Here is a 114,633-nt window from a genome sequence, read left to right as displayed (position 1 = left end):
GCCGGGTGGTGTATCGCAAGTGCGTGAGAGTGCGGCGTTGCTGGTGCGGTATGCCAAGCAGAGCGGCACGGCGATTTTTCTCGTCGGTCACGTCACCAAGGAAGGCGCGCTCGCCGGCCCGCGAGTCCTGGAGCACATGGTCGATACCGTGCTGTATTTCGAAGGTGAATCGGACGGGCGTTTGCGCTTGCTGCGGGCGGTGAAAAACCGTTTCGGCGCGGTCAACGAACTCGGCGTCTTCGGCATGACCGACAAGGGCCTGAAAGAAGTCTCCAACCCGTCGGCGATTTTTCTCACCCGTGCCCAAGAGGAAGTCCCGGGCAGTGTGGTCATGGCCACGTGGGAAGGCACGCGGCCGATGCTGGTGGAAGTGCAGGCGCTGGTCGATGACAGTCATCTGGCCAACCCGCGCCGGGTCACCCTGGGTCTGGACCAGAATCGTCTGGCGATGTTGCTGGCGGTATTGCATCGGCACGGCGGCATCCCGACCCACGATCAGGACGTGTTCCTCAACGTGGTCGGCGGGGTGAAGGTGCTGGAAACCGCGTCCGACCTGGCGTTGATGGCGGCGGTGATGTCGAGCCTGCGCAACCGGCCGCTGCCGCATGATCTGCTGGTGTTTGGCGAGGTCGGTTTGTCCGGCGAGGTACGCCCGGTGCCGAGCGGTCAGGAGCGCTTGAAGGAAGCGGCCAAGCATGGCTTCAAACGCGCAATTGTGCCCAAAGGCAATGCGCCGAAAGAGGCGCCGGCGGGACTGCAGATCATTGCCGTGACCCGGTTGGAGCAGGCGCTCGACGCACTGTTCGAATAGCTGCCATTCCCTTGATTGAATGAAAACCTGTGGTGAGGGGATTTATCCCCGATGGGCTGCGCAGCAGACCCGGATTTATCGGGGCCGCTCCGTGCCCCATCGGGGATAAATCCCCTCACCACAAGAGTGTTCCCACAGGTTGATTTTGGGGGCTAGATTTCGATCAGAGCGCCCAGTTCGCGCTCCAGTTCGGCCTCATCCGCCAGATTCAGTTCGATCAACCGCCGCAAGCGCTGGATCGATTCCAGGCTGATATGCCGGCAGACAAACCCCAGTTGGCCGTGATCCTCATGGGCCAGATGCACATCCATTTGAATATCCACGTCATCGCTCAGATGAATGTCGACGAAGAAATCCTGCTCCTTGTCCCCGAGCCACGGCTCCGGCCGTTCGATCAGCAGCCCCTTGAGGGACAGATCGATCAACTTCACCGGCCAGATGAATTGGCCCTGACTCAGCTCGGTTCTGGCATCGAACGCAATACGTTTGAAGCGACGGCGATTGGCTGGTTGTTCGCTCATGGCGCAATCCTCGGAAGCGTTCGCTGACTATAGACCCGACCGGCGGGTGGCTGCCAATCGACAAGGCGTCTAGACCAACGTCGGGGTATGGCCTTTGGCGCCGTAAGCGCTAAACTCGGGGTGTCTGTCTTTCTTGTCCACCCTGGCTGGAATAATAAAATGAAAAATAATAATAGCCTGCTACGCCACTTACCCTGGCTAGTGCTGGCAATCGTAGGAGCGTGCGCCCTGGGCGTAGTGGCATTGCGCCGAGGCGAGGCTATCAACGCCTTGTGGATCGTGGTCGCGGCAGTGGCCATTTATCTGGTTGCGTACCGTTACTACAGCCTGTTCATCGCTAACAATGTGATGCAACTCGATCCACGTCGGGCCACCCCCGCCGTGCTCAACAACGACGGTCTGGACTATGTGCCGACCAACAAACACATTCTTTTCGGTCACCACTTCGCCGCGATTGCCGGCGCAGGACCTCTGGTCGGCCCGGTATTGGCGGCGCAGATGGGCTACCTGCCCGGCACGTTGTGGCTGATTGCCGGGGTGGTGCTGGCGGGCGCGGTGCAGGACTTCATGGTCCTGTTCATGTCGACCCGGCGCAACGGCCGTTCCCTGGGCGACATGGTCCGTGAAGAAATGGGCCGCATCCCCGGCACCATCGCCCTGTTCGGCTGCTTCCTGATCATGATCATCATCCTTGCGGTGCTGGCGCTGATCGTGGTCAAGGCCCTGGCCGAGAGCCCGTGGGGCATCTTCACCGTGATGGCGACCATCCCGATCGCGATGTTCATGGGCATCTACATGCGCTACGTCCGCCCGGGTCGCATCGGCGAAATCTCGGTCATCGGCGTGTTGCTGCTGCTCGGTTCGATCTGGCTCGGTGGGCAGATTGCCGCTGATCCGGTGTGGGCCAAGGCTTTCAGTTTCACCGGTGTGCAAATCACCTGGATGCTGATCGGTTATGGCTTCGTCGCCGCCGTGTTGCCGGTGTGGCTGATCCTCGCGCCACGCGACTACCTGTCGACGTTCCTCAAGATCGGCACCATCATCGCTCTGGCGATCGGTATTCTGGTGACCATGCCCGAGCTGAAAATGCCGGCGCTGACCCAGTTCGTCGACGGCACCGGGCCGGTGTGGAAGGGCGGTCTGTTCCCGTTCCTGTTCATCACCATCGCTTGCGGTGCAGTATCCGGTTTCCACGCACTGATCTCGTCGGGTACCACGCCGAAGCTGCTGGATAACGAAACCAACGCCCGTTACATCGGTTACGGCGGCATGCTGATGGAATCGTTTGTGGCGATCATGGCGATGGTTGCCGCTTCGGTGATCGAGCCGGGCGTGTACTTCGCCATGAACAGCCCGGCCGCGGTGGTCGGTGGTGACGTGGCATCGGTGGCACAGATGGTCAGCAGTTGGGGCTTCGCGATCACGCCTGAGGCGCTGCAAGCGGTTGCCCATGACATCGGTGAAACCACCATCCTCGCCCGTGCCGGCGGTGCGCCGACCCTGGCGGTCGGTATCGCGCAGATCCTGCACAGTGTCCTGCCGGGTGAAAACACCATGGCGTTCTGGTACCACTTCGCGATCCTGTTCGAAGCACTGTTCATCCTGACTGCTGTGGACGCCGGCACCCGTGCCGGGCGCTTCATGCTGCAGGACCTGCTCGGCTCCTTCGTTCCGGCGCTCAAGCGCACCGAATCGTGGACCGCCAACCTGATCGCCACCGCCGGTTGTGTGGCGATGTGGGGCTGGTTGCTGTATCAGGGCGTGATCGATCCGCTGGGCGGCATCAACACCCTGTGGCCGCTGTTCGGTATCTCCAACCAGATGCTGGCGGGTATCGCGCTGATGCTCGGCACTGTGGTCCTGATCAAGATGAAGCGCCAGCGCTACATCTGGGTCACCCTGCTGCCGGCCGCCTGGCTGCTGATCTGCACCACGACTGCGGGCTTCATCAAGCTGTTCGACGCCAACCCGGCGATCGGCTTCCTGTCGCTGGCCAAGAAGTACAGCGATGCCCTGGCCGCCGGCCAAGTCATTGCTCCGGCCAAGAGCATCGAGCAGATGCAGCACGTGATCTTCAACGCCTACACCAACGCAACGCTCACCGCGCTGTTCCTGTTCGTGGTCTTCAGCATCCTGTTCTACGCGCTCAAGGTCGGCATTGCCGCCTGGGGCAAAAAAGAGCGTACGGATAAAGAATCGCCATTCCAGGCCCTGCCGGACGCGTAACCAGAGGATTGCACCATGTTCAATGACCTGAGTCGCCTCGGTAAATACCTCGGTCAGGCCGCGCGCCTGATGGTCGGCATGCCCGACTACGACACCTACGTCGAGCATATGCAAACCAAACACCCGGACAAGCCGGTGATGAGCTACGAGATGTTCTTTCGCGAGCGTCAGGAAGCACGTTACGGTGGCAAGGGTGGGCCGAAGTGCTGTTGAGCTGACAGCCTGCGGTTGATGCAATCCCCCTTGTGGGAGCGAGCCTGCTCGCGAATGCGGAGTGTCAGTTGATGAATGATTTGACTGACACACCGCTTTCGCGAGCAAGCTCGCTCCCACATTTGTTTTTGTGTTGTTCATTCATTTTGTGAAGGGGATCTGTTTTGTCTTCTCCCATACCCGTGACGGTACTCAGTGGTTTTCTCGGTGCCGGCAAGACCACCTTGCTGCGCCATCTGCTGAAAGCCGAGCACGGTCTGAAAATCGCCGTGATCGAGAACGAATTCAGCGACGCCGGCATCGACACCCAGTTGCTCGGCGACCAGCCGGTGCAAGTCATGACCCTGGCCAACGGCTGCGTCTGCTGCACCATTCACACTGATCTGACCAAGGCCCTGTACCTGCTGCTCGAACGCCTGGACAGCGGCGAAATCGCCTTCGACCGGCTGGTGATCGAATGCACCGGGCTGGCCGATCCAGCGCCTGTGGCGCAAACTTTTTTCATCGATGAAGAGCTGCGCGAGCGCTATCTGCTCGACGGTATCATCACATTGGTCGACGCCGTCCACGCCGACCTGCACTTGACCCAGACCATCGCCCAGGCACAGATCGGCTTCGCCGACCGCTTGCTGGTCAGCAAGACTGACCTGGTGGATGAGGCCACGTTGAATGCACTGAGCGAACGCCTGACGCGAATCAACCGCCGTGCACCAATCCGCGTGGTCGAGCACGGCAACATCGATCTGGCGGAACTGCTTGATGTGCGTGGTTTCAACCTCAACGCCGATCTGGGGGGCGGGGTCAGCCTGCGTCCGGTGAGCAAGGCGCCTTCCATCGATCGCATCTCCAGCCTGGTGCTGCGCACGGACCAGCCGCTGGATATCGATCGGCTCAGCGAATTCATGAATGAGTTGCTGGAAGAGCACGGCAAGCAATTGCTGCGTTACAAGGGAGTGCTGAACATCGCTGGCGAGGATCGGCGCCTGGTGTTCCAGGGCGTGCTGAAACTCTACGGTTTCGACTGGGACACCGAGTGGGCCGAGGGTGAGGCGCGGGAAAGTGTGATCGTGTTTATTGCCGATGATTTGCCGGAAGAGAAGATTCGGGCGGGGTTTGCCAAGGTGGCTTCTGCCTGATGGTTCTTCGGTGTCAGGGCTGACGCCATCGCGGGCAAGCCCGCTCCCACAGGTTTATAGGTGTACACACAATCTGTGAACGACGATAACCCTGTGGGAGCGGGCTTGCCCGCGATGGCGATTCAACCGACAACGCAATGCTTGACGGTTGGCTCCAGCAGCGTTTGCTCCAGATCATCCAGATGCCGATTCATCAGTAGACTGGCCTTAACCCCATCTGCACATTCAACCGCCTCGACAATCGCCGAATGCTCCTGCCACGCGCAACAACCTGGCGTTGATCCGTCACACCGCGCAATCGCCAGCGACGTCAACGGCACCAGGCTACCAAGGAAATGCGCCAGCGGTGCATTCCCCGCCATCTGTGCCAACTGCAGATGAAACTCGCCGGACAAACGAATCGCCGCCGCACGCCGTTCCTGAACCACGGCCAGGCGTTCGCGTTCGACCAGCGTGCGCAAGCGTTTCAAACCCTCCGCCGACGCATTCTGACAAGCCAGACGCACCAGCGTCGCTTCGGTCAGGCGCCGAGCGTGCAGGGTTTGTCGGGTCTGCTCTGCATCCGGTGCGGCAACTCGCGGCCGATGATTGGCGCGCAGCACAATCACCTGCTCATGGGACAACTGCGTCAGTACCCGGCGTACATCGGCGCGGCTGACGCCAAACATCTGCTTGAGACTGTCTTCGGTGAAGCGGCTGGCCGGGTCGATTCGCCGGTCCAGAATCGCCTCGAACAGCCGCGGGTACAGAGCATCTGCCGGCGCTCGCAGGCGCGAGAAGGGCAGAGGTGCCGACATCTGACGAGTGCGCGGCGACGTGGCAAGACTGTTCATGGCCGGTCTCCAGTGTGAGTTCTTCAGTGGCTGAGGTTGTCTTCCGGGATATTCAGTTCGATGCCCATCCGCTGGCCTTCGCGCAGGATGTGCCGACGCATTTCGGCGCTGGCCTGAGCGCTGTTCTTGCTGCGGATCGCGCGCACCACCGCTTCGTTTTCTTCCAGGCGCTCGGCCAGATGCTCAGGCGAATTGCGCAGCACTTCGGCGCTTTGCTTGAGGGCATTGCTGGTCTGCTGCACCACGCTCTGGAAAATCGGGTTTGAGGTCAGGGTGAACAGCTCTTCGTGGAAGGCGATGTAGGCGCTGACGCCGGCTTCGCTGTCGCCCGCTTCAAGGGCTTCGCGCATGTCCATCAGGGTCAGGCGCAACTGGCCGACTTCCTTGCTGCTGATCGACTGCGCGACCAGGCCAACAATGAACGGCTCAAGGGTGTAGCGCAGTTGCAGCACGTCTTCGAGGCTGGCGCCGGCGACCGCGCTGTCGTGGCTCTGGCTGTCACTGAGCTGGGCGTCGAGCACTACCACGCCTTTGCCCGGCATCGAACGGACCAGGCCCAGGGTCTCCAGAACGATCACCGCTTCGCGCAGGCTCGGACGGCTGATGCCCAGTTGTTCGGCCAGTTCGCGCTGGCCCGGCAGCATGTCGCCGGAGCGCCACTGACCACGAGCGAGGGCGGCGCGCAGTTTTTCTACGACTGAGTTGACGACGGTTGATGTGGTGATCACTTGTCTAGCTCCGTAAGCCTATAGGGGATGCCGCAAACAAGATCAAAAGATCGCAGCCTGCGGCAGCTCCTGCAGGGTTGAAAATCAGAACTCTTGCTGGTGCGCCGGAGTTCCGGTTTTACGCGGTTGAAAGGTGTAGCCCTGCTGACCGCTGAGTACTTTGTTGGCGCGTTGTACGTCGATGTCCTTTTCCCAGCGGGCGATGGCCACGGTGGCGACACAGTTGCCGATCAGGTTGGTCAGCGCCCGGCCAATGCCCATGAACCAGTCCACCGCCAGCACCAGCACCAGCCCGACCACCGGAATCGCCGGGATCGCTGTCAGTGTCGCCGCCAGAATCACCAGCGCCGAACCGGGAATGCCGTGGGCACCCTTGGAGGTGATCAGCGACACCAGCAGAATCGTCAGCAGGTCGGTCATCGCCAGTGGCGTGCCGGTGGCGTTGGCGATGAACACAATGGCCAGCGTCAGGTAGATCGAAAAACCGTCGAGGTTGAACGAGTAGCCGGTGGGAATCACCAGCCCGACCGTCGAGCTGCCGATGCCCAGATGCTCGAGTTTGCGCATGATCTGCGGCAGCACGGCATCGGAGGAGGCGGTGCCCATGACGATCAGCAGCTCTTCACGCAGATATTTGAGCAGTGGCCACAGGCGCAGGCCCGAGGCACGCATCACCACACCGAGGATCACGCTGACGAACGCGACGCAGGTCAGGTAGAACAAGCCGACCAGACTGCCCAGGTGCTGCAGCGAATCGAGGCCGTACTTGCTGGTGGTGAAGGCGATGGCGCCGAACACGCCGATGGGCGCCAGGCGTACGATCATGCCCATGATGCGGAAGATCACATGGCTCAGCTCGTTGATCAGCCGTGAGATCCCGGAGGCCGCTTCACCCACCAGATTCAGTGCGCTGCCGAACAGCACCGAAAACAGCAGCACCTGCAGGATGTTGTTGTCGGCAAAGGCGCCGAGCACCGAGGTCGGGATCAGGTCCATCAGGAACTGCGTGGTGGTGTGCATGTGCTGGCCGCGTTCGGCGATATCGCCCATGTCAGCGGCGGACAACTGCTCCAGATGGATATTCGCGCCGCTGCCGATCCCGGTGCTGAACGCGAACATCAGACCGATCACCAACGCAATGGTGGTCAGTACTTCAAAATAGATCACCGATTTGAGGCCGATACGCCCGACCTTCTTCAGATCCCCTGCGCCGCTGATGCCACTGACCACCACGCAGAACACGATCAGGCCGATCAGCATCTTGATCAGTTTGATGAAGCCGTCGCCCAAGGGTTTGAGCTGAGCGGAATATTCGGGAAGGGTCAGTCCGCAGATGATGCCGAGCACCAGTCCGAGAACCACTTGGAGGAAGATTGAACGCGAGCACCATCTGAGCATGGGAGGAATCCTGGTCGGTGTCCTGGTTGCCGTGTGCGGAGCACATCAGATTCAGGACTTAATTATTGTGGTCTTACCGGTATGTCCAGTGCAGGCGCAGTCTACGCGCGGGATTTCTTGAAATACAAGAGGGAGGTCGGAAATTGGCATGACCGGTCTGACCAGTGGTGCTTTGCACGGTGTTGCTGTGGAGCCGGTGCGCAACGAAAAAGCCCGGCGATGTTCGGCCGGGCTGGTTTGTGCTGACGCTGGCGGATTTCAATCTGCTCAGTAAGGCACGTTGCGCTTCAGGATATTGAGCTTGAAGTCGAGAACACCGGCGCTGCGGTTCGCGTTGGTGCGTACGAACGTGCCGACTCTGGGGTCATGCTTGTTGCGACTTTGCCCGGCGCACAACAGCGCGCCGCTTCGGGTCTGGATTCTGACGGTGGGCGTATCCGTTTCGATCTGATCCAGCGTGATGATATTGCCCTTGGCATTGAGCAAGTTGAACGTGGTCTGGTCTCCATCTTCGGTTGCATAAGAGTTCAAGAAATCTTTTTCTTCACGGCTGATGGTTCTGTAGTAGTACTCGCCTGGCGTGAAGATATAGATAGTGTAGTAGTCGTCAAGGCAGCGGAAGTAAAGAGTCAGTGCGTCCGGTGCAACATCCGGCTTGAGAAAGAGATAGTTTGAAACATCCAGGTGGTGGGAGAACGTAAAAGCTTCATAATCAGGACGCGGAGTCGTGACCTTTCTGCCATACGTCAACTTGGGGAAGTGCGGGTAGCCATAGCGAGTGCTCAATGTTGCAATAAAGGATTTTTCCTGATTGGTGCTCATGGTATTTCTCGATTATTTGAGTGCTGATAAATAAACAGCGGACTGTTCAATGGCGTAAATATTGAATATTTGAACGTTGATGTCAGATTTCGTCGGGATCACTGAGAAACGATGCATTGCGCTCGATGATGTTCAATGTGAATGGCAGGCCTGTGTTATCCGTCTCGGCCAGGTAGGTGTAGGGCGCGCCTCGTCGACGCAGCGCTGTTATCTGGCCTGCGTTGCGTGCCTTGAGCCGCACTCGCTGACGATCACCGCCCATATCCTGCAAGGTGATGATCCGGTTATCGTGGCTCAGCAAGTTGAAAGAGGTGGTATCGCTGCCCGCCGGCAGAAAAGCCCCTAATACCCCGGCGCGACCCTTGCTCAAGCAATAGCCGGTGTGCGTGGCGTGGTCGCGTATGTAAAGGTGGTAATAGTCATCAGTGCAGCGAAAATAAATGTTCATGGGTTGAACATTCTTTACTTCCCTTTGGGGGCGGCAACCCAATAGATGGGCATCATCGATCGTTTTGGGGGCGCCTGTATAAAAACCGCCGGAAAATGAATTGTCATAACGCAAGACTGGGTTTTCATAAAGCGCGCCCAGGACGTTCAGATGGTGCTGGTCCAGTGTTAGTGTTGCGATAAATGACTTTTGCCTGTTTGTTGTCATGAACTCTTCCTTGAGTTTTTGATGGGTGTTTCTTTGTTTTGTGTGGATTTTTAGTTGCTGTTGCGTGTTCTGTTTTTAACACTAACAGCTAAGTTTTGTTGGTGTCCTGTTTTTCTTTGAAGTTGTTGTTTCAAGTTTTAAGTGAGGCGGCAGCGACTTTCACGCAGACGAAAAAAAACCGGCCAATCACTTGGCCGGTTTTTCATGCTGCTGGTTTAACGTCGCATCAAGCGCCGTATACCGGCAGTTTCTTGCAGATGGCTTTGACTTTCTCACGAACGGCGTCGATTACCGCTTCGTTGTTCAGGTCAGCCAGGATGTCGCAGATCCAGCCGGCCAGCTCTTTGCACTCTGCCTCTTTGAAGCCACGAGTGGTCACAGCCGGAGTGCCGAAGCGCAGGCCGGAAGTGACGAACGGCGAGCGTGGATCGTTAGGCACGGAGTTCTTGTTCACGGTGATGAACGCTTTGCCCAGCGCGGCGTCGGCGTCTTTACCGGAGATGTCCTGCTTGATCAGCGACAGCAGGAACAGGTGGTTCTTGGTACCGCCGGAAACCACGTCGAAACCGCGCGCGATGAACACTTCGGCCATGGCCTGGGCGTTCTTCACCACTTGTTCCTGGTAAGCCTTGAACTCAGGCTGCAGCGCTTCCTTGAAGCAGATCGCTTTAGCAGCGATCACGTGCTCCAGCGGGCCACCCTGGGCGCCCGGGAATACTGCAGAGTTCAGCTTCTTCTCGATGTCGGCGTTGGCGCGCGCCAGGATCAGACCGCCACGTGGACCGCGCAGGGTCTTGTGCGTGGTGGTGGTCACGACGTCAGCGAAAGGTACCGGGTTCGGGTAGACGCCAGCGGCGACCAGACCGGCCACGTGAGCCATGTCGACAAACAGGTAGGCACCGACTTTGTCCGCGATGGCACGGAAGCGCGGGAAGTCCAGAATCTGCGAGTAGGCAGAGAAACCGGCCACGATCATTTTCGGCTTGTGCTCAACGGCCAGACGCTCGACTTCGTCGTAGTCGATCAGGCCATTGGCGTCGATGCCGTACTGCACGGCGTTGTACAGCTTGCCGGAGGAGGAAACGCTGGCGCCGTGGGTCAGGTGACCGCCGTGGGCCAGGCTCATGCCCAGAATGGTGTCGCCACCTTGCAGCAGGGCCAGGTAAACAGCGGCGTTGGCTTGCGAACCGGCGTGCGGCTGAACGTTGGCGTAATCGGCGCCGAACAACTCTTTGGCGCGGTCGATGGCCAGTTGTTCAACGACGTCAACGTACTCGCAACCACCGTAGTAGCGCTTGCCCGGATAGCCTTCGGCGTATTTGTTGGTCAGTACCGAGCCTTGAGCTTCCATCACCGCAGGGCTGGTGTAGTTTTCCGAAGCGATCAGCTCAATGTGCTCTTCCTGGCGCTGAGCTTCTTGCTCCATGGCGGCAAAGAGATCGGCGTCGTACTTGGCAATAGTCAAATCACGGCTGAACATGGCGGTCCTCAAGGATCGGGGGCAGAAAAGGGGGGCATTCTAACCCAATGGGTTTTGGATGGCATATGAAACGACATCATGTCGCAGACAAGTGGCGTTCATGACAGATGTGCGGTGCTTTTGCCGGCCTCTTCGCTGGCAAGCCAGCTCCCACATTAACCTGGGTGAACTACACGACTTGTGATCGACATCAACCCTTGTGGGAGCTGGCTTGCCAGCGATGGGGTCAGCAGCCTTTACACAGAACCTCAGTCGAACATGAACAGCGCATCATTGCTGAACTGCGCTTCAAACCGGCTTGCCGGCATCGGTCGGCCGAACAGATAGCCCTGCACTTCATCGCAGCCATGCTCGCGCAGGAAGTCCAGTTGCTCATGGGTTTCCACGCCTTCGGCGATTACCGCCAGATTGAGGCTGTGGGCCATGGCGATGATCGCCCGAGCGATCTGCGCGTCCTGCTCGCCGGACGGCAGGCCGTCGACAAAGGTGCGGTCGATCTTCAGCACGTCGATCGGGAACTGCTTGAGGTAGTTCAGTGATGAATAACCGGTGCCGAAATCGTCGACCGCGATACTCAGACCAAGGTTTTTCAGCCCGGCGAGAATCTGCATCGCCTCGCTGACTTCGCGCATCAGGATACTTTCGGTCAGCTCCAGCTCCAGGCACGCCGGTGGCAGCCCGGTTTCGCGCAGGATCGTGGCGATGCGCGTACCGAGCTGGCCATCGGAGAACTGCCGCGCCGAGATGTTCACCGAGACTTTCGGCACGCGCACGCGGTTCTGGTGCCAGGTCTTGAGCTGACGGCAGGCTTCGCTGATGACCCAGTCGCCAACGTCGACCACCAGACCGAGTTCTTCCAGCACCGGAATAAAATCTCCCGGCGGCACCAGCCCGCGACGCGGATGACGCCAGCGCAGCAGCGCTTCGGCGCCGGTCAGGCGTTTGCCGTCGCCGCTGAATTGCGGCTGGTAATACAGGACGAATTCGTTCTGTTCCAGCGCATGGCGCAGGTCGCTTTCCAGCTCAAGACGCTCCAGCGCACTGGCGTTCATGTCGGCCTGATAGAACTGGAAGTTGTTCTTGCCACGCTCCTTGGCGTGGTACATCGCGGTATCGGCGTTCTTCATCAACTGGCTGAGTTCGTTGCCGTCCTGCGGACTCAAAGCAATGCCGATACTGGCGGTGACGAAGAACTCGCGGCCTTCCAGCACGAACGGTTTCACCAGGCTGGCGAGGATCTGCTCGGCCACATGAATCGCCCGGTTCAGCGCCATTTCGCGGCTGGAGCGGTGTTGCAGGAGCAGGGTGAACTCGTCGCCGCCCATGCGCGCCACGGTGTCGTCTTCGTCGACGCAGGCCAGCAGGCGCGTGGCCATGTCTTTCAACATGCGGTCGCCGGCGGCGTGGCCGAGGGAGTCGTTGATCGGCTTGAAGCGGTCGAGGTCGAGGAACATCAGCACCACCCACGACTTCTGCCGCTCGGCCGATTGCAGCGCGGTGTGCAGACGATCCTGGAACAGCGTGCGGTTCGGCAGGTGGGTCAGGGCGTCGTAGTAAGCGAGACGATGGATGCGTTGTTCGCTGGCCTTGCGCTCACTGATGTCGCTGAAGAAACACACGTAACTGGCGAGGTCGCCTTCATCGTCGAGTACCGCCGTGATGCCGACCCACGCCGGGTAATGCTCGCCGTTACGGCGCTTGAGCCAGACTTCGCCTTCCCAGGTGCTGTGCTGATGCAGTTGCTTGAGCACGTAACGCAGGTGCGCATCCTGTTGTTCGTCGACGGTGAGCATGTTCGGCAACTGATCGAGCACTTCCGAGACTGCATAACCGCTGACCCGGCTGAAGGCTTCGTTGGCCTGCACGATGTAACCGGCGGGGTCGGTGATCAGGATCGCCGAAGTCGAGTGCTCGAATACCGTGGCCGCCATACGCAAGTCTTTTTCGGCGCGGCGTTGCTGACTGATATCGCGACCGACGCCGAGCACGCCTTCGAAGGCGCCGTGTTCATCCCACACCAACACCAGGCGCAGCTCGATCGGAATCTTGCGACCGTCGGCGCGCAGGCAGTCGAACAGGAACATCTGCGTCTGCACCTGGCTTCGCAGCTGTGCGAGTTGCTCAGGCTTGTCGAGCGCTTTGCTGACCCGGTCCATCAAAGAATAGATGCCGCTCAGCTGTTGCGGGTTGGCGATGGTCGATTGCCAGCCGTTCTGGAAAATCCACTCGGCGTCGTAACCCAGCACCGCCTGCACCGACGGGCTGACGTAGTTCAACGACAGCTTGCTGTCGGTGGAGAAAATCACGTCGCTGATGCTTTCGGCGAGCATGCGGTAGCGCTGCTCGCTGTCACGCAGCGATTCACTGGCCTCGATCTGCTCGGTGATGTCCTTGGCCACGCCGATGATCCGCGTGACCTGATCGTGTTTGTCCCGGGCCAGCGCTTGCTCACGAATGTCGAAGCGCCGCCACTTGCCGTCACGATGGCGGAAGCGCAGCTGACATTGCAGCAACTGACTGTAACCGGCGTGCCGCTGCATCTGCCGTGAGCGGTGGTAATAGTCGGCGTCTTCCGGGTGCAGGAGGATTTCCCAGAAGTACTCGCCCATCTGGTGCAGCTCGGAGCGGTTGTAACCGAGGGTCTGGCCGAGGTGATGGTTGCTGAAGATCATCCGCTGGCTGATCACGTCCTGCACATACAGATGATCCGGCACCGTGCGCACCACGTCCGACCAGAAGCCTTCGCGCTCCAGCAGCGACAGTTCGATCAGCTTGCGGCTGGTGATGTCGTTGATGCTCAGAATCACCGCTTTATAGTCGTGCAGCTCTTCAGGCAGGCGCAGAACCATCCACAGGTGCTGATCGCGACCGTTGATGTCCGGCAGTCTGATTTCCAGTTCCAGTTGATTCTGTTGCTGCAGAACGGCGTCGAGCACCTGGTTGCCGATGGCGCACTGGCTGTGCGGCTGGCCGTCGATCAGCAGTTGCCAGGCGTGCTCGCAGGAATTGACATTGAGCAGCTGCAGCGCGACCTGATTGACCTCGGTAACGCGCAGTTCTTGCAGCAGTTGCTGGCGCTGGACCGGTTGGTCGAGCCAGGCTTTGAGCTGGTCGCTGGTCTGGATCTGTGCTTTGTCGAACACCTGCTTGAGGCCGGACAGATCGAGCACACACAACGCAACGCCAGTGCCTTCAAAGATGTCCTGATAACGCCGGCGACCTTCATGCAACTGGCGCTGGCGGCGACGCATGTTCAGCAGCGCGATCACTGGCAGCATCGAGAACGCCAGACCCAGCAGGCATTTGCCGATAAACGCTGGCAACAGTTCTTCGAGCACCCGCTGACGGTCGAACAGCCCGCGCAACTGCCAGTCGCTGCTGCTCAGCGGCACGGTTAAAACAGTGTTGGCCAGGTCGTCGGGGCTCAGCACGCCGGGCCTGGCTGAAGACAGCGCTTCGTCGCGGCTGATGATCTGGTGGTTGAGGCGGTTTTCCACCAGCCACAACGGGCGGATGCCGGTTTCGCCCTGCTGGGTCAGCGAGTCGAAGAAGGTCGGGGTCAGGCGCAACACCCAGTAACCGCGCGTGCTGCCGCTGGCTTGATGCAATAACAGATGCACCACCGAGCCGTCGTCGGCGTTGCTGAAGTAATGCGCCTGGGCGCGGCTGCGGCGCACCAGTTCAGCGAGGTAATCGGCGTCGTGGCTGTCGCTGGCGCTGTCGTTGAGGATTTTCCCGGACGGGCTGAGCAGGGCCAGGCTGCGTACGTCCGGCAGCGATTGCTGGAGCTTGCGCAGCAGCGCCTGCTGTTCGTCGGACGACTGCGGTTGTTCGACGATCGGTAGCAGGTTGAGGGCGATTTGCGCATTCAGCGACATGTTCAGGCTGACCTGTGAGGCGAGGTCGGCGGTGTAGTCGATGGTGTACTGGCGCTGGTTTTTCTGGGTCTCGCGCAATTGGTCGAGCAACTGCCAGAACAGCAATGCCAGCAGCAAAAGTACCAGCGTCGCCAAGGCACCCTTCAATGTTCCGCGCAGGGGCGAGCCGGTCCCCGGGTTGGACGCGCTCACAGAAGCTGGCGGGGTAACGTTGGACAAGCTGAAATCCTGCGGTTTGGCTGGACTGGCGCGACGTGCACTATAAGCCGGACGCCCGAAGGGCGGCTAGCATGCCTTGAGTTGTGGCGAAGTGCCAGCCCCACTCGGCTGGACTGCCTTCCGTCATTCAGGTAGCTTTGCCGGTTACGCGGGAGCGTTCCAGCTCCTAGACTCAGACTTTTTCAGCGCGCACGCATTGATGACCATCAAGTGAACGACGCGCATCGGTCTGGCCGGGCATCGCCTGCGCTCCAATCATTCATCTGTCACTGACCCAAGGTTCTCCATGGCTCAATACGTCTTCACCATGCATCGGCTGGGCAAAGTTGTTCCGCCGAAGCGGGAAATCCTGAAAAACATTTCGCTGTCGTTCTTCCCCGGCGCCAAGATCGGCGTACTCGGCCTCAACGGTTCGGGTAAGTCCACGCTGCTGAAAATCATGGCCGGCGTCGACACCGAGTTCGAGGGCGAAGCCCGTCCGATGCCGGACCTGAACATCGGTTATCTGCCGCAAGAACCACAACTTGATCCGACCAAGACCGTGCGTGAAGTGGTCGAGGAAGCCGTCAGCGTGATCAAGGACGCGCAAGCGCGTCTGGACGAGGTCTACGCCGCTTACGCTGACCCGGATGCCGACTTCGACAAGCTGGCTGCCGAGCAGGCCAAGCTCGAAGCAATCCTGCAGGCCAGCGATGGTCACAACCTGGAGCGTCAACTGGAAGTCGCCGCCGACGCCCTGCGTCTGCCGGCCTGGGACGCCAAGGTCGAACACCTGTCCGGTGGTGAAAAGCGTCGCGTGGCCCTGTGCCGCCTGCTGCTGTCCGCTCCGGACATGCTGCTGCTCGACGAACCGACCAACCACCTGGACGCTGACTCCGTGGCGTGGCTGGAGCACTTCCTGCACGACTTCCCGGGCACCGTGGTCGCGATCACGCACGACCGTTACTTCCTCGACAACGTCGCCGGCTGGATTCTCGAACTCGACCGCGGCGCGGGCATTCCTTACGAGGGCAACTATTCGGGTTGGCTGGAAGCCAAGTCCGATCGTCTGGCCCAGGAATCCAAGCAACAGTCGGCTCACGAAAAAGCCATGAAGGAAGAACTGGAGTGGGTGCGCAAAGGCGCCAAGGCCCGCCAGTCGAAATCCAAGGCTCGTCTGGCACGCTTTGAAGAAATGCAGTCGCAGGAATTCCAGAAGCGTTCGGAAACCAACGAGATCTACATCCCGGCCGGTCCGCGTCTGGGCGACAAGGTCATCGAATTCAAGAACGTCACCAAGGGCTACGGCGATCGCGTCCTGATCGACAACCTGTCGTTCTCCATGCCGAAGGGCGCCATTGTCGGCGTGATCGGTGGTAACGGTGCTGGTAAATCGACCCTGTTCCGCATGTTGATGGGCAAGGAAACGCCGGATTCCGGCACCATCGAAGTCGGTGAAACCGTGCAACTGGCCTGTGTTGACCAGAGCCGTGAAGACCTCGACGGCAGCAAGACCGTGTTCCAGCAGATCTCCGACGGTTCCGACCAGATCCGCATCGGCAATTACGAGATCCCGTCGCGCACCTACGTCGGTCGCTTCAACTTCAAGGGCGGCGATCAGCAGAAGTTCGTCAAGGACCTGTCCGGTGGTGAGCGCGGTCGTCTGCACCTGGCGCTGACCCTGAAGGAGGGCGGCAACGTTCTGCTGCTCGACGAACCGTCCAACGACCTCGACGTTGAAACCCTGCGTTCCCTGGAGGAAGCACTGCTGGACTTCCCGGGCGCCGCCATTGTGATCTCTCACGATCGCTGGTTCCTGGACCGCGTCGCGACTCACATCCTGGCGTACGAAGACGACTCGCAAGCGGTGTTCTTCGAAGGCAACTACACCGAGTACGAAGCCGACCGCAAAAAGCGTCTTGGCGAAGCGGCTGCCCAGCCACACCGGGTACGCCACAAGAAACTGGCCTGATTCGGGTTGGTGGCAGAAAGAGCGGAGCCTTCGGGCTCCGTTTTTTTTGCCTGGGTTTCTTCAGCAATACCGGGTTGCGTTCATCGCTGGCAAGCCAGCTCCCACAGGTTTTTTGTTGTACCTGGAATGTGTGGACGCCGCGAAAACTGTGGGAGCTGGCTTGCCAGCGATAGCGGTGTAACTGTTGGTGCATCACTTCAATCTGATCTCCCTATTCAGGTGCAAAATCAGATCAAAAAACCGCCTGATTTATATCCTGTGCACCATTTAATTTCATAACTGCGACATTTTGCGCTGTTCCTGTGCGCAAATCGTTTGTTACAGTCCGGCTCAATCGCTTCCAACGACAATAAATTTGCCGAGACTTTTCCCATGATCGAATCCGTCGAATCCTTCCTCGCCCGACTGAAAAAACGCGACCCGGATCAACCCGAATTCCACCAGGCCGTCGAAGAAGTCCTGCGCAGTCTGTGGCCGTTTCTCGAAGCCAATCCGCATTACCTGACCTCAGGGATTCTGGAGCGTATCTGCGAGCCGGAGCGGGCGATTGTGTTTCGCGTGTCGTGGGTCGACGATCAGGGCAAGGTCCAGGTCAATCGCGGTTTCCGCATCCAGATGAACAGCGCCATCGGCCCGTACAAGGGCGGCTTGCGCTTCCATCCTTCGGTGAACCTGGGCGTGCTGAAGTTTCTCGCCTTCGAACAGACCTTCAAGAACTCCCTGACCTCATTGCCCATGGGCGGCGGCAAGGGCGGTTCGGACTTCGATCCGAAAGGCAAAAGCGACGCCGAAGTGATGCGTTTTTGTCAGGCGTTCATGAGCGAGCTGTACCGCCACATCGGCGCGGACGTAGACGTGCCGGCTGGCGACATCGGTGTCGGGGCGCGGGAGATCGGCTTCCTGTTCGGCCAGTACAAACGCCTGAGCAACCAGTTCACCAGCGTGTTGACCGGCAAAGGCATGACCTACGGCGGCAGCCTGATTCGCCCGGAAGCCACCGGTTTCGGTTGCGTGTACTTCGCCGAAGAAATGCTCAAGCGCCGCGGACAGACCGTCGAAGGCAAACGCGTGGCGATCTCCGGTTCCGGCAATGTCGCCCAGTACGCGGCGCGCAAGGTCATGGACCTGGGCGGCAAGGTGATTTCCCTGTCCGACTCCGAAGGCACGTTGTACTGCGAATCGGGCCTGAGCGAAGAACAGTGGCTGGCGCTGCTGGAACTGAAAAACGTCAAACGCGGACGCATCAGCGAATTGGCCACGGCGTTCGGTCTGGAGTTCCGCGCCGGGCAGTTGCCGTGGTCGCTGCCGTGCGACATCGCGCTGCCGTGCGCCACGCAGAACGAACTCGACGCCAACGCCGCGCGCACACTGCTGCGCAACGGCTGCGTGTGCGTCGCCGAGGGCGCAAACATGCCGACCACGCTGGAGGCTGTGGATATCTTTATCGAGGCCGGCATTCTGTTCGCCCCGGGCAAGGCGTCGAACGCCGGCGGGGTCGCGGTCAGCGGGCTGGAGATGTCGCAGAACGCCATGCGCCTGCTGTGGACCGCTGGCGAGGTGGACAGCAAGTTGCACGCGATCATGCAGTCGATCCACCACGCTTGCGTGCATTACGGCGAAGAGAACGGGCGGATCAACTACGTCAAAGGCGCGAACATCGCCGGCTTCGTCAAAGTCGCCGATGCGATGTTGGCCCAAGGCGTGGTTTAAGCCGGTTCGATGCGAATCACTTCAATCACCTGATCGCCAGCGGGGCGCTGCCACAGCACCTCGTCATTGAGCCGGGCGCCGAGCAGCGCCCGGCCCAGCGGCGAGCCCCAGTTGATCAGGCCCTGACTGGCGTCGGCCTGATCTTCGCCGACCAGTTGCACCCGACTTTCGGTGTCGTGCTCGTCGGCAAAGGTCACCCAACTGCCAATCTGCACCTTTTCGGCAGAGGTCGCGGGGGCCGCGACTTGTGCACTGGCGAGGCGTTGGTTGAAGTAGCGCATATCCCTTTCGAGATCGGCCAGGCGCTGCTTGTCGGCCTGTTCGCCCTTGGCCGATTGTTCGGCGTGCAGGGCTTGCAGCTCGGCGACTTTGGCCTGCAGCTGCGCCAGCCCCTGCGGTGTGACGTAATTGGGCTGCGCGCTGACCTGCCGTTCGACGGGCTGATCGGCTTGCGCGGCGGCATTGTCTTCGTTGACGAAAGCGCGACTCATGCTGTCCTCCTGTGATAGGAATTGGGCCATGGTCGCCGGCATTTGGTTTCACTGGATGTCTGGAAACGACCTATTGCGAGCGATAAGCCCGTCCGGCGTCCTGATCCTTCTGTTGCTGCCAGGCGCGCTCGCGCTCGTCCCAGTGTTCGTTGCGATACTCTTCGCGATCCTTGTTCTCGAGCATCGCCTGACACTGTCGAAAGCCGTCGGTCCAGCCTTCGGCGTATTGCTTGTCTTTGAGGTAGCGCGGCACGTTCTTGCGAAACTCGCCACTGATCGAGCCGGCGGCTTGCCGGCCACTGACGCAACCGTCATCGAAACCGTCGGCGAAGGCCGGTGGATAACCTTTGGCGATCAAGTCTTCATGGGTGGTCTGGCAACCCCCGAGCAACAGCAAAACACCCAACAGTCCCGCACACCGCCACATTGCACTCTCCTGCGCCGATTCTCGGCTGATAGGGAAAGTCTAGAAGGGGATTCGTTGATGGGGTGTGAAAGGAAGATCAAAAGATCGCAGCCTGCGGCAGCTCCTACAGGAAAAATGCATTCCCACTGTAGGAGCTGCCGCAGGCTGCGATCTTTTAATAGTGATACCACTTCACTTCGAGCATCACTTCGTTTTCCGGCGTCGCCACATGACTGAACTCACGCTGCGCACTCAGGCGCAAACCGAGGTTGCGCGACAATTCCCACTGCTGGTTCAGGCTCAGGCTACGGCGCACTTCACCATTGAAGAAGTAATCGCCCTTGGCTTCCAGGCTGAGATTGCCCAGCGGGTTTTTCCACAACACGCCGGTATTGAAACCGCCGGCCGGGGAGACGAATTCGGCGAAGTCATTGTTGTGTTCGATGCGCACCGTGCCAAGGGCAAAACCGAGCGTGTCTTCGCCCAGTTGCCAGGTGCCGCCACCGCCGCCGTTGACGTGGCTGACCAGGTTTTCGTCATCGTGTTTGCCCGGTACGCGCTCAAGGCCGCCAGTGACTTGCCACGACAGCGGCTGCAGCAACTCATTGCGCGGGGTCAGCGAGCGAATGGTCGCCAGATCCAGTTGCTGGAATTGCCATTGGTTGCCTTCGTACTGGCGCAGCTTCATTTGCAGGATTTCGATCTGTGCGCCGAGGGGGAAGCTTTCGGCGTTGTCGTTGAGGTCGTGATAGGCCATGCGCAAACCGTACTCGCCGAACGCACGGTCGCCCCGGGTGCCGATGCCAGCCTGCCAGGTGCGTGATTCGTGGCCGTCTTCGGGCAGGCCCGGTTGGGGGATCTGCAGCTCCGGCGCCGGGTTTTTGTTGATCGCCCGCAGCAGTTCGAAGCTGCGCTGAGCGCGTTGCGGATCACGTTCCTGACCGTTGGCGCGATAGCGTTCCAGACGATACGCAGCATCGATGATCAGCGCATGTCGATCCCGGGGCAGAGCCTTGAAGGTCGGGTCTTGTAACACTTGTTGATCGGCGCTGACTTTCAGCACCCATTGCTGTTCGTCACTGCTCAACGGCTGGGCACGGCTGAGCAATTCACGTTCGCGGGATGGGCGGTATTCGATACTTTCCACCAGTCCGGCTTCCTTCACGGCTTTGACCGTGTCGGTAGGGATGGCAGTCAGCGGGAATTGCTCGGTCAGGCGCAGGCTTGGACGCGCCACCTGCAGCAATTCGAGCAGGCGATAGGAGCAGTTTTCGTCGAAGAAGAAATAGTCGAACTGGATCTGCTTCAGTTCCCACACATGTTCGACCATGCGTGCGGTTTCTGCTTGCGTCAGGTTCAGCCGGTATTCCCACAGGTCGCGGTTTTCCAGGCTGCGGTACTCGGAGAGTTTTTCCTGATACGGCACCAGCGCGAACAGCCCCGGGTAGCCGCCCATCAAGCCTTTCCAGGCGTAGAGGATGCTGTTGTCGGAGCCTTCGATGTAGGCACCGAAGTTGATCGCGTAACTGAGCAGCGAAGTCTTGTCGCTTTGCACGTCAGCCTGATCGATGCGCAGCAGGGTGTGGCCGAACATCGACGACGGACTGTTGAGGTACGCCGCCGGGAAGATCATCACCGCGCTGTGCGGCGAGACGTCCTTGAACCATTTCTTGAATTCGGCGCAATCGGGGGCGGGCAGATCGGTCAGGTTGAGCTGCGCTTTCAGCCAGCGGGTGCGGGCCGGATAGACGCACTGCGCGTGCTGCTCGCCGAGGCTGGCCGGGGCATACAGCGCTTGCACGGTGGCGGCCAACTCATGGTCGGGGTGTTCGTTGCCATCAGGCGCGAGAAAGAATTTCCTGTCGCTGACATAGCTGCGCCAGCCGCCGAGCTTGGCGGTTTCGTAATGACCGAGGGAAATCCAGAAGCGGTCGTTGGCCAGTTGCTGCAAACGTTGAGGGTCGATGTGAGGCGCGGCGGACAGCGGGGCGCAGACACAGAGCGCCAGCCAGGCAAGGCGTTTGAGCATAAGTGGCAACTTAAGTCGAAAGAAAAACAAAGACCCCAAGCATTAATGTCGACCAGTCAAACCCGCACCAACCCTGTGGCGAGGGAGCTTGCTCCCGCTGGGGCGCGCAGCGGCCCCGCTTTGAAAACCGGGAGCGCTGCGCACTCCAGCGGGAGCAAGCTCCCTCGCCACAGGGCTCAGCACATGTCACAACTGACTTGCATTGCTCAAAAAGGGTGGGCCATAAAAAACAAAACCCGCTTCCCGAAAGAAGCGGGTGGGGTCGAGCTTAAGCCTGAGTGGCGTACTTGGCCAGACGTGGGTCTGATTTCAGTACAGCCAGGGTGTTGGTATGCACGTCTTCGGCGGTCACGTCAGCCTTGCTGAAGATTTGCTGGAAGTGCTCGTGAGTGACAGCGGCGAAATGCGCACGGTCTTCCGGCGCCACGCCCAGTACCACAGCGTAAGTCGTCAGCGCTTCGCCGTTGCCTTTTGCCATGTCTTCGGACAGCTCGTTCATCATGCCATTCATGGCGAACCAGGATTTACCGCCGTAGGTCAGCGACGCGTTGGTCGAGCAACCGTTGGTGCCGGAAGTCATACCGAACGTAGCGTTACCGGAGGTGCCGTTAGTGGTGGATGCCAGGAAGTGTGCCGGGGTGCCACGCTGACCTTCGAACAGCATGTTGCCCCAACCGCAATCCGGACCGCCTGGCGCTTGCGCCATGGCATTGAGGGAAACAACGGTGAAGAGAGTACCGAGAAGAATCCGTTTCATAGCTTTGTTCTCTTTGTGTGCATACCAATGGACAGGGTTCTGGCCCCCCAAGTGCTGCCTAGACAGACCCTTTTGAAGCCAGTGGGCCGGTTATTAGTTCCAGCCGCGCAGTTTGGAGTTTAGGCACGTTCCCGTGGTTCCGTGATTTTTTGCTGATTATTCGTTGAAATCCCCGGATTCACGGGGCGGGCCGCGCGGCTCGGCGCTTGTCTATGCTTTGTCGCATGGCGCGCCTTGCCAGTGGGGCACGGGCAGCGCCAGAATGCCGCTATCTGCCCCGCCTGATTGTTAAGGAAGCCCGATGCCTGATCCTGTTGCTGCCAGCTTGCGTCTAGCGCCCGAAGCGCTGACCCGTCCGTTTTCCGCTGAACAGTTCAGCTTCACTACCACCAATGATCTGGAGCCCTTTCGCGGTGTGCTTGGCCAGGAACGTGCGGTCGAAGCCTTGCAGTTCGGTGTGGCCATGCCCCGCCCCGGTTACAACGTCTTTGTCATGGGCGAACCGGGCACCGGTCGCTTCTCATTCGTCAAACGCTACCTGAAGGCCGAAGGCAAACGCCTGCAGACCCCGGCGGACTGGGTCTACGTCAACAACTTCGATGAGCCGCGCGAACCCCGCGCACTGGAACTGCCTTCGGGAACGGCCGCTGCGTTCATCGGCGACATCAACGGCTTGATCGACAACCTGCTGGCGACGTTTCCGGCGGTGTTCGAACACCCGTCCTACCAGCAGAAAAAAAGTGCCATCGACCGCGCCTTCAACCAGCGCTACGACAAGGCACTGGACGTCATCGAACGTCTGGCCCTGGAAAAAGACGTCGCCCTGTACCGCGACAGCAGCAACATCGCCTTCACCCCGATGCTCGAAGGCAAGGCGCTGGATGAAGCCGAGTTTTCGCAATTGCCGGAAGCCGAGCGCGAGCGTTTCCACGAAGATATTTCCGGTCTCGAAGAGCGGCTGAATGAAGAGCTTGCGAGCCTGCCGCAGTGGAAGCGCGAGTCGAACAATCAGCTGCGTCAGCTCAACGAAGAAACCATCACCCTGGCCTTGCAGCCGTTGCTGTCGCCGCTGTCGGAAAAGTACGCGGAGAACGCCGCGGTCTGCGGTTACCTGCAAGCGATGCAGGTGTATCTGCTGAAAACCGTGGTCGAGCAACTGGTCGACGACAGCAAGACTGATGCCGTGGCGCGCAAGCTGCTGGAAGAGCAATACGCGCCGAGCCTGGTGGTCGGTCATCCGCACAGTGGCGGTGCGCCGGTGGTGTTCGAACCGCATCCGACCTACGAAAACCTGTTCGGCCGCATTGAATACACCACCGATCAGGGGGCGCTTTACACCACTTATCGCCAGTTGCGCCCAGGCGCATTGCATCGCGCCAATGGCGGCTTCCTGATTCTTGAAGCGGAAAAAATGCTCAGTGAGCCGTTCGTGTGGGACGCACTCAAGCGCGCCCTGCAATCGCGCAAACTGAAGATGGAATCGCCGCTGGGCGAGATGGGCCGTTTCGCCACCGTGACCCTGAATCCGCAGCACATTCCGTTGCAGGTCAAAGTGGTGATCATCGGTGCGCGGCAGTTGTATTACACGCTGCAGGACCTCGATCCGGACTTCCAGGAGATGTTCCGCGTGCTGGTCGACTTCGACGAAGACATCCCGATGGTCGACGAAAGCCTGGAGCAGTTCGCCCAGTTGCTGAAAACCCGCACTTCGGAAGAAGGCATGGCGCCGCTGACCGCCGATGCGGTGGCGCGTCTGGCGACTTATAGCGCACGTCTGGCCGAACATCAGGGGCGTTTGTCGGCGCGTATCGGCGACCTGTTCCAACTGGTCAGCGAGGCGGACTTCATTCGTCATCTGGCCGGTGATGAAATGACCGACGCCGGGCACATCGAGCGTGCGCTGAAAGCCAAAGCCACTCGCACTGGCCGCGTATCGGCGCGGATTCTCGACGACATGCTCGCCGGGATCATCCTGATCGACACCGACGGCGCTGCGGTCGGCAAGTGCAACGGGCTGACCGTGCTGGAAGTCGGCGATTCGGCGTTCGGTGTACCGGCGCGGATTTCCGCCACGGTGTACCCGGGCGGCAGCGGCATCGTCGACATCGAACGCGAGGTCAACCTGGGTCAGCCGATCCACTCCAAGGGCGTGATGATCCTCACCGGGTATCTGGGCAGCCGTTACGCCCAGGAATTCCCGCTGGCGATTTCCGCGAGCATTGCGCTCGAGCAATCCTACGGTTACGTCGATGGCGACAGTGCGTCGCTGGGCGAGGCTTGCACGTTGATTTCGGCGTTGTCGAAAACCCCGCTCAAGCAGTGCTTCGCGATCACTGGTTCCATCAACCAGTTCGGTGAAGTGCAGGCGGTCGGCGGGGTCAACGAGAAAATCGAGGGCTTCTTCCGTCTCTGCGAAGCACGTGGGCTGACGGGTGAGCAGGGCGCGATCATTCCGCAGGCCAACGTCGCCACGCTGATGCTCGACGAGAAGGTGTTGGCGGCGGTGCGCGCCGGGCAGTTCCACGTGTACGCGGTGCGTCAGGCCGATGAGGCGCTGAGCCTGTTGGTCGGCGAGCCGGCCGGTGAGCCGGATGCTGACGGTCAGTTCCCTGAAGGCAGCGTCAATGCGCGCGTGGTCGAGCGTCTGCGGGTGATTGCCGAGATGATCAGTGAAGAGGATCTGAAAGAGGCCGAGAAGGAGTTGGCGCAGGAGGCGTTGGCAGAAGCCAAACCAGCTTAAAAAGTCTAGAGCAAATCCTGTGGGAGCGAGCTTGCTCGCGAAGGCGGCATACCAGTCGACATTTAGTTGCCTGAACATCCGCATTCGCGAGAAAGCTCGCTCCCACAGTTGTTTTTCAGATTGATTTTTGCGCTGATCTTCGGGAAAAGTGCCACTACTCTGGCGTCAGAATTCACACAATGACCATTCGGCGCCTTCTGGTTCTATCCGGCTTGCGCGGCGGACTTTTCTTCTATTCTCAGCTCAAGGACATCGACAGTATCACTGGATCGAAACAGCCTTCGCGTGAAGGCTGAATACAGGTTTTACCGAGGGTCGCCGCCATGTCGCGCAACCTCTGCCTCACCCGTCAATGCCTGGGTCTTGTGACCCGTATCGAATGCGCCATTAAACCTCTGGCCGGCGATAACGGCATGTGGACCTTGCTCTTCGCTGCCGGCATGGCCGGCGAACAACCCTCCGCCATCAAGGCCCAGGGCCCGTTTCACGGGCCGGTCGCCGCCGAGTCGATTCTCGACACCATTGTGGAAAGCCTGACGATGCACGGCTACGAGCTGGCCAATGATCCGCAGATCTGGAGCTTGCACTTGCAGGCGCAGCTGCGCCAGATCAACGGTGGCCGTGGACGTCCGGCCGGTGTGTTCGACCATTAGGCGCAATCACCGCGCCGTGTCGGGCAACGGCGCCTTGTCGAGCTTGACCTCAAAGCCGTATTGCACGGTATTGAGTTCAGTTCGCTGATAGGTCTCCACCTGCGTTGGACGGCCATAGAAGTAATGCACGCCGAACAGCGCCGGGCCTTGCGCACTCGCGTCGTGGCTGACCGAGAGAATCTGTTTCAGGTAGTTGCCGCTGTCGTCCTTGACGAAGAAACGCCAGGCGTTGGCCGGGAACCGTTTCAGGTCCACCACCAGTGTGTTGTTCTTGATCTCCAGGCCTTTGGGCAGGGCCTTGGCGTCGTAGGTTTTCTTGTCGACGCTCGCCAGAAACAGCGGCATCGAACCCACAGCAATTGCCGGAGTTTCCGGGAACAGGTTCAAATCGTAAGTGATGGTCGCTTGCAGCGGATCGACCTGATAGGCCTCGGGTGGCAGTTCGATCGGCTCGTCGAGTTTGCCGCTGCGTTTCTCGGTGAAGAACGTCACCGGGCTTTCTCCCGGGCTGAAATCATCGCCGAGCAATTCATCATTGAAGGTACGCCGGTGGGAGAACTCGATGCGCGCGGCGCTCGGATCCTCCACGGACTGATGGATGCGGATGCCGGCCTTCAACGCTTCCTCGGTCAGGCTCGCGCCTTTGAGCCAGTTCGGCGCCAGATCGTCATAGACCACTACGTCCGGGTCCAGCGGCTGGATGGTCTTTTCCGTGGTGTGCTGACTGAAAGTGCGCACCGGCAAATCCAGTGCCTTGCGGGTCACGGTCGCCGATGAAAAATCGAGCACGCTGACCTCCAGGGTATCGACGGGGCCGTTGAAGTAGACCTTGTTATAGCGGCGCGGATGCTGCTGTGTGAAGGCCTGCTGTTCGTCCTCAAGCTGTTTTTCCAGCGCCTCGCTCCAGGTTTTCTGCTGTTGCAGATGCGCCAGTTGTTTCTCGTAGAAGGCGACTTGTGCCGGGCTCTCATTGATTGAGCCGGCGCGCACCAGGTATTGCCCGGTGGTGTCGCGGGCCTGAACGATCAACGGATTGAGCTGCGCCCCCTCGACCTCGGGGGCCAATGGCAGGCTGTTGCTGAATTCGACTTCGGCGTAGTTTTTTGCAAGCTTGAGCAGGGTGACGCTGAGGTTGTCATCGGTGCGGGTCTGGCCGACATCCTTCTGACTCAGGTTGAAGCTGAACAGGCGGCGCGGCGTGATGACCTCGACGTTGCCCTGCAGGCTCACTGGCTGCGGTTGTGTCTTCTTGTCGACGTCCAGCCCCTCGATGAAAGGGTAGGTCACGGTCAGGTCATCAGGGTTGTTGACATTGGAACTGGACGGGCTCAACTGAATGCCGGGATCGGTTTCCGACCATTCCGGCTGATAGGTGATCACGCGCTTGTTGCTCAGGGTCACCGACTGCCATTCCACGCCATGCGGAAACAGAAAACCGCCGGGAATGTTCAGGTTGAACGGGAACACTGGCTGCAGGTCGGTGAGGTAGTCGGAGCTGGCGTCCTTGTGCAGCACGAACAGCCCGTTGATGAAAGTATCGACCAGCGCCTGCGGCGAAGGGTAGTGCTTGAGGATGCCGAGCGTGTCTTCGCCGTAGACGGTTTTCAGGGGTGTGCTGTCGAGCTTGAGTTGCGCGCGTTCGAGCAACAGCAGCGAACCGCCGAGTTCGGTCACGGCGTCCTTGAGCTTCGGATCGGTGATGGCGTCCAGTGAATGTTCGAAGGTTGCCGTCTTCGCGTCGAGGCTGACCGAGGGTTTTTTCTCTTCGCCGGGAGAGCAGCCGCCCAGCAGCAGAGCGAGGCAAATCCCGGCAGTTTTCAACGGCAATCGCACATCCATTTCCAGTCGTCCTGTCCACTTTCGCTAGGCGGTCAATGGTTTGGACAGTAGCAGAAAAAAAATCATACACACACGCAGGTTGCGCTGATTGGAGGTACGGGCCGGGCCGTTTCTGGCTGTCACGGTCGGCTGGTATACTCACCGCCGATTTCAATCCTTATTGTGTGAGAGTCAATGGAACGCTTTATCGAAAATGCAATGTACGCCACGCGCTGGCTGCTGGCGCCGATCTATATCGGGCTGTCCCTCGGGCTGCTGGCGCTGGCATTGAAATTCTTCCAGGAAGTGTTTCATGTCATTCCCAACGTGTTTTCCATGGCCGAATCGGATCTGATCCTGGTGCTGCTGTCGCTGATCGACATGGCGCTGGTGGGCGGTTTGCTGGTGATGGTGATGATTTCCGGCTACGAGAACTTCGTGTCCGAGCTGAACATCGATGAAGGCAAAGAGAAGCTCAGTTGGCTGGGCACCATGGACTCCTCGTCGCTGAAGATGAAAGTGGCGGCGTCGATCGTGGCGATTTCCTCGATCCACCTGCTGCGGATCTTCATGGACGCCAAGAACGTCGATCCCGAGCACCTGATGTGGTACGTGATCATCCACATGACCTTCGTGATCTCGGCGTTTGCGATGGGCTATCTGGACAAGCTCACCAAGCACTGATCATTGATTGCTCGCTGCCAATACACCGCCCGTCTGTTGCGAAACAGACGGGCGGTGTCGTTTGTGGCTTGTGCTTTGGTGCGCGCGGGCATATCCCTGTAAAGGTCCTGGCTCGCCATCGCACGAGGTGCCTTCATGAACCTGCAAGAGTTGAATGCGTTTGCCATCGCCAGAAAGGTTGATGAGCTGAACCTGATCTCCATGGAGGGCGGGATTTATCTGCTCGAGGCGCGGATGCATGGAGCCGCGTATCCGTTGAGTGATCTCAAGGGCCAGATGCTGCAGCTGCGTTCGGTGGAGCACGCGCGGGATTTGCTGCATAACTTTCCGGTGCTGCCGTTCAACCTCGTCCACACCTCGGTGCACGACGAAATGTGCGGTTTGGGCGGCAGCGTCGATGAAAGCCTGAAAGTGCCGCTGGCGTGGCGCTCGGCCCTGTAGGCGTTGCGCGCCATCGCTGGGCATCTGTGCTAGTCTGCTCGCCCTTTTAGGTTCCGGGCGCGCCGGGACGCGCTGTGCACGCACGGCAAGTCTTGCGGCCGTCCGCACAGCGGAGCAGTGTCATGTCCGAAGTAAATCTGTCCACCGACGAAACCCGCGTCAGCTACGGCATTGGCCGTCAGCTGGGCGACCAGCTGCGCGACAACCCGCCACCGGGTGTCAGCCTGGACGCCATCCTGGCCGGTCTGACCGACGCATTCGCCGGCAAGCCAAGCCGTGTCGATCAGGAAGCCATGTCCGCCAGCTTCAAGGTGATCCGCGAGATCATGCAAGCCGAAGCCGCCGCCAAAGCTGAAGCGGCTGCCGGTGAAGGCCGTGCGTTCCTGGTTGAAAACGCCAAGAAAGAAGGCATCACTACTCTGGCTTCCGGTCTGCAATTCGAAGTGCTGACCCAAGGCGAAGGCGCCAAGCCATCCCGTGAAGACACCGTGCGTACTCACTACCACGGCATGCTGATCGACGGCACCGTGTTTGACAGTTCCTACGATCGTGGCCAGCCAGCAGAATTTCCGGTGGGCGGCGTGATCGCCGGCTGGACCGAAGCCCTGCAACTGATGAACGCCGGCAGCAAATGGCGCCTGTACGTGCCGAGCGAACTGGCTTACGGTGCTCAAGGCGTTGGCAGCATCCCGCCGCACAGCGTTCTGGTATTCGACGTCGAGCTGCTGGACGTTCTGTAATGCCTGGCCTGTCCCGGTGACAGGTCAATAATGTGGGAGCGGGCTTGCTCGCGAAGGCGTCCTTTCAGGTAACTCATTCGTTGCCTGACACACCGCTTTCGCCGGCAGGCTGGCTCCCACAGTTTTTACCGCGCTACTCATATTTCGATCTTGTGATGCAGCTCATGGGTCGGGCGCAAGGCCCGGGCATAGCAGAACAGGAACAGATTACGCACCAGCTCCTTGAGCACCAGCGGCTCGCTGGAATTCAGGCTGCTGACGTCCAGATCGCCCTGATCCTGCAGCTCATGCAGGGCTTCTTCTTCCAGAACCGCACAGACTTCGCCGGTTTCCCGATGCAGGATTCTGAGGTACGGGTGTGGGCGATCCAGCCAGGCGTCGATCAAATAAGTCATGGGTCTCATCTCCTTGAAAGGTTTCAATGAGAATAATTCTTATTCGTCAAATAGCAAGCGTCTATTGGCGGAATGCGATTTTTTCCGGGTAAAGATTGCGTAAGGTCAAAACGGCTGGCGTCTGGCTATTACGCGAGTCTGCGGGAGCAAAGCGGGAGAGGGCGGAGCTCCATCCCACGCCGGGCGTGGGATGGCTGACAGCAGGATCAGACCTTTCTGACAAACTCGGACTTGAGTTTCATCGGGCCGATGCCGTCGATCTTGCAGTCGATGTCGTGGTCGCCATCGCACAGGCGGATGTTCTTGACCTTGGTGCCGACCTTGACCACCAGCGAGGTGCCCTTGACCTTCAGGTCCTTGATCACGGTGATGGTGTCGCCGTCCTGCAGGACGTTGCCGACCGAATCTTTCTTCACGGCATCATCGGACGCCACTTCGGTTTCGCCGTTGGCCGACCACTCGTGGGCGCACTCAGGGCAGATCAGTTGGGCACCGTCTTCGTAGGTGTATTCGGAATTGCATTTCGGGCAGGGTGGCAACGTGCTCACTAAGGCTCCTTGGGATGTGGATCGCTAAAAGTCGCACATTGTATAAGGTTTTAGCCTTTGATGGAGCCAAAAGCAGAAGATCGCAGCCTTCGGCAGCTCCTACAGATGATTGTGCAGGAGCTGCCGCAGGCTGCGATCTTTTGATCTTGCTTCAGCGATATCAGTGCGTGCGGGCGACCGCAAACTCGCTCAGTTCTACCAGTGCATCGCGGTATTCGCTGGCCGGCAGCGCGTCGAGGCACTTGATCGCACGGGCCACGTAGTCACGGGCCAGTTGCGCGGTGTACTCCAGCGAACCCGAGGCTTCCACGGCGATGCGGATGCTTTCGAGGTCTTCGATTCCGCCTTTCTGGATCGCCTGGCGCACCAGGGCAGCCTGTTCCGGCGTGCCTTCGCGCATGGTAAAGATCAGCGGCAGGGTTGGCTTGCCTTCGGCCAGATCGTCACCGACGTTCTTGCCCAGGGTCTCGGCGTCGCCCTTGTAGTCCAGCAAGTCGTCGACCAGTTGGAACGCCACGCCGAGGTGATCGCCGAAGGTGCGCAGGGCTTCGCTCTGCTCGGCGGAGGCACCGGCCAGTGCGGCAGCGCTGTGGGTCGAGGCTTCGAAGAGCATCGCGGTCTTGCCGCGGATGACCTCCATGTAGGTTTCTTCGGTGGTGCTGGCGTCGCGCACCTTGGACAGTTGCAGCACTTCGCCTTCGGCGATGATGCGCGTGGCCTGGGACAGGATCTTCATCACCGGCATCGAGCCCAGTTCGACCATCATTTCGAACGAGCGCGAGTACAGGAAATCGCCGACCAGCACGCTCGGAGCGTTGCCCCACATGGCGTTGGCGGTCGAGCGGCCACGGCGCATGCCGGACATGTCGACCACGTCGTCATGCAGCAGGGTCGCGGTGTGCAGGAATTCGATGGTGGCGGCCAGCAGGCGCAGGTCGTCGCCTTCGCGACCCAGGGCCTTGCCGCACAGCAGCACCAATAAAGGACGCAGGCGTTTGCCGCCGGCCGAGGTGATGTAATCGCCGATTTTCGATACCAGCGGCACTCGGGAAGTCAGCTGCTTCTTGATGATGCCGTCGACGGCGCTAAAATCGTCCGCCACCGCGCGGTAGAAAGCTTGGGGTTGCATCAGCGACAGTTGCTCCAGAAGGGTTGCGCGGCATGCTAGGACCCACACCGGGGCCTGTCAAGGCGCGATGGACGGCCACTTGCGTGACTCTCGATGCTTGCGTACAATCGCGCACCCTGAACTTCCTGGGCAGCACCTGCCTTACGCAATTGCACTTGGGCCGTTCCAGCCCCATGCAGCCATGCCAGCCAATACCTCTTCTTATAAAGAGCTGGGTGAGCAGGATTATCGGAGAAATACCATGTACGCAGTAATCGTTACCGGCGGTAAGCAATACAAGGTCGCTGAAGGTGAATACCTGAAGATCGAAAAACTGGAAGTCGCTACTGGCGAATCCGTGACTTTTGACCGCGTTCTGCTGGTCGCCAATGGCGACGACGTGAACATCGGCGCACCTGTTGTTGCTGGCGCAACCGTCAAGGCTGAAGTGATCTCCCAAGGTCGTCACGATAAAGTCCGCATCATCAAGTTCCGTCGCCGTAAGCACCACATGAAGCGTATGGGCCACCGCCAGTGGTTCACCGAGATCAAAATCACCGGTATTCAGGCTTAATTACAGCCTAATTCCTCACTAGGAGAATTGAACTCATGGCACACAAAAAAGCTGGTGGTAGTACCCGTAACGGTCGCGACTCAGAAGCCAAACGCCTTGGCGTGAAGATGTATGGCGGCCAGGTCATCAAGGCCGGCAACATCATCGTGCGTCAGCGCGGCACCCAATTCCACGCTGGCTACGGCGTTGGCATGGGTAAAGATCACACCCTGTTCGCGAAAATCGAAGGCGTGATCAAGTTTGAAGTAAAAGGCGCCTTCGGTCGTCGTTACGTGAGCGTTGTCGCGGCTTAATCGCGAGATCGCTGGAAGAGCCCTGTCTTGCGACGGGGCTTTTTCGTTTGTGGGGTGAGTCTCTTGCAAAACTGTTTGTATGGGCTGTCGGCGTGCGATGCAGGTCGTGGTTTGGGGTCGCTGCGCTCATTTTTGCAAGAGTCTTATGTCTTGATTGTTTTTCGGCTCGTCCGTATGGCGAGAGGCGTTGAGTTATGAAGTTTGTAGACGAAGTATCGATCCGCGTAAAAGCTGGCGACGGCGGCAATGGCTGCATGAGTTTCCGTCGGGAAAAATTCATTGAGAACGGCGGCCCGAACGGTGGTGACGGCGGTGACGGCGGTTCCATCTACATGATGGCCGACGAAAACCTCAACACCCTGGTCGACTACCGTTACACCCGGCACTTCGATGCCGAGCGTGGCTCCAACGGCGGCAGCACCGATTGCACCGGCAAGAAGGGTGAAGACCTGATCCTGCGCGTGCCGGTCGGTACCACCGTGATCGACTCGGCCACCCAGGAAGTGATTGGCGACCTGACCAAGGCTGGCCAGAAACTGATGGTAGTGCAGGGCGGTTGGCACGGTCTGGGCAATACGCGTTTCAAATCCAGTACCAACCGTGCGCCGCGCCAGACTACGCCGGGCAAGCCGGGTGAGCAGCGCGACCTGAAGCTGGAAATGAAAGTGCTGGCCGACGTTGGTCTGCTGGGCTTGCCGAACGCCGGTAAAAGTACCTTTATCCGTTCGGTGTCGGCGGCCAAGCCGAAAGTCGCCGACTACCCGTTCACCACGCTGGTGCCGAACCTGGGTGTGGTCAGCGTCGACCGCTGGAAAAGCTTCGTCATCGCCGACATTCCGGGTCTGATCGAAGGCGCTTCCGACGGTGCCGGTCTGGGTATTCGCTTCCTCAAGCACCTGGCGCGTACGCGTCTGTTGCTGCACCTTGTCGACATGGCGCCGCTGGATGACAGCAGTGCACCAGACGCGGCTGAAGTGATCGTCAATGAACTGGTCAAATTCAGTCCTTCGCTGGCTGAGCGTGATCGTTGGCTGGTGCTGAACAAATGCGACCAGATCCTTGAAGAAGAGCACGAAGAGCGCGTCAAGGAAATCGTCGATCGTCTGCAGTGGGAAGGTCCGGTCTACGTGATCTCGGCCATCGCCAAAGAAGGCACCGAGCGTCTGACGCGCGACATCATGCGTTACCTGGAAGATCGTGCCGATCGTCTGGCTAACGACCCGGCGTACAAGGAAGAGCTGGCCGATCTCGATCAGCGCATCGAAGATGAAGCTCGTGCTCAATTGCAGGCGCTGGACGACAAGCGTGCCCTGCGTCGCAGCGGTGTGAAGTCGGTCCATGACATCGGCGACGATGACTGGGACGAAGAAGATGTGGATGATGAAGACGGTCCGGAAATCATTTACGTGCGCGACTGATTCGTTGCAGTAAACTTAAGCGCCGCTCAATCGAGCGGCGTTTTAGTATCTGGAAATCGCAAGTCACAAATAACGACATGGGCGGCGCTGGGTCGCGCTGCCCTCAAGCTAAGGTTGAAGATGATGCGGAGCAAGGTGACAGGTGCGCAGCGTTGGGTCGTGAAGATCGGCAGCGCTTTGCTGACGGCTGATGGCAAAGGGCTGGATCGCGCGGCAATGAGTGTCTGGGTCGAGCAGATGGTGGCCTTGCATGAGGCGGGTGTCGAGCTGGTGCTGGTGTCTTCCGGTGCTGTGGCTGCCGGCATGAGCCGTCTGGGATGGACCGCACGACCCAGTGCGATGCACGAGCTCCAGGCTGCCGCGGCAATCGGTCAGATGGGCTTGGTGCAGGCCTGGGAATCGAGCTTTGCCGAGCACGGTCGGCACACCGCGCAGATTCTCCTGACTCACGATGACTTGTCCGACCGCAAGCGCTACCTGAACGCCCGCAGCACCCTGCGTGCACTGGTCGAGCTGAAAGTCATCCCGGTGATCAACGAAAACGACACGGTGGTCACTGACGAAATTCGTTTCGGCGACAACGACACGCTGGCAGCGCTGGTGGCCAACCTGGTCGAGGCTGATCTGCTGGTGATCCTCACCGATCGCGATGGCATGTTCGATGCTGATCCGCGCAATAACCCCGATGCGCAACTGATTTATGAGGCGCGTGCCGATGATCCGACTCTGGATGCGGTGGCGGGCGGCACCGGCGGTGCGCTGGGGCGTGGCGGCATGCAGACCAAGCTGCGAGCGGCACGTCTGGCGGCGCGTTCCGGGGCGCATACGATCATCGTCGGTGGGCGTCTGGAGCGAGTGCTTGATCGTTTGAAGGCGGGTGAACGCATCGGCACGCTGCTGTCGCCTGAGCGCGGCATGCTGGCTGCGCGCAAGCAGTGGCTGGCCGGGCATCTGCAAACTCGCGGCACGCTGGTGCTGGACGAAGGTGCGGTGTCGGCATTGTCGCAGGGCCACAAGAGTCTGTTGCCGGTCGGAGTGAAGCTGGTTCAGGGCAGTTTTCGCCGGGGCGAAATGGTGGTCTGCGTGGCACCTGATGGTCGCGAGATTGCCCGTGGACTGGCTAACTACAGTGCGCTTGAGGCGCAAAAAATCATTGGTCAGTCGTCGGATGCAATTGTCGGCGTGCTGGGCTACATGGCTGAGCCGGAACTGGTTCACCGTGACAACCTGATTCTGGTCTAAGGGAAATTACGCATGCGCATGGCAAAAGGATTGTTGGGTCTGCTGATGGCGTTGCCATTGCTGGCCTCGGCCGAGGAAATCGGTCAGGTGTCGACGGTGTTCAAGTTCGTCGGCCCGAATGACCGAATCGTAGTCGAGGCTTTCGATGATCCGAAAGTCGACGGCGTGACCTGCTACCTGTCTCGCGCCAAAACGGGTGGGGTGAAGGGTGGCCTCGGTCTGGCCGAGGATCGCGCTGAAGCGTCGATTGCCTGTCGCCAGGTGGGTCCGATCAAGTTCAAGGGTGAGTTGAAAGACGGCGACGAGGTGTTCAAGGAGCGCACGTCGCTGGTGTTCAAGACCATGCAGGTGGTGCGTTTCCTCGACAAGAAGCGCAATACGCTGGTGTATCTGGTCTACAGCGATCGCGTGATCGAAGGGAGTCCGCAGAATGCGGTAACCGCAATTCCGATCGTGCCGTGGGTGCCGGTCCAGCAGTAACAGCGCAAAACCAATTGCAGGGGTGAGCTTGCTCGCTCCTGCATTTTTTTGCTCTGCGTTTATCAAATTGCAGGCAATAAAAAACCGACCCTAAGGTCGGTTTTTTAATGACTACGTCGATTAAGCAGCTTCTTTCAGTGCTTTGACGTGGCCATTCAGACGGCTCTTATGACGAGCAGCCTTGTTCTTGTGGATGATGCCTTTATCGGCCATGCGGTCGATAACTGGCACAGCCAGAACGTATGCAGCTTGAGCTTTTTCAGCGTCTTTTGCGTCGATGGCTTTAACTACATTCTTGATGTAGGTACGAACCATGGAACGCAGGCTGGCGTTGTGGCTGCGACGCTTCTCAGCCTGTTTTGCACGTTTTTTGGCGGAAGGTGAGTTGGCCACCGTCGAGCTCCTCGAAAGACTTTTTAGGAAATAGCAAACAAAATAGGCCGCGAATCATGCCGATGAAGAGAAGTCTTGTCAAGGGCGCTTGAAACGTTCCGCTAAGTGGTAGGTATAAAGAGGCGGGATATTTATTTCCGGCGCTTGACCTGTAAACTCGCGAGCTTTGGCTCTGTGCTGTTGCGGCGCGGAGTATCGCACAAGTAGGCGCATTGTTCGCCTGCTGTTTATCGACAGGCACTAATTTCCTCAATGAATCTGCTCAAATCGTTGGCCGCTGTCAGCTCTATCACGATGCTTTCCCGGATTCTGGGGTTCGTCCGTGACACGCTCATCGCTCGCACCTTCGGCGCCGGAATGGCGACGGACGCCTTTTTCATTGCCTTCAAATTGCCCAACCTGCTGCGACGAATCTTCGCCGAGGGTGCGTTCTCGCAGGCTTTCGTGCCGATTCTGGCCGAATACAAAAGCCAAAAGGGCGAAGAGGCGACTCGCTCCTTTATCGCTTACGTTTCCGGTTTGCTGACCCTGGTGCTGGCGCTGGTTACCGCGCTGGGGATGATCGCTGCACCGTGGGTGATCTGGGCCACGGCTCCGGGTTTTACCGACACACCGGAAAAATTCCAGCTCACCTCTGATCTGTTGCGGGTGACGTTCCCTTATATATTGCTGATCTCCCTGTCCTCGCTGGCCGGGGCGATTCTCAATACCTGGAACCGTTTTTCGGTGCCGGCCTTCGTGCCGACCCTGCTTAACGTCAGCATGATCGTGTTTTCGCTGTTCCTGACGCCGTATTTCAACCCGCCGGTCATGGCGTTGGGCTGGGCGGTGCTGGTCGGTGGTCTGGCGCAGTTGCTCTATCAACTGCCGCACCTGAAAAAGATCGGCATGCTGGTGCTGCCACGCCTGAACCTGCGTGATACCGGTGTCTGGCGAGTGATGAAGCAGATGTTGCCGGCGATCATTGGCGTCTCGGTGAGTCAGATTTCGCTGATCATCAACACCATTTTCGCTTCGTTCCTGGTGGCCGGGTCGGTGTCGTGGATGTATTACGCCGACCGTTTGATGGAGCTGCCGTCCGGCGTGCTCGGCGTAGCGTTGGGCACGATTCTGCTGCCGACATTGGCCAAGACCTATGCGAGCAAGGATCGCCACGAATATTCGCGGATCCTCGACTGGGGCCTGCGCCTGTGCTTTGTGCTGGTGCTGCCGTGTGCATTGGCGCTGGGGATTCTCGCCGAGCCGCTGACCGTTTCTCTGTTCCAGTACGGGCAATTCAGCGCGTTCGATGCGTCCATGACCCAGCGTGCGCTGATTGCCTATTCTGTCGGTCTGCTCGGAATTATCGTGATCAAAGTGCTGGCGCCGGGCTTTTATGCGCAACAGAACATCCGCACCCCGGTGAAAATCGCAATCTTCACGCTGGTGTGCACGCAGTTGTTCAATCTGGTGTTGATCGGCCCGCTGGCTCACGCCGGTCTGGCGCTGGCGATCAGTGCCGGGGCCTGCCTCAATGCCGGGTTGCTGTTCTATCAACTGCGCAAGCAAAAGATGTATCAGCCGCAACCGGGCTGGTACATGTTCGGTTTCAAGCTGGTGGTAGCGGTGGCGGTGATGTCGGCAGTGCTGCTGCTGGGCATGCATTTCATGCCGGCCTGGGATCAGGGACACATGCTGGAGCGCTTCCTGCGTCTGGGGGCGCTGGTGGTTGCTGGTGTGGTGGCGTATTTCGGTATGTTGCTGCTGCTCGGTTTCCGCCTGCGTGACTTCAATCGCAAGGCTTGAGCTGAGGTTTCAGCCATTAAATACGGGCATGGGCTGGCAGTTTTGTCGGCTCGAGCACTTTGCGTTACGGTGTTGCCTGTCGTCGACCGTCGGGTGTGGTTATAATCGACCACTTTATGAGCAAGAAGCGCGTTATGCAGCTGGTTCGAGGCCTCCACAACTTGCGCCCCCAGCATCGGGGCTGCGTCGCCACTATTGGCAACTTTGACGGTGTTCACCGTGGTCACCAGGCTATCCTGGCCCGGCTGCGTGAGCGTGCGCTTGAGTTGGGCGTACCCAGCTGCGTGGTGATTTTCGAGCCGCAGCCCCGGGAGTTCTTTGCCCCGGAGACCGCGCCGGCACGTCTGGCCCGCTTGCGCGACAAATTGCAGCTGCTGGCTGCCGAAGGTGTCGACCGGGTGTTGTGCCTGGCATTCAACCAGCGCCTGAGCAAGCTCAGCGCCAGTGAGTTCGTCGATACCATCCTGGTGGACGGTCTCGGCGTGCAGCATCTGGAAGTCGGCGACGATTTTCGCTTTGGTTGCGACCGCCTCGGCGATTTCGATTTCCTGCTGCAGGCCGGGCAGGTTCACGGTTTTACCGTCGAAGCCGCGCAAACCGTCGAGCTGGACGGCATTCGTGTCAGCAGCACCCAGGTGCGCAACGCGTTGGCCGCCGCCGATTTTGCCTTGGCCGAACGCTTGCTCGGCCGCCCGTACCGGATCGCCGGTCGCGTGCTGCACGGCCAGAAACTGGCCCGGCAACTGGGTACGCCCACTGCCAACATTCAACTCAAGCGTCGTCGTGTGCCGTTCACCGGGGTATACCTGGTGGATGTGGACATCGACGGCAAGACCTGGCCCGGCGTCGCCAACATCGGCGTGCGGCCCACGGTCCAAGGTGATGGCAAAGCCCACCTTGAAGTTCATCTACTGGATTTTGCCGGCGATCTGTATGACCGGCGTCTGACGGTGGTTTTCCACCAAAAGCTGCGTGAAGAGCAGCGTTTCGCCTCCCTGGAGGCACTGAAAACGGCGATCAACGCGGATGTCGCCGCCGCCCGTGCACTAGCCGCACCTAGCGCCCATCGCTAATGAAGAGCCTTAAATGACCGACTATAAAGCCACGCTAAACCTTCCGGACACCGCCTTCCCAATGAAGGCCGGCCTGCCACAGCGCGAACCGCAGATTCTGCAGCGCTGGGACAGTATTGGCCTGTACGGAAAGTTGCGCGAGATTGGCAAGGATCGTCCGAAGTTCGTCCTGCACGACGGCCCTCCGTACGCCAACGGCACGATCCACATCGGTCACGCACTGAACAAGATTCTCAAGGACATGATCATCCGCTCGAAAACCCTGTCGGGTTTCGACGCGCCTTATGTTCCGGGTTGGGACTGCCATGGCCTGCCGATCGAGCACAAGGTTGAAGTGACCCACGGCAAGAACCTGGGCGCGGACAAGACCCGCGAGCTGTGCCGTGCCTACGCCACCGAGCAGATCGAAGGGCAGAAGACCGAGTTCATCCGCCTCGGCGTGCTCGGCGACTTCGCCAACCCGTACAAGACCATGGACTTCAAGAACGAGGCCGGTGAAATCCGCGCCCTCGCCGAAATCGTCAAGGGCGGTTTCGTGTTCAAGGGCCTCAAGCCGGTGAACTGGTGCTTCGATTGCGGTTCGGCGCTGGCCGAAGCCGAAGTCGAGTACGAGAACAAGAAGTCCTCGACCATCGACGTGGCGTTCCCGATCGCCGACGAAGCCAAACTGGCCGCCGCGTTCGGTCTGCCGTCGCTGGGCAAGCCTGCCTCGATCGTGATCTGGACCACCACCCCGTGGACCATCCCGGCCAACCAGGCGCTGAACGTGCACCCGGAATTCAACTACGCGCTGGTTGATATCGGCGACAAGCTGCTGGTCCTGGCTGAAGAGCTGGTTGAATCCTGCCTGTCGCGTTACGGCGTTGAAGGCACCGTACTGGCCACTGCGCCGGGTTCGGCGCTGGAACTGATCAACTTCCGCCACCCGTTCTACGACCGCCTGTCGCCGGTGTACCTGGCCGACTACGTCGAACTGGGCGCTGGCACCGGCGTGGTTCACTCCGCTCCGGCCTACGGTGTGGACGACTTCGTGACCTGCAAGAAATACGGCATGGTCAACGATGACATCCTCAACCCGGTGCAAAGCAACGGCGTGTACGTGCCGTCGCTGGAATTCTTCGGCGGCCAGTTCATCTGGAAGGCCAACCCGGCCATCGTCGAAAAACTCACCGAAGTCGGTGCGCTGCTGCACACCACCGTCATCGAACACAGCTACATGCACTGCTGGCGTCACAAGACCCCGCTGATCTACCGCGCCACCGCGCAGTGGTTCATCGGCATGGACAAAGAACCAGTCAGCGGCGACACCTTGCGCGCACGCTCGCTCAAGGCCATCGAAGACACCAAGTTCGTTCCGGCCTGGGGCCAGGCGCGCCTGCACTCGATGATCGCCAACCGTCCGGACTGGTGCATCTCCCGTCAGCGCAACTGGGGCGTGCCGATCCCGTTCTTCCTCAACAAGGAAAGCGGCGAGCTGCACCCACGCACCGTCGAACTGATGGAAGAAGTCGCCAAGCGCGTCGAAGTCGAAGGCATCGAAGCCTGGTTCAAACTCGACGCTGCCGAACTGCTGGGCGATGAAGCCCCGCAATACGACAAGATCAGCGACACCCTCGACGTCTGGTTCGACTCGGGCACCACTCACTGGCACGTATTGCGCGGCTCACACCCGATGGGCCACGAGACCGGTCCACGCGCCGACCTGTACCTGGAAGGTTCCGACCAGCACCGCGGCTGGTTCCACTCGTCGCTGTTGACCGGTTGCGCCATCGACAATCACGCGCCGTACCGCGAACTGCTGACCCACGGTTTCACCGTGGACGAGTCCGGGCGCAAGATGTCCAAATCGCTGGGCAACGTGATCGCGCCGCAGAAAGTCAACGACACTCTGGGCGCCGACATCATGCGTCTGTGGGTCGCGTCGACCGACTACTCCGGCGAAATGGCGGTGTCCGAGCAGATCCTGCAACGCAGCGCGGACGCCTATCGCCGTATCCGTAACACCGCGCGCTTCCTGCTTTCCAACCTGACCGGTTTCAACCCGGCCACCGACCTGCTGCCGGCAGAAGACATGCTGGCGCTGGATCGCTGGGCGGTGGATCGCACGCTGCTGCTGCAACGCGAATTGCAAGAGCACTACGGTGAATACCGTTTCTGGAACGTTTACTCGAAGATCCACAACTTCTGCGTGCAGGAGCTGGGTGGTTTCTACCTCGACATCATCAAGGACCGCCAGTACACCACCGGCGCCGACAGCAAGGCACGCCGCTCGTGCCAGACCGCGCTGTTCCACATCTCCGAAGCGCTGGTGCGCTGGATCGCGCCGATCCTCGCGTTCACCGCCGACGAGCTGTGGCAGTACCTGCCAGGCGAGCGCAACGAATCCGTCATGCTCAACACCTGGTACGAAGGTCTGACCGAACTGCCGGAAGGCTTCGAGCTGGGTCGCGCGTACTGGGATCGCATCATGGAAGTGAAGGTGGCGGTCAACAAAGAGATGGAAATCCAGCGTGCGGCCAAAGCCGTCGGTGGCAACCTGCAAGCCGAAGTGACGCTGTTCGCCGAAGACGCGCTGAGCGCCGACCTGGCGAAGCTGAGCAACGAACTGCGCTTTGTCCTGATCACCTCGACTGCCAGCGTGGCACCTTTCGTTCAGGCTCCTGCGGACGCGGTAGCCACCGAAGTCAGTGGCCTGAAACTGAAGATCGTCAAATCGGCCTTCCCGAAATGCGCCCGTTGCTGGCACTGCCGTGAAGACGTCGGAGTGAACCCGGAGCATCCGGAAATCTGCGGCCGTTGCGTCGACAACATCGATGGCGCCGGCGAGGTTCGTCACTATGCCTAACGCCGTTGGCCGTTTCGGACGGTTGGGCTGGCTCTGGTTGAGCTTGCTGGTTCTGGTCATCGACCAGGCCAGCAAGTTCTACTTCGAAGGCAAGCTCGAAATGTTCCAGCAGATCGTGATCATTCCCGATTACTTCAGCTGGACCCTGGCCTACAACACCGGCGCGGCGTTCAGCTTCCTGGCTGACAGCTCCGGCTGGCAGCGCTGGCTGTTCGCCTTGATCGCGATCGTGGTCAGTGCGGTGCTGGTGGTCTGGCTCAAACGCCTGGGCCGCAACGATACCTGGCTGGCCGTCGCCTTGGCGCTGGTGCTGGGTGGCGCGCTGGGCAATCTGTATGACCGCATTGCCCTGGGCCATGTGATCGACTTCATTCTGGTGCACTGGCAGAACCGCTGGTACTTCCCGGCGTTCAACTTCGCCGACAGCGCCATCACCGTGGGTGCGGTGATGCTCGCACTGGACATGTTCAAATCGAAGAAAACCGGAGAAGCCGTTCATGACTGAACAGGTATTGGCTGAGCAACGCATCGGCCAGAACACGGAAGTCACTTTGCACTTTGCATTGCGCCTGGAGAACGGCGACACGGTCGACAGCACATTCGACAAAACCCCGGCGACTTTCAAGGTCGGCGACGGCAACCTGCTGCCGGGTTTCGAAGCGGCATTGTTCGGCTTCAAGGCCGGCGACAAGCGTACGCTGACCGTCGAGCCGGAAAACGCCTTCGGCCAGCCGAACCCGCAAAACGTACAGATCATCCCGCGTTCGCAGTTCGTCGACATGGAACTGTCGCCGGGTTTGCTGGTGATCTTCAATGATGCGGCCAATACTGAGTTGCCGGGTGTGGTGAAAGCGTTCGACGACGCGCAAGTGACCATCGACTTCAACCATCCGCTCTCAGGCAAGACGCTGACCTTTGACGTCGAGATCATCAACGTCAAAGCGCTGTAAAAAATGTGGGAGCGAGCCTGCTCGCGAATGCTGACTGACATTCAACATAGCTGTTGTCTGACACACTGCCTTCGCGAGCAGGCTCGCTCCCACAATGTTTTCAACCGTTTTCGCTATTTCTTGCGCGCAAGACACGAGGCACAGCATGCAAATCAAACTCGCCAACCCCCGTGGCTTCTGCGCCGGCGTGGACCGGGCGATCGAAATCGTCAACCGCGCCCTGGAAGTCTTCGGGCCGCCGATCTATGTGCGTCATGAAGTGGTGCACAACAAGTTCGTCGTCGAAGACCTGCGCAACCGTGGCGCGATCTTCGTCGAAGAACTGGATCAAGTGCCGGACGACGTCATCGTGATCTTCAGTGCTCACGGTGTTTCCCAGGCCGTGCGCAATGAAGCCGCCGGCCGTGGCCTTAAAGTATTCGACGCCACATGCCCGCTGGTGACCAAGGTGCACATCGAAGTCGCCAAGTACAGCCGCGACGGCCGTGAGTGCATCCTGATCGGCCACGCCGGCCACCCGGAAGTCGAAGGCACCATGGGCCAGTACGACGCCAGCAATGGTGGCGCGATCTACCTCGTCGAAGACGAAAAAGACGTGGCCGAACTGCAGGTGCGTAACCCGGAAAAACTGGCGTTCGTGACCCAGACCACCCTGTCGATGGACGACACCAGTCGCGTGATCGATGCCCTGCGCACACGTTTCCCGGCCATCGGTGGTCCGCGCAAGGACGACATCTGCTACGCCACGCAAAACCGTCAGGACGCGGTCAAGCAACTGGCTGACGAGTGCGACGTGGTGTTGGTGGTGGGCAGCCCGAACAGCTCCAACTCCAATCGCCTGCGTGAACTGGCCGAACGCATGGCCACGCCGGCCTACCTGATCGACGGCGCCGAAGACCTGCAGAAAAGCTGGTTCGATGGCGTTGAGCGCATCGGCATCACCGCCGGAGCCTCCGCGCCGGAAGTGTTGGTGCGCGGCGTGATCCAGCAGTTGCAGGCCTGGGGCGCGACGGGTGCCGATGAGCTGGCCGGCCGCGAAGAGAACATCACCTTCTCGATGCCGAAAGAGCTGCGCGTCCGCTCGATCTGACGTTTTTCGTCGTCAGGCACAGCGCCTGCTCAGCCTTTGCGCTGGTCAGGCGCACCCGACCGGTTGCCGCCAGCACCACCTGGAGTTGGCTGACCGGCTCGCGTGCCGAGCAGATATGTAGCGTCCCCGCCTGAAACGCCCGCCCGGGCATCAGCGGTTGTCCCAGACTGCTGAAACGCACATAACGACTCACCGCCCAATTGCCGACGATCGGTATTCGTCCGTCACTCGCCTTTTCCACCAGCAGCGGATTGCTGCTGTCCTGCGGCCCCTTGCCGTTGAGATCCAGAATGATCCGCCAGCCCTGACTCCAGTCGCCACCGATGCCATGGATTACCACACTCTGATTGCGGGTGATGGCCAGGGTGCGGGCGTTGCGAATGCCCTCGAGCAGCGACCGCGCTGCCTGCTCGCGATGAGTCGCCTCGGTGAAGGCGGCGAACGCCGGACTGACCAATGACAGAACAATTGCGCCAATCGCCAGTCCCATAAGCAATTCGATCAGGCTGAAACCCTGTTGCGGCATGACGACTCCCTCCGTGGAGCATGAAGCCCGGCACGATCCTTTTCGTCGGGCAGGGCAAATCAACCGACGCAGGCCGGTCGAATGTTCTAGTTTGTAGAAGCAGGTATAGCCGACGGCAACGGAGGGCATCGATGGATCATCGTACAAAAGGTTTCACGCTGCCCGAGCTGTTGGCTGCGGTCGCCGTGTTGGTGATCCTCATCACCCTGGCGGTGCCGGGTTTCACCCGCTCGATCCAGAGCAGCAAGGCCGATACGGAAATGGGCGACCTGCAGCGTGCCATCAACTTTGCGCGGCTGGAGGCGATTGATCGCGGCGTGACCACACGCTTGCGCCCGAGCGCCGGCGGCAGCGTGTGGACCGGCGAATTGTCGGTCTACGACGGTACTGGCACTGCGGCCAATGTATTGCGGGTTGTTCCAGCGATGAGCAGCGGCGCGACTCTGACGCTACCCTCAGGAGTGTCCGCACTGGATTTCAATAATCTGGGTGGCCTGGCGGCGCCGTCGACAGCGGTGGTCATCAGTTACGTGCTGGGAACGCAAAGCAGGACGCTGAACGTGTGTCTGAACGGACGAATTCAATCGGGTGGAAGTTGCGGATGAGGGCAGGGAGCACACAGGCACAGGAAGGCATGTCGCTGATCGAAGTGCTGGTCGCGTTGCTGATTCTGACGGTCGGGATATTGGGCGCAGCCGCCGTGCAACTCAATGCGCTGAAATACACTGACAGTTCACGAATGACCAGTCAGGCCAGTTTTATCGCCTACGACATGATGGACCGCATCCGCGCCAACGCTGCCGCCGACTACACGGTGACGCCGCCGACCTCGGGCAATCTCGGTGTGGCCCGCGATCAGGATCTTTACGACTTCACCACCAACATCGTCAATTTCGGCGGGCCCACCGCCACGGGCACGATCACCCTCAATCAGCGGGTGTACACCATCACCATCAACTGGAATGACTCGCGGGCCGCGAATGCCACCGGCACCACACGCAGCTTTGTTCTGACCAGTCGCGCCACGGTCGACCCGGTGGCCACGCCATGAAGCATGATCAGCGGGGGTTCGGCCTGATCGAAATGCTCATCGCGCTGGCGCTTGGGCTGATCATCGTACTGGGGGTGGTGCAGACGTTCCTTGCGGCCAAAAACACTTACGTCAGCCAGAACACCGCCGCTGCGATGCAGGAAGACGCGCGTTTTGTCCTGAGCAAGATGATCCAGGAACTGCGCATGGTCGGCATGTTTGGCTGCCTGGGCACAATTACTGACGCGAGTTCGGCAGGGGATTTCTACGCGGCGCAGGTTACGCCGATCAACTGGGACAACAGCAACCTCAAGCTGACCCTGGTCACCGCCGATGTTGGCGGCAGTGGCGGCACACCGACTTGGACGGTGCTCTCCGATTGCCGCAACAGCGCCACGGCCTATACCGGGTTGCGGGCGGCGGCGAGCGGGCAGATCGCCTTTCCGATCCGCCGCTTGATCTACAGCTTCAGCAACAACCAGATTCTCATGGGCACCGGCAGCGGCACCCCGACCCAACAGGTCCTGGTGAATAACGTCAGTGCCTTTAATGTGACCTTCGGCCTGGCCGCGTCCGCCACCGACGTCGCGGCTTCCTCCTACAGCGCCAACCCCAGCGATCCGGCGCGCATCCGCAGTGTGCGCCTGAGCCTGACCCTCACCGACCCGAACAATCGGGTGGCCAATCAAACCTTCAACGTGGTTGCCGCATTGCGCAACCGCTTGCAGTGAGGGCCGGGCTGATGAAAGTTGCATTCAACCAGCGGCAAAACCAGCGCGGAATGGCGCTGCTGGTCAGTCTGGTGTTCCTGTTGCTGCTGACCTTGATCGGGCTGTCCTCGATGCAGAGCGCCAACCTGCAGGAGAAAATGGCCGGCAGCGTCAGCCTGCGCAATCAGTCGTTCCAGACCGCCGAGGCCGCGTTGCGTATCGGCGAGAGTGCGGTACAGCTCGACAGTTACTCGCTGGCGGTGTGTGCCAATACCACGCAGTGTGCGCCGCCAGCAGAGTCCTCGGTGGTCAGTGCGGCGGGGCTTAATTCGACTTCCGGCGTAACGTGGATCGCAGCCGGTAACGGCTTTTATGGTGTACAGAATATCGGTACCACTCTGACGGCGGTCAACGTGCCGAGCAACACGTCGGCGACCCTGTATCGGGTTACGGCAGTCGGCATTGCCGGTACGTCGCGCAGTGTGGTGGAGAGTGTCTATGCGAAGTATTGAGCGCTGCTGGACACTGTTGGCCGGCATGCTGCTGGGCTTGTATCTGGCGGCGCCGGCGTATGCGTTCACGCCGTCCGACTCGCCACTCTTGAGCGCAGCGGCGGTGCCGCCCAACGTGATGTTGCTGATCGACGATTCCGGCAGTATGAACAGCATCATTTACGCGGCAGGATTCGACCCGAACGTCACGCGCACCCCGGCCCGGCAGTGCAATGCGTTCCTTGGCCTGTGTTCGGCATTGAATGCGCCCGCGATTACCGGCGATCCGGTATTTTTATCGAACCTGCCGACATCCGGTTGTTCCGGCGGCGCCTTCGCCTTCTACAACAACAGCATTGCACCGCTGTGCCTGAAACTGCCTGATCCGGTGGGCGGCGGCAATACGCGCTACACGGGGGATTACATTTCTTATGTGGTCAGTCTGGCGATCAACAACGGCACCCGCGACTTCACCACCGGGGCGATTCCCAACGACTACCGGATCAACGTCGCGCGCAACGTGTCCACCGCCCTGGTCACCAGCAACCGTAACTTGCGCATGGGCCTGTCGACCTTCAACCCGGTCACCAACAACAATCCCGGGAATGGTGGCTACATCGCCCGCTCCATCAGCGACCTGTCACCGGTGTCCGGCAGCGTGACCCAGGCGCAGGCCGACACCAACTACAACGCGCTGATTTCCTCGATCAACGCTTTAGGTGCCGTGGCCAACACGCCACTGGCGGAAACCTACTACGAAATCACCCGCTACATGCGCGGCATGGCGCCGTACTACAACAGCACGCCGACGACTTACACCAGTCCGATCCAGTACCGCTGCCAGAAAAACTACGGCGTGGTCATCACCGACGGTTTGCCGACTTACGACCGCACCTTCCCGAGCAATGATCCGTTGGGTGGCAGTCGTCTGCCGAACTGGGACGGCATCAACAATGACGGCAACAACCCCAATGGCGATAACGAGGGTGACACGCTGTATCTGGATGACATTGCCAAATTCGCCTTCGACATCGACATGCGTTCGACGGGGACCGACGCTGCCGGCAAAAGCTGGAACGCGGTGGATTTTCCCAAGCAGAACATGAATACCTACACCGTCGGTTTTACCGCCGACAACGACATGCTCTCGGACGCTGCCAGCTACGGGCAGGGCCGCTATTACCAGGCGACCGACAGCACCGGTCTCAACACCGCGTTGTCTTCGGCGTTGAGCGATATCACCTCCAAGGCCGGTTCCGGCGGCGCGGGAGTCACCAGCGGCACCACGCTGGCCAGTGGCACCAGTTATTTCCAGACCAGCTACGACCCCAAGGACTGGCGTGGCACGATCAAGTCATTCGGCTTCACTTCGGCGGGCGCGGTGAACACCTCGGCGGCCCTGTGGACCACCGATACCACTATCGTCCCGGGCGCGACCGCACCGACCTATCAATCGTGGAACACCAGCAGCAACGCCGCCGTGACGCTGGCCTACGGCAACTTTTCCGCGACCCAACAGACGGCGCTCAGCCAGAGCCTGCCCACCGGCATCAGCGGCAGCGATCTGGTGGAGTGGAGCAAGGGCACCAACAAGACCGGGCTCAAGGTGCGCAGCGTATTGCTCGGCGACATCATCAACTCGCCACTGGTGCTGGCTTCGCCCAGTGATAAAACCGCCTCCGACCTGTCGGGCGACACCACTTACACCACGTACCTGACCACCAAAGCAGCGAACATGAATTCGAGTCTGGTGGTGAATGCCAACGACGGGTTCGTCAACGTGATCAACTCGGCCAACGGCACTCGACGTTATGCCTACATGCCGTCCAGCGTGTTGCCGTCACTACGGCTGATTGCCGATCCGGCGTACATCAATGGCGTCAGCCACAAGTTTCTGGTGGACGGTCAGGTCGGTGTGTATGACGCGCAAATCAACAGCGCCTGGAAAACCCTGGCCATCGGCGGCACCGGTGCTGGCGGCAAGACTTTCTACGCGCTGCAACTGTTCGATGCGTCTGCGGGCAATGTGCTCAATGCCTTGTGGGAAGTCAGCGCACCCGCCACAGCGAACACAGCCAACGCATTTAATGATCTGGGTTATGCCTACGCGCGCCCGGAAGTGGCACGCTTGGCCGATGGTCGTTGGGCGGCGTTCATTGCCAATGGTTATGGCAGCAACTCCGGAGTGGCGGCTTTGTATGTGCTGGATGTGCGTGACGGTTCGTTGATCAAGAAGATCGTCATCGACAGCACCGAGACCACCAATGGTCTGTCGTCGGTCAAGCTCAAGGTCAATTCTTCGAACGTGGTGCAGGCCGCCTATGGCGGTGATTTGAAAGGGCGCCTGTGGAAATTCGATCTGAGCGCGACGTCGACCGACAGCTGGGGCGTGGCGTTTTCCGGCAAACCACTGTTCACCACGGCGGGCGGTGCGACTCAGCCGATCACCGCGCAGCCGCTGCTGGCGGACAATTCGCTGGGGGGCAAACAGATCTTCGTCGGCACCGGCAAATTCAACGAGACCGCCGACAAGACCAACAAGGATTTGCAGGCGTTCTACTCGGTGTGGGATGCCGACGGCGGTTCCGGACAGTTGACGGTCAGCAGTCTGCAGGCGCAGGCGGTGACCGGCGTGTTCTCCGGCAGCACCGGGCAGTTCATCACTACCAGCCAGAACGACACGACCTATCCGGGGGAGAAGGGCTGGTATCTGCCTTTGGTGTACAACAATGTGCTGACTGGCGAGCGGGTGATCAATCAGGCCAGTCTGGTGCTCGGACGCATCGTGTTTACCACCGCCAGTGTCGACACCACGGACCCTTGTGCCAGTTTCGGTACCGGCAAACTGGTCGAACTCGATGCGTTCAGCGGTAAGATGCTCAACTACGCGGTGCTCGACACCAGTTCCGATGGCGTGGTCGACAGCAACGACACGATCTCCAGTGGCGTAGTGTTCACCGGCGGGATTCCGACCCTGAACGCCATCGTCAACGGCGGGACTCGCAAGTTCGTCAACGATTCCAGTGGCACCGTGACCACGCTGGTGGAAAAACCCGGTGGCGGCAGCCGTCGTATCATGTGGCGACAAATACAGTAAATGAGAGTTTGAGGCATGCGCAGATTCAACCGGGGCTTCACCCTGATCGAAATCATGATCGTGATTGCGATCATCGGGATCATCATCACCATCGCCGCACCGAGCTACACCGAGTACCTGAAAAAGGGCCGGCGCGCCGAAGTGGTGTCGCTGCTTTCGGAACAGGCGCAGATCCTCGAGCGCTTTTACACCAAAAACAACGTCTACACCGGCATCACCGGTCTGAGCACGGGCAATGATTTCTACACCATCACCCCGACGATCGCTGACCAGACCTTCCTGCTGACCGCCACCCGCAAGGCCGGTACGACCATGGCGACCGACAAGTGCGGTGATTTCACCCTGACCAACACCGGCGTCAGAAGCATGAACAACGCTACCACCGGGCTGACCACCAAGGATTGCTGGGGCCGCTGAGGTAACTTCTTACGGGCGCCTCTTTGCGCCCGCTGTCTTTATTACGGTTGGATCAAACATGACCAGGCAACAGCAAGTGGTGATTGTCGGTGGCGGGGTGATTGGCCTGCTGACCGCCTACAACCTCGCCTCCGAAGTGCGCAGCGTGGTGCTGCTGGATCGCTCGAACGTCGGCCAGGAATCGTCCTGGGCCGGTGGCGGCATCGTTTCCCCGCTGTACCCGTGGCGCTACAGCCCGGCCGTCACTGCGCTGGCGCATTGGTCGCAGGATTTTTATCCACAGCTGGGCGAGCGGCTGCTTGCCGATACCGGAGTTGATCCCGAAGTGCACACCACCGGCCTGTACTGGCTGGATCTTGAAGATGAAACCGAAGCACTGGCCTGGGCTGAGCGGGAAAACCGTCCGCTGCGGGCTGTGGATATCTCGGCGGTGCACGACGCGGTGCCGGTGCTGGGGGGCGGGTTCGCCCGGGCGATCTACATGGCCGATGTGGCCAACGTCAGAAACCCACGGCTGGTGAAGTCGCTGAAAGCGGCGTTGCTGGGGCTGCCGAACGTGACGATTCACGAGCGATGCGAAGTCAGCGGGTTTGTTCGCGAAGGCGAGCGAGTGATTGGCGTCGAGACGTCCAAGGGCCTGATCAGTGGCGACCAGGTGGTGCTGACGGCCGGGGCATGGAGCGGTGATCTGCTCAAGACATTGGATCTGACGCTCCCGGTCGAGCCGGTCAAGGGCCAGATGATTCTCTACAAGTGTGCAGCGGATTTCCTGCCGAGCATGGTGCTGGCCAAGGGACGTTATGCGATTCCGCGTCGCGACGGGCACATTCTGATCGGCAGCACGCTGGAGCACGAAGGCTTCGACAAGACCCCGACCGAGGTCGCGCTGGAGAGCCTCAAGGCTTCGGCAGTCGAGTTGCTGCCGGCGCTGGCGGAGGCCGAAGTGGTGGGGCATTGGGCCGGTTTGCGCCCGGGTTCGCCGGAGGGTATTCCGTATATCGGCCGGGTGCCGGGGTTTGACGGTTTGTGGCTGAACTGCGGGCATTACCGCAACGGCCTGGTGCTGGCGCCGGCGTCGTGTCAGTTGTTTGCCGATGTGATGCTCGGGCGTACGCCGATTATCGATCCGGCGCCGTATGCGCCTGAAGGTCGCATTTAGTCTGATATTTTCTGTAGCCTGGCAGATCGCTTTCGCGAGCAGGCTCGCTCCCACAGTTGATCTTTGTCGGTCACAAAATCCAATGTGGGAGCGAGCCTGCTCGCGAAGGGGGCCTCAATCCAGACCGAGTTTCTTCAGCCGATAGCGCATCGAGCGAAATGACAGACTCAAGCGTTGCGCCGCTGCCGTGCGATTCCAGCGGGTTTCCTCCAGCGCCTGCAGGATCAGCTTGCGCTCGACGTTCTCCAGATAATCCTCAAGGTTGTCGATCCGGGTAAGATCGGCGATGCCGCCCTCGACCGCGCAATTACCTTCGCTGAGGCGTAAGTCTGCCGCCTCGATCAACTGGTTTTCACACAGCGTGTGCGCCCGTTCGAGGACGTTTTCCAGCTCTCGCACATTCCCCGGGAAGCGGTAACTCTTCAGCGCCTCAAGCGCCTGTGGGTGCAGGCGGACCGCCGCTCGACCGCTGCCTGCCGCCAGACGCTGGAGCATGTGCGCAGCCAATACCTGAATGTCATCGCGCCGTTCGCGCAGGGACGGCACGCGCAGTTCGATCACGTTCAAGCGGTAATACAGGTCCTGGCGAAAGCGCCCGGCGGCGACCTCGGCCTCAAGATCCTTGTGGGTAGCACAGAGAATGCGCACATCGACCACCGCTTCCTGCTGGCCGCCGACACTGCGCACGGCTTTCTCTTGAATCGCCCGCAGCAGTTTGACCTGCATCGCCAGCGGCAGGTCCGCCACCTCGTCGAGAAACAGGGTGCCGCCATGCGCGGCCTGGAACAGTCCGGGTTTGTCCTCGACCGCGCCGGTGAAGCTGCCCTTGCGATGGCCGAAAAACTCGCTTTCCATCAGCTCGGACGGAATCGCCCCGCAATTGACCGGCACAAATGGCTTGCTGGCGCGCGGTCCCTGTTCGTGGATCAGCCGTGCGACCAGTTCTTTGCCGCTGCCCGACTCTCCGCTGATGTAGACCGGCGCCTGACTGCGCGCCAGCTTGTCGATCTGTTTGCGCAGATCGCGCATGGGCAGTGAGTCGCCGAGCAGGCGCCGATCTATCGACGTGCCGGCGCCGCCCACCGCCGGCATGCGCAACGCGGTGCTGACCAGTTCACGCAAGCGCGTCAGATCAACCGGCTTGGTGAGGAAGTCGAAGGCGCCGGCCTTCAACGCATTGATCGCGGTTTCCAGGCTGCCATACGCGGTGATCATCGCCACCGGCAGTTGTGGATGACGTTGCTGGATGTGCTGCACCAGGTCCAGCCCCGTGCCGTCGGGCAGGCGCATGTCGGTCAGGCACAGGTCGAACGCATTGCGTTGCAACAGCGCCTGGGCTTCGCCGAGGTTGCGAGCACTGAAGGTGTCGAGTTTCATCCGTCCCAGGGTGATTTCCAGGAGTTCGCGGATATCCGGCTCGTCGTCGACGATGAGGATTTTTTGCCGTGGGCTCGTGTTCAACTTTGTTTCCGTCCGTGAGCAAAGGTGATGCGAAAGCAGCCGCCGCCTTGGCGTGGTTTGAAGTCTAGGCGCGCCTGGTTGCTTTCGCACAGCTCACGGGACAGATAAAGCCCAAGGCCGGTGCCCTGGCTGCTGGTAGTGAAGAAGGGTTCGAACAGATGCGGTTGTTGATCCAGTGGTACACCGGGGCCATTGTCCTGGACTTCAAGCACCGCCAGCTGGCTCTCGGGGTCGATGAACAGCGCCAGCCAGACCTCGGCCTGCTCGTGCAGTAAAGCGCTGTGGCGCCAGCCGTTACGTAACAGATTGTCGAGAATCTGCGTGAGCTGATCCGGATCCATCAACGTGATGAAGTCCCCGGAATTGATCCGCAAATGAATCGACTGCCGCTCGCTCGCCTGTTCGCGGCTCTCGGCAACGAAGTGCTCCAGCCATGGCTTGAGATCCAGGCGCTGAGGGGCGCTCTGCTGGCGGCGCGACAGTTGCAGGACGTTTTCGATGACTCGGTTCATGCGCTGGGAGTGGTCTTGAATAATCTGTGTCAGACGTCGATCCGCGCCATCGAGTTCCTCGGACTCGCCCAATAGCTGCGCGGCGTGACTGATGGCCCCCAGCGGGTTACGGATTTCATGGGCGATGCCGGCGGTCAGGCGCCCGAGCGCGGCGAGCTTGAGTTGCTGGGCCTGCTGCGCGACTTGCGCCAGATCTTCGAGGAACACCAGGGTTTGCTGGTTGGGGCTCTGATCGAGGGCGATGAAGTTCGGTTGCAGTTCCAGGCCGTTGCCGGGAATCTTCAGACTCTGCGGGCGCAGGGTCGGGTTGCTCAGCCACAGTTGCAGGCGCTCGACCAATGCCGGCGAATAGTCGCTGATCAAATGGCCTTCAAGATGCGACTGGGCCAACAGCGTCTTCGCACTGTGGTTGGCCAGCTGGACCCGGCGCTGCTCGTCGAGCACCAGAATGCCGGTACGCATGCGTTGCAGAATCAGAGCGTTGAGGGCTTCAAGGCTGGTGACTTCGCTGGCGCGCTGTTCGGCGAGATTTTCGCTGACTTCCAGGCGCCGGATCAGGCCCTGGACCAGCAGCGATGCGGCAAAACACAAGGCGCCCAAGGTTCCGGCTTGCAGATAGTCATTGGCGCTCAGGGGATGGCTCAAGCTCAGCAGGAAGCTTGAGCCGACAATGCCAAGTGCGCCGATGGCGGCAATCAGCAGGCCAATGCGCCGGCGCAGCAAGGTGTTGCTGATCGCCACCGAGACAATCAGCAGGTTGCCGATCGCGCTGGCCACCCCGCCCGCCGCGTAGAACAAACCGCACAACAGCAGCACATCCACCAGCGCCAGACTGAACAACTGCGAGGGCCGCCGGGTATTTTCCAGAAACACCACCAGCAGGATGTTCAGCACCAGATACAACCAGCTGCCGCTGCGCAGCAGATCGTCGTCGGCCGACGTCAGCAGGCGATTGTCCATATTGCTGGAGATCAGCAGCACCAGCGTGATGCCGACACTCAAACGGTAAAGATGATAAAGGCGCAGCAGGCGCTGCGCCTGTTTACGGTCGGCGTTGGCGGCCTCAGCGATCACTGGCACCCGGGCCTTGCTCAAGATGAGCCTGGCTGCAATACCATTGTTGCTGAAGGTTCAGCGCACGGTCGCGGGGCAGATGCACGCCGCAGTGGGCGCAGCGCACCATCGGTGCGGCGTCTTGCTCGCGGGGCGATTGAGCAGACGAGGCGGGCGCCTTGAATTTGCGCCACAGCCATACCGCGGCGAAAATCAGGACAATCCAGAACAGTAAACGAAGCATGATGGGCGGCTTTTCGGCTAATGATTCGGCAGTTTAGCCAAGGAGCCGGCAAGCGCACAGACTATTAACGCGCCGCCACAAAAAAGGGAGATCCGCAGATCTCCCTTTTTATGTAACCGATGTGATCAGTCGAACACGCCGAAGGTCATGTAGCTGAACCACGAACGATCTTCGTTGTTGCCTTCGGCTTCATGACGCTCTTCCTCGATCACGTCGCCGTTTTCGTCTTTAGGCTTGAGCTCGTTCGGGATCGCGTCTTTCGCGTCCTGGAACTGCTTCTGCACGTCCTGGTTGGCGCGGGTTTCTCCCGGCGGTAGCGGTGGACGCGACTCGATCAGGCCCAAAGTCGCCTTGCTCAGGAACGAGCGGTTGTCGGCTTCGGCAACCGATGGCACGAACTGACCGTCCTGCAGGCTCGGGTGATTCGGGTAGTTGAGTTTCAGGGTTTCCAGACTGGTAGCGGCCAGTTCGTCCAGGTGCAGACGCTGGTAAGCCTCGGTCATCACCGCCAGGCCATCGCCGACCGATGGAGTTTCCTGGAAGTTTTCCACTACATAACGGCCACGGTTGGCGGCGGCGACGTAGGCCTGACGGGTCAGGTAGTAGTCGGCTACGTGGATTTCGTAGGCGGCCAGCAGGTTGCGCAGGTAGATCATGCGCTGCTTGGCGTCCGGCGCGTAGCGGCTGTTCGGGTAGCGGCTGGTCAGTTGGGCGAACTCGTTGTACGAGTCGCGGGCAGCGCCAGGGTCACGCTTGGTCATGTCCAGCGGCAGGAAGCGCGCCAGCAGGCCGACGTCCTGGTCGAACGAGGTCAGGCCCTTGAGGTAATAGGCATAGTCCACGTTCGGGTGCTGTGGGTGCAAACGGATAAAACGTTCGGCGGCGGACTTGGCAGCTTCCGGCTCGGCGTTTTTATAGTTGGCATAAATCAGTTCAAGCTGTGCCTGATCCGCGTAGCGACCGAACGGATAACGCGACTCCAGAGCCTTCAGCTTGGCCGTGGCGCTGGTGTAGCTGTTGTTGTCCAGGTCGGTCTGAGCCTGCTGGTACAGCTCGGCTTCGCTCAGGTTTTCGTCGACGACTTCCTTCGATGAGCAAGCAGCGGTCAATGCGAGGATGGCGATCAGCAGCAGGTGTTTCACTTGCATGGCGGCTTGCGTCCCTATGACGGCCGCTGTCTTGGGCGGGGCCGTCCTGTTATGATGAGCGCCCCGTTGAAAAGCCTCGGGGCAAAAGACGCCGTATTTAACCACAAGCGCGCAGCCGAAACCAAAGGCTGTGCCGACGCCCAGTCAGAGCATGTCCGATAAAATTGAACTTCGCGCAGAGGTGCCGTCCGATTTGGGCGGCCAACGCCTCGATCAAGTCGCCGCCCAACTCTTCGCTGAGCACTCACGCTCGCGCCTTTCCGCCTGGATCAAAGAAGGTCGCCTGACTGTGGACGGGGCGGTCATCCGCCCGCGCGACATCGTGCATGGCGGTGCCGTCCTTGAGCTGACTGCCGAGCAGGAAGCCCAGGGCGAGTGGATCGCCCAGGACATCGAGCTCGACATCGTCTATGAAGACGACGACATCCTGGTGATCAACAAGCCTGCGGGCCTGGTGGTGCACCCGGCTGCCGGCCACGCCGATGGCACCTTGCTCAATGCCTTGCTGCACCACGTGCCGGACATCATCAATGTCCCGCGTGCCGGTATCGTGCATCGCCTGGACAAGGACACCACCGGTCTGATGGTGGTGGCCAAGACCATTCAGGCGCAGACCAAGCTCGTTGCCCAGCTGCAGAGCCGCAGCGTCAGCCGGATCTACGAGTGCATCGTGATCGGTGTGGTGACCGCCGGGGGCAAGATCAACGCCCCGATCGGCCGTCATGGTCAGCAGCGCCAGCGCATGGCCGTGATGGAAGGCGGCAAGCCGGCTGTCAGTCACTACCGCGTGCTGGAGCGTTTCCGGTCCCACACGCATGTGCGGGTCAAACTGGAAACCGGCAGGACCCACCAGATTCGCGTGCACATGTCGCACATCAACTTCCCGTTGGTCGGCGACCCGGCGTACGGTGGTCGTTTCCGCATTCCGCCCGCGGCGAACCCGACCATGGTCGAGTCGCTCAAGCACTTCCCGCGTCAGGCGCTGCACGCGCGTTTCCTCGAGCTGGATCATCCGACCACCGGTGAGCGCATGAGCTGGGAATCGCCGCTGCCGGAAGATTTCGTCTGGCTGCTGACCCTGCTCAAGCAGGATCGCGAGGCCTTCGTCGGATGAACTGGCTGACGCCGGACTGGCCTGCGCCGGCCAGCGTCAGGGCCTGTGTCACCACCCGCGAGGGAGGTGTCAGCGAGGCGCCGTTCGACAGCCTCAATCTGGGCGATCATGTCGATGATCGCCCGGACGCAGTCGCCGAGAATCGTCGGCGTCTGACCGAACATTTCTCTATAAAGCCTGCCTGGTTGCAGCAAGTGCACGGCATTGTCGTGGCTCATGCTGATCCGGGCGTGGTGGCAACCGCCGATGCCAGTTGGACGGCAACTCCCGGGATTGCCTGCACGGCGATGACTGCCGATTGCCTGCCGGCATTGTTCTGCAACCGGGCCGGCACTCGCGTCGCGGCGGCCCATGCCGGCTGGCGCGGGTTGGCGGCCGGCGTACTGGAAGCCACCCTCGATCATCTCGACACCGCTGCGGCGGACGTGCTGGTCTGGCTCGGCCCGGCCATCGGCCCGAAAGCGTTTGAAGTCGGCCCGGAAGTACGCGAAGTCTTCGTCAAGCAACTGCCGGAAGCGGCAGCCGCCTTCGTGCCCAGCCACAATGCTGGCAAGTTCATGGCTGACATTTATCTGCTGGCGCGCCTGCGTCTGGCGGCCAAAGGTGTCACGGCGGTTTATGGTGGCGGTTTCTGCACGGTGACCGATCCGCGCTTCTTTTCTTACCGCCGTGCGTCGCGCACGGGGCGCTTTGCCTCCCTTGTCTGGCTCACCCGCTAAGCTTGTCTGATCTACATCAATCTCCCGACGCTTGAATCTCCCAGAATCGACCGCATCTACAGTGGTATCTGGCAGGTTTCTTTATTCAGGATGGTTTTTAGGTCCGACCTGCTCAAAAGGAAGGTGACCCCATGCGTATAGACCGTTTAACCAGCAAATTACAGTTGGCGTTGTCCGACGCCCAATCCCTGGCCGTTGGCCACGATCATCCGGCCATCGAGCCGGCGCACTTGATGCAAGCCATGCTTGAACAGCAGGGTGGTTCGATCAAACCCCTGCTCATGCAAGTGGGCTTCGACGTCAACAGCCTGCGCAAAGAGCTGACCAAAGAGCTCGATCAATTGCCGAAAATCCAGAACCCGACCGGCGACGTCAACATGTCGCAGGATCTGGCGCGCCTGCTCAATCAGGCTGATCGTCTGGCCCAGCAGAAGGGCGACCAGTTCATTTCCAGCGAGCTGGTGCTGCTCGCCGCGATGGACGAAAACAGCAAGCTCGGCAAACTGCTGCTCGGCCAGGGCGTGAGCAAGAAAGCCCTGGAGAACGCAATCAACAACCTGCGCGGTGGTGAGGCGGTGAATGACGCCAACCACGAAGAGTCGCGTCAGGCACTGGACAAGTACACCGTCGACCTGACCAAGCGCGCCGAAGACGGCAAGCTTGATCCGGTGATCGGCCGTGACGACGAAATCCGCCGCACCATTCAGGTGCTGCAACGTCGCACCAAGAACAACCCGGTGCTGATCGGTGAGCCTGGTGTGGGTAAGACCGCGATTGCCGAAGGTCTGGCCCAGCGCATCATCAACGGCGAAGTGCCGGACGGGCTCAAGGGCAAACGCCTGTTGTCGCTGGACATGGGCGCGCTGATTGCCGGTGCCAAGTATCGCGGTGAGTTCGAAGAACGCCTCAAAGCACTGCTCAACGAACTGTCGAAGCAGGAAGGGCAGATCATTCTGTTCATCGACGAGCTGCACACCATGGTCGGCGCCGGTAAGGGCGAAGGCTCGATGGATGCCGGCAACATGCTCAAACCGGCATTGGCTCGCGGCGAGTTGCATTGCGTCGGCGCAACCACGCTCAACGAGTACCGCCAATATATAGAGAAGGATGCCGCCCTCGAACGGCGCTTCCAGAAAGTGTTGGTGGACGAGCCGAGCGAAGAAGACACCATCGCCATCCTGCGTGGCCTCAAGGAGCGTTACGAGGTTCACCATAAGGTGGCGATCACTGACGGTGCGATCATCGCGGCCGCCAAGCTCAGCCATCGCTACATCACTGATCGGCAGCTGCCGGACAAGGCCATCGACCTGATCGACGAGGCCGCCAGCCGCATCCGCATGGAGATCGACTCCAAGCCGGAAGTGCTCGATCGTCTGGAGCGTCGGTTGATTCAGCTCAAGGTTGAATCCCAGGCACTGAAGAAAGAAAGCGATGAAGCGGCGATGAAGCGCCTGGAAAAACTCCAGGAAGAAATTGTCCGCCTCGAACGTGAGTACTCGGATCTGGAAGAAATCTGGAACTCGGAAAAAGCCGAGGTACAGGGTTCGGCACAGATTCAGCAAAAGATCGAGCAATCGCGTCAGGAACTGGAAGCCGCGCGCCGTAAAGGCGACCTCAACCGCATGGCCGAATTGCAGTACGGGGTGATCCCGGATCTGGAGCGCAGCCTGCAAATGGTCGACCAGCACGGCAAGAGCGAGAACCAGTTGTTGCGCAGCAAGGTGACCGAAGAGGAAATCGCCGAAGTCGTTTCGAAGTGGACCGGTATTCCGGTGTCGAAAATGCTCGAAGGCGAGCGCGACAAGCTGATGAAGATGGAAAGCCTGTTGCACCAGCGCGTGATCGGTCAGGACGAAGCGGTGGTCGCGGTGGCCAACGCCGTACGGCGCTCGCGTGCCGGGCTGGCGGATCCGAATCGTCCGAGCGGTTCGTTCATGTTCCTCGGCCCGACCGGGGTCGGTAAAACCGAGCTGTGCAAGGCGCTGGCCGAATTCCTCTTCGACACGGAAGAGGCAATGGTGCGGATCGACATGTCCGAGTTCATGGAGAAACATTCCGTGGCGCGGCTGATCGGGGCACCACCAGGCTACGTGGGTTACGAGGAGGGCGGTTACCTGACCGAGGCGGTGCGTCGCAAGCCTTACTCGGTGATCCTGCTGGATGAGGTCGAGAAGGCGCACCCGGACGTGTTCAACATCCTGCTGCAAGTGCTGGAGGATGGACGCCTGACCGACAGCCACGGACGTACGGTGGATTTCCGTAATACCGTGATTGTCATGACCTCGAACCTCGGCTCGTTGCAGATCCAGGAACTGGTCGGTGACCGTGAGGCGCAGCGTGCAGCGGTGATGGACGCGCTGACCAGTCACTTCCGTCCCGAGTTCATCAACCGGGTCGACGAAGTGGTGATCTTCGAGCCATTGGCGCGGGATCAGATCGCGGGCATTACCGAGATCCAGCTGGGCCGTCTGCGCAGTCGTCTGGTCGAGCGCGAGCTGAAGCTGGAACTGAGCCCGGAAGCGATGGACAAGCTGATTGCCGTGGGTTACGACCCGGTGTATGGCGCACGTCCGCTCAAACGTGCGATCCAGCGCTGGATCGAAAACCCGTTGGCGCAGTTGATCCTGTCAGGGCATTTCCTGCCGGGCGACACGGCAACCGGCAAGGTCGTGAACGACGAAATCGTTTTCGACTGAGCGGTAAAGCCAGTGAAATAAGGAAGGCCTCGCTTTGCGAGGCCTTTTTTTCGTTAGGCTGTTGAACTCTAAGGAAAAGGCTTGTAAAGTGCGCCCCGCAGTCAGTCACCCGCAGCATCTCAGCTCACTGAGCTGAAATCTGAAATAAGTTGCAAATCATTAACTTGAAAGCGATTTAGGGGGTTGACAGAGGTGTTCTAGGTTGTAGAATAGCGCGCCTCAGACACACGAACGCAGCGATGCGAACGACGTCTAAGAGCTGTAAGTTTCACCGTTGTAAATTGAAATATGTAGTTCCGTGATAGCTCAGTCGGTAGAGCAAATGACTGTTAATCATTGGGTCCCAGGTTCGAGTCCTGGTCACGGAGCCAATTTCAAGCCGGGGTATAGCGCAGTCCGGTAGCGCGCCTGCTTTGGGAGCAGGATGTCAGGAGTTCGAATCCCCTTACCCCGACCATTTTTGGGTCGTTAGCTCAGTTGGTAGAGCAGTTGGCTTTTAACCAATTGGTCGTAGGTTCGAATCCCACACGACCCACCATTTTTGAAACCAGGTAACACTGGGATCGAATCTTAAGATCAGAGGCCAAAAGCGCTGATCGAAGAAGGCGATCTTTGAAAGGTCGCCTTTTTTTTACCGGGGTATAGCGCAGTCCGGTAGCGCGCCTGCTTTGGGAGCAGGATGTCAGGAGTTCGAATCCCCTTACCCCGACCATATTAAAAATCCTCGTATCGAAAGATACGGGGATTTTTTTTGTCCTCGCGTCAGACAATTCCTTTCAAGTCATCGTACAACTTGCCGATAGCCCGCTAACGAGAGGGGCTGCCACTGTTCGCCCCTTCAATCTGGCCAATACAAGAATAAGGGCGTTCGTCATGTTGCTTCGTCAGTTGAATATTGCTCCTCGTGCCGCGTTGGGTTTTGCCCTGATTGCGGTCCTGGTGGCGTTGCTCGGCGTATTTGCCTTGGGGCAGATGTCGAGCATTCGTGACAGTGAGGTCGCGGTGGAGAGCCAGTGGCTGCCGAGCATTCGTGGCGGTGACGAAATTCGCGAGCTGATGTTGCGGATCCGTACGATTTCCCTGCGCATGGCCCTTGATCAGGATCCGCAGAACATCGCGACTTACCGCAGCCAGATGGATACCCGCGACAAGGAGCTGAGCGAGAAGATCGCCGCCTACGACAAACTGGTCACCACGGCGGAAGGCCAGCAGCTCTATGACCAGTTCAAAACAACCTTCGCCGCGTATCGCACCGGCATCGCGCAATCCTTCACCCTGGCCGATCAAGGCCAGCGTGACGAGCTGACCAAACTGTTGCTGGTTGATATGAAGACCGTGGTCGACGGCTCCGGCAAGCAGCTCAATGACCTGTCGGATCTGTTCGCCAGACAGGTTGCTGCGGAGAGCCAGAAATCCGCTGACCACTACCAGACCTCGCGCACGATCGTCAGCCTGTTCATAGCGCTGGCGGCGCTGGCTACGGTGGCGCTGGCGATGTTGCTCACCCGCAGCATCGTCCGTCCGCTGAGCAGCGCCGTCAGCGCTGCCGAAAGTGTGGCTCGAGGCGACCTGACCCGGCCGATCGAAACCCACGGTAACGATGAAGTCAGCCGATTGCTCAAGGCGCTGGCGACCATGCAGCAAAACCTGCGGGAAACGCTGCAAGGCATCAGCGGTTCGGCCACGCAACTGGCGAGCGCTGCTGATGAACTCAACGCGGTGACGCTCGACAGCACACAAGGCTTGCAGCAGCAGAACAACGAAATCGAACAGGCGGCGACGGCGGTCAATGAAATGACCACGGCCGTTGAAGAAGTCGCTCGCAACGCGGTGTCGACATCCGATGCCACCCGCCAATCCAGTGAGTCGGCGCAACTGGGGCAGGCGCGGGTCAGTGACACCGCATCGGCCATCCATGCGCTGGCCAGCGACGTGCAGCACACCGGCGAGTTGGTGCAATCGCTGGCCAACCAGTCACAGGACATCGGCAAAGTGCTGGATGTGATCCGTGCCATTGCCGAGCAGACCAACCTGCTTGCGCTCAACGCCGCCATCGAGGCGGCCCGCGCAGGGGAAAGCGGACGAGGTTTTGCGGTGGTCGCCGACGAAGTGCGGGCGCTGGCCTATCGCACCCAGCAATCGACGCAGGAGATCGAGCAGATGGTGCAGGGCATGCGCAGTGGTTCAAGCCTGGCGCTGGATTCGATGCAGGCCAGCGCTGCACGGGCCACGACCACACTGGCATTGGCCGAGCGGGCCGGGGAGGCGCTGGAAACCATCACCGCTTCGGTGCATGAGATCCATGAGCGTAATCTGGTGATCGCCAGTGCCGCCGAAGAGCAGGCGCAAGTCGCGCGGGAAGTGGATCGTAATCTGGTGAACATTCGCGACCTGTCGGTCCGTTCGGCGACGGGTGCCGATCAGACCCGTGCGTCGAGCCACGAACTGTCGCAACTGGCCAACGCGCTGCAAGGCATGGTGCGCCGCTTCCAGCTTTGATGAGCGGTGATCGATTGCAGGAGTGAGCTTGCTGATTTTGTGAGCTGCACAAAACAATGTGGGAGCGTGGCTTACCCGCGATAGCGGCGGATCAGTCGACATCATCGCCGACTGACCGACCGCTATCGCTGGCAAGCCAGCTCCCACACGTTTTGGTTTTAGTGCAGCTTCAGGCGTGGCTCGGTACCGCGACCGATCTTGCTGCCCAGCATCAGCATCGCCGTGCGGAACGGTCCGTACAGCGCCATCTGGTGCATGCGATACAGCGACACGTAGAACATACGCGCCAGCCAGCCTTCGAGCATCACGCTGCCGGTCAGGTTGCCCATCAAGTTACCCACAGCGGAAAAACGCGACAGCGAGATCAGCGAGCCGTAGTCGGTGTACTTGTACTCCGGCAGGGTTTTGCCCTCGATACGCAGCTTCAGCGACTTGGCCAGCAACGATGCCTGTTGGTGTGCGGCTTGTGCACGCGGCGGCACGTTGCGATCCGAACCCGGTTGCGGGCACGCGGCGCAGTCACCGAAGGCGAAAATGTTTTCGTCGCGGGTGGTCTGCAACGTCGGCAGCACTTGCAGCTGATTGATGCGGTTGGTTTCCAGGCCGTCGATGTCCTTGAGGAAACCCGGTGCGCGAATCCCGGCGGCCCAGACTTTCAGGCTGGCCTTGATCACATTGCCATCGGCGGTGATCAGGCTGTCGGCGGTTACTTCGCTGACCGCCGCATTGGTCATTACATTGACCCCGAGTTTCTCTAGGGTCTTGTGCACCGGGCCGCTGATGCGTTCCGGCAGGGCTGGCAGCACTCGCGGGCCGGCTTCGATCAGGGTGATGTGCATGTTCTCCGGTTTGATCCGGTCCAGACCATAAGCCGCCAGTTCATGCGCCGCGTTGTGCAGCTCTGCCGCCAGCTCGACACCTGTGGCGCCGGCACCGACGATGGCCACGCTGATCTGCTCGACCACATCGGTCTGTCCGGCGTGCGCGCGCAGATAGTGGTTGAGCAGCTGCTGGTGGAAACGCTCGGCCTGTTTGCGGGTGTCGAGGAACAGGCAGTGCTGCGCCGCGCCCTGGGTGCCGAAATCGTTGGTGGTGCTGCCGACGCTGATCACCAGCGTGTCGTAAGGCACTTCACGCGCCGGTACCAGTTCCACGCCGTTCTCGTCGTAGGTGGCGGCCAGCTGGATTTTCTTCTGCGCCCGATCAAGCCCGCTCATGCGCCCCAGCTGGAACTCGAAGTGGTTCCATTTCGCCTGGGCAACATAGTTGAGTTCGTCTTCGGAAGAGTTCAGCGATCCGGCGGCCACTTCGTGCAGCAGGGGTTTCCAGATGTGCGTCAGGTTCGCGTCGACCAGCATCACGCTGGCCGTGCCGCGCTTGCCCAGAGTCTTACCCAGACGGGTAGCCAACTCCAGACCGCCGGCACCGCCGCCGACAATGACAATACGATGGGACATAGGGATAACTCGCAAGGTTTTTAAAGGAAATCGGTGCGGTTACCCGAGCGAGCGCCAGGCAGCTCATAGCGTCAGGTAACTGATAAGTCGGCTCAGCAAGCCCAGACCAATGGTCACTGCCAGCACCAGCACCAGGAGCATCCACGGCCGGAAAGGCCGGCGCTCGACACGGTGTTGGGACAACTGCAGGTACTCTTCGACATGCTTCTGGTCTTCGGGGTTCAGGCGGCTGGTCATAAAGGCCTCGTCAGGTAGACGTTGCTGAAGGTGGAGACGCTACAGCGGTTTTTATCCCGGGTTGAACGCAGCATAGCCACTGGCCGGAACCGGTTCGACAGAAACACCGTCGTCGAGGCGGATGATCCCGCTTTGTAACACCCGGGCGGTAATTCCGCCATGCCCGCGCACCGCTTGAAAGGTGCCGGGGCCGAGGTTGTTTTGCAGGCGTGCGCAGGGCTGACACCAGCCAGTGGTCTCGAATATTGCCTGACCAATGCGAAAGCGCCGACCCTTGAGACTAAACAGATTGATACCGCTGATGACCAGATTGCGCCGCAGGTCTTCAGGCTTGACCGGATGATCCTGTGACCGGCCCATCAACGCGCTGATCACGGCCAGGTGTTCGAACTGGATCAACGTCACCTGCCGCGCGTTGCGCACCCCCGGGCGGGCGTGATCGCCAGTCAGTCCGGCCTCCAGTCGTGCTTCCACCGCGTCGAGTTCGATCATCGGCCCGCGAGACTCGGGGCGCACGCCGATCCAGCGCACGCGCCCGGTCTGCGGGACGTCGGCAATCAACTGCTGCAGCGGCGTCACAGGCTGATCCCGACATCGAAGACGATGCTGCGACCGAGGTTGCTGCGCAGGAAATCCGGTGCATCAGGATGCGCGAACAGCACCCGGGCGAAGGTCGGCCCGACCAGCGACAGCGAGCGCCAGCCCTGACGCAGGTATTCGGTGGGCGGTGGGAAGTGGCTGTTGAGGTCCAGCACTTCGCGCTTGAGGCTGGCGAAGGCGATGATGTCCAGTTCGCCCAGATCCATGCCGCGTTCCTTGTAGTTGTGCGCTTTTTTGCGCAAGGTCGGCGCCAGTCGCAGCAAGAATTCATTGGCCGGGATCCGCCGTGGCTTGGCTTCACGGCGCACCAGTTGGCTGAGGGAAAATGCACTGCGCCGGCGTTGCAGTTCGTCGCGCCATTCGTCGTTGAGTCGGCGGCCTTCGTCGAGCACGAAAAACACTTCGAAATTGGCATCGCGAAACAGCACATCCGGCGGCTCGCCAGCAGGGGCAAACTCATCGGCGCGGTAAGGAATGTTCAAGCCTTGCAGCAGGCGCTGGCAGACCCAACGCTCACGCTCCCATTTGCGGGCATTGGACAGGAACGCGTTGGCTTGCTCGGCCGCGATGGTCAGCAGGCGTAAATAATCTGAGTCATCCATAAGCCCAAGCTTAGCGTTCAATTGCGACAAGCTGAAAGCACCACGCGGCAATGTGTGTCAGTGGGCGGTTGCAATGGGCGGTGTAGACTGAGGAAAACCGTCCATTAATGCCAAATCGAGGGGATGAACGTGAAATTTCGCTGGCTGCTGGTGTTGGCTGTGATTCCGCTGTGGGCCCAGGCGCTTGAAATCGGTGAGCGGCTGGCGCCCTGGACGTTGCTGGATCAATACGATCAGCCGTTCACCCTCGATAACCGCACCACGACGCTGCTGGTGGCGCGCGACATGGACGGCGCCAAGCTGATCAAGCAGGCGTTGAAAGACCAGCCAAAAGGCTATCTGGAGGCGCGTCACGCCGTGTTTGTCGCTGACATCCAGCGCATGCCGGCGCTGATCGCGAAGATGTTCGCGGTTCCGGCGATGCGTGACTACAGCTATCGGGTCATGCTTGATCGTGAAGGCAGGGTGGCGTCGCGTTATCCCGGCGCCGAAGGCTCGGTGCTGTGGCTGCAACTCAAGGACGGCCGACTGCTCGAGCAACATGAGTACACCGACGCGGCCCAACTGCACGAGGCACTGGAGAAGGCCCGCCCATGATCGGCGCCGAGTTGCTGTCACCGCAAAGCCTGACGGTCGGCTGGCTGATCTATCTGCCGGTGCTTATCTGGGCGATCTGTCGTGCGCCGTGGGTCGAGTTGTTCAGTGACAGTCGCCGTCAGCACCTGCTGTTCGGCACCGTGTTCGCCGTGTTTTTGCTGTGGATGGTGCGCAGGGATTTCGACACCGGAGTTTCTTATCACTTCATCGGCATGACCGCCGTGACACTTTTGCTGGACTGGCCGCTGGCGATTGTCGGCGGGCTGGTGGCGCAGATCGGGTTGGTGTTGCTCGGGCGTCAGGATCTGGCGGCGGTCGGGGTCAACGGTACGTTGCTGATCCTGCTGCCGGTGTTGATCACTGAGTGCGTGGCGATCATCGTCGAGCGTGCCCAGCCGCGAAATCCGTTCGTGTATATCTTCTGTTCCGGATTCTTTGCCGCGGCGTTGTCGGCCTTGTTGTGCCTGACGTTGAGCCTGAGCCTGCTGTGGTACGACGGCCTGTTTGCCATGCCGGAATGGCTGGAAGACTTCATCGGCTACCTGTGGCTGCTGATTTTCCCCGAAGCGTTCATCAACGGCATGGTGATCAGCGCGTTGGTGGTGTTCAGTCCCGATTGGCTGGAGACCTTCAATCGCACCCGCTACCTTTCGGCGCCGTGGAAGGACGACGTTCCCAAGTCTTGATCCACATCAAATCCGTCACCCTCGCGGCATTTCATGCTCAATCAAATCCCTTCAGGAGCAGCGGCATGAGTGTTTACGAGTGGGCGAGGCAGGAAACGCGGCAGAGTCTGGAGATGGCGCTGGAGGTCGGCTTCGATCCGGGCCTGAGTTTGCGCGCCTTGCTCAGCGCGGTGGTGCAACAGAGCAAGACGGTGCGCAACGCCGAAGACCTGGCCGACGAATTGCGCTTTCTCGCGGAAAACCTCGACGACGATCAGGACTACGGCTTCATGCGGCCCTGATCGCGATCAGTGACGCGGGTCGAAATCACCGGAGAACATTTCGTCTTCGGCATCCGGGGCGACCGGAATCTTGTGCTCTTCGGACGCCCAGGCGCCGAGGTCGATCAGCTTGCAGCGATCGGAGCAGAACGGGCGGAATTTGTTCTCTGGGGTGAATTCCACGGGGGCGCCGCAGGTTGGGCATTCGACGGTTGTAGGGCTCATGACTGGCCTCCGGATAAAGTCAGGTAAAAGTGATGCAGGCGCTCGACTTCGCTGTGCAACCAGGCGAGGTCGCGGTCGTTGACCACCACATCGTCGGCACGGCTCACGCGGTCTTCACGGCTGGACTGGGCCTTGAGGATCGCCTGGACCTGCTGTTCGCTGGTCTGGTCGCGCTGCAAGGTGCGTTCGATCTGCAATTGTTGCGGGGCGTCGATCACCAGGATGCGCTGGGTCATCGCGTATTGCCCGGATTCGATCAGCAGCGGTGACACCAGAATCGCATAAGGCGATTTTGCCAGCGCCAGATGGTGAGCGATTTCCTCGGCGATCAACGGATGCAGCAGGGCTTCGAGCCAGCGGCGTTCTTCCGGCACTTCAAAGATCAACTTGCGCAGGGCCGCACGGTCCAGCGTGCCATCGGCTTGCAGGACGCCGGGCCCGAAGTGTTCGGCAATCTTCGCCAGCGCCGGACGCCCCGGCTCGACCACCCAGCGCGCTGCGTGATCAGCGTCGACCACATGAATCCCGAGATCGATGAAGTGCTGGGCCGCGGCGCTTTTGCCGCTGCCGATGCCGCCGGTCAGGCCGAGAATCCAGGGTTTTTCCACAGGGGTATTCATTTCAAACCGACAAACTGCCAATAGAAGTCGGTTATTTGACCACCCCAGAGCAAGGCAATCCAGCCGGCAATTGCCAGATACGGGCCGAAGGGCATCGGCGTCGAGGTTTTCTGCTCACGCAGCCGCAGCAGAATCACCCCGACAATCGCCCCCACCAGCGACGACAGCAGAATCGTCAGCGGCAGAATCTGCCAGCCGCCCCAGGCCCCGAGCAGCGCCAGCAGCTTGAAATCGCCGTGGCCGATGCCGTCCTTGCCGGTCAGCAGCTTGAACAGCCAGAACACCGACCACAGCGCCATGTAGCCGGCCACCGCGCCCCACAGCGCGGCGTGTAGCGAGACGAACAGCCCGAAGCTGTTGACGATCAACCCCAGCCACAACAACGGCAACACCAGCACATCGGGCAGCAATTGATGCTCGGTGTCGATCAGGCTCATCGCCAACAGACCCCAGGTGAGGACGATCAACAAGGCGGCCGGCCAGCCGAACCCCAGATGCCAGGCGACGAATGCCGAGAGCAGGCCGCAAGCCAGTTCGGTCAGGGGGTAACGTTTGCTGATCGGGGCGGCACACGCCGAACAGCGTCCACGCAGCAACAGGTAGCTGAGCAGCGGAATGTTTTCCCACGGCCGAATCCGGTGGCCGCAGTGCGGACACTGGGAGTGCGGCAGCATCAGGTTGTAGGTCGGTAGTGGCGTTTCGCTCGGCAGGCCGAGGACGTCCTGCGCCTGCTGGCGCCAATCGCGCTCGAGCATTTTCGGCAGACGCCAGACCAGCACGTTGAGGAAACTGCCCACCACCAGGCCCAGCAGCAGGGCGGTGCACACAAAGGCCAGCGGATACAGACTGAAGAGTTGGTCGATAGGCATGTCAGATCGCTGAGCCGAGCTGGAAAATCGGCAGGTACATGGCCACGACCAACCCGCCGACGATGACCCCGAGCACCACCATGATGAACGGTTCCATCAGGCTGGTGAGGTTGTCGACCATGTTATCCACTTCGTCCTCATAAAAACCGGCGACCTTGTCGAGCATGTCATCCAGCGCGCCCGATTCCTCACCGATCGCGGTCATCTGTACCGCCATGTTCGGGAACACCCCGGTGCTGCGCATGGAAAAGTTCAGCTGCATGCCGGTGGCGACGTCCTGGCGGATACGCAGCACTGCACGTTTGAACACCACGTTGCCGGTGGCACCGGCCACCGAATCCAGTGCATCCACCAGCGGTACGCCAGCGGCGAAGGTGGTCGACAAGGTGCGGGCGAATCGCGCCACCGCCGATTTGTACATCAGCGTGCCCACCAGCGGCAGCTTCAGCAGCCAGGTGTCCTTGCGGTCGCGCAATGCCTGGGATGTCTTCAGCGCATGACGGACGCCGAACACCGCTGCAATCAGGGCGCCGAGCACCGCCCACCAACATTGCTGCATGAACTCGGAGATGCTGATCACCATCAGCGTGAAGGCCGGCAGTTCAGCGCCAAAACCGGAAAATACCGCCTGAAACTGCGGCACCACTTTCACCAGCAAAATCCCCGTGACCACCATCGCCACCAGCACCACGGCTGTGGGGTAAGTCATGGCTTTCTTGATCTTGGCCTTGAGCGCTTCGCTTTTTTCCTTATAGGTTGCGACCCGTTCGAGCAACGTATCGAGTGCACCGGATTGCTCGCCGGCATCCACCAGGTTGCAATACAGCTCATCGAAATACTGCGGCTTCTTGCGCAGGGCGGCGGCGAAGCTGTTGCCGGCTGCCACCTCTTGCTTCACTTCGTCCACCAGTTTGCGCATCGCCGGGTTGTCGAAGCCTTCGCCAATGATGTCGAACGACTGCAACAACGGCACGCCAGCCTTCATCATGGTTGCCATCTGCCGGGTGAACAGGGCGATGTCCTGGGCCTTGATGCGTTTGCCGAGGCTGAGCAAGGAGGTGGATTTCTTGCGCACCTTGCCCGGGTTGATGCCTTGTTTGCGCAGCTGGGCCTTGATCAGCGCAGGGTTCTGCCCGCTCAACTCGCCCGTGACCTTGCTGCCTTTGCGATCCGTGCCTTCCCAGGCGTAGATGCTGATTTTCGCTGCCTTGACCGCCATGTTCAGTCCTTGGTGACCCGGTTGATTTCTTCCAGGCTGGTGATGCCTTGCATGGCCTTGTGCAGGCCCGAGGTGCGCAGGTCGTCGAAGCCGTCGCGACGCATCTGGCTGTCGATTTCCAGCGAGTTGCCTTCGGCCATGATCAGCCGCTGCAGCTCGGAGGTGTTTTTCACCACTTCATAAATCCCCACGCGTCCCTTGTAGCCGCCGTTGCAGTGATCGCAACCGACCGGCTCGTAGATCGTGAAATTGCCGATCTGTTCCGGCGGGAAACCTTCCTTGACCAGCGTTTCGCGGGGGATTTCGATCGGTTTCTTGCAGTGGTTGCACAGCTTGCGCGCCAGGCGCTGGGCGATGATCAGGCTTACCGAGGTGGCGATGTTGAACCCGGGAATGCCCATGTTGTGCAGGCGGGTCAGGGTTTCGGCGGCGCTGTTGGTGTGCAGCGTGGACAGCACCAGGTGGCCGGTCTGTGCGGCCTTGATCGCGATTTCGGCAGTTTCCAGGTCGCGGATCTCGCCGACCATGATCACGTCCGGGTCCTGCCGCAGAAACGAACGCAGGGCCTGGGCAAAATCCAGACCCTGTTTCGGATTGACGTTGACCTGGTTGATGCCTTCCATGTTGATTTCCACCGGGTCTTCGGCGGTGGAAATGTTGATGTCGACGGTATTGAGAATATTCAGGCCGGTGTACAGCGACACGGTTTTCCCCGAACCGGTCGGCCCGGTCACCAGAATCATGCCCTGCGGCTGCTTGAGCGCCGCCATGTACAGGTCTTTCTGCGCCGGTTCGTAACCCAATGCATCGATGCCGATCTGCGCGCTGGACGGGTCGAGAATCCGGATCACCACTTTTTCGCCCCACAGGGTCGGCAAAGTGTTGACCCGGAAGTCGATGGACTTGGTCTTCGACAGGCGCATCTTGATCCGCCCGTCCTGGGGTTTGCGCCGCTCCGAGATGTCGAGGCTGGCCATGACTTTCAGGCGTGCGGCGATCCGCCCGGCCAGTTGAATCGGCGGTTTGGCCACCTCGCGCAGGATACCGTCGGTGCGCACCCGCACCCGGAAGTTTTTCTCGTAGGGTTCGAAGTGCAGATCGGAGGAGCCACTCTTGATCGCGTCGAGCAGCATCTTGTGCACGAAGCGCACGACCGGCGCGTCATCGGCGTCGAGCCCGCCGATGGCGTCCTGGCGGCTGTCGTCGACGGACTCGACATCCATGCCGTCGAGATCGACGTCGGCCATGTCCTCCAGACCGCTGGCGTGGGTGTCGAAGAATTTCTCGATGGCCTCGGTGAGCTTGTCGTCCTCCACCAGAATGGCTTCGGTGCTCAGCCCGGTGCTGAACTGAATGTCATTGATCGCTTGATGATTGCTCGGGTCGGAAATGCCCACGAACAGTTTATTGCCACGGCGCCACAAGGGCAGGGCGTGGTGCTGGCGCACCAGTTTTTCACTGACCAGGCCTTTGGGCTGGGTTTCCTTGTCCAGGCAATTGAGGTCCATGAAGGCCATGCCGAAATGCTCTGAAGCGATCTCGGCCACCTGTGAGCTCTTCACCAGTTTGTTCTGTACCAGGTAGCTGACCAGCGACAGCCGATTGCGCTGCGCCTGTTGCCAGGCCTGCTGGGCGCTTTTTTCCGTGAGCAGTTCGGCCTGTACCAACTGCTTGGCCAGACCGCTCAGAGCGATGTCATTCATGGGAGTTCCGGAAGCTGACAGTTCATGACTTATAGCCTAGTCAAGTGACAGCGCCAAACACCCTCGGTGCAGGTGACAAAAAGTGTCAGATAGTGCGGTTACGGGTTGTAGGAAAGCGCGACTCGGCACCTTTATGCCGAGCGTGCGGGGTCTGCAAGCGGTTGGCACGGCCTATGCTGAGCCCTTTGCAGATCATGAGATTCCGACTCATGCATGGAGAGCCTGTCTATGAACAACCAAAAGGGTTTCACACTGATCGAGCTGCTGATCGTGGTGGCGATCATCGGCATTCTGGCGACCATCGCCCTGCCCCAATACTCCAAATACCAGGCCCGTTCGAAAGTGACAGCAGGTCTGGCAGAAATCAGCGCGCTCAAAGTGCCGTTTGAAGACACCATCAATCAAGGTACGGATCCGACGCTGACACTGGTGGCGGGCGGCGCCTCCGCGACCACGTCGAACTGCACACTGGCGGCCTCTGGGACGGCCTCGACCGGTGCCGGCACCATCACTTGCACACTGGTGAACGCACCGGGTCCGGTATTGGGTAAAACAATCACGCTCACCCGTTCAGGCGCTGCAACGGGCAGCACCTCTGGCGTGTGGACCTGCGCAACCACCGTCAACCCTGACTACTCGCCAAAAGGTTGCACTGCCAGCGGCACTTGATGCGAGGGCCTGAATGGCAAATGCCCCGATCTTCGGGGCATTTTCATTTCCAGAGCAGTAAAAAAAGCTTCAATAATTTCAGCCATTTAGGAACTTTCCAAAAAACCGCAACTTGCATGTCGATAATCCACGCGTCATGCAAATTGCATGATTTCGAAAATTTATCTAATTCATAACTTATTGATTTATAACGATTTATTGTCTTTCGAAAAGTTGGCACAGCGTTCGCAATATACCCAGTAACCCTGCTGACAAGACAACCAGCAGACTTTCCAGAAAAACAGGAGTTACTCGTATGAAGAAGTTCGCTATCACTGCCGCTGCTGCTACCGCGCTGACCCTGACCATGGCTTCCGGTGCTTTCGCACAATCCACCCAGGCTACTCAGGCTCCAATGACTCTGGCTGCTGGTGAAATGACCAAGGCTAAAGAAGCTACTTCCGATACCTGGATCACTACCAAAGTCAAAAGCGACCTGGTAACCGAAAAAGGCATTCCTGGTACCGACATCAAAGTCGAAACCAACAAAGGTGTGGTTTCCCTGTCTTCTGACGTCGCTGTCACCGAAGCTCAGAAAACCACCGCTGTGAACATCACCAAGAAAATCAAAGGCGTCAAAGCGGTCTCCGCTGACGGCCTGAAAGCCGAGTAAGGCATGACTTCTCGCCTGGACCGGGAGAAGACGCGACAGACGGGCCGAGCAATACGTCTGCCGCAACTTTAGAGTTCATGCGAACGGTCACACGGATGTGACCATTACGGGCCCCGGCACTTGTGTCGGGGCCTGTTCTATTGGGTAGAAGCAAAAGATCGCAGCCTCCGGCAGCTTCTACAGTGGAATGCATTTCCCTGTAGGCGCTGCCGGAGGCTGCGATCTTTTGATCTTTCAGTTACCGCGCTTGCTGTTGATCTGCCGCAGGCGACTGCCTTCAAAGCGCAGGTATTGATACATGCCGTTGCTCGGGCCGTAGGTCCATTCCTCGACCTGAAATTCTTCGCGCCGGTTGGCGCTGCGTTTGTAGCCGAGGACATCGCGGCTGACCGGTTCGCCGCATTTCTGCAGCACTTCGCTGGCACGGTCGCCGAGACTGACCAGTTGGCTGCCACAGCGCAGCGTGTCGGAGGCCAGCGCAGGGCTGGCGGCGAGCAGCAGCGTCAAAGCCACCCGCCATTTGCGGTTCATCATTCGGCGTCCAGGTGCATTTGCGTCACGACCCGGCCATCGCTCTCGGCCTCGCCCAGATTGGCATCGATGAAGTACACCCGGTCATCGGCCAGTTGGCCCTTGTCGACGAGATAGTCCTTGATGCTGCTGGCGCGTTCCTGACCCAACTGCCGCAGCAGGACATCGCTGGAGCTCCAGAACTTGATCACGCCGTCACGCATTTTCGCCGTGCGTTCTTCCTTGCCCAGATCCTTCCATTCGGCCGGCGGCTGGGTTTTCAGACGCGTGCGGTAGATGCCTTCGAGCAACGGGCCTTTCTCGTTCTCCGGCACTTGCAGCAGGGAAGCCTGGGCCGGCACCTTGTCGCCACGGCGCTGGAGCATCTTGTAGTAGTTGTACTGGTATTCGCGTTCCAGACGCTGTTCGGCCAGCAGCGGACCGTCGCTGCTTTGCGCGGCGGTGCCTTCGATCTCCAGGCGCAGGGCCGGACGTTCCTTGAGCGCCTGGGACAGTTTGTCCAGCGCTGATTCGGCGTCTTTGCTCAGGTCGCTCGAACCTGGGGCAAAGGACACGGTGCCGAGGTCTTCAGAGCCGCCGCCACTGACCAGTCCGCCAATCAGCTTGAACGGCGCGGCAGCCGCTTTGACGATCAGATTGCGCAGGGTCTGCCAGACGATCGGCATTACGCTGAATTGCGGGTTGTTGAGGTCGCCGGTGACCGGCAATTCGATGGAAATCTTGCCATCGACGTCCTTGAGCAGGGCAATCGCCAGTTTCAACGGCAGGCTCACGGCATCCGGGCTGTCGACTTTCTCGCCGAGTTGCAGCTGCTCGACCACCACTTTGTTTTCAGCCTTCAACTGGCCCTTGGTGATCAGGTAGTGCAGGTCGAGATTGAGCCGACCCTTGCGGATGCGGTAGCCGGCGAATTTGCCGGAATACGGGGTGAGCGTGGTCAGTTCGACGCGTTTGAAACTGGTAGCGATATCGAGGCTGGCCATCGGGTCGAACGGATTGACCGCACCTTTGATGGTCACCGGCGCATAGCGGTCGACCTTGCCCTTGACGTCGACGCTGGCCGGTTTCGCCTGACGGCTGTCGATGGTGCCGATCTGGCCGTTGAGTTGCTGGATTGCCGTGGCGAAGTTCGGGGTCAGGCTGAAGTCGGCGAAGTTGGCCGAGCCGTCATTGATCGCGATACCGCCAATGTGAATGCCCAGCGGTTTCGAGTTACTGGCGGGTTTGGCCGCTGCCGTTTTCGCCCCGGAATCGGCAGGTTGCGGGATCAGCAAATCATCAATGTTGGTGGTGCGGTCATCGTTGATCATGAACCGCACATACGGCTGGAACAGGTTGACCTTGTCGATCGACACACTGTCACCGTGTTGATAGTTGATGCCCTCAACCACCACTTGCTGCCATTTGAGGAAGTCGCGGGTTTTCAGGGTGTCGAGGGTGTGCAGTTGATCGATCTGCGCGCGCCCGGTAACGCTGAGTGCCAGTGGCTCGGTGCTCTTGAGGTTGACCTTGAGGTCACTGCCGAGCATGCCGCTGCGCAATTCCAGGCGAATGAACGGATTGATGTAGGACTGCGCGACACGCAGGTCGATGTCCTGTGTCTTCACGTTGAGCTGGGCGGTAACCGGTGCGAGGTTGACCACGCCGTCGGCGTTGATCTTGCCTTGTTTGCCCAGACCGCTGTCGAGCCTGACCTTGAAGGGCGAACCGTTGAGGCTGTCGAAATCCTGCAGGTCGATATTCAGCGGCGTCACATCCAGCGCCACCGGCGGGTTGGCCGAACGGTCGGCGAGATGCACGGTGTAGTTGCGCAGTTGCACATCCTTGAGCAGCACCTGCCAGGGCTTGCTCGGCGCGGCCGGCTCTTTCGGCGAGTCGGCGGCGGCCGGAGTGGTCTTGGGTTCGGCGGCGGCCTTGGCGGCAGGTTTTGACGGCTGACTGGCGAACAGTTTCTGCCAGTCGAGCTGGCCGTCGGCTTCGAGCGCGGCCCAGGTTTCCAGTTTGTTGCTGCGGATCTTGCCGACCACTACCTGCTGTTTGGCCAGGTCCAGCGAGGTCTCGCTGACATCAAGGCGTTCGAATCTGGCCAGCGGACGTCCGTCCGGCGCCTTGATTGCGAACGGCGCTATGTTCACCGCGACGTTGTTCAGCAGCAGTTCGGTTTCTTTCGACAGATTCAGTTTGTACTCGGTGCTGAGGTTGATCACGCCGTCTTCGAGCACCAGCGGCAGGGCGTCACGCACATAGGGCCAGAAGGATTTCATCTTGCCGTCGGTGACTTTCAAGGTGCCTTCAGAGGTGAACGGGATCAGGCTGAAGTTGCCTTTCCAGTCGATCTGCCCACCGGCCGGGCCGGCAGCCACCAGGGTCATGTCGGCATTGTCTTCGGGCAGGGTGCTGAGGTTTTTCAGTTCGAAGTCGAGTTTGTCGTAAAGGAACTCGATGGGCTCGCTCGGCCGCGCGTCCTCGAAATGCACGTTGCCGCCGGCCAGCTGAATGCGATCGATGCGCAGCGGGAACGGCTTGGCATTCGGATCGGCCGGGGTCGGTTCGCTGGCGGGAATCTTGAACAGGCCCAGCAGATTGAGCTGGCCGTCCTTGGCGAAGAGGATTTCGGTCTTGGGCTTGTCCAGCTCGATATCGGCCAGGTGCAGCGCCTTGGTCCACAGACTGTCGAGTTGCAGGTTGGCGTACAGCCGCTCGAAGCCGACTTGCTCCTTGCCCGGCTCACCGACGACCAAGCCCCACAGGGTGACTTCCAGGCTGAACGGATTGAGTTCGATGCGCTGGATATGCGCCGGCACCGTGGCGTAGTTCGCCAGTTGCTGGTTGGCAATGCGCAGGGCGACGCCCGGCAAAATCAGAAACCCCAGCAGGCTGTAGAGGGCCAGAGCAGTCAACAAGGCGCCAATCGCGCGGATCAATCCTTTGGGCATGTGCGGCTTCATCTGTCTGAATCGGAGTGCCTTGGAGTATGGCACGCGATTCTGGTTCCGAAGTACATCGTGGGGGACAGGATTGTTCAGATTGTTCTGTAGGACCAAGACACTGTGGGAGCGAGCTTGCTCGCGAAGGCGGCGGATCAGTCGAGAAATATGCTGACTGACGCGCCGCCTTCGCGAGCAAGCTCGCTCCCACATTGGATGGTTGCCAGTCCCGCAGGGGGGGTTACAGCTGCAGGATCAGGGTTTTCAGCGGTGGCTGTTGGTCCAGCGACGGGAAGTCCGCGCCCGGGGTCATCACGCTCCATTCGCGCACCGGTCGCCCGGCCTTCTCTGCACAACGCAGGACCTGTTCGCGCCAGTCGTCCATGCTGACTTTCGCCAGGTTGTTGCAGCAGATCAGCACGCCGTTGTCGGCGGTGGTCAGCAGCGCCGGTTTGAGCAGGCTTTGATAGTCGCGCAGCAGGTCGACGGTGCCGAACGCGCTCTTGGCCCAGGCCGGAGGATCGAGCAGCACCAGATCGTATTGGCGCTGTTCGAGGCGCTGATAGCTCGGCAGTTTCTGCCCGCGCCGCTGGCTGATCGGCAGCCCGGCGAACTGACGGATCGCCGGGAAATAATCGGACTGGATAAATTGCATCTCGGGCAATTGCGGGTTGAGCAGGCCGTTCTCACGGCCGACCGCCAGATTGCCTTCGGCGAAATCCAGATTGCACACCTCGCGCGCACCACCGGCAGCGGCACTCAGGCCAACGCCGCAGGTGTAGGCAAAGAGGTTGAGCACGCGCTTGCCCTTGGCGTGATCCTTGACCCAGCCACGGGTGTTGCGCAGGTCGAGGAACAGCAACGGATCCTGTCCGGCATGCCGCCCGCGCACGCGGTAGTTCAGGCCCCACTCATGACCGACCAGATCCACCAGCGCGGCCTCGTCGGCTTTGTAGACACTGTCTTCGCGGTCAATCCGCGAGTTGCCGCGGGAGCGGTCGTTGTAGACCAGCAGGGTGTCAAACCCCAGGGTCTGGTTGACCAGGGCGTGCAGTTGCAGCAGGTCGTCACGTTCCAGCGTCTGGTGAAAGCTCTGCACCAGCAGTTGCGGGCCATAGCGGTCCACCGTCAGGCCGCCGGCGCCTTCCTGGCTGCCGTGGAACAGCCGATAGCAATCGGTGCCCTGGCTGTGCAGCTCAGCGAGCAGATCCTGGCGTTGGTCGAGGGCGGCGCGCAGCGCCTGATTCAAGGAAGACATGCGTGCGCCTTGCTGGTGAGAATGTGGGCGCGGGAGTTTAGCATTGTGCAGCTACAGATGCCCTGAGCCATTCCTCAGACCTGTGGCGAGGGAGCTTGCTCCCGCTCGAGTGCGAAGCGCTCGCAACATTTCGAGAGTCGCTGAGCAACCCAGCGGGAGCAAGCTCCCTCGCCACAGGTTCTGTGTATAGATCAGATCAACAGACCCATCCGTCGTTTGGCTCGCTGCACCGAACCATTGCGCATCGCCCAGCGCAGCATCGGTGCACTGCGCTTGACGCTGGCGCGGATCAGCTGGCGTTGCAGCGGATTCTGCCGTATGCCGAACATGGCGCTGGCCCAGTCCGGCAGCAGATCGATGCCAGCCTTCATCATCAGGTCGCCAAAAGGTCGGGCCAGCATGCTCGGGGCCGGGGCGTCGAGCAGCAGGCGCAGGACTTCGCGGCTGCGCTCATCACAGAGCAGTTGCGGGCGCAGGCGTTGCAGATAGTCGGCCACGGCCTGACGTGATTTCGGCACGTCCCGCGCACCCAGACGCTCGGCGACCACGGCGATTTCTGCGTAGTAGCGATCCTGATCCGCCCCCGACAATTGCGGGTTGCGGTAACGCAGATGCGCGGCAAGAAAGTGACTGACCTCGGCTACGTGCACCCAGGTCAGCAGGTCCGGATCGCTGGCCGCATACGGTCGGCCGTCCGGCGCGGTACCGACCACTTGCAGGTGAATGGTGCGCACTTTGTCGATCAGCCATTCGGCGTCGCGGCGCGAGCCGAACGTGGTGCCGGAGACAAACTGACTGGTGCGGCGCAAACGCCCGAGCATGTCCTGACGAAAGTTCGAATGATCCCAGACCCCGGCCAGCGCCAGCGGGTGCAGGGCTTGCAGCAACAACGCGCTGATGCCGCCGATCAGCATGCTGCTGAAATCGCCGTGCACTTGCCAACTGATCGAGTCCGGCCCGAACAGCCCGGGATCGCCCTTGGGGTTTTCCAGATCAAGCTGACCGAGGGACAGCCCGGTCAGGCTCATGAGTTGGTTTTCGATACGGCTGCGGATGAATTCCATGACAACTCATAGGTGATGAACGGGCGCGGCAGGGTGACCGCGCCACGGATGTTACTGATTGAGGCGCTTGTCGATCAAACCCTGCACCACGCTTGGATCGGCCAGGGTCGAGGTGTCACCGAGGCTGTCGAGTTCGTTGCAGGCGATCTTGCGCAGGATGCGCCGCATGATCTTGCCTGAACGGGTTTTCGGTAAGGCCGGCGCCCACTGGATCAGGTCCGGTTTGGCGAAGCTGCCGATCTCCTTGCTGACGTGGGCGAGCAACTCTTTCTTCAGATCATCGCTCGGCTCGAAGCCGTTCATGGGAGTGACGAAGGCGTAGATGCCCTGGCCTTTGACGTCGTGCGGGTAACCGACCACGGCGGCCTCGGCAATGCTGTCGTGCAGCACCAGCGCGCTTTCCACTTCGGCGGTGCCGATGCGGTGGCCGGAGACGTTGATCACGTCATCGATACGCCCGGTGATCCAGTAGTCGCCGTCCTCGTCGCGGCGTGCGCCGTCGCCAGTGAAGTAATAGCCGGGGTAGGGTTTGAAATAGGTGTCGACCATCCGTTGCGGGTCGCCGTAGACGCTGCGGATCTGCGCCGGCCAACTCGACTTGATCGCCAGCACGCCGCTGCCGGCGCCTTTGATTTCCTTGCCGTGCTCGTCGAGCAACACCGGTTGCACGCCGAACATCGGCTGCGTGGCGCAACCCGGTTTGATCCGCTGGGCACTCACCAACGGGCTGAGCATGATGCCGCCGGTTTCGGTCTGCCACCAGGTATCGACAATCGGGCAGCGCTGTTCACCGACCACGTTGAAGTACCATTCCCACGCCTCCGGGTTGATCGGCTCACCGACACTGCCGAGCAGTCTGAGGCTTTGGCGCGACGTTTCCTGCAGCGGTCCGGCACCTTCGCGCATCAACGCGCGCAGGGCAGTCGGCGCGGTGTAGAAGATGTTGACGTGATGTTTGTCGATCACCTGCCAGAAGCGCGAACTGCTCGGGTAGCTCGGCACGCCTTCGAAGATCAGTGTGGTCGCGCCGTTGGCCAGCGGGCCGTAGACGATGTAACTGTGGCCGGTGACCCAGCCGACGTCGGCGGTGCACCAGAACACTTCGCCCTCGCGGTAATCGAGCACGTACTTGAAGGTCATCGCCGCTTGCAGCAGGTAGCCGCCGGTGGTGTGCAGCACGCCCTTGGGTTTGCCGGTGCTGCCGGAGGTGTAGAGGATGAACAGCGGATCCTCGGCGTCCATCGGCTCCGGCGGGCAGTCGTCGCTGACGTCACGCACGGCCTGGTGATACCAGAGGTCACGGCCTTCGACCCAATCGACCTTGCCTTGAGTGCGTTCGACCACGACGACCGTGCTGACGTCCGGGCAACTGTGCAGGGCCTTGTCGACGTTTTGCTTGAGCGGTACGAATTTGCCGCCGCGCACGCCTTCATCGGCGGTGATCACCGTGCGGCAGTCGGCGTCGAGGATACGGTCGCGCAAGGAGTCCGGGGAAAAACCACCGAACACCACCGAGTGAATCGCGCCGATCCGCGCGCAGGCGAGCATCGCGTAGGCCGCCTCGGGGATCATCGGCATGTAGATGCACACCCGGTCGCCTTTTTTCACGCCACGGCTTTTCAGGACGTTGGCCAGGCGGCAGACATGATGGTGGAGTTTTTTGTAAGTGATCTGTGCCGATTCGGCAGGGTCGTCGCCTTCCCAGAGAATCGCGGTCTGCTCGCCGCGTTGTGCGAGGTGGCGGTCGATGCAGTTGTAGCTGACGTTCAGTTGGCCGCCGGCAAACCAGGACGCTTCACCGGTTTTCAGGTCGTAGCGCTGAACGGTCTGCCACGGTGTGCTCCAGTCGAGGAAGCGCGTGGCCTGTTCGGCCCAAAAGGCGCTGGGGTGTTCAATCGATTCGCGGTACAGACGCTTATAGTCGTCCTGACTCAACTGCGCAGCCCGGCGGACGGCATCGGCTTTGGGGAACGTGCTGATATCGAACATGACGGTTCCTTATTCTTGTTGTGCGACAGGAATAAAGATGCGCCGAGCGGCCTGGAGGTTCAAGTCATCCCTGAAACAACTGCGGGAGCGAGCCTGCTCGCGAATGCGCTGTATCAGCCACAAAGATGCTGAATGACACACCGAATTCGCGAGCAGGCTCGCTCCCACATTGGAAATGGCTTGCCCACAGGATTTGTGGGCAAGCCATTCACCTCACCCGCGGTGACGACCGCGGAAGTAGTTGATCAGGCCTTGGGTGGAAGCATCGTCAGCAACGGTTTCATCGCTGCCGACCAGACGGTTGTAAACGCCTTTGCCCAATTCCTTGCCCAGTTCCACGCCCCACTGGTCGAAGGCGTTGATGCCCCAGACCACGCTCTGCACGAACACTTTGTGCTCGTACATGGCGACCAGCGCGCCAAGACGACGCGGGCTGATGCGCTCGACCACAAGGGTGTTGCTCGGGCGGTTGCCCGGAATCACCTTGTGCGGTGCGAGTTTGCGCACTTGCTCTTCGCTCATGCCTTTTTCGCGCAGTTCGGCCTCGGCTTCCGGCAGGGTCTTGCCGAGCATCAGCGCCTGGCTCTGCGACAGGCAGTTGGCGTACAGCCACTGATGGTGATCGGAGACCGGGTTGAAGCTGACGATCGGCACGATGAAGTCGGCCGGGATCAATTGGGTGCCCTGGTGCAGCAACTGGTGATACGCGTGTTGACCGTTACAGCCGACGCCGCCCCAGATCACCGGGCCGGTATCGGTCGACACCGAGGTGCCGTCCTGACGCACGCTCTTGCCGTTGGATTCCATGTCCAACTGTTGCAAGTGCTTGGTGATGTTGCGCAGGTAGTGGTCGTACGGCAGGATCGCGTGGCTTTGCGCGCCCCAGAAGTTGCCGTACCACACGCCGAGCAGGGCCAGCAGCACCGGCATGTTCTGTTCGAACGGTGCGCTCTGGAAATGCTGGTCCATGGTGAAGGCACCGGACAGCAGTTCCTTGAAGTTGGACATGCCGATGGCCAGGGCAATCGGCAGACCGATGGCCGACCACAGCGAGTAACGACCGCCGACCCAGTCCCACATCGGGAAGATGTTTTCTTCGCGGATGCCAAACGCGACGGCTGCCGCGTTGTTGCTCGATACCGCGATGAAATGGCGATACAGCTCGGCTTCCGAACCACCCTGCGCCAGATACCAGGCACGGGCGGCTTGAGCATTCTTCAGGGTTTCGAGGGTGTTGAAGGATTTCGACGAAACGATGAACAGTGTGGTTTCGGCGCGCAGCTTCTGCGTCAGCTCGTGGAATTCACTGCCGTCGATGTTCGCCAGGTAATGGCAGCGCACGCCTTTCTGCGCATAGGACAGCAATGCTTCGGAAACCAGCTCAGGGCCGAGGAACGAGCCACCGATGCCGATGTTGACCACGTCAGTGATCGGCTTCTCGGTGTAACCACGCCACAGACCGTCGTGGATGCGGCCAACCAGATCGGTGATCTGGTTCAGCACCTTGTGCACTTCCGGCATCACGTTGACGCCATTGACCGACAGCTTGTCGCCCACCGGGCGGCGCAGGGCGGTATGCAGCGCCGGGCGGCCTTCGGAGGCGTTGACGATTTCGCCGTCGAACAGCGCTTTGATCGCGCCTTTCAGATCGACTTCATTGGCCAGGCCCACCAGCAGGTTGCGGGTCTCGGCGTTGATCAGGTTCTTCGAATAATCGAGAAACAGGCCGCAGCTGCTGAGCGTGAATTGATTGAAGCGCTGCGGATCGGCGTTGAAGGCCTCGCGCATGCTGAAATCCTGCATGGCTTGTCGGTGATCTTTCAACGCCTGCCAGGCAGGCAGAGCGGTAACGTCATGAGGAGTGCGGTAGTACGCCATCGCTGCGGTTTTCCTTTTTACTTGAACGGCCTTTTGAACACAGAACAGACCGATACGCCCTGGTTGGGCGAGGGTCAAATGCGTCGACACGATTTTTCAACGCAGGGCGAATACAGTAAACCTCGCGCTGCGATCTGTCTTGACTTCTTCTGACCTGTTCCCTGTACTTTTTTAACATCAATACCGGGAACGGGCCGACCAACGGAAGGGGAGTGGCGCCTCGAAGCGGCTCAGGCGAGCTGAACCGGAATCGCGTTGCTGGTGTGGCTCAGCTCATTGCCCGGGGCCATGTACAGCATGCGCGGTTTGAAATTGACCAGTTCCGCTTCGCTGTAATGGGCGTAGGCGCAAATAATCACGCGGTCGCCGACCTTGGCCTTATGCGCGGCTGCGCCGTTCACCGAAATCATCCGCGAACCTTCTTCGCCACGAATCGCGTAGGTGGTGAAGCGCTCGCCATTGTCGACGTTGTAAATCTGGATCTGCTCGTATTCACGGATGCCGGACAAGTCCAGCCACTCGCCATCAATGGCGCAGGAGCCTTCGTAATCGAGTACCGCATGAGTGACTTCGGCGCGGTGCAGCTTGGCCTTGAGCATGATGGCTTGCATGAGGGATTTCCCGGGTTGGAAACGAACGGCGGGCAGTGTGCCCGAAGGCTTTGGGGGCGGCAATATGGTCTGTGTGGACACCAGAAACCAATGTGGGAGCGAGCCTGCTCGCGAAAGCGTCGGAACAGTCGACATCGTTGTCAACTGACAGATCGCATTCGCGAGCAGGCTCGCTCCCACAGGGGTATTGCGCTGTTTTTTAAGCTGGGCTATCGAGATTCAGATGCAAGTTGTCGATCAACCGCGTGGTGCCGAGGAACGCGGCCACCAGAATCACCAGATCGCGGTCTTCAGCCGTTGCCGGACGCAAGGTCAGGGCGTGGCGGATTTCCAAATAGTCCGGGCGCAGGCCGGCGGCCTCCAGCTGTTGCACTTGAGCGGCGATCAGCGCCGGGTAGTCGCGCTCGCCTTGCTTGATCGACTCGGCGATTGCGCTCAGGGTCCGATAGACCACCGGGGCCACCGCACGCTGGTCTTCGCTGAGGAAACCGTTGCGCGATGACAGCGCCAGGCCGTCGGCGGCACGCACGGTCGGTTCGCCGATGATCTGGATCGGCATGTTCAGGTCATGCACCAACGCGCGGATCACCGCCAGTTGCTGGAAATCCTTCTGACCGAAGATCGCCAAGTCCGGCTGCACCATGTTGAACAGCTTGCTGACCACCGTCGCCACACCTTCGAAGTGCCCCGGACGGCTGGCGCCACACAGGCCTTCAGACAGTTGCGGCACGCTGACCCGGGTCTGCCCGGCCATGCCGTCGGGGTACATCTCTTCGACGGTCGGGGCGAACAGCAAATGGCAGCCGGCTTGCAGCAGCTTTTCCTGATCCGCCGCCAGGGTGCGCGGGTACTTGTCGAGGTCTTCGCCGGCGCCGAACTGCAGCGGGTTGACGAAGATGCTGGCAACCACGAAGTCCACGCGCTGTGTGGCTTTGGTGATCAACGCAATGTGACCGCTGTGCAGGTTGCCCATGGTCGGCACGAAGCCGATGCGTTTGCCTTCACTGCGGGCGCGGGCCACGGCGGCACGCAATTCGCGTACGGTTTTGACAGTGTTCATGCAGAGAATCCGTGTTCGAGGCCTGGGAACGTAACGCCTTTGACTTCGTTGACGTAGGCCTTCAGTGCGGACTGGATGCTGTCCTGACCCTGCATGAAGTTCTTGACGAATTTCGGCACGCGACCGGTGATCGACAGGCCGAGCATGTCGTGCAGCACCAGTACCTGACCGTCGGTATCGCTACCGGCGCCAATCCCGATGACCGGAATCTTCACGGCCTGGCTGATTTCCGCCGCCAGTTCGCTCGGCACGCATTCGAGCAACAGCATGGCGGCCCCAGCCTGTTCCAGCGAGATCGCATCGGCACGCATCTGCCGCGCCTGGTTCTCGTTGCGGCCCTGCACTTTATAGCCGCCAAGAATGTTCACCGCCTGTGGGGTCAGGCCCATGTGCGCGCAGACCGGCACACCGCGTTCGGCCAGCAGGCGGATCGACTCCGCCAGCCACAGCGCACCTTCGACCTTGATCATGTGCGCGCCGGCCTGCATCAGCGTGGCGCTGTTGGTCAGGGTTTGCTCGATCGTGGCGTTGGCCATGAACGGCAGGTCAGCCAGGATCAGGGCGTCGGTGTTGCCGCGTTTGACGCAAGCGGTGTGATAGGCCATTTCTGCGATGGTCACCGGCAAGGTGCTGTCGTGCCCTTGCAGAACCATGCCGAGGGAGTCGCCCACCAGCAGCACTTCGACACCGGCCTCGTTGCAGGCGTGGGCGAAGGTCGCGTCATAGCAGGTCAGCATGGTGATCTTTTCACCTTTCTGCTTGAGGCTCTGGAGCGTGGTCAGGGTGATGGCTGGCATGTAAAAAATCCTCGTTCAGGCGCTCTGGAAACTACTGCGAGTAACGCGCGTGATTCTTCGTCTACTCAGGCGCACGGTCTTTTGTCGTGCTTATAAGGCCTGGATTGCGCCCGTATGTGCCGGGTTGGCGGCAGCGGGACGCCTATAGTCGTGAGGAGAACCTAGGAAGTCAATTGCGTGTGTTACCGCATTGTTACGAGGGGAGTGTTACCGGCGTTACTGATGCGATTCAGCGGCACGGCGGAGCTGATTCGGCGAGTTTTGTCCGACAAAATCCAGCGTATGCAATAAACCCATGTGGGAGCGAGCCTGCTCGCGAAGGCGGCGGATCAGTCAACGCAGTGTTGAATGACACACCGCCTTCGCGAGCAGGCTCGCTCCCACAGGGGATTGTAATCAATCTGTCGGGAGGCGTTCCAAGCCTACGAACGGGCAGGCGGCGAGCAGGTCAGCCAACGTGCGGCCATCGGCCAGGCGCAGATCGGCGGGAGCCAGTTCGGCCAGAGGATAGAGCACGAATGCCCGCTCCTGAATCTGGTAGTGCGGGACTTTCAGTCGCGGCTGGTCGATCAGGCGATCACCGAACAACAGGATATCCAGATCCAGCGTACGCGGCCCCCAGCGCTCCAGGCGCTCCCGACCTTGATCGTTTTCGATGGCTTGCAGGGCATTGAGCAGGTCGAGCGGCGCGAGATCACTGTCGAGGGCAGCGACCGCGTTGGTGTAACGCGGTTGTCCCGGCAGCAGTGAATCGCTCTGATAGAACGCCGAAACACCAGCAAGGGAAGTTTGCGGCAATTGCCCCAGCGCATTGAGCGCGCTGCGCAGTTGTTCGGCCGGGTCAGCGAGGTTGCTGCCCAGACCGATATAGATGCGTTCCATGCCTTATTCGCCCGTCGAGCTGGAAGCCCCGGCACGCTTGCGCTTGGAACCACTGCTGCGGCGACGTTTGCGTGGCGCACCGCTGGCGTCATCACCTTTGCCGCTGAGATCGCGGATCATGTCGCGACGTTCGCTGTCGTTGGCGTCCTGATAATCCGTCCACCATTCGCCCAGACCGTCGGTTTCCTCGCCAGCGCTTTCCCGCAGCAGCAGGAAGTCGTAACCGGCGCGGAAACGTGGATTGTCCAGCAGCAGGTCGGCGCGTTTGCCGCTGCGGCGTGGCAGACGTTCCTGCATGTCCCAGATCTCGCGGATCGGCATGGTGAAGCGCTTTGGAATGGCGATGCGCTGACACTGTTCGGCGATCAGCTCATGCGCGGCTTCCTGCATGGCCGGAATCGGCGGCATGCCACGCTCTTGCAGGCGCAATACGCGGGCCGGCAGGGCAGGCCACAGCAGGGCGGCAAACAGGAACGCCGGTGTGACCGGTTTGTTCTGTTTTATGCGCAGGTCGGTGTTGGTCAGCGCTTCGCTGATCAACGTGTGGGTGTATTCCGGGTTGTATTCCAGGGCGTCGGCACTGGCCGGGAACAGTGGGGCAAACAGTTGCAGATCGACCAGCATCTCGAAGGTGATCGCGCCGTGGCCGGAGAGGAACAGCTTGAGCACTTCCTCGAACAGGCGAGCGGACGGGATCTCGCGCAGCATCGGCGCCAGGTCGCGGATCGGCTGCACGGTGTGCTTCTCGATGCCGAAATTCAACTTGGCGGCGAAACGCACGGCCCGCAGCATGCGTACCGGATCTTCCTGGTAACGCTGCTTCGGATCGCCGATCAAACGGATCAGGTGATTACGGATGTCGTGTACGCCGTTGGCGTAATCGAGAATGCGCTCGCTGACCGGATCGTAATACAGGGCGTTGATGGTGAAGTCGCGGCGTTGCGCGTCTTCTTCCAGGGTGCCGTAGACGTTGTCGCGCAGAATCCGTCCGCTCTCGTTACGCGAGGACTGATTGCTGTCTTCGTCGTCTTCATTGACCGGGTGATTGGCGCGGAAGGTCGCGACTTCAATGATTTCGCGACCGAAATGGATATGCACCAGCTTGAAGCGGCGACCGATGATCCGCGCATTGCGGAATTCGGCTCGGACTTGCTCGGGGGTAGCGCTGGTGGCGACGTCGAAATCCTTGGGCGTGATGCCCAGGAGCATGTCACGCACGCAACCGCCGACCAGATAGGCCTGGTAGCCGGCGCCCTGCAAGCGTTCGACGATATTCACCGCATAGCGGCTGAATTGCCCCTTTTGCAGCGAATGTTGGCCGCTGTTGAGCACTTCAGGAGTGCTGCGGATGTGTTGCGTACGACGCACGGGTGTTCGGAATGACTGGAACAGCTTCTTCAGCATGGGATGCACTGTTTGAAGGAATGTTCGGCCATACCAAAGAATGACCGCATGATGGGCGCAGATTCTAGCATTTAGTCGGGGGATGGTGTAGGACGCAGCAGATTTGCGCTGCAAGCCGCAGGCTACAGGCATCGGGCAGGGTCGAAACGGAGGTTTTTGCCGAAAGACAGAAACTACAAGGGGAGCCGAAGCTCCCCAAGAAGTAGTTGCGTGCTCTTTTTATTATTGATTCGGGCTTCTTGTTTTTGTTGAGTGCCCTCGCCATGAAGCTTTTCCTTCATGACCCTCCCAATCGGGAGCCAAGAGCAAACGGATTGCTTTGGTCGCTGTGTTGCAGTGATCTTGCGATCCAACCAGTACAGGCTCTGTCTTAGGACAGTTTTTGTTGTTCTCGGCCTGGTCGTGGGGCTAGCCCCAAATACAACGCCTCTCCAAAAGAATCAGTTAGCTGCGCCTCTCGCCGTCTTGTTTTTATTGTGCGTGAGTCGATTCGTCTTATTTTTATTGTCTTGTGCATTGCTTGTTATTGTTCTTGTACCAAACATATAGCAGGTGCCGTGCCAACTTTTGCGAAGCCCAATAAAACAAGGGGTTAGGTCGATATAACGGTTTTCTCGGGGCGAAAAAAAGCCGGGGTTTCGTTACCGATAACCCCGGCTTCTGTTACGTGAAAAAGCTGAGGTAACAGTTTTTTCACGTCTTCAAGCGTTACCCGCACACTCGACAGGTAACGTTCAGCTCTCGCTGGTGACCCCGGTCTTGCGCCGTGGAATGCCCAGGCGCTGACGACGTTCCCACAGACACTTGCGGCTGACGCCCAGTTTGCGCGCCAGTTCGGTCTCGGTCATGTGATCCTGATGCTCAAGCACAAAGTGCTGGAAATAGTCTTCCAGCGACAGGTCTTCCGTCGGCTCATGGCTGCTGTTGCTGGTGTTACCCGCGGTTTGCGCGGGCAAGCCGATGAACTCGTCGTCTTCCAGGTCGCTCAACTCGATGTCGATACCCAGCAGGTCGGCGGAGATTTCCGGGCTTTCGCTCAGGATCACCGCGCGCTCCACGGCGTTTTCCAGCTCACGCACGTTACCCGGCCAGGAATAATGCCGGATGGCTTGTTCGGCATCGGCGGCAAATTTCAGGTCGGTACGGTTGATGCGCGCACTCTGGCGGGCGAGAAACGCCGTGGCGATTTCGTTGACGTCGGCGCCACGTTCGCGCAACGCCGGCAGTTTCAGGGCAATCACGTGCAGGCGGTAATACAGGTCTTCACGGAACTGGCCGATTTTCGCCAGGCTCTTGAGGTCGCGGTGGGTCGCGGCGATCAAACGCACATCGACCTTTTGCGACTGCACCGAACCCACGCGGCGAATCTCGCCTTCCTGCAGCACGCGCAGTAGGCGGGCCTGGGCTTCCAGCGGCAGTTCGCCGATCTCGTCGAGGAACAGCGTGCCGCCGTCCGCCGCTTCCACCAGACCGGCGCGCCCGGCGCTGGCGCCAGTGAACGCGCCTTTTTCGTGGCCGAACAGTTCGGACTCGATCAGGCTTTCCGGGATGGCCGCGCAGTTCACCGAAATCATCGGTGCCTTGGCACGCTTGGACAGGTTGTGCAGGGCGCGGGCCACCAGTTCTTTACCGGTGCCGGACTCGCCCTGGATCAGGACATTGGAGTCGGTCGGCGCGACCTTGCGGATCTTGCTGTACAGGTCCTGCATCGGCGGGCACGAGCCGATGATGCCGATCTCGCCGTTGCTGTTGTCGACAGACGATTTGCCGCCACCATTGCTCGGTTTGCCGGCAAGCGCTTCGCCGGCGGCAGGCGCCGACTGGTGATCACGCAGGATCCGCGCAACCGCCTGAAGCATTTCATCGTGATCGAAAGGTTTGGCGATGTAGTCCACCGCGCCCATCTTCATCGAGTCGACCGCCGAGCGCAGGCTGGCGTAGCTGGTCATGATCAGCACCGGCTTGCCCTGGCCGAGCTTGATCAGCTCGGTGCCGGGGGCGCCAGGCAAGCGCAGGTCGCTGACGATCAGATCGAATGTGGGAATAGTGAAGCGTTCTTGTGCTTCCTGCACTGAACCGGCTTCGCTGACCTGGTACTGGTTGCGTTCCAGCAGGCGGCGCAAGGCGGAGCGGATAATGGTTTCGTCTTCGACGATCAAAATGTGCGGCATTGATTCGATACTCTCGACGGTCTCAGTTCACAGCGGACGTCGCTTCGACATGGCGCGGTAAGGTCACCCGGATACGGGTGCCGCGCTGGCTCTGTACATCAGCCGGGCTGTCGATGGTGATTTGTCCATAATGCTCTTCAACGATGGAATAGACCAGTGCAAGGCCCAGACCGGTACCTTCACCCGGGTCCTTGGTGGTGAAGAAAGGTTCGAACAATCGGTCCATGATGTTCTGCGGAATACCACTGCCTTCGTCTTCGACGATCAGATCGACCGTGTGTTCGCCGGCTTCACTCTTGACCCGCACGGCGCTGCCCGCAGGCGAGGCATCACGGGCGTTGGAGAGCAGATTGATCAGCACTTGGGCGAGCCGCTGCGGATCGCCTTCGACCCAGTGATCCGGATCGCACAGGTTGTAGAACTGCACTTCGAAGTTGCGCCGGTTCAGCGCCAGCAGACCGATGGCGTCCTGCGCGACTTCGGCCAGACAAACCGGTTCGTCGCTGTGCTGATGGCTGCCGGCGTGGGCAAAGCTCATCAGCGATTGCACGATGCGCGACACGCGCTTGGTCTGTTCGAGGATCTGCCCGCTGATTTCCGTCAGTTCGCCGTCTTCTTCGCGCTCTTCGCGCAGGTTCTGCGCCAGACAGGCGATGCCGGTGATCGGGTTGCCGATTTCATGGGCCACTCCCGCCGCCAGTCGGCCGATGCTCGCCAGACGCTCGGAGTGCACCAGTTTGTCTTCGAGCATTTGGGTTTCGGTCAGGTCTTCCACTAGCAGCACCAGGCCGCTGTTGCCCGGGGCCAACGGTTCGTCGATCGCCGCTTTGTGCAGATTGAGCCAGCGGGTCTGGCCGTCGAGAGCCAGGTGCTGCTTGTGCAAGTGCTCGTCGGGCAGGTTGATGAAGCCTTGCAGCAATGGCTTCCACGGATCGGCGATGGTGCTCAGGCGCGAACCGACCACCCGTTGCGCAGCGATGCCGGTGAGTTCTTCCATGGCCTTGTTCCACATCAGGATCTCTTGATCCTTGGCCAGCGAGCAGACGCCCATCGGCAGCTCCTGCAAGGTCTGGCGGTGGTAGCGGCGCAGGGCGTCGAGTTCGGCGGCCAGCCCGGTGAGGCGCGAGTGGTAATCCTCGAGACGGCTTTCGATGAAGTGGATGTCTTCGGTCACATAGTTTTCGCCGCCGGCCTTGTACGGCAGGAAGGTTTCGACCATGTCCTGCGCCACGCTCGGGCCCATCAGGCCGGAGAGGTTGGCTTCGATGCGGTCGCGCAAGCGGCGCAAGGCATAAGGACGGCGTTCGTCGAACGGCAGATAGAGGTCGCGCAGGGCTTGCTCGACTTCTTTTTGCGCCGCCTTGGCGCCCAGCGGTTTGGCCAGTTGCGTAGCGAATTCCTGGGGCGAGGCCGCGTGCAGTTCGCGGCGTTGCGGACGCCGCACGTTATCCACCGCGCAGGCTTCGGCGGCGCTGGCTTCTTCGGGGCTGGCGTTGGTGAACAGCGAGATCAGGGTGAACATCAATACGTTGGCTGCCAGCGAGGCGATCGCCGCCATGTGCCAACTGGTGTCGTCCAGCACGTAAATCATGTTCAGCAGGGGAATGTAGAAACCCTGCAGATTGCCGACCAGCGGCAACAGCATGGTCACCACCCACACCACAATCCCCGCCAGCAGGCCGGCGATAAAGCCGCGCCGGTTGGCGGTCGGCCAGTACAGCACCGAAAGCACGCCGGGCAGGAACTGCAGCGTGGCGACGAAAGCGACGATGCCGAGGTTGGCCAGATCCTGCCCGGCGCCGAGCATCAGGTAGAAGCAGAAACCGGCCATGATGATCGCGACGATCAGCGCCCGACGCGTCCACTTCAGCCAGCGATAGATGTTGCCTTCGGCCGGCGGCTGATAGAGCGGCAGCACCAGGTGGTTCAGCGCCATGCCCGACAGTGCCAGGGTGGTGACGATGATCAGGCCACTGGCGGCTGAAAGCCCACCGACATAGGCCAGCAGTGCCAGCGGTTTGCTGTTGGCGGCGATGCCGATGCCGAGGGTGAAGTATTCCGGGTCGGTGGTGGCGCCGAGCTTCAGGCCGGCCCAGAGGATCAGCGGCACTGCCAGGCTCATCAGCAGCAGGAACAGCGGCAGGCCCCAGCTGGCGCTGACCAGCGAGCGCGGATTGAGGTTCTCGGTAAAGGTCATATGATACATGTGCGGCATCACGATCGCCGAGGCGAAAAACACCAGTAACAGCGTGCGCCATGGGCCTTCCTGCAGGGGCGTGTGCAGGGCGGCGAGGGCGGTCTGGTTTTGCAGCAGCCACAGTTCGAGTTGTTGCGGGCCGTCGAACACGCCGTACAGCGCATACAGACCGACGCCGCCGAGGGCGATCAGTTTGATCACCGATTCGAAGGCAATCGCGAATACCAGCCCTTCGTGTTTCTCGCGAGTGGCGATATGCCGGGAACCGAAGAAAATCGTGAACAGAATGATCAGCGCACAGAACGCCAGCGCGACGCGGCTCTGGATCGGTTCGCCAGTGAGGATGCCAATCGAATCGGCCACCGCCTGAATCTGCAGCGCCAGCAGCGGCAGCACGCCGATCAACATGAAGATCGTGGTCAGCGCGCCGGCCCAGGTGCTGCGAAAGCGGAACGCGAACAGATCTGCCAGCGACGACAATTGATAGGTGCGGGTGATTTTCAGGATCGGATACAGCAGCACCGGTGCGAGCAGAAAAGCACCAGACACCCCGAGGTAACTGGACAGAAAGCCGTAGCCATACTGATAGGCCAGGCCCACCGTGCCGTAGAACGCCCAGGCACTGGCGTAGACCCCCAGCGACAAGGTGTAGGTCAGCGGGTGGCGAATGATCGCCCGCGGGATCATGCCCCGTTCACTGATCCAGGCAACGCCGAACAGCACCGCCAGGTACGCGGCGCTGATCAGGATCATCTGGGTCAGGCTAAAGCTCATCGGCATCTTTTTGGCTCTGCAGGATGAAGGTCACGACAATCAGGATCAACCAGAGCAGATACGGCCGATACCAGGCGCCCGTGGCGTCGATCCACCAATCCATGATGGCTGGCGAAAACAGATAGATTCCCACGACCAGAAGCAGGACCAAGCGATAGATGTACATCCCGGCCTCTCTTTTTTATGCGCGTGCCCGAAAACGTGCGGCGATGGTAACGGATGGGCGCGCCACTGCAAGTGTCGTCATTGCAGTTGCGCCTCGGGCAACGTCAGTGTGCGCGGGATCTTCGATGCATCCCAGTGGGCTGCGCCCCATTTGAGCAATTCCTCGGGGGTGGCATGCGCCAGTTCGGCACCGGGGTTTTGCCCCAACGCACGCAAGGCTCGCAACAGCAGCAGCGTGGCCTGATCGGCCTCAAGCGGTGGCGAACGGTAGGATTTGCCGAGCTTGTTGCCGTCCGGCTGCGTAATCAGTGGCAGGTGCAGATAGCGCGGCTGGCGCAGGCCCAGCAGTTCTTGCAGGTAGAGCTGGCGTGGCGTGGAGTCGAGCAGGTCGGCACCGCGCACGATGTCAGTGATGCCTTGCCAGGCGTCATCCAGCACCACCGCCAGTTGATAGGCGTACAAGCCATCGCGGCGGCGAATCACGAAATCGCCGACGTCGCGCCCCAGATGCTGGCGGAACTCGCCCTGCACCCGATCGATGAAGTGATATTCCAGTTCCGGCACACGCAGGCGGATTGCCGCATCTTGCTGTTCATGACCGGCATTGCGGCACAAACCCGGATAAATCCCGTGATATGGCTCCAGTTGCTTGCGCGAGCAGGTGCAGGCGTAGGCCAGGCCATGGTTGAACAGGCTGTCGAGCACTTCGGCGTAGGCGGCGTGGCGGTCACTCTGGCGTACCATCTCACCGTCCCACTCGAAGCCGTAACTTTCCAGCGCCTTGAGAATCGCCGCCTGCGCGCCCGGTTCTTCGCGGGGCGGATCGAGATCTTCCATGCGCACCAGCCAGCGCCCACCGACTGCACGCGCGTCGAGATAAGAGGCGAGGGCCGCCACCAGCGAGCCGAAGTGCAGGTGGCCACTGGGGGTGGGGGCGAAGCGGCCGATGTAGGCGGGGGAGATTTTGGCTGTCATGGAAACGAAGCTACTTTTCAGGCGATACGCAGATCAACGGGTGGGATCGAGACTGCTCGCGAAAGCTTGATGTCAGACGATTAAGTGTTGAATGACACACCGCTTTCGCGAGCAGGCTCGCTCCCACAGGGGCAAAAGGCAGAAACAAAAACGGAGCGTTCGCACGCTCCGTTTTTCGTTCAGGTCGAGATTACTTGCCGACCTGCTTTTCCTTGATTTCCGCCAGGTTCTTGCAGTCGACGCACATGTCGGCAGTCGGACGGGCTTCAAGGCGCTTGACGCCGATCTCGATCCCGCAAGAGTCGCACCAGCCGTACTCTTCGTCTTCGATCAGTTGCAGGGTCTTGTCGATCTTCTTGATCAGTTTGCGCTCGCGGTCGCGGGCGCGCAGCTCGAGGGCGAACTCTTCTTCCTGACTGGCACGGTCGGCCGGATCAGGAAAGTTGGCCGCTTCGTCTTTCATGTGATCAACAGTGCGGTCGACTTCCTGCATCAAGTCCAGTTTCCACTTGGTCAGGATCTTGGTGAAGTGCGCGCGCATTGGAGCGCCCATGTACTCTTCGCCCGCTTTCGGGACGTAGGGTTCGAAACCGCTGAGTGTCTGACTTGCCTGTTGCTTTGCTTGGGTGGGCATGAAATGGACCGCCTCTACTCTTGTAATCCATTGCGCAGGATTGCTCCATCACCGACACCTGCCGGCCCTGCGGCTGCAAGCGGGCGAACTTACCAGATCAATTCGGCCCGCGCTACTCCCGGATGTCGAGGCCCCGGCGGGTGGCGCTTGCAGAAGTTTGGCAAGTCATGTCTGACAGTGATGGAGGCCTGATCAATCTCTGATTTTAGTCAATCCTGGAGCGTACGCGCATATCGTTACAGTCCAGCGTTCTTGAGGTTGTGACCGCGACGGGTTCTCGCTCGTTCCGGCAGATGGGTAGAATCGTCTCTTTTCCCCCGTCGAAGGAAAACCAATGGCTCAGCCCTACAGTGCGCGCAGTCGTGCGATCGAACCGTTCCATGTGATGGCGCTGCTGGCGCGGGCCAATGAACTGCAGGCCGAAGGTCACGATGTGATCCATCTGGAAATCGGCGAGCCGGACTTCACCACGGCCGAACCGATCATCCGCGCCGGGCAAGCGGCGCTGACGGCGGGCAAGACTCGCTACACCGCGGCGCGTGGCATTCCTGAGTTGCGCGAAGCGATTTCAGGGTTCTATCAATCGCGTTACGGATTGAACATCGATCCGCGGCGGATCCTGATCACGCCGGGGGGCTCCGGTGCGCTGTTGCTGGCCAGTGCCTTGCTGGTTGATCCGGGCAAACACTGGCTGCTGGCGGATCCGGGCTACCCGTGCAACCGGCACTTTCTGCGACTGGTCGAGGGCGCGGCGCAACTGGTTCCGGTCGGGCCTGAGGTGCGCTATCAACTGACCCCGGATCTGGTGGCGCGGCATTGGGATCACGACAGTGTTGGTGCGTTGGTGGCTTCGCCCGCCAATCCGACCGGCACCCTCCTGACCCGCGACGAACTGGCCGGATTATCCACAGCGATCAAGGCGCGGCACGGCCATCTGGTGGTGGACGAGATTTATCATGGCCTGACTTACGGCACCGATGCCGCCAGCGTGCTGGAAGTCGATGACAGCGCCTTTGTCCTCAACAGTTTCTCCAAATATTTCGGCATGACCGGTTGGCGTCTCGGCTGGCTGGTGGCACCGGATGCGGCCGTCAGTGAGCTGGAAAAGCTCGCGCAGAATCTCTATATCAGCGCGCCGAGCATGGCGCAGCATGCCGCACTGGCCTGTTTCGAGCCCGACACCATCAGCATTCTCGAAGAGCGCCGCGCCGAATTTGGCCGCCGTCGCGACTTCCTCCTGCCGGCGTTGCGCGAGTTGGGTTTCAACATCGCCGTCGAACCTGAAGGTGCGTTCTACTTGTATGCCGATATCAGCCAGTTCGGCGGTGATGCCTTCGCGTTCTGCCGGCATTTCCTCGAAACCGAGCACGTCGCCTTTACCCCGGGGCTGGATTTCGGTCGTTATCAAGCGGGCCATCATGTGCGTTTTGCCTACACGCAAAACCTCCCTCGATTACAGGAAGCGGTGGAACGCATCGCTCGCGGTTTGAAGAGCTGGCAAGCCTGATGCGTTTTTATCCGGCTCTGGAAGAGGCGCGGCTGATTCGCCGCTATAAACGTTTTCTGGCTGATGTTGAAACGGTCAATGGCGAGCTGTTGACCCTTCACTGCCCGAACACCGGTTCGATGCTCAACTGCCAGGTTGAGGGCGGACAGGTGTGGTTCAGTCGCTCCAGCGACCCGAAACGCAAGCTGCCCGGTACCTGGGAAATTGGCGAAACTCCGCAGGGCCGGCTGTTTTGCGTGAACACCGGCCGTGCCAACGCTCTGGTGGAAGAGGCGCTGCAGGCGGGAGTCATCGACGAGTTGAGCGGCTTTACGGCGCTTAAACGTGAAGTGGCGTACGGCCAGGAAAAGAGCCGCATCGATTTCCGTCTCGAGTACCCGAGTGGCCCGGCCTACGTGGAAGTGAAAAGCGTCACGCTGGGGTTCGACGGAACGAATGTTGCGGCGTTTCCCGATGCGGTGACCCAGCGCGGCGCCAAGCATCTGCGTGAGCTGGCGCATCTGGCCCGAGACGGCATTCGGGCGGTGCAGCTGTATTGCGTCAATCTCAGCGGGATTGACGCAGTGCGTCCGGCCGAGGAAATCGATGCGGCCTACGCCGATGCCCTGCGCGAGGCGGTGGCATGCGGAGTTGAAGTGCTGGCCTACGGCGTGCGCTTGAACCACGAAGAGATGGTGATCGACCGGCGGCTGGACGTGTTGCTCAACGGTTAAACATCGATCCACACCCCTTGGGCGTCTTCGCGGCAGGGGATGGCGATCAGGGATTGCCCGGCGCAGGGCCCGGCGACGCATTCGCCATCCTCGATCAGGAACAGTGCGCCGTGGGTGGCGCACTGGATCAGGCTGTTGCTCGGGTCGAGAAACTGGTCGGGGTGCCATTCCAGGCCGACGCCACGATGCGGGCAACGGTTGAGATAAACATAGGCTTGACCATTGCGGCGCACGGCAAACAGTTTGTTGCCGTGGATGTCGAACCCACGGCTGCCGGCCTCGGCGAGATCGGCGCCCGCGCACAAAAACTTCATGACTATCCTCAACTGTCGGCTCGTTTCAGGAAATGTCCGAGCTTGACGTTTAAATGCAAACAATTATCAAATGGCCGCCTTCGCCCACTGTGCGCGGCTGTCGCCAAGGATACTTGGCCTGCCGGTTCGCTGCCCGGGAAACCTGTTCAAGGAAAGCTGCGTATGCGCCTGATTATCCGCGTTGCTGTGCTGTGTGTCGGATTGTTCGCCAGCCTTCAGGTGACAGCTGCCGACTTGCCACAGCGTTGGGTCAGTGCCGGTGGCGCGCTTTCGGAGTGGGTCAGTGCATTGGGCGGCGAGTCGAAACTGGTCGGCGTCGACACCACCAGCCAGCATCCCGAGTCGCTGAAGAAACTGCCAAGTATCGGCTATCAACGCAGCCTGTCGGCAGAGGGCATTCTCAGCCTGCGCCCGGACATCCTTATCGGCAGCGAAGAAATGGGCCCGCCACCGGTGATCGCTCAGGTAAAGAGCGCCAAGGTGCAGGTCGAACTGTTCTCGGCGCAGCCGGATCTGCCGACGCTGGAAAAAAACCTCACGCATCTCGGGCAGTTGCTCGGCGCGCAAGCCCAGGCGACGCAGCTGCTGGCAAGTTATCAACAGCAGCTCGCCATGCAGAAGGCGCGAGTCGCCGAGTTGCAGACCAGGCACAAGGCGCCCGGTGTGCTGGTGCTGATTGGGCATGCCGGCGGCAAACCGTTGATTGCCGGCAAGGACACTGTCGCCGACTGGCTGCTGCAACGGGCCGGCGGACATAACCTGGCGACGCATACCGGTTACAAGCCGTTCTCCGTGGAGTCGCTGGCCGGGCTTGATCCTGAGGTGCTGGTGTTTGCGGATCGCGCGTTGAGCGGTGAGGCGGCAAAAGCGGCGTTGTTCAAGGAAAACCCCATTCTCAATTCAAGCCGTGCGGCCAAGACCGGACGGGTGCTGGAGCTGGATCCGACGCTGCTGGTCGGCGGGCTCGGGCCGCGTTTGCCGGCGGCGTTGAAGGGTTTGTCTGACGGCCTCTACCCGACTGCGAGCGGCCAATGACCGTACTGGTCAAACCACGCAGCCTGTTTATCGGGCTGACGCTCCTGTGTTTGCTGGCCATCTGGCTGTCGTTGGCGCTGGGGCCGGTGAGCCTGCCGCTGTTCGATACGTTGCGCGCGGCTCTGCGCATGCTCGGTGTACCGCTGGCGCCGGACGGCCTGGAGCAGGCTGAGCTGATTCTCGGGCAGATCCGTCTGCCGCGTACCTTGCTCGGCCTGGCCGTCGGCGGTGTACTGGCGCTGTCCGGCGTGGCGATGCAGGGTTTGTTTCGCAATCCGCTGGCCGATCCCGGGTTGGTCGGGGTCTCCAGCGGTGCGGCGCTTGGTGCGGCTGTAGCCATTGTCGGCGGTGCGTTTTTTGGCGATTTGCCAGAGTGGTTCGGGCCGTATCTGTTGTCGGCGTGCGCGTTTCTCGGCGGGTTGGGGGTAACGGCGCTGGTCTATCGGCTCGGACGGCGCAACGGCCAGACTAACGTCGCGACCATGCTGCTGGCTGGGATCGCCCTGACGGCGCTGGCCAGCTCGGCAGTCGGGTTGTTCACCTATCTGGCGGATGACGCGACCCTGCGCACGCTGACTTTCTGGAATCTGGGCAGCCTCAATGGTGCCAGTTACGCGCGTTTGTGGCCGTTGCTGATCATCAGCGCCGGTGTTGCGCTGTGGTTGCCGCGGCGTGCCAAGGCGCTGAATGCGTTGTTGCTGGGTGAGTCTGAGGCAGGGCATCTGGGGATCGATGTCGAGCGGCTCAAGCGTGAACTGGTGTTCTGCACCGCGTTGGGTGTTGGCGCAGCGGTAGCGGCGGCGGGGATGATCGGTTTCGTCGGGCTGGTGGTGCCGCATCTGGTGCGTTTATTGGCCGGGCCCGATCACCGCGTGCTGTTGCCCGCGTCGGTACTGGCGGGGGCGAGCCTGCTGTTGCTGGCGGATCTGGTGGCGCGGCTGGCACTGGCGCCGGCGGAGTTGCCGATCGGTATTGTCACGGCGTTTATCGGCGCGCCATTCTTCCTCTATCTGCTGCTGCGAGGACGTGCCTGATGCTGCGTGCGCACAATCTGCACATCCGTCGCGGGCGCAAGACCGTCCTCAGCGACGTCACCCTGCAACTTGAGCCCGGTGAGGTGCTGGGTGTGCTCGGACCAAACGGTGCCGGCAAAAGCACCTTGCTCGGTGCCTTGTGCGGTGAGCTCACGGCGAGTAAAGGCGAGGTGTTGCTCGACGACAAGGCACTGAATCACTGGACAGGTACGCAACGCGCCCAGCGTCTGGCGGTGTTGCCGCAGGTCTCGACGCTGGATTTTGCCTTTCGTGTGGAGGAAGTGGTCGGCATGGGCCGCTTGCCGCATCAAAGTGGTCGGGTGCGCGACGACGAGATCGTCGCGGCAGCGCTGGACGCTGCGGATGCCGGGCACCTGAGCGGGCGCAGTTATCTGGCGCTGTCGGGTGGCGAGCGCCAGCGCGTGCATCTGGCGCGGGTGCTGGCGCAGTTATGGCCGGGGCAGGCCGGGCAAACGCTGTTGCTGGATGAGCCGACCTCGATGCTAGATCCACTGCACCAACATACGACGCTGCAAGCGGTGCGCGAATTTGCCGACCGTGGCGCGGCGGTGCTGGTCATCCTGCATGATCTGAATCTGGCGGCGCGCTATTGTGATCGGGTGTTGCTGCTTGAAGGCGGGCGCCCGGTAGCGCTGGATACGCCGCAGCAAGTCTTGCGACCGGACTCGCTCAAAGCGGTGTTCGGTCTCGAAGTATTGGTGCAGCCGCACCCGGAGCGTGGGCATCCGCTGATCATCGCCCGCTGATTTCTCATCGAGGTGATGGCATGCGTGGGATCTGGTTGTTGGCGGTGTTGTGGCTTGCGGGGTGTCAGCATGTTGCTGCGCCGCCACCGGTCAGCGGTGAGATACGCGATCTGCACAGCGGTCAGGTACTGACGGCGCAGGAACTGCTGACACGTCTGGCCGGTGCGCAACACGTGATCATTGGCGAGCAGCATGACAATGCCGATCATCACGCTGCGCAGTTGTGGCTGTTGCAGTCGCTGGGTGAGCAACGCCCTCAGGGCAGTCTGCTGCTGGAGATGCTCACGCCTGATCAACAGCCGAAAGTCGATCAGGTTCACCAAACTGCAGCGCCGCCCACCGATCTTCCCACGGCATTGGCCTGGCAGGATGGCTGGGACTGGAAGCTTTATGGACCGATCGTTCGGTTTGTCCTCACACAATCCTATCCGTTGTTGGCAGCCAATCTGGACGACAGCGAAATCCGCGCGTTCTATCGTCAGCCACCAGCCCTGAGCGGTGTTCGCAGCAATGCGGCAACGGTAAAAGCCACGCTGCTTGAGCAGATCAGCGACTCGCACTGTGGCTTGCTGCCCAAATCGCAGATGCCGGCGATGCTCGCGATTCAGCAACAGCGCGATCGACGCATGGCCGAACGTTTGCTGGCGGCACCAACCCCCGCCATGTTGTTGGCAGGCGCCTGGCATGCGCGCAAGGATGCTGGCGTGTCGCTGCATGTGCTTGATCTTGGCGCAGCCCAGGCGCCCACGGTGCTGATGCTGGCCGAGCAGGGCGCTGAGGTCAGCGCGGTGATGGCCGATTACGTCTGGTACACCCCGGCCACGCCTGCGCAGGATTACTGCGCACAGATGCGCAAACAGTTCGGTCAATGACTTTTCCACAGGCAAAAAAAGACCCGGTAAAACCGGGTCAAATAACCGTGATTAGCCTGATGAGGAGATAATCTGAGAGTCCGAACCAAGGGCTTTTCAGAATATCGACTGATCTCGCGATCAGTTGTGATAATCATAGCGATTCTCATTAACGAGTCAAGCACTGTTTTTCCATTCGCGTGATTTAGTCGTGGAAATGTCCGGAATGCCCCGGAAACACGGGACTTAAAGCGCAGCCTTGATCGCACTCAGTTGGGTGATTTGCTGGTTGAGCTGGCCAATGCGCCGGGCCATGCTCTCGATAAGGCTCTGGGCAATCTTCGGATTGTTGCGGGTCATGCTCAGAAACTGATCGCCGGGAATCAACATCACTGTACTTGGCTCACGGGCAATGACCGTGGCGTTTCGCGGCTCGCCTGTGAACACTGCCATGGCGCCGAAAATCTCGTCCTTGGGCACGTCGCCAACCTTGTGCCCATCAACAAACGCTTCGGCATGCCCATCGATGATCACAAAGACGTGATCGGCGGCATCGCCTTGCTGGATCAACACGTCACCGCTCTCGACCCGTTTAAAACCATTGGTGCTGCGAAACTCCCGTGGCTTCAGTTCGGCCACCGCGTGTGCCAGCAGCGCCATCTGCCCCAGCAGATACTCCAGCCATTGCTCAGCCCGTTCCGGCTCGGCGTACAAATGTCGGAACAGATCGGTTCGCCGATAGGGCAACAAGCGCAATAATCCGTCGCTGCGCAGTCGGCAATCGGCCCAGGCGTCACCTTGCTGCAGGCCGATCAGATCGCCTTCCTGCCAGTAAAACAGCGCGCGGCCGCCGATGTAGCCGTGGATCACGCCTTCTGTCAGCAGAAACAGCTGATCGCGTGGGAGCTGCGCCATCAGGTCATCAGAGATTTCCGGCTCAAAGGCAGGCCCGCACGGTGCAAGCCCTTCCAACCAGCGCGCGGGCAAGCTCTGCAAACGATTGATCAGCGTATCGACTGGTGCCGATTGTTCCCCGAGCAGATACATGGCCGTCAGCGCCTGTTCAGTTCTTGTGACGCGAGGAGATGGCTTCGAGCTGCTTGTTCAAGGCGTCTTTACGTTCGGCCGGGATATCGTTCCAGTGCACATCCATCAGCGCCCCTTCGATCGCGTACAACAACACCTTCGATGCGCGAAACCCGCGGGTACGCACGGCCCGATAGGCGTCCACCGCCCCCAGGCGACGCAAGTCCGAGGCGCTGTGGATGCCCACGGCATGCAGCCATTGCGCCGACGTCTTGCCAAGATTCTTCAGGTGTTGCAGTTCATCATTCATCAAGCCTCCTTGCGACGGCCGAATGGTGCGTGGGCGATCTTCTCAGGAGTGTAGCCATCAGTAGGAAAAGCGTGGTTGTTTGGTCGGATTAGACGCAAACGCTACTAAGAAAGGGCTGCGAACCCAGAAAGGAGGGAAGAAACGCGGAAACATGTGGGAGCGAAGTTGCTCGCGAAGGCGTCTTGTCAGCCACAAGATGTATCGACTGACACCACGCCTTCGCGAGCAAGCCCGCTCCCACGCGGGAAAGGCGTCGGGTCAGAGAAAGGTAAAAATATCAGCGGGTGCGATAGCGCAGGCGGGTACCAAAATTCATCGACATCAGGATCTCGTCGGCGCTCAGTTCCGGTGGGAAGTACGCACCGGAAATCTGCGCATGGGCCAGGCTCGCGCCTTCCAGGGCGGAATTACGGAAATCGATGCCGCGCAAATCGGCGGAGCGGAAGTAGGCGTCGCGGAAATCAACGCCGTCGGCGTTCAGTTCACGCAGATCGAGACCACGGAAGTCGCCACCGACCATGTCGATCGGGCCGTCGTTCGGGCGTTCCTTGTTGAAGCCTGCGATGTCGTCTTTGTGCAGCAGGGCATAAAGCGGGGTGTCGAGAAGTTTCGGCTGGCTCATGTCACATCACCTGTTGGTTTTATGACGCCAGTATAGTGCCACTATTTGACGACCGTGAAGCCAGCGAGGGCTCCACGGTCGAAATAGTTTCTTACAGGCCTGGCAGACGCTGGCGGATCTGCGCCACGACGGTGTCGAGGGTCCCGCTTTCATTGGTCTGTACGCGTTTGCTGCGCAGAATTTCTTCTGGCGTCAGTGCTTCGCGGCTGGCCTGTTGGGCCTCGATGACCGCCAGCGTGGCGTCGGAAGGATCCTTCTTGTCGGCCTGGCGAATCGCCAGCCAGCTTTCGATCACGGCTTGCGGAGCGTTGCAGTCGAGAATCAGGAACGGCGTGCCGGTCGCCTCGGCGACTTTCGCCGCGCTGTCACGTTGCTCGCGCTTGAGGTAGGTCGCATCGATGACGACCGGGAAACCGGCGTGCAGAATGACTCCGGCAATCTCATGCAAGCGGGCGTAGGTGGCAGCGCTGGCGTCGGCGCTGTAAATCCCGGCCTGCACGTCGTTGGCCACGGTTTGCTCGCCGAACAGGCGCTTGCGCTCGACATCGGAACGCAGGCGGATCGCGCCCAGTGCTTCAACCAGGCGCATCGCCACGTGGCTCTTGCCGACGGCCGATACGCCGTGGGTGATCGCCATGAAGCGCGAAGGGATGGTGCTGTAGCTTTCCGCCAGATTGGCGTAGTTGCGGTACTGGCGCAGGGTAGTGGCGCGCTGCACCGGAGTGGCGTCTGCCGGCATGCTGAACAGCGCGACTTTGGCGCGGACCAGCGCGCGATAGGCTTTGTAGAAGTTCAGCACTTCCAGGCCTTGATAGTCGCCGGTCAATTCCAGGTATTGGCTGATGAAGCGGCGGGCCAAGGATTTCAGACCACGGTCTTCGAGGTCCATCGCCAGGAAACCGGTGTCGGCCCAGACGTCGGTGAAGCGGAACGGTTCGTTGAACTCGATGCAGTCGAAGATCACCACTTTGCCATTGATCACAGTGGCGTTGCCCAAGTGAATGTCGCCGTGGCATTCGCGAGTGAAACCCTCGGCCTTGCGCTGGCTGAACAATGCCTTGAGACGGTCGAAGCTGCTCTCGGCCCAGGCTTGCAGGGCCTCGAGTTGCAGCAGATCGTTTTTGTCGCTGAGGAATGGCAGGATCTGTTCGAAGTTCTGGCGCACCGGGGCCATTACGCTTTCTGGCGTACCAGCGTCGTGTTCGGCCGGGACTTTTGGCGCGCTGAGGTGGAATCTGGCGATCTGCTCGGCCATTTCGTCGATGTGCTGAGTGGTCAGTTCACCGTTGGCTTGCAGGGTGCTGAGCAGGCCGGTCTGCGGGAATTGACGCATCTTCAACACATATTCGATCACCGGGCCGTCGCCGCCCAGTTGCGGCGCTTGGACGCTGCCGGTCACCGGCAACACGTCCAGATACAAATCTTCGGTCAGGCGCTGATTCAAACGCAGTTCTTCAGCGCAGAAGTGCTTGCGCGCTTCGAGGCTGGTGAAGTCGAGAAAGCCGAAATTCACCGGCTTCTTCACTTTATAAGCAAACGACCCGGTGAGGATCACCCACGAGATATGGGTTTCGATGACCTGGAACCCGTCGACGGGGTGCGGGTAGAGGGCCGGGTTTTGCAGGGCAGCGATCAGTGACTGGCTCACGGGCGATCCTTCAGAGACTGGGAAATTCGAGGTCGCCATTATGGCCGCTCGCCAGCCTGACGCAAACCTCGGAGCGCTCCTGTTGAGGATGAATAAAGTGCGTATAATCCGCCGCCATGACTCGAACTCGATCCCCCCGTACCAAGAAAAAACCACCTGCCAAGGGCCTGCGGCCGTGGCTGGGGTGGGCCATTAAACTCAGTCTGGTCGGCCTTGTGGTGCTGGCCGGCTTTGCCGTTTACCTCGATGCCGTGGTGCAGGAGAAATTCTCCGGCAAGCGCTGGACCATCCCGGCCAAGGTGTACGCGCGTCCGCTCGAGCTGTTCGTTGGACAAAAACTGAGCAAGGACGATTTCCTCACCGAACTCGACGCCTTGGGCTATCGCCGCGAAGCCGTGAGCAATGGCCCCGGCGCTGCTGCCGTCAGTGGCAATACCGTCGATCTGAATACCCGCGGCTTCCAGTTCTATGAAGGCCTGGAGAAACCTCAGCCAGTACGCGTGCGCTTCTCCGGCGACTATGTGGCCGAACTCTCGGGGCTCAATGGCGGAAAATTGTCCGTGGTGCGGCTCGAACCACTGATGATCGGCGGCATTTACCCGAAAAACCTTGAAGACCGCATTCTGATCAAGCTCGATCAGGTGCCACCGTATTTGCTCGATACTTTGGTCGCCGTTGAAGACCGCGACTACTACAGCCACTGGGGCGTGTCGCCGAAATCGATTGCCCGGGCGATCTGGGTCAACACCTCTGGCGGCAAGATGACCCAGGGCGGCAGTACGCTGACCCAGCAGTTGGTGAAGAACTTCTACCTCACCAACGAGCGCAGCCTGAGCCGCAAGCTCACCGAAGCGATGATGGCGATGTTGCTGGAGCTGCACTACGACAAGAAGGAAATTCTTGAGGCCTACCTCAACGAAGTCTTCGTCGGGCAGGACGGTCAGCGTGCCGTGCATGGTTTCGGTCTGGCCAGCCAGTTCTTCTTCGGTCAGCCTTTGTCCGAGCTGAAGCTGCATCAGGTTGCGCTGCTGGTCGGCATGGTCAAGGGGCCGTCCTACTACAACCCGCGCCGCAACCCGGAGCGCGCGCTGGAGCGCCGTAATCTGGTACTTGATGTGCTTGAGCAGCAAGGCGTGGCGACCGCCGAGCAGGTCGAAGCGGCGAAGAAAATGCCCTTGGGCGTGACCACCCGCGGCAAGCTCGCCGACAGCTCGTTCCCGGGCTTTATCGATCTGGTCAAACGCCAGTTGCGTGAAGACTATCGTGACGAGGACTTGACCGAAGAAGGCCTGCGGATCTTCACCAGTTTCGACCCGATTCTGCAGATGAAAGCCGAAGCTTCAGTGAATGACACCTTTAAACGTCTGGCCGGACGCAAGGGCTCCGATGATGTGGAAGCGGCGATGGTCGTGACCAACCCGGAGACCGGCGAAGTGCAGGCGATGATCGGTAGTCGTCAGGCCAGTTATGCCGGTTTCAACCGGGCGCTGGACGCCGTGCGGCCAATCGGTTCGCTGGTAAAACCGGCTGTCTATCTGACTGCGCTGGAGAAGCCGAGCCATTACACGCTGACCAGTTGGCTGTCGGATGATCCGCTGTCGATCAAAGGCGCGGACGGTCAGGTGTGGAAACCGCAGAACTATGACCGTCGCTCCCACGGCACGGTGTTTCTCTATCAAGGGCTGGCGCATTCCTACAACCTGTCGACCTCGCGTCTGGGTCTGGAAGTCGGTGTGCCGAATGTGCTCAAGACCCTTGCGCGTCTGGGGGTAACCCGGGAATTCCCGGCGTTCCCGTCGATGTTGCTCGGGGCTGGCGGCATGACCCCGATCGAAGTGGCGACCATGTACCAGACCCTCGCCAACGGTGGTTTCAATACGCCGATGCGCGGGATTCGCAGTGTGCTGACTGCTGAGGGTGAACCGCTCAAGCGTTATCCGTTCCAGATCGAGCAGCGTTTCGATCCGGCGTCCATTTACCTGATCCAGAACGCCATGCAGCGGGTGATGCGTGAAGGTACCGGCAGCTCGGTTTACAACGTGCTGCCCAAGACCCTGACGCTGGCCGGCAAGACCGGTACCAGTAACGACTCGCGCGACAGTTGGTTCGCCGGTTTCAGTCAGGATCTGCTGGCGGTGGTCTGGCTCGGTCGTGACGACAACGGCAAGACCCCGTTCACCGGGGCGACCGGTGCGCTGCAGGTCTGGACCAGTTTCATGCGCAAGGCCGATCCGCTGCCGCTGGACATGCCGCAGCCGGACAACATCGTTCAGGCTTGGGTCGATTCGCGTACCGGACAAGGCTCGGATGCCAACTGTCCTGGAGCCGTGCAGATGCCGTATATTCGCGGCAGCGAACCGCCACCCGGTGCCGCGTGTGCAAGCGAAACGCCTGCTTCGCCGGAGTCGGTGATGGATTGGGTCAAGGGCTGGATGAATTAAGCAAAGAGGGTTTCAAGTGAACAAGTGGTTGATTCCAGCGGTGACCGCCGTGGCTTTGCTCAGCGGCTGCTCTACCGTACAGCGTGGTTCGATCCCGGTGGTGGATTCCGGCACAGCCGTGTCCAATAGCGAACGTCTGTCGGCCAATGGCGGTTTCCGCAAGACGACAGTCAAACGTCCAGTGCAGGGTCAGGCGCAATCCCAGGCGATTCCGCAAGGCGATACCGGCGTGGTGGTGATGGTGCCGGGTGGCGGTGCTGCGACATCGGCGCCGATCAGCTCCTCGCCGATCGTTCCTGGTCCGGCGTCCGGTGGGATTACGGCGGGTCCGTACAATCCTTCGCCGGTCGAGTCGGCACCGATCAACACTGGCAGCTACAGCATGCCGTCGACACCAAGCGGCATTCCTTCGGCCAGCAGCGGCGGCGGTCTGTCGGCAGACGAGCAACTGGATGGCCCGGTACTCGCCTTGCTGACTACCGCCCAGCAGCAACAGGCCGGTGGCGACCTCAACGGTGCATCCTCCAGCCTGGAACGTGCCCAGCGCGTCGCCCCGCGTGAACCGCAGGTGCTTTATCGTCTGGCGCAGGTGCGCATGGCCCAAGGTGATGCGCCGCAGGCGGAACAGTTCGCCCGTCGCGCGCTGACCATGGCCAACGGCCGTCCGGATCTGCAAGCCAACCTGTGGGAAATCATCGCGCAGTCCCGTGAGAAGCAGGGCGACTCCGCCGGCGCTGTACTGGCTCGTCAAAAGGCCAAGGTTTCGCTCTGATGGACACTCGTTTCCCGAAAATCGCCGACCAGTTGCTGCTGATCGAGCGTGAGCTGCGCGCGCAAGGTTGGTGGGATGAAGTGCAGCCATCGGCCGAAGCCCTTAGTAGTGTCGAGCCGTTTTCGGTCGATACGCTGGATTTTGAACAATGGCTGCAATGGATCTTCCTGCCACGAATGAAGATGATCCTCGAGCAGGACCTGGCGTTGCCCAACGCGTCGGGCATTCAGGAAATGGCGGAGATGGTCTTTGCCCAGCGCAATCTGCAGGGCAAGGATCGCCAGTTGCAGGTGCTGCTCAAAGAATTCGATCTGCTGATCACCGCCTCCCGCTAAGCCTCTGTAGGAGCTGCCGCAGGCTGCGATCTTTTGATTTTGCTTTCAAAGATCAAAAGATCGCAGCCTGCGGCAGCTCCTACAGGTGCTTATTCGCAGTTCTGCGCAATCTGCTTCTGCGCTTCGACAATGCGCTCCTGGCGCTGGCTTTCGTCCAGCCGCCGCAACTGCCCCTCCACTTCCTCCCTCAATCGCGGATTGTTCTGCAATTGCGCCAGGTTTGTCCGTGCCTGCTCGCAAAAGGCCTTGAGCTGAGTCTGTTGCTCCGCCACTTGTTTCTTCACCTTGTCATCAATGGCTTTCTGATCGCCCAGCGCGCCGCTGCCAGGCATTGCTGCAGGTTTCGGCGGGGGCGAGGAAGGCGTTTGCACGGTGCTGGCCGGTTGCCCTTGCGGCGGTTGCGCATCGAAGTGCGTGACGCCTTGTGCGTCGATCCATTTGTAGATCTGAGCGGCCGAGCACCAGGGGCTGAGGCCGATCAGCAGAGTTAACAGAAGCGTTCGCATGCTGATTCCTTGGCAAAATTGCGCAATTGACGCTAACAGAGTAGCTGTTTTCAGGTTTTTTCTTGCGTTCTCATGTGCTTACCCACAATTAAGCACATTGACGGCTTGACTTGGAGAGGGCGAAACAGAAGAATCCAAAGTCCGCTGTAGAGGGACTGCCAGAAGCAGACCCACTCGGCAGATCATGAGGCGCATATCCGCGTCGACCTGTTACACCCGCAACGCGTTACCTCGCGCTGGGTGGGAAAGGCCCGCAACACTTGGGACGATCCCAATACTTGCTCAGTCAGTGCTGACGTAGTCGGCGACCACCGTCGCTCATGCTCTGCCGAGAAGTAAACCTATTAAGACCCGCCCCTTTTTGTGGACGGTATTCTGGCGTTTTAGAGGTGAACAACGTGGAGCTTTTATCTGGCGGTGAGATGCTCGTCCGCTTCTTGCGTGACGAAGGCGTCAAATATATCTACGGGTACCCGGGTGGTGCTCTCCTGCATGTTTACGATGCCCTGTTCAAAGAACCGGAAGTGACCCACATTCTGGTTCGTCACGAACAAGCGGCGACCCATATGGCTGACGGCTACGCCCGTGCCACCGGTAAAGCCGGCGTGGTATTGGTGACTTCCGGTCCAGGCGCCACAAACGCCATCACCGGTATTGCCACCGCCTATATGGATTCGATTCCAATGGTGATCATTTCCGGTCAGGTGCCAAGCACCATGGTCGGCACCGACGCGTTCCAGGAAACCGACATGATCGGTATCTCCCGGCCGATTGTGAAGCACAGCTTCATGATCAAGCACGCCTCGGAAATCCCGGAAGTCATGAAGAAGGCGTTCTACCTGGCGCAATCCGGTCGTCCGGGCCCGGTCGTGGTCGATATCCCGAAAGACATGACCAACCCGGCCGAGAAGTTCGAATACGTTTTCCCGAAAAAAGCCAAGTTGCGTTCCTACAGCCCGGCCGTTCGCGGTCACTCCGGGCAAATCCGCAAGGCGGCAGAAATGCTCCTGGCGGCCAAGCGTCCTGTGCTCTATTCCGGTGGCGGCGTGATTCTGGGCAACGGTTCCGCACCGCTGACCGAACTGGCGAAAATGCTCAACCTGCCAGTGACCAACACCTTGATGGGCCTGGGCGGTTTCCCGGGTACCGATCGTCAGTTCATCGGCATGCTCGGCATGCACGGCAGCTACACCGCCAACCTGGCGATGCACCATGCCGACGTGATCCTGGCTGTTGGCGCACGTTTCGATGACCGTGTGATCAACGGCGCGGCGAAGTTCTGCCCGAACGCCAAGATCATCCACATCGATATCGACCCGGCTTCGATCTCCAAGACCATCAAGGCCGACGTGCCAATCGTTGGTCCGGTGGAGAGTGTCCTGACCGAAATGGTCGCGATCCTCAAGGAAATCGGCGAGACCCCGAACAAGGAGTCCGTGGCCAGTTGGTGGAAGCAAGTCGATGAGTGGCGCGGTGATCGCGGCCTGTTCCCTTATGAAAAGGGCGACGGCAGCCTGATCAAGCCGCAGACCGTGATCGAGACCCTGTGCGAAGTGACCAAGGGCGATGCCTTCATCACGTCCGACGTGGGCCAGCACCAGATGTTCGCGGCGCAGTACTACAAGTTCAACAAGCCTAACCGCTGGATCAACTCCGGTGGCCTGGGCACCATGGGCTTCGGTTTCCCGGCGGCCATGGGCATCAAGTTGAGCTTCCCGGATGACGACGTTGCCTGCGTCACCGGCGAAGGCAGCATCCAGATGAACATCCAGGAACTGTCGACCTGCCTGCAATATGGCTTGCCGGTGAAAATCGTCATCCTGAACAACGGTGTTCTGGGGATGGTTCGTCAGTGGCAGGACATGAGCTATGGCAGCCGTCACTCGCACTCTTATATGGAGTCGCTGCCTGACTTCGTCAAACTGGCTGAAGCCTACGGTCACGTCGGCGTGCGCATCACCGATTCGAAGGATTTGAAGTCGAAGATGGAAGAGGCGTTCGCCATGAAAGATCGTCTGGTGGTGATCGATATTTCGGTCGATACCAGCGAGCACGTCTATCCGATGCAGATCAAAGACGGCTCCATGCGCGATATGTGGCTGAGCAAGACGGAGCGTACTTAATCATGCGGCACATTATTTCCCTGCTTCTGGAAAACGAACCCGGCGCTTTGTCTCGCGTAGTCGGCCTGTTCTCGCAGCGCAACTACAACATTGAAAGCCTGACGGTGGCGCCAACCGAAGACCCGACGCTGTCGCGTCTGACGCTGACCACTGTTGGCCACGATGAAATCATCGAGCAGATCACCAAAAACCTGAACAAGCTGATCGAAGTGGTCAAGCTGGTGGACCTGTCGGAAAGCGCTCACATCGAGCGCGAGCTGATGCTGGTCAAGGTCAAGGCCACTGGCGCCCAGCGCGCCGAGATCAAACGCACCACCGATATTTACCGTGGACAGATCGTCGACGTCAGTGCCAGCGTGTATACCGTTCAATTGACCGGTACCAGCGACAAGCTCGACAGCTTCATTCAGTCCATTGGCACCGCATCAATTCTGGAAACCGTCCGTAGCGGCGTGACCGGCATTGCCCGCGGCGACAAAGTACTCAGCATCTAAACCAAATTAGCGAATGGCCTGAACGGCCTGGATATATAGGGGAAATTCATGAAAGTTTTCTACGATAAAGACTGCGACCTGTCGATCATCCAGGGCAAGAAAGTTGCCATCATCGGTTACGGTTCCCAAGGCCACGCCCAAGCGTGCAACCTGAAAGACTCCGGTGTCGACGTTACCGTCGGTCTGCGTAAAGGTTCGGCCACTGTTGCCAAAGCCGAAGCCCATGGCCTGAAAGTGACCGACGTGGCTGCTGCTGTTGCCGGCGCCGACCTGGTCATGATCCTGACCCCGGACGAATTCCAGTCTCAGCTGTACAAGAACGAAATCGAGCCGAACATCAAGAAAGGCGCCACCCTGGCCTTCTCCCATGGCTTCGCGATCCACTACAACCAGGTTGTTCCACGTGCCGACCTCGACGTGATCATGATCGCGCCGAAAGCGCCGGGCCACACCGTACGTTCCGAGTTCGTGAAGGGCGGCGGTATCCCTGACCTGATCGCGATCTACCAGGACGCTTCGGGCAACGCCAAAAACGTTGCACTGTCCTACGCAGCTGGCGTGGGTGGCGGTCGTACCGGCATCATCGAAACCACCTTCAAGGACGAGACCGAAACCGACCTGTTCGGCGAACAAGCCGTACTGTGCGGCGGTACCGTTGAGTTGGTGAAAGCCGGTTTCGAAACGCTGGTTGAAGCTGGCTACGCGCCGGAAATGGCCTACTTCGAGTGCCTGCACGAACTGAAGCTGATCGTTGACCTCATGTACGAAGGCGGTATCGCCAACATGAACTACTCGATCTCCAACAACGCTGAATACGGCGAGTACGTGACCGGCCCGGAAGTGATCAACGCCGAATCCCGTCAGGCCATGCGCAACGCCCTGAAACGTATTCAGGACGGCGAATACGCCAAAATGTTCATCAGCGAAGGCGCAACCGGCTACCCTTCGATGACCGCCAAGCGTCGTAACAACGCCGCTCACGGTATCGAAATCATCGGCGAGCAACTGCGCTCCATGATGCCGTGGATCGGTGCCAACAAGATCGTCGACAAAGCCAAAAACTAAGTCGTCATCCTTGTACGAAAAAACGCGGCCTCGGCCGCGTTTTTTCGTTTGAAACCGATGGTTCTGGTATAAAGCTGCATCGTTTGTGGCCGAACCGTCGTCACAGGCACCTGTCGAAACTTTCCAAACCGTTGCAAGGTAATGTCCATGAGCGAACGTCCCGAAGAGCCGAACCAGGCTTCTGACGCCGAAAGCCTGCTGCCCATCGATGAACATGTCGAGGAAGGGCACGACGCAGAAGGTCGTAAAGTCCGGCATCGTGGTATCTATCTGCTGCCGAACCTGTTCACCACTGCGAACCTGTTTGCAGGGTTTTACTCCATCATCAACTCAATGAGTGCCCAGGCTGCCTTGAGCGCCGGGGATTCAGCGAATGCGAGCAAGTATTTTGCCTTTGCCGCGATCGCGATTTTCGTGGCCATGGTGCTCGATGGTCTTGATGGCCGCGTAGCGCGGATGACCAATACGCAAAGTGCCTTCGGTGCCGAGTATGACTCGCTGTCCGACATGGTCGCTTTCGGTGTGGCACCGGCGCTGCTGGCGTTCGGCTGGGCGCTGGGCGACATGGGCAAGGTCGGCTGGATGGTGGCCTTCATCTATGTAGCCGGTGCAGCGCTGCGTCTTGCGCGTTTCAATACTCAGGTCGGTACGGCCGACAAGCGCTACTTCATCGGTCTGGCCAGTCCGGCAGCGGCCGGCGTGGTGGCGGGGATTGTCTGGGCGTTCAGCGATTACGGTATTCAGGGTTCGAAGATGTCGTTCCTGGTCGCTTTGATGGTGGCGGCTGCCGGCATGCTGATGGTCAGCAACATCAAGTACAACAGCTTCAAGGAGCTGGATCTGAAGGGGCGCGTGCCGTTCGTGGCGATCCTCGCCGTGGTGCTGGTGTTCGCTGTGGTGTTCAGCGATCCACCGCGTATTTTGCTGCTGGTGTTTCTCGCCTACGCGGCCTCCGGGCCGGTGCAATACCTGTTGCACCTTCGTCGGCACAAAAACGCCGAGTGATGTAATTTCCCGCATACTCCGCAGTCTATGGGTGCATCTGTCCTCCAAAGCTGCGGAGTTGTCATGCTGATCAAAATCCCCAAAGCGTCCGACTGCCATGAGTCGGATGTCACGCCTGAGTCCATTTATCTCTCCCGTCGCCAACTGCTCGGAGCTACCGCGGCCGGTATCGCCGTGAGCAGCCTGCCGCGTTGGGCCAGTGCCGAGGACGCGGCGCGCTATGCTGATGTCGAGCCAGGCAAGACGCCTGCCTGGTTTGCCGAGAAGCTCTCTTCTACCAAGTGGGGAGCAGTCAACGTCAAGGATGAGGCGATCACGCCTTATAAAGACGCGACCCATTACAACAACTTCTATGAGTTCGGCACCGACAAGGGCGATCCCGCAGCCAATGCCGGCTCGCTGAAAACCGAGCCGTGGAGTGTGGTCGTCGATGGGGAGGTGGGTAAGCCTGGGCGTTACGCACTCGAAGACTTCATGAAACCGTACCAGTTGGAGGAGCGTATCTATCGTCTTCGCTGTGTTGAAGCGTGGTCGATGGTCATCCCCTGGATTGGTTTTCCGATTTCCGCACTGCTCAAGCAGGTCGAGCCGACCTCTAACGCCAAGTACATTCGCTTTGAAACCTTGCAGGATCCCAAGAGCATGCCTGGGCAGCGCTCGGGTTTCGCGTTGATCGACTGGCCGTATGTAGAGGGCTTGCGTCTGGATGAGGCGATGAATCCCTTGGCGATTCTGGCGGTTGGCATGTATGGCCGCGAATTGCCCAATCAGAATGGCGCGCCGCTGCGTCTGGTGGTGCCGTGGAAGTATGGCTTCAAGAGTGTGAAGTCCATTGTGCGGATCAGTCTCGTCAGCGAGCAGCCCAAGACTACCTGGCAGAGCATCGCGGCAGATGAATACGGTTTTTATGCCAACGTGAATCCGACGGTCGATCATCCGCGCTGGACTCAGGCAAGAGAACGGCGTCTGCCGAACAGTTTGTTCAAGCCGAATGTACGTGATACCCAGATGTTCAACGGCTACTCGGATGAAGTCGCTTCTTTATATACAGGGCTCGATCTGCGGAAGAACTACTGATGCGATATCCGTTTTGGCGTGTAGGCGTTTTCATTGCGGCGGCAATCTGGCCACTGCTTTGGTTTTATCAGGCGTTCGCCGATTTGCTCGGTCCGGATCCCGGCAAGGTGCTGGTTGATCGACTGGGGCTGGGGACGCTGGTATTGCTGCTGATCACATTGAGCATGACGCCGTTGCAGAAATTGACGGGGTGGGCGGGCTGGATTGCTGTGCGCCGTCAGTTGGGGCTCTGGTGTGTTGCTTATGTGGTGCTGCATCTGTTCAGCTATATGGCGTTTATCCTTGGTTTCGACTGGTCACAGTTGGGCGTGGAGTTGCGTAAGCGGCCCTACATCATTGTGGGTACGCTGGGTTTTCTTGGATTGTTGGCACTGGCAGTAACCTCCAATCGTTATAGTCAGCGTCGTTTGGGTGTGCGCTGGAAGAAACTGCATCGGGTGGTGTACGTGATTCTGGGGCTGGGATTGCTGCACATGTTATGGATTGTGCGGGCTGATCTTAAGGAGTGGGTGATCTATGCCTTTGTGGGGGCAGCGCTTTTGCTGCTGCGGGTGCCTGCCGTTGCGCGTCGAATTCCGCGCTTGCTGACTAAAAAGCAGGTTTTGCAATAAAACTGAAATTAACGGTTGACGGCAGATTCTGGAGGTCTATAATTCGCCCCACTTCCGGCGCAGTCGAAACGGAAAACTCCTTGAGATTCAATGAGTTGCGCGGTTTTCGACAGCGGCTTGCTTCAGTTCATCGAAGCCTGGAAGGAGTTGAAAGAGCGGTGATGTGTGGCTCTTTTGACGGTTCGATCTTCTCGGTCGAAAGCGGTGAGAAAGAGGTGTTGACAGCAGCGTGTAACGCTGTAGAATTCGCCTCC

The 114,633-nt window shown here is 60.1% G+C and carries 106 protein-coding genes and 4 tRNA genes (1 of these 110 only partly in view); 57 read left to right on the top strand and 53 right to left on the bottom strand.

All coding sequences use genetic code 11. The features are described from left to right. Positions 1–811, top strand: the 3' portion of a protein-coding gene (gene radA / locus B1722_RS13480) for a DNA repair protein RadA (protein WP_003228407.1). 557 nt of this gene lie to the left of the window's left edge; only the last 811 of its 1,368 coding nucleotides appear in the window; the start codon falls outside the window, past its left edge; the stop codon is at positions 809–811. Positions 812–963: 152 nt separating this feature from the next. Here radA and B1722_RS13475 read toward each other — a convergent pair whose 3' ends face one another. Next, positions 964–1,332, bottom strand: a complete 369-nt coding sequence (locus B1722_RS13475; RefSeq protein ID WP_041065221.1) for a PilZ domain-containing protein — start codon at positions 1,330–1,332, stop codon at positions 964–966. A gap of 159 nt (positions 1,333–1,491) precedes the next feature. On the opposite strand from B1722_RS13475, the gene B1722_RS13470 reads away from it, so the two are divergent. From B1722_RS13470 to yjiA, 3 genes are all read left to right on the top strand, one after another. Continuing rightward, positions 1,492–3,558 carry a carbon starvation CstA family protein gene (locus B1722_RS13470; protein WP_086792881.1) on the top strand — a complete coding sequence of 689 codons (2,067 nt, stop codon included), beginning with the start codon at positions 1,492–1,494 and terminating at the stop codon, positions 3,556–3,558. A 15-nt stretch (positions 3,559–3,573) separates the two neighbouring features. Further along, positions 3,574–3,771: a YbdD/YjiX family protein gene (locus tag B1722_RS13465; protein WP_003228401.1), complete on the top strand. Its 198-nt coding sequence runs from the start codon at positions 3,574–3,576 to the stop codon at positions 3,769–3,771. Positions 3,772–3,935: 164 nt separating this feature from the next. Beyond that, positions 3,936–4,907, top strand: coding sequence for a GTPase (gene yjiA / locus B1722_RS13460; protein WP_086792879.1), 972 nt, complete (start codon positions 3,936–3,938; stop codon positions 4,905–4,907). A gap of 122 nt (positions 4,908–5,029) precedes the next feature. Here the strand turns inward: yjiA and B1722_RS13455 are convergent, their stop codons facing one another. The 7 genes from B1722_RS13455 to B1722_RS13425 all read right to left on the bottom strand — a co-directional run bounded on the left by B1722_RS13455 (position 5,030) and on the right by B1722_RS13425 (position 14,920). Continuing rightward, positions 5,030–5,740: a GntR family transcriptional regulator gene (locus tag B1722_RS13455; protein ID WP_086792877.1), complete on the bottom strand. Its 711-nt coding sequence runs from the start codon at positions 5,738–5,740 to the stop codon at positions 5,030–5,032. 23 nt (positions 5,741–5,763) lie between these two features. Continuing rightward, complete coding sequence (locus B1722_RS13450; protein ID WP_025108765.1) at positions 5,764–6,468, bottom strand: FadR/GntR family transcriptional regulator; 705 nt, start codon at positions 6,466–6,468, stop codon at positions 5,764–5,766. Positions 6,469–6,552: 84 nt separating this feature from the next. Then, positions 6,553–7,866 carry a C4-dicarboxylate transporter DctA gene (locus B1722_RS13445; RefSeq protein ID WP_086792875.1) on the bottom strand — a complete coding sequence of 438 codons (1,314 nt, stop codon included), beginning with the start codon at positions 7,864–7,866 and terminating at the stop codon, positions 6,553–6,555. Positions 7,867–8,133: 267 nt separating this feature from the next. Next, complete coding sequence (locus B1722_RS13440; protein WP_041065236.1) at positions 8,134–8,688, bottom strand: hypothetical protein; 555 nt, start codon at positions 8,686–8,688, stop codon at positions 8,134–8,136. Positions 8,689–8,770: 82 nt separating this feature from the next. Then, positions 8,771–9,343: a hypothetical protein gene (locus tag B1722_RS13435; RefSeq protein ID WP_041065239.1), complete on the bottom strand. Its 573-nt coding sequence runs from the start codon at positions 9,341–9,343 to the stop codon at positions 8,771–8,773. A 226-nt stretch (positions 9,344–9,569) separates the two neighbouring features. Then, positions 9,570–10,823, bottom strand: a complete 1,254-nt coding sequence (glyA, locus tag B1722_RS13430; protein ID WP_041065242.1) for a serine hydroxymethyltransferase — start codon at positions 10,821–10,823, stop codon at positions 9,570–9,572. Between the two features lie 248 nt (positions 10,824–11,071). Next, positions 11,072–14,920: a bifunctional diguanylate cyclase/phosphodiesterase gene (locus B1722_RS13425; RefSeq protein WP_041065245.1), complete on the bottom strand. Its 3,849-nt coding sequence runs from the start codon at positions 14,918–14,920 to the stop codon at positions 11,072–11,074. Between the two features lie 286 nt (positions 14,921–15,206). Between B1722_RS13425 and ettA the strand changes: the two genes are divergently transcribed. Both ettA and gdhA read left to right on the top strand, forming a co-directional pair. Beyond that, positions 15,207–16,871, top strand: a complete 1,665-nt coding sequence (gene ettA / locus B1722_RS13420; RefSeq protein ID WP_086792873.1) for an energy-dependent translational throttle protein EttA — start codon at positions 15,207–15,209, stop codon at positions 16,869–16,871. A gap of 372 nt (positions 16,872–17,243) precedes the next feature. Beyond that, positions 17,244–18,581, top strand: a complete 1,338-nt coding sequence (gene gdhA, locus B1722_RS13415; RefSeq protein WP_041065252.1) for an NADP-specific glutamate dehydrogenase — start codon at positions 17,244–17,246, stop codon at positions 18,579–18,581. Here gdhA and B1722_RS13410 read toward each other — a convergent pair. The 4 genes from B1722_RS13410 to B1722_RS13395 all read right to left on the bottom strand — a co-directional run bounded on the left by B1722_RS13410 (position 18,578) and on the right by B1722_RS13395 (position 22,264). After that, the gene (locus B1722_RS13410) at positions 18,578–19,072 is read right to left on the bottom strand and encodes a GreA/GreB family elongation factor (RefSeq protein WP_086792871.1); all 495 of its coding nucleotides are present in this window, start codon (positions 19,070–19,072) and stop codon (positions 18,578–18,580) included. The two genes, gdhA and B1722_RS13410, sit on opposite strands and share 4 nt — an antisense overlap. A gap of 70 nt (positions 19,073–19,142) precedes the next feature. Then, on the bottom strand, positions 19,143–19,499 hold the full coding sequence (locus B1722_RS13405) for a hypothetical protein (protein WP_007963787.1): 357 nt from the start codon (positions 19,497–19,499) through the stop codon (positions 19,143–19,145). Positions 19,500–19,653: 154 nt separating this feature from the next. Next, a complete protein-coding gene (locus B1722_RS13400; protein WP_086792870.1) occupies positions 19,654–21,507 on the bottom strand; it encodes a DUF4105 domain-containing protein in 1,854 nt (617 codons plus the stop codon). A gap of 268 nt (positions 21,508–21,775) precedes the next feature. After that, a complete protein-coding gene (locus B1722_RS13395; protein ID WP_041065261.1) occupies positions 21,776–22,264 on the bottom strand; it encodes a DUF3015 domain-containing protein in 489 nt (162 codons plus the stop codon). A 301-nt stretch (positions 22,265–22,565) separates the two neighbouring features. On the opposite strand from B1722_RS13395, the gene B1722_RS13390 reads away from it, so the two are divergent. Further along, positions 22,566–25,004: a Lon protease family protein gene (locus B1722_RS13390; RefSeq protein WP_086792869.1), complete on the top strand. Its 2,439-nt coding sequence runs from the start codon at positions 22,566–22,568 to the stop codon at positions 25,002–25,004. 323 nt (positions 25,005–25,327) lie between these two features. Then, a complete protein-coding gene (locus B1722_RS13385) occupies positions 25,328–25,657 on the top strand; it encodes a hypothetical protein (RefSeq protein ID WP_041065267.1) in 330 nt (109 codons plus the stop codon). Positions 25,658–25,663: 6 nt separating this feature from the next. On the opposite strand, the gene B1722_RS13380 is transcribed toward B1722_RS13385, so the two are convergent. Next, the gene (locus B1722_RS13380) at positions 25,664–27,496 is read right to left on the bottom strand and encodes a hypothetical protein (protein ID WP_086792868.1); all 1,833 of its coding nucleotides are present in this window, start codon (positions 27,494–27,496) and stop codon (positions 25,664–25,666) included. 174 nt (positions 27,497–27,670) lie between these two features. Between B1722_RS13380 and B1722_RS13375 the strand changes: the two genes are divergently transcribed. The 3 genes from B1722_RS13375 (at position 27,671) to B1722_RS13365 (ending at position 29,340) form a co-directional block, all read left to right on the top strand. Beyond that, positions 27,671–28,159 carry a TIGR00645 family protein gene (locus B1722_RS13375; RefSeq protein WP_007963798.1) on the top strand — a complete coding sequence of 163 codons (489 nt, stop codon included), beginning with the start codon at positions 27,671–27,673 and terminating at the stop codon, positions 28,157–28,159. A 135-nt stretch (positions 28,160–28,294) separates the two neighbouring features. Continuing rightward, positions 28,295–28,600, top strand: a complete 306-nt coding sequence (locus B1722_RS13370) for a DUF6482 family protein (protein WP_041065272.1) — start codon at positions 28,295–28,297, stop codon at positions 28,598–28,600. Between the two features lie 122 nt (positions 28,601–28,722). Beyond that, on the top strand, positions 28,723–29,340 hold the full coding sequence (locus B1722_RS13365) for an FKBP-type peptidyl-prolyl cis-trans isomerase (RefSeq protein ID WP_086792867.1): 618 nt from the start codon (positions 28,723–28,725) through the stop codon (positions 29,338–29,340). Positions 29,341–29,477: 137 nt separating this feature from the next. On the opposite strand, the gene B1722_RS13360 is transcribed toward B1722_RS13365, so the two are convergent. From B1722_RS13360 to B1722_RS13350, 3 genes are all read right to left on the bottom strand, one after another. Continuing rightward, positions 29,478–29,735, bottom strand: coding sequence for a hypothetical protein (locus B1722_RS13360; RefSeq protein ID WP_008078558.1), 258 nt, complete (start codon positions 29,733–29,735; stop codon positions 29,478–29,480). Between the two features lie 206 nt (positions 29,736–29,941). Then, a complete protein-coding gene (locus B1722_RS13355; RefSeq protein WP_041065279.1) occupies positions 29,942–30,283 on the bottom strand; it encodes a zinc ribbon domain-containing protein YjdM in 342 nt (113 codons plus the stop codon). A 160-nt stretch (positions 30,284–30,443) separates the two neighbouring features. Further along, a complete protein-coding gene (locus B1722_RS13350) occupies positions 30,444–31,412 on the bottom strand; it encodes a polyprenyl synthetase family protein (RefSeq protein ID WP_041065282.1) in 969 nt (322 codons plus the stop codon). 241 nt (positions 31,413–31,653) lie between these two features. Here B1722_RS13350 and rplU point away from each other — a divergent pair, with 241 nt between their 5' ends. From rplU to B1722_RS13325, 5 genes are all read left to right on the top strand, one after another. After that, a complete protein-coding gene (gene rplU, locus B1722_RS13345; RefSeq protein ID WP_003228361.1) occupies positions 31,654–31,965 on the top strand; it encodes a 50S ribosomal protein L21 in 312 nt (103 codons plus the stop codon). Positions 31,966–32,000: 35 nt separating this feature from the next. After that, complete coding sequence (gene rpmA, locus B1722_RS13340) at positions 32,001–32,258, top strand: 50S ribosomal protein L27 (RefSeq protein WP_003228360.1); 258 nt, start codon at positions 32,001–32,003, stop codon at positions 32,256–32,258. A gap of 194 nt (positions 32,259–32,452) precedes the next feature. Beyond that, entirely contained in the window at positions 32,453–33,676 is a 1,224-nt protein-coding gene (cgtA, locus tag B1722_RS13335) for an Obg family GTPase CgtA (protein WP_041065287.1), read from the top strand. Between the two features lie 123 nt (positions 33,677–33,799). Next, positions 33,800–34,918 (top strand): glutamate 5-kinase, encoded by a 1,119-nt coding sequence (gene proB / locus B1722_RS13330; RefSeq protein WP_041065290.1) that lies wholly within the window; start codon positions 33,800–33,802, stop codon positions 34,916–34,918. A 12-nt stretch (positions 34,919–34,930) separates the two neighbouring features. After that, positions 34,931–35,398, top strand: coding sequence for a CreA family protein (locus tag B1722_RS13325; RefSeq protein WP_003228353.1), 468 nt, complete (start codon positions 34,931–34,933; stop codon positions 35,396–35,398). Positions 35,399–35,518: 120 nt separating this feature from the next. On the opposite strand, the gene rpsT is transcribed toward B1722_RS13325, so the two are convergent. Next, a complete protein-coding gene (gene rpsT, locus B1722_RS13320) occupies positions 35,519–35,791 on the bottom strand; it encodes a 30S ribosomal protein S20 (protein ID WP_003228351.1) in 273 nt (90 codons plus the stop codon). Between the two features lie 252 nt (positions 35,792–36,043). On the opposite strand from rpsT, the gene murJ reads away from it, so the two are divergent. From murJ to ispH, 6 genes are all read left to right on the top strand, one after another. Next, on the top strand, positions 36,044–37,576 hold the full coding sequence (murJ, locus tag B1722_RS13310) for a murein biosynthesis integral membrane protein MurJ (protein ID WP_086792865.1): 1,533 nt from the start codon (positions 36,044–36,046) through the stop codon (positions 37,574–37,576). A 134-nt stretch (positions 37,577–37,710) separates the two neighbouring features. After that, positions 37,711–38,649, top strand: a complete 939-nt coding sequence (gene ribF / locus B1722_RS13305; RefSeq protein ID WP_003228347.1) for a bifunctional riboflavin kinase/FAD synthetase — start codon at positions 37,711–37,713, stop codon at positions 38,647–38,649. A 13-nt stretch (positions 38,650–38,662) separates the two neighbouring features. After that, positions 38,663–41,494 carry an isoleucine--tRNA ligase gene (gene ileS / locus B1722_RS13300; RefSeq protein ID WP_041065296.1) on the top strand — a complete coding sequence of 944 codons (2,832 nt, stop codon included), beginning with the start codon at positions 38,663–38,665 and terminating at the stop codon, positions 41,492–41,494. Beyond that, on the top strand, positions 41,487–41,999 hold the full coding sequence (gene lspA, locus B1722_RS13295; protein ID WP_041065299.1) for a signal peptidase II: 513 nt from the start codon (positions 41,487–41,489) through the stop codon (positions 41,997–41,999). The genes ileS and lspA overlap by 8 nt, the downstream gene beginning before the upstream one ends. A gap of 7 nt (positions 42,000–42,006) precedes the next feature. Further along, positions 42,007–42,444, top strand: a complete 438-nt coding sequence (fkpB, locus tag B1722_RS13290) for an FKBP-type peptidyl-prolyl cis-trans isomerase (protein WP_174377367.1) — start codon at positions 42,007–42,009, stop codon at positions 42,442–42,444. A gap of 145 nt (positions 42,445–42,589) precedes the next feature. Then, entirely contained in the window at positions 42,590–43,534 is a 945-nt protein-coding gene (gene ispH, locus B1722_RS13285) for a 4-hydroxy-3-methylbut-2-enyl diphosphate reductase (RefSeq protein WP_086792860.1), read from the top strand. Here the strand turns inward: ispH and B1722_RS13280 are convergent. Further along, a complete protein-coding gene (locus B1722_RS13280) occupies positions 43,491–44,060 on the bottom strand; it encodes a GspH/FimT family protein (protein ID WP_086792858.1) in 570 nt (189 codons plus the stop codon). The genes ispH and B1722_RS13280 overlap by 44 nt on opposite strands. A 131-nt stretch (positions 44,061–44,191) precedes the next feature. Between B1722_RS13280 and B1722_RS13275 the strand changes: the two genes are divergently transcribed. From B1722_RS13275 to thiO, 7 genes are read left to right on the top strand one after another with little or no spacing between them, the layout of a single operon-like run. Further along, positions 44,192–44,665, top strand: coding sequence for a GspH/FimT family pseudopilin (locus tag B1722_RS13275; RefSeq protein ID WP_041065311.1), 474 nt, complete (start codon positions 44,192–44,194; stop codon positions 44,663–44,665). Beyond that, positions 44,662–45,111, top strand: a complete 450-nt coding sequence (gene pilV, locus B1722_RS13270) for a type IV pilus modification protein PilV (RefSeq protein WP_041065314.1) — start codon at positions 44,662–44,664, stop codon at positions 45,109–45,111. Before B1722_RS13275 ends, pilV begins: the two co-directional genes overlap by 4 nt. Next, complete coding sequence (locus B1722_RS13265; RefSeq protein ID WP_041065317.1) at positions 45,108–45,821, top strand: PilW family protein; 714 nt, start codon at positions 45,108–45,110, stop codon at positions 45,819–45,821. Before pilV ends, B1722_RS13265 begins: the two co-directional genes overlap by 4 nt. An 11-nt stretch (positions 45,822–45,832) precedes the next feature. Then, positions 45,833–46,312, top strand: coding sequence for a PilX N-terminal domain-containing pilus assembly protein (locus tag B1722_RS13260; protein WP_041065320.1), 480 nt, complete (start codon positions 45,833–45,835; stop codon positions 46,310–46,312). Beyond that, positions 46,299–49,388 carry a pilus assembly protein gene (locus B1722_RS13255; protein WP_086792856.1) on the top strand — a complete coding sequence of 1,030 codons (3,090 nt, stop codon included), beginning with the start codon at positions 46,299–46,301 and terminating at the stop codon, positions 49,386–49,388. The genes B1722_RS13260 and B1722_RS13255 overlap by 14 nt, the downstream gene beginning before the upstream one ends. A gap of 15 nt (positions 49,389–49,403) precedes the next feature. Continuing rightward, complete coding sequence (locus B1722_RS13250; protein ID WP_041065326.1) at positions 49,404–49,805, top strand: type IV pilin protein; 402 nt, start codon at positions 49,404–49,406, stop codon at positions 49,803–49,805. Between the two features lie 58 nt (positions 49,806–49,863). Further along, positions 49,864–50,964 carry a glycine oxidase ThiO gene (gene thiO / locus B1722_RS13245; RefSeq protein WP_086792855.1) on the top strand — a complete coding sequence of 367 codons (1,101 nt, stop codon included), beginning with the start codon at positions 49,864–49,866 and terminating at the stop codon, positions 50,962–50,964. A gap of 114 nt (positions 50,965–51,078) precedes the next feature. Here thiO and B1722_RS13240 read toward each other — a convergent pair whose 3' ends face one another. The 4 genes from B1722_RS13240 to B1722_RS13225 form a co-directional block, all read right to left on the bottom strand. Next, a complete protein-coding gene (locus B1722_RS13240; protein ID WP_086792853.1) occupies positions 51,079–52,425 on the bottom strand; it encodes a sigma-54 dependent transcriptional regulator in 1,347 nt (448 codons plus the stop codon). Next, positions 52,422–54,011 (bottom strand): PAS domain-containing sensor histidine kinase, encoded by a 1,590-nt coding sequence (locus tag B1722_RS13235; RefSeq protein ID WP_086793094.1) that lies wholly within the window; start codon positions 54,009–54,011, stop codon positions 52,422–52,424. Before B1722_RS13235 ends, B1722_RS13240 begins: the two co-directional genes overlap by 4 nt. Beyond that, positions 54,001–54,234 carry a PP0621 family protein gene (locus B1722_RS13230; protein WP_027612810.1) on the bottom strand — a complete coding sequence of 78 codons (234 nt, stop codon included), beginning with the start codon at positions 54,232–54,234 and terminating at the stop codon, positions 54,001–54,003. The genes B1722_RS13235 and B1722_RS13230 overlap by 11 nt, the downstream gene beginning before the upstream one ends. A gap of 125 nt (positions 54,235–54,359) precedes the next feature. Then, positions 54,360–55,382: an outer membrane protein assembly factor BamD gene (locus B1722_RS13225; protein WP_041065336.1), complete on the bottom strand. Its 1,023-nt coding sequence runs from the start codon at positions 55,380–55,382 to the stop codon at positions 54,360–54,362. A 151-nt stretch (positions 55,383–55,533) separates the two neighbouring features. On the opposite strand from B1722_RS13225, the gene rluD reads away from it, so the two are divergent. From rluD to B1722_RS13185, 8 genes are all read left to right on the top strand, one after another. Next, complete coding sequence (gene rluD, locus B1722_RS13220; protein ID WP_041065339.1) at positions 55,534–56,496, top strand: 23S rRNA pseudouridine(1911/1915/1917) synthase RluD; 963 nt, start codon at positions 55,534–55,536, stop codon at positions 56,494–56,496. Beyond that, positions 56,493–57,215 carry a peptidoglycan editing factor PgeF gene (pgeF, locus tag B1722_RS13215; RefSeq protein ID WP_041065342.1) on the top strand — a complete coding sequence of 241 codons (723 nt, stop codon included), beginning with the start codon at positions 56,493–56,495 and terminating at the stop codon, positions 57,213–57,215. The genes rluD and pgeF overlap by 4 nt, the downstream gene beginning before the upstream one ends. Positions 57,216–57,346: 131 nt before the next feature. After that, positions 57,347–59,911: an ATP-dependent chaperone ClpB gene (gene clpB / locus B1722_RS13210; RefSeq protein ID WP_086792851.1), complete on the top strand. Its 2,565-nt coding sequence runs from the start codon at positions 57,347–57,349 to the stop codon at positions 59,909–59,911. 295 nt (positions 59,912–60,206) lie between these two features. Further along, positions 60,207–60,282, top strand: a tRNA-Asn gene (locus B1722_RS13205). A 9-nt stretch (positions 60,283–60,291) separates the two neighbouring features. Continuing rightward, positions 60,292–60,368 (top strand) — tRNA-Pro (locus tag B1722_RS13200). Positions 60,369–60,373: 5 nt separating this feature from the next. Continuing rightward, positions 60,374–60,449: transfer RNA gene (locus B1722_RS13195), tRNA-Lys, on the top strand. Between the two features lie 97 nt (positions 60,450–60,546). Continuing rightward, positions 60,547–60,623: transfer RNA gene (locus B1722_RS13190), tRNA-Pro, on the top strand. 161 nt (positions 60,624–60,784) lie between these two features. Next, positions 60,785–62,410 (top strand): methyl-accepting chemotaxis protein, encoded by a 1,626-nt coding sequence (locus B1722_RS13185; protein WP_041065346.1) that lies wholly within the window; start codon positions 60,785–60,787, stop codon positions 62,408–62,410. A gap of 158 nt (positions 62,411–62,568) precedes the next feature. On the opposite strand, the gene B1722_RS13180 is transcribed toward B1722_RS13185, so the two are convergent. From B1722_RS13180 to B1722_RS13165, 4 genes are all read right to left on the bottom strand, one after another. Next, positions 62,569–63,867, bottom strand: a complete 1,299-nt coding sequence (locus tag B1722_RS13180) for an NAD(P)/FAD-dependent oxidoreductase (protein WP_041065349.1) — start codon at positions 63,865–63,867, stop codon at positions 62,569–62,571. 63 nt (positions 63,868–63,930) lie between these two features. Continuing rightward, positions 63,931–64,104: a DUF3094 family protein gene (locus B1722_RS13175; RefSeq protein WP_003228304.1), complete on the bottom strand. Its 174-nt coding sequence runs from the start codon at positions 64,102–64,104 to the stop codon at positions 63,931–63,933. A 51-nt stretch (positions 64,105–64,155) separates the two neighbouring features. Further along, the gene (locus tag B1722_RS13170) at positions 64,156–64,683 is read right to left on the bottom strand and encodes an MOSC domain-containing protein (RefSeq protein WP_041065352.1); all 528 of its coding nucleotides are present in this window, start codon (positions 64,681–64,683) and stop codon (positions 64,156–64,158) included. After that, positions 64,680–65,306 carry a DUF1780 domain-containing protein gene (locus B1722_RS13165; protein ID WP_003228301.1) on the bottom strand — a complete coding sequence of 209 codons (627 nt, stop codon included), beginning with the start codon at positions 65,304–65,306 and terminating at the stop codon, positions 64,680–64,682. The genes B1722_RS13170 and B1722_RS13165 overlap by 4 nt, the downstream gene beginning before the upstream one ends. Before the next feature lie 129 nt (positions 65,307–65,435). On the opposite strand from B1722_RS13165, the gene B1722_RS13160 reads away from it, so the two are divergent. The 3 genes from B1722_RS13160 (at position 65,436) to B1722_RS13150 (ending at position 66,870) form a co-directional block, all read left to right on the top strand. Then, the gene (locus B1722_RS13160) at positions 65,436–65,903 is read left to right on the top strand and encodes an FAD/FMN-containing dehydrogenase (protein ID WP_086793092.1); all 468 of its coding nucleotides are present in this window, start codon (positions 65,436–65,438) and stop codon (positions 65,901–65,903) included. Beyond that, a complete protein-coding gene (locus tag B1722_RS13155) occupies positions 65,900–66,589 on the top strand; it encodes an energy-coupling factor ABC transporter permease (protein ID WP_086792848.1) in 690 nt (229 codons plus the stop codon). The genes B1722_RS13160 and B1722_RS13155 overlap by 4 nt, the downstream gene beginning before the upstream one ends. 65 nt (positions 66,590–66,654) lie before the next feature. Further along, complete coding sequence (locus B1722_RS13150; RefSeq protein WP_041065358.1) at positions 66,655–66,870, top strand: hypothetical protein; 216 nt, start codon at positions 66,655–66,657, stop codon at positions 66,868–66,870. A gap of 6 nt (positions 66,871–66,876) precedes the next feature. Here B1722_RS13150 and yacG read toward each other — a convergent pair whose 3' ends face one another. The 5 genes from yacG to pilB are packed head-to-tail and all read right to left on the bottom strand — an operon-like array spanning position 66,877 to position 71,485. After that, on the bottom strand, positions 66,877–67,074 hold the full coding sequence (gene yacG, locus B1722_RS13145; protein ID WP_003228296.1) for a DNA gyrase inhibitor YacG: 198 nt from the start codon (positions 67,072–67,074) through the stop codon (positions 66,877–66,879). Next, positions 67,071–67,694 (bottom strand): dephospho-CoA kinase, encoded by a 624-nt coding sequence (gene coaE, locus B1722_RS13140; RefSeq protein WP_086792846.1) that lies wholly within the window; start codon positions 67,692–67,694, stop codon positions 67,071–67,073. Before coaE ends, yacG begins: the two co-directional genes overlap by 4 nt. Then, positions 67,691–68,563 (bottom strand): A24 family peptidase, encoded by an 873-nt coding sequence (locus B1722_RS13135; RefSeq protein ID WP_086792844.1) that lies wholly within the window; start codon positions 68,561–68,563, stop codon positions 67,691–67,693. The genes coaE and B1722_RS13135 overlap by 4 nt, the downstream gene beginning before the upstream one ends. A 1-nt stretch (position 68,564) precedes the next feature. Beyond that, positions 68,565–69,782: a type II secretion system F family protein gene (locus B1722_RS13130; protein ID WP_086792842.1), complete on the bottom strand. Its 1,218-nt coding sequence runs from the start codon at positions 69,780–69,782 to the stop codon at positions 68,565–68,567. Positions 69,783–69,784: 2 nt separating this feature from the next. After that, entirely contained in the window at positions 69,785–71,485 is a 1,701-nt protein-coding gene (gene pilB, locus B1722_RS13125; protein ID WP_086792840.1) for a type IV-A pilus assembly ATPase PilB, read from the bottom strand. 228 nt (positions 71,486–71,713) lie between these two features. Between pilB and B1722_RS13120 the strand changes: the two genes are divergently transcribed. Together B1722_RS13120 and B1722_RS13115 are read left to right on the top strand one after the other, a co-directional pair. Continuing rightward, positions 71,714–72,154, top strand: a complete 441-nt coding sequence (locus tag B1722_RS13120; RefSeq protein ID WP_041065372.1) for a pilin — start codon at positions 71,714–71,716, stop codon at positions 72,152–72,154. Between the two features lie 295 nt (positions 72,155–72,449). Then, positions 72,450–72,806 carry a BON domain-containing protein gene (locus B1722_RS13115; protein WP_007963876.1) on the top strand — a complete coding sequence of 119 codons (357 nt, stop codon included), beginning with the start codon at positions 72,450–72,452 and terminating at the stop codon, positions 72,804–72,806. Positions 72,807–73,040: 234 nt separating this feature from the next. On the opposite strand, the gene B1722_RS13110 is transcribed toward B1722_RS13115, so the two are convergent. The 16 genes from B1722_RS13110 to dksA all read right to left on the bottom strand — a co-directional run bounded on the left by B1722_RS13110 (position 73,041) and on the right by dksA (position 94,123). Beyond that, a complete protein-coding gene (locus B1722_RS13110) occupies positions 73,041–73,337 on the bottom strand; it encodes a DUF2845 domain-containing protein (protein WP_086792838.1) in 297 nt (98 codons plus the stop codon). After that, the gene (locus tag B1722_RS13105; protein ID WP_086792836.1) at positions 73,337–76,285 is read right to left on the bottom strand and encodes a DUF748 domain-containing protein; all 2,949 of its coding nucleotides are present in this window, start codon (positions 76,283–76,285) and stop codon (positions 73,337–73,339) included. Before B1722_RS13105 ends, B1722_RS13110 begins: the two co-directional genes overlap by 1 nt. A 220-nt stretch (positions 76,286–76,505) precedes the next feature. Further along, positions 76,506–77,522 (bottom strand): class I SAM-dependent rRNA methyltransferase, encoded by a 1,017-nt coding sequence (locus tag B1722_RS13100; RefSeq protein WP_041065381.1) that lies wholly within the window; start codon positions 77,520–77,522, stop codon positions 76,506–76,508. Positions 77,523–77,713: 191 nt separating this feature from the next. Beyond that, complete coding sequence (locus tag B1722_RS13095; RefSeq protein WP_086792835.1) at positions 77,714–78,586, bottom strand: oxygenase MpaB family protein; 873 nt, start codon at positions 78,584–78,586, stop codon at positions 77,714–77,716. Positions 78,587–78,637: 51 nt separating this feature from the next. Beyond that, positions 78,638–80,575, bottom strand: coding sequence for an acetate--CoA ligase (acs, locus tag B1722_RS13090; protein WP_041065387.1), 1,938 nt, complete (start codon positions 80,573–80,575; stop codon positions 78,638–78,640). A gap of 213 nt (positions 80,576–80,788) precedes the next feature. Further along, on the bottom strand, positions 80,789–82,453 hold the full coding sequence (gene pgi / locus B1722_RS13085; protein ID WP_047296605.1) for a glucose-6-phosphate isomerase: 1,665 nt from the start codon (positions 82,451–82,453) through the stop codon (positions 80,789–80,791). A gap of 230 nt (positions 82,454–82,683) precedes the next feature. Then, positions 82,684–83,064: an aspartate 1-decarboxylase gene (gene panD, locus B1722_RS13080; protein WP_041065393.1), complete on the bottom strand. Its 381-nt coding sequence runs from the start codon at positions 83,062–83,064 to the stop codon at positions 82,684–82,686. Positions 83,065–83,263: 199 nt separating this feature from the next. Continuing rightward, positions 83,264–84,124, bottom strand: a complete 861-nt coding sequence (gene panC / locus B1722_RS13075) for a pantoate--beta-alanine ligase (protein ID WP_086792834.1) — start codon at positions 84,122–84,124, stop codon at positions 83,264–83,266. After that, positions 84,121–84,921: a 3-methyl-2-oxobutanoate hydroxymethyltransferase gene (gene panB / locus B1722_RS13070; RefSeq protein ID WP_041065398.1), complete on the bottom strand. Its 801-nt coding sequence runs from the start codon at positions 84,919–84,921 to the stop codon at positions 84,121–84,123. The genes panC and panB overlap by 4 nt, the downstream gene beginning before the upstream one ends. A gap of 396 nt (positions 84,922–85,317) precedes the next feature. Next, positions 85,318–85,803 carry a 2-amino-4-hydroxy-6-hydroxymethyldihydropteridine diphosphokinase gene (gene folK / locus B1722_RS13065; protein WP_041065401.1) on the bottom strand — a complete coding sequence of 162 codons (486 nt, stop codon included), beginning with the start codon at positions 85,801–85,803 and terminating at the stop codon, positions 85,318–85,320. A gap of 3 nt (positions 85,804–85,806) precedes the next feature. Beyond that, complete coding sequence (locus B1722_RS13060) at positions 85,807–87,207, bottom strand: polynucleotide adenylyltransferase PcnB (protein WP_041065404.1); 1,401 nt, start codon at positions 87,205–87,207, stop codon at positions 85,807–85,809. Positions 87,208–87,941: 734 nt separating this feature from the next. Next, the gene (locus B1722_RS13050; RefSeq protein WP_041065407.1) at positions 87,942–89,378 is read right to left on the bottom strand and encodes a sigma-54 dependent transcriptional regulator; all 1,437 of its coding nucleotides are present in this window, start codon (positions 89,376–89,378) and stop codon (positions 87,942–87,944) included. Between the two features lie 22 nt (positions 89,379–89,400). Next, the gene (locus B1722_RS13045) at positions 89,401–92,355 is read right to left on the bottom strand and encodes a sensor histidine kinase (RefSeq protein WP_161794896.1); all 2,955 of its coding nucleotides are present in this window, start codon (positions 92,353–92,355) and stop codon (positions 89,401–89,403) included. Next, positions 92,339–92,515, bottom strand: a complete 177-nt coding sequence (locus tag B1722_RS13040; protein ID WP_003176118.1) for a hypothetical protein — start codon at positions 92,513–92,515, stop codon at positions 92,339–92,341. Before B1722_RS13040 ends, B1722_RS13045 begins: the two co-directional genes overlap by 17 nt. Positions 92,516–92,592: 77 nt before the next feature. Then, complete coding sequence (gene gluQRS, locus B1722_RS13035; RefSeq protein WP_041065415.1) at positions 92,593–93,489, bottom strand: tRNA glutamyl-Q(34) synthetase GluQRS; 897 nt, start codon at positions 93,487–93,489, stop codon at positions 92,593–92,595. A 190-nt stretch (positions 93,490–93,679) separates the two neighbouring features. Then, positions 93,680–94,123 (bottom strand): RNA polymerase-binding protein DksA, encoded by a 444-nt coding sequence (gene dksA / locus B1722_RS13030; RefSeq protein WP_007959616.1) that lies wholly within the window; start codon positions 94,121–94,123, stop codon positions 93,680–93,682. Positions 94,124–94,457: 334 nt separating this feature from the next. On the opposite strand from dksA, the gene B1722_RS13025 reads away from it, so the two are divergent. Further along, positions 94,458–95,630: a pyridoxal phosphate-dependent aminotransferase gene (locus B1722_RS13025; protein WP_041065418.1), complete on the top strand. Its 1,173-nt coding sequence runs from the start codon at positions 94,458–94,460 to the stop codon at positions 95,628–95,630. Next, on the top strand, positions 95,630–96,343 hold the full coding sequence (gene sfsA, locus B1722_RS13020; RefSeq protein WP_041065421.1) for a DNA/RNA nuclease SfsA: 714 nt from the start codon (positions 95,630–95,632) through the stop codon (positions 96,341–96,343). Before B1722_RS13025 ends, sfsA begins: the two co-directional genes overlap by 1 nt. Here the strand turns inward: sfsA and B1722_RS13015 are convergent. After that, positions 96,340–96,657 (bottom strand): Rieske (2Fe-2S) protein, encoded by a 318-nt coding sequence (locus B1722_RS13015; protein ID WP_041065423.1) that lies wholly within the window; start codon positions 96,655–96,657, stop codon positions 96,340–96,342. The two genes, sfsA and B1722_RS13015, sit on opposite strands and share 4 nt — an antisense overlap. Positions 96,658–96,819: 162 nt before the next feature. Between B1722_RS13015 and B1722_RS13010 the strand changes: the two genes are divergently transcribed. Genes B1722_RS13010 through B1722_RS12995 form a run of 4 tightly spaced genes read left to right on the top strand, consistent with a single transcriptional unit; the run spans position 96,820 to position 100,365 of the window. Next, complete coding sequence (locus B1722_RS13010) at positions 96,820–97,692, top strand: hemin ABC transporter substrate-binding protein (protein ID WP_041065426.1); 873 nt, start codon at positions 96,820–96,822, stop codon at positions 97,690–97,692. A gap of 50 nt (positions 97,693–97,742) precedes the next feature. Further along, entirely contained in the window at positions 97,743–98,726 is a 984-nt protein-coding gene (locus B1722_RS13005) for an iron ABC transporter permease (RefSeq protein WP_174377370.1), read from the top strand. Next, complete coding sequence (locus B1722_RS13000) at positions 98,726–99,493, top strand: heme ABC transporter ATP-binding protein (protein WP_041065433.1); 768 nt, start codon at positions 98,726–98,728, stop codon at positions 99,491–99,493. The genes B1722_RS13005 and B1722_RS13000 overlap by 1 nt, the downstream gene beginning before the upstream one ends. Positions 99,494–99,513: 20 nt before the next feature. Next, positions 99,514–100,365 (top strand): ChaN family lipoprotein, encoded by an 852-nt coding sequence (locus B1722_RS12995; RefSeq protein WP_041065436.1) that lies wholly within the window; start codon positions 99,514–99,516, stop codon positions 100,363–100,365. Positions 100,366–100,590: 225 nt separating this feature from the next. Here the strand turns inward: B1722_RS12995 and B1722_RS12990 are convergent, their stop codons facing one another. The 4 genes from B1722_RS12990 to B1722_RS12975 form a co-directional block, all read right to left on the bottom strand. Further along, a complete protein-coding gene (locus B1722_RS12990) occupies positions 100,591–101,391 on the bottom strand; it encodes a Crp/Fnr family transcriptional regulator (protein WP_041065439.1) in 801 nt (266 codons plus the stop codon). A 16-nt stretch (positions 101,392–101,407) separates the two neighbouring features. Beyond that, positions 101,408–101,680 carry a TfoX/Sxy family protein gene (locus B1722_RS12985; RefSeq protein ID WP_003228231.1) on the bottom strand — a complete coding sequence of 91 codons (273 nt, stop codon included), beginning with the start codon at positions 101,678–101,680 and terminating at the stop codon, positions 101,408–101,410. 277 nt (positions 101,681–101,957) lie between these two features. Beyond that, complete coding sequence (locus B1722_RS12980; RefSeq protein WP_041065444.1) at positions 101,958–102,302, bottom strand: pentapeptide repeat-containing protein; 345 nt, start codon at positions 102,300–102,302, stop codon at positions 101,958–101,960. Positions 102,303–102,393: 91 nt separating this feature from the next. Further along, positions 102,394–103,950, bottom strand: coding sequence for a bifunctional aminoglycoside phosphotransferase/ATP-binding protein (locus B1722_RS12975; protein ID WP_041065447.1), 1,557 nt, complete (start codon positions 103,948–103,950; stop codon positions 102,394–102,396). A 116-nt stretch (positions 103,951–104,066) separates the two neighbouring features. Here B1722_RS12975 and mrcB point away from each other — a divergent pair, with 116 nt between their 5' ends. Genes mrcB through B1722_RS12960 form a run of 3 tightly spaced genes read left to right on the top strand, consistent with a single transcriptional unit; the run spans position 104,067 to position 107,498 of the window. Continuing rightward, positions 104,067–106,391, top strand: coding sequence for a penicillin-binding protein 1B (gene mrcB, locus B1722_RS12970; RefSeq protein WP_041065450.1), 2,325 nt, complete (start codon positions 104,067–104,069; stop codon positions 106,389–106,391). 16 nt (positions 106,392–106,407) lie between these two features. Continuing rightward, complete coding sequence (locus tag B1722_RS12965) at positions 106,408–107,163, top strand: tetratricopeptide repeat protein (RefSeq protein ID WP_086792833.1); 756 nt, start codon at positions 106,408–106,410, stop codon at positions 107,161–107,163. Continuing rightward, positions 107,163–107,498, top strand: a complete 336-nt coding sequence (locus B1722_RS12960) for a YqcC family protein (RefSeq protein ID WP_041065457.1) — start codon at positions 107,163–107,165, stop codon at positions 107,496–107,498. The genes B1722_RS12965 and B1722_RS12960 overlap by 1 nt, the downstream gene beginning before the upstream one ends. 89 nt (positions 107,499–107,587) lie before the next feature. Here the strand turns inward: B1722_RS12960 and B1722_RS12955 are convergent, their stop codons facing one another. Further along, positions 107,588–108,004 carry a DUF4124 domain-containing protein gene (locus tag B1722_RS12955; RefSeq protein ID WP_041065460.1) on the bottom strand — a complete coding sequence of 139 codons (417 nt, stop codon included), beginning with the start codon at positions 108,002–108,004 and terminating at the stop codon, positions 107,588–107,590. A gap of 398 nt (positions 108,005–108,402) precedes the next feature. On the opposite strand from B1722_RS12955, the gene B1722_RS12950 reads away from it, so the two are divergent. The 6 genes from B1722_RS12950 to msrQ all read left to right on the top strand — a co-directional run bounded on the left by B1722_RS12950 (position 108,403) and on the right by msrQ (position 114,379). After that, on the top strand, positions 108,403–110,127 hold the full coding sequence (locus B1722_RS12950) for an acetolactate synthase 3 large subunit (RefSeq protein WP_041065497.1): 1,725 nt from the start codon (positions 108,403–108,405) through the stop codon (positions 110,125–110,127). A gap of 2 nt (positions 110,128–110,129) precedes the next feature. Continuing rightward, the gene (gene ilvN / locus B1722_RS12945) at positions 110,130–110,621 is read left to right on the top strand and encodes an acetolactate synthase small subunit (protein WP_003205610.1); all 492 of its coding nucleotides are present in this window, start codon (positions 110,130–110,132) and stop codon (positions 110,619–110,621) included. A 48-nt stretch (positions 110,622–110,669) separates the two neighbouring features. Next, entirely contained in the window at positions 110,670–111,686 is a 1,017-nt protein-coding gene (ilvC, locus tag B1722_RS12940) for a ketol-acid reductoisomerase (protein WP_007959661.1), read from the top strand. A gap of 147 nt (positions 111,687–111,833) precedes the next feature. Next, positions 111,834–112,691, top strand: a complete 858-nt coding sequence (gene pssA / locus B1722_RS12935) for a CDP-diacylglycerol--serine O-phosphatidyltransferase (RefSeq protein WP_003228213.1) — start codon at positions 111,834–111,836, stop codon at positions 112,689–112,691. Positions 112,692–112,754: 63 nt separating this feature from the next. Further along, the gene (msrP, locus tag B1722_RS12930; RefSeq protein WP_041065469.1) at positions 112,755–113,768 is read left to right on the top strand and encodes a protein-methionine-sulfoxide reductase catalytic subunit MsrP; all 1,014 of its coding nucleotides are present in this window, start codon (positions 112,755–112,757) and stop codon (positions 113,766–113,768) included. Next, on the top strand, positions 113,768–114,379 hold the full coding sequence (msrQ, locus tag B1722_RS12925) for a protein-methionine-sulfoxide reductase heme-binding subunit MsrQ (protein WP_041065472.1): 612 nt from the start codon (positions 113,768–113,770) through the stop codon (positions 114,377–114,379). Before msrP ends, msrQ begins: the two co-directional genes overlap by 1 nt. Positions 114,380–114,633: the final 254 nt, after the last annotated feature.

It is taken from the genome of Pseudomonas sp. SCPG-7 (assembly GCF_002156405.1).
GTDB classification, from domain to species: domain Bacteria; phylum Pseudomonadota; class Gammaproteobacteria; order Pseudomonadales; family Pseudomonadaceae; genus Aquipseudomonas; species Aquipseudomonas parakoreensis.
The sequence above is the reverse complement of the archived record's forward strand: the minus strand, read 5'-3'. Positions and strand labels throughout refer to the sequence as shown.

Coding starts and splice junctions, on each gene's coding strand:
- B1722_RS13475 (WP_041065221.1), bottom strand. CDS start 1,332: ATGAGCGAACAACCAGCCAATCGCCGTCGCTTCAAACGTATTGCGTTC.
- B1722_RS13470 (WP_086792881.1), top strand. CDS start 1,492: ATGAAAAATAATAATAGCCTGCTACGCCACTTACCCTGGCTAGTGCTG.
- B1722_RS13465 (WP_003228401.1), top strand. CDS start 3,574: ATGTTCAATGACCTGAGTCGCCTCGGTAAATACCTCGGTCAGGCCGCG.
- B1722_RS13455 (WP_086792877.1), bottom strand. CDS start 5,740: ATGAACAGTCTTGCCACGTCGCCGCGCACTCGTCAGATGTCGGCACCT.
- B1722_RS13445 (WP_086792875.1), bottom strand. CDS start 7,866: ATGCTCAGATGGTGCTCGCGTTCAATCTTCCTCCAAGTGGTTCTCGGA.
- B1722_RS13440 (WP_041065236.1), bottom strand. CDS start 8,688: ATGAGCACCAATCAGGAAAAATCCTTTATTGCAACATTGAGCACTCGC.
- B1722_RS13435 (WP_041065239.1), bottom strand. CDS start 9,343: ATGACAACAAACAGGCAAAAGTCATTTATCGCAACACTAACACTGGAC.
- glyA (WP_041065242.1), bottom strand. CDS start 10,823: ATGTTCAGCCGTGATTTGACTATTGCCAAGTACGACGCCGATCTCTTT.
- ettA (WP_086792873.1), top strand. CDS start 15,207: ATGGCTCAATACGTCTTCACCATGCATCGGCTGGGCAAAGTTGTTCCG.
- gdhA (WP_041065252.1), top strand. CDS start 17,244: ATGATCGAATCCGTCGAATCCTTCCTCGCCCGACTGAAAAAACGCGAC.
- B1722_RS13410 (WP_086792871.1), bottom strand. CDS start 19,072: ATGAGTCGCGCTTTCGTCAACGAAGACAATGCCGCCGCGCAAGCCGAT.
- B1722_RS13405 (WP_007963787.1), bottom strand. CDS start 19,499: ATGTGGCGGTGTGCGGGACTGTTGGGTGTTTTGCTGTTGCTCGGGGGT.
- B1722_RS13400 (WP_086792870.1), bottom strand. CDS start 21,507: ATGCTCAAACGCCTTGCCTGGCTGGCGCTCTGTGTCTGCGCCCCGCTG.
- B1722_RS13395 (WP_041065261.1), bottom strand. CDS start 22,264: ATGAAACGGATTCTTCTCGGTACTCTCTTCACCGTTGTTTCCCTCAAT.
- B1722_RS13390 (WP_086792869.1), top strand. CDS start 22,566: ATGCCTGATCCTGTTGCTGCCAGCTTGCGTCTAGCGCCCGAAGCGCTG.
- B1722_RS13385 (WP_041065267.1), top strand. CDS start 25,328: ATGTCGCGCAACCTCTGCCTCACCCGTCAATGCCTGGGTCTTGTGACC.
- B1722_RS13380 (WP_086792868.1), bottom strand. CDS start 27,496: ATGGATGTGCGATTGCCGTTGAAAACTGCCGGGATTTGCCTCGCTCTG.
- B1722_RS13375 (WP_007963798.1), top strand. CDS start 27,671: ATGGAACGCTTTATCGAAAATGCAATGTACGCCACGCGCTGGCTGCTG.
- B1722_RS13370 (WP_041065272.1), top strand. CDS start 28,295: ATGAACCTGCAAGAGTTGAATGCGTTTGCCATCGCCAGAAAGGTTGAT.
- B1722_RS13365 (WP_086792867.1), top strand. CDS start 28,723: ATGTCCGAAGTAAATCTGTCCACCGACGAAACCCGCGTCAGCTACGGC.
- B1722_RS13360 (WP_008078558.1), bottom strand. CDS start 29,735: ATGACTTATTTGATCGACGCCTGGCTGGATCGCCCACACCCGTACCTC.
- B1722_RS13350 (WP_041065282.1), bottom strand. CDS start 31,412: ATGCAACCCCAAGCTTTCTACCGCGCGGTGGCGGACGATTTTAGCGCC.
- rplU (WP_003228361.1), top strand. CDS start 31,654: ATGTACGCAGTAATCGTTACCGGCGGTAAGCAATACAAGGTCGCTGAA.
- rpmA (WP_003228360.1), top strand. CDS start 32,001: ATGGCACACAAAAAAGCTGGTGGTAGTACCCGTAACGGTCGCGACTCA.
- cgtA (WP_041065287.1), top strand. CDS start 32,453: ATGAAGTTTGTAGACGAAGTATCGATCCGCGTAAAAGCTGGCGACGGC.
- proB (WP_041065290.1), top strand. CDS start 33,800: ATGCGGAGCAAGGTGACAGGTGCGCAGCGTTGGGTCGTGAAGATCGGC.
- B1722_RS13325 (WP_003228353.1), top strand. CDS start 34,931: ATGCGCATGGCAAAAGGATTGTTGGGTCTGCTGATGGCGTTGCCATTG.
- murJ (WP_086792865.1), top strand. CDS start 36,044: ATGAATCTGCTCAAATCGTTGGCCGCTGTCAGCTCTATCACGATGCTT.
- ribF (WP_003228347.1), top strand. CDS start 37,711: ATGCAGCTGGTTCGAGGCCTCCACAACTTGCGCCCCCAGCATCGGGGC.
- ileS (WP_041065296.1), top strand. CDS start 38,663: ATGACCGACTATAAAGCCACGCTAAACCTTCCGGACACCGCCTTCCCA.
- lspA (WP_041065299.1), top strand. CDS start 41,487: ATGCCTAACGCCGTTGGCCGTTTCGGACGGTTGGGCTGGCTCTGGTTG.
- ispH (WP_086792860.1), top strand. CDS start 42,590: ATGCAAATCAAACTCGCCAACCCCCGTGGCTTCTGCGCCGGCGTGGAC.
- B1722_RS13280 (WP_086792858.1), bottom strand. CDS start 44,060: ATGCCGCAACAGGGTTTCAGCCTGATCGAATTGCTTATGGGACTGGCG.
- B1722_RS13275 (WP_041065311.1), top strand. CDS start 44,192: ATGGATCATCGTACAAAAGGTTTCACGCTGCCCGAGCTGTTGGCTGCG.
- pilV (WP_041065314.1), top strand. CDS start 44,662: ATGAGGGCAGGGAGCACACAGGCACAGGAAGGCATGTCGCTGATCGAA.
- B1722_RS13265 (WP_041065317.1), top strand. CDS start 45,108: ATGAAGCATGATCAGCGGGGGTTCGGCCTGATCGAAATGCTCATCGCG.
- B1722_RS13260 (WP_041065320.1), top strand. CDS start 45,833: ATGAAAGTTGCATTCAACCAGCGGCAAAACCAGCGCGGAATGGCGCTG.
- B1722_RS13255 (WP_086792856.1), top strand. CDS start 46,299: ATGCGAAGTATTGAGCGCTGCTGGACACTGTTGGCCGGCATGCTGCTG.
- B1722_RS13250 (WP_041065326.1), top strand. CDS start 49,404: ATGCGCAGATTCAACCGGGGCTTCACCCTGATCGAAATCATGATCGTG.
- thiO (WP_086792855.1), top strand. CDS start 49,864: ATGACCAGGCAACAGCAAGTGGTGATTGTCGGTGGCGGGGTGATTGGC.
- B1722_RS13230 (WP_027612810.1), bottom strand. CDS start 54,234: ATGCTTCGTTTACTGTTCTGGATTGTCCTGATTTTCGCCGCGGTATGG.
- B1722_RS13225 (WP_041065336.1), bottom strand. CDS start 55,382: ATGCAAGTGAAACACCTGCTGCTGATCGCCATCCTCGCATTGACCGCT.
- rluD (WP_041065339.1), top strand. CDS start 55,534: ATGTCCGATAAAATTGAACTTCGCGCAGAGGTGCCGTCCGATTTGGGC.
- pgeF (WP_041065342.1), top strand. CDS start 56,493: ATGAACTGGCTGACGCCGGACTGGCCTGCGCCGGCCAGCGTCAGGGCC.
- clpB (WP_086792851.1), top strand. CDS start 57,347: ATGCGTATAGACCGTTTAACCAGCAAATTACAGTTGGCGTTGTCCGAC.
- B1722_RS13185 (WP_041065346.1), top strand. CDS start 60,785: ATGTTGCTTCGTCAGTTGAATATTGCTCCTCGTGCCGCGTTGGGTTTT.
- B1722_RS13180 (WP_041065349.1), bottom strand. CDS start 63,867: ATGTCCCATCGTATTGTCATTGTCGGCGGCGGTGCCGGCGGTCTGGAG.
- B1722_RS13175 (WP_003228304.1), bottom strand. CDS start 64,104: ATGACCAGCCGCCTGAACCCCGAAGACCAGAAGCATGTCGAAGAGTAC.
- B1722_RS13165 (WP_003228301.1), bottom strand. CDS start 65,306: ATGGATGACTCAGATTATTTACGCCTGCTGACCATCGCGGCCGAGCAA.
- B1722_RS13155 (WP_086792848.1), top strand. CDS start 65,900: ATGATCGGCGCCGAGTTGCTGTCACCGCAAAGCCTGACGGTCGGCTGG.
- B1722_RS13150 (WP_041065358.1), top strand. CDS start 66,655: ATGAGTGTTTACGAGTGGGCGAGGCAGGAAACGCGGCAGAGTCTGGAG.
- yacG (WP_003228296.1), bottom strand. CDS start 67,074: ATGAGCCCTACAACCGTCGAATGCCCAACCTGCGGCGCCCCCGTGGAA.
- coaE (WP_086792846.1), bottom strand. CDS start 67,694: ATGAATACCCCTGTGGAAAAACCCTGGATTCTCGGCCTGACCGGCGGC.
- B1722_RS13135 (WP_086792844.1), bottom strand. CDS start 68,563: ATGCCTATCGACCAACTCTTCAGTCTGTATCCGCTGGCCTTTGTGTGC.
- B1722_RS13130 (WP_086792842.1), bottom strand. CDS start 69,782: ATGGCGGTCAAGGCAGCGAAAATCAGCATCTACGCCTGGGAAGGCACG.
- pilB (WP_086792840.1), bottom strand. CDS start 71,485: ATGAATGACATCGCTCTGAGCGGTCTGGCCAAGCAGTTGGTACAGGCC.
- B1722_RS13120 (WP_041065372.1), top strand. CDS start 71,714: ATGAACAACCAAAAGGGTTTCACACTGATCGAGCTGCTGATCGTGGTG.
- B1722_RS13115 (WP_007963876.1), top strand. CDS start 72,450: ATGAAGAAGTTCGCTATCACTGCCGCTGCTGCTACCGCGCTGACCCTG.
- B1722_RS13110 (WP_086792838.1), bottom strand. CDS start 73,337: ATGAACCGCAAATGGCGGGTGGCTTTGACGCTGCTGCTCGCCGCCAGC.
- B1722_RS13105 (WP_086792836.1), bottom strand. CDS start 76,285: ATGAAGCCGCACATGCCCAAAGGATTGATCCGCGCGATTGGCGCCTTG.
- B1722_RS13100 (WP_041065381.1), bottom strand. CDS start 77,522: ATGTCTTCCTTGAATCAGGCGCTGCGCGCCGCCCTCGACCAACGCCAG.
- B1722_RS13095 (WP_086792835.1), bottom strand. CDS start 78,586: ATGGAATTCATCCGCAGCCGTATCGAAAACCAACTCATGAGCCTGACC.
- acs (WP_041065387.1), bottom strand. CDS start 80,575: ATGTTCGATATCAGCACGTTCCCCAAAGCCGATGCCGTCCGCCGGGCT.
- pgi (WP_047296605.1), bottom strand. CDS start 82,453: ATGGCGTACTACCGCACTCCTCATGACGTTACCGCTCTGCCTGCCTGG.
- panD (WP_041065393.1), bottom strand. CDS start 83,064: ATGCAAGCCATCATGCTCAAGGCCAAGCTGCACCGCGCCGAAGTCACT.
- panC (WP_086792834.1), bottom strand. CDS start 84,124: ATGAACACTGTCAAAACCGTACGCGAATTGCGTGCCGCCGTGGCCCGC.
- panB (WP_041065398.1), bottom strand. CDS start 84,921: ATGCCAGCCATCACCCTGACCACGCTCCAGAGCCTCAAGCAGAAAGGT.
- folK (WP_041065401.1), bottom strand. CDS start 85,803: ATGGAACGCATCTATATCGGTCTGGGCAGCAACCTCGCTGACCCGGCC.
- B1722_RS13060 (WP_041065404.1), bottom strand. CDS start 87,207: ATGCTGAAGAAGCTGTTCCAGTCATTCCGAACACCCGTGCGTCGTACG.
- B1722_RS13050 (WP_041065407.1), bottom strand. CDS start 89,378: ATGCCGCACATTTTGATCGTCGAAGACGAAACCATTATCCGCTCCGCC.
- B1722_RS13045 (WP_161794896.1), bottom strand. CDS start 92,355: ATGCCGATGAGCTTTAGCCTGACCCAGATGATCCTGATCAGCGCCGCG.
- B1722_RS13040 (WP_003176118.1), bottom strand. CDS start 92,515: ATGTACATCTATCGCTTGGTCCTGCTTCTGGTCGTGGGAATCTATCTG.
- gluQRS (WP_041065415.1), bottom strand. CDS start 93,489: ATGACAGCCAAAATCTCCCCCGCCTACATCGGCCGCTTCGCCCCCACC.
- dksA (WP_007959616.1), bottom strand. CDS start 94,123: ATGCCCACCCAAGCAAAGCAACAGGCAAGTCAGACACTCAGCGGTTTC.
- B1722_RS13025 (WP_041065418.1), top strand. CDS start 94,458: ATGGCTCAGCCCTACAGTGCGCGCAGTCGTGCGATCGAACCGTTCCAT.
- sfsA (WP_041065421.1), top strand. CDS start 95,630: ATGCGTTTTTATCCGGCTCTGGAAGAGGCGCGGCTGATTCGCCGCTAT.
- B1722_RS13015 (WP_041065423.1), bottom strand. CDS start 96,657: ATGAAGTTTTTGTGCGCGGGCGCCGATCTCGCCGAGGCCGGCAGCCGT.
- B1722_RS13010 (WP_041065426.1), top strand. CDS start 96,820: ATGCGCCTGATTATCCGCGTTGCTGTGCTGTGTGTCGGATTGTTCGCC.
- B1722_RS13000 (WP_041065433.1), top strand. CDS start 98,726: ATGCTGCGTGCGCACAATCTGCACATCCGTCGCGGGCGCAAGACCGTC.
- B1722_RS12995 (WP_041065436.1), top strand. CDS start 99,514: ATGCGTGGGATCTGGTTGTTGGCGGTGTTGTGGCTTGCGGGGTGTCAG.
- B1722_RS12990 (WP_041065439.1), bottom strand. CDS start 101,391: ATGTATCTGCTCGGGGAACAATCGGCACCAGTCGATACGCTGATCAAT.
- B1722_RS12985 (WP_003228231.1), bottom strand. CDS start 101,680: ATGAATGATGAACTGCAACACCTGAAGAATCTTGGCAAGACGTCGGCG.
- B1722_RS12980 (WP_041065444.1), bottom strand. CDS start 102,302: ATGAGCCAGCCGAAACTTCTCGACACCCCGCTTTATGCCCTGCTGCAC.
- mrcB (WP_041065450.1), top strand. CDS start 104,067: ATGACTCGAACTCGATCCCCCCGTACCAAGAAAAAACCACCTGCCAAG.
- B1722_RS12960 (WP_041065457.1), top strand. CDS start 107,163: ATGGACACTCGTTTCCCGAAAATCGCCGACCAGTTGCTGCTGATCGAG.
- B1722_RS12955 (WP_041065460.1), bottom strand. CDS start 108,004: ATGCGAACGCTTCTGTTAACTCTGCTGATCGGCCTCAGCCCCTGGTGC.
- ilvN (WP_003205610.1), top strand. CDS start 110,130: ATGCGGCACATTATTTCCCTGCTTCTGGAAAACGAACCCGGCGCTTTG.
- ilvC (WP_007959661.1), top strand. CDS start 110,670: ATGAAAGTTTTCTACGATAAAGACTGCGACCTGTCGATCATCCAGGGC.
- pssA (WP_003228213.1), top strand. CDS start 111,834: ATGAGCGAACGTCCCGAAGAGCCGAACCAGGCTTCTGACGCCGAAAGC.
- msrP (WP_041065469.1), top strand. CDS start 112,755: ATGCTGATCAAAATCCCCAAAGCGTCCGACTGCCATGAGTCGGATGTC.
- msrQ (WP_041065472.1), top strand. CDS start 113,768: ATGCGATATCCGTTTTGGCGTGTAGGCGTTTTCATTGCGGCGGCAATC.